The 113287-nt window shown below is 60.2% G+C and carries 109 protein-coding genes, 1 pseudogene and 1 riboswitch (1 of these 111 cut by a window edge); of the genes and pseudogenes, 67 read left to right on the top strand and 43 right to left on the bottom strand.

Translation table 11 applies throughout. The features are described 5' to 3' along the window. Positions 1 to 117 carry the 5' portion of a phosphomethylpyrimidine synthase ThiC gene (gene thiC / locus QP999_RS10615; RefSeq protein WP_284848274.1) on the bottom strand. 1686 nt of this gene lie to the left of the window's left edge, so 117 of the gene's 1803 nt are visible here — the first part of the coding sequence; the start codon lies at positions 115 to 117; the stop codon falls past the left edge of the window. After that, positions 113 to 227, bottom strand: a riboswitch (TPP riboswitch). It overlaps the preceding gene by 5 nt. Positions 228 to 400: 173 nt before the next feature. Between thiC and rplS the strand changes: the two genes are divergently transcribed. From rplS to QP999_RS10570, 9 genes are all read left to right on the top strand, one after another. Further along, on the top strand, positions 401 to 745 hold the full coding sequence (gene rplS / locus QP999_RS10610; RefSeq protein ID WP_070533187.1) for a 50S ribosomal protein L19: 345 nt from the start codon (positions 401 to 403) through the stop codon (positions 743 to 745). A 229-nt stretch (positions 746 to 974) separates the two neighbouring features. Continuing rightward, positions 975 to 1670 (top strand): signal peptidase I, encoded by a 696-nt coding sequence (gene lepB / locus QP999_RS10605; RefSeq protein ID WP_227485687.1) that lies wholly within the window; start codon positions 975 to 977, stop codon positions 1668 to 1670. After that, complete coding sequence (gene lepB / locus QP999_RS10600) at positions 1648 to 2349, top strand: signal peptidase I (RefSeq protein ID WP_284848273.1); 702 nt, start codon at positions 1648 to 1650, stop codon at positions 2347 to 2349. The genes lepB (QP999_RS10605) and lepB (QP999_RS10600) overlap by 23 nt, the downstream gene beginning before the upstream one ends. Continuing rightward, positions 2346 to 2996, top strand: coding sequence for a ribonuclease HII (locus tag QP999_RS10595; RefSeq protein ID WP_284848282.1), 651 nt, complete (start codon positions 2346 to 2348; stop codon positions 2994 to 2996). Before lepB (QP999_RS10600) ends, QP999_RS10595 begins: the two co-directional genes overlap by 4 nt. 87 nt (positions 2997 to 3083) lie before the next feature. Next, positions 3084 to 3389, top strand: a complete 306-nt coding sequence (locus QP999_RS10590) for a DUF2469 domain-containing protein (protein WP_005528899.1) — start codon at positions 3084 to 3086, stop codon at positions 3387 to 3389. Positions 3390 to 3610: 221 nt separating this feature from the next. Then, positions 3611 to 4048 (top strand): YraN family protein, encoded by a 438-nt coding sequence (locus QP999_RS10585; protein ID WP_070533178.1) that lies wholly within the window; start codon positions 3611 to 3613, stop codon positions 4046 to 4048. Then, positions 4035 to 5558, top strand: coding sequence for a YifB family Mg chelatase-like AAA ATPase (locus QP999_RS10580; protein WP_070533176.1), 1524 nt, complete (start codon positions 4035 to 4037; stop codon positions 5556 to 5558). The genes QP999_RS10585 and QP999_RS10580 overlap by 14 nt, the downstream gene beginning before the upstream one ends. Next, the gene (dprA, locus tag QP999_RS10575) at positions 5555 to 6733 is read left to right on the top strand and encodes a DNA-processing protein DprA (protein WP_070686152.1); all 1179 of its coding nucleotides are present in this window, start codon (positions 5555 to 5557) and stop codon (positions 6731 to 6733) included. Before QP999_RS10580 ends, dprA begins: the two co-directional genes overlap by 4 nt. 15 nt (positions 6734 to 6748) lie before the next feature. Next, on the top strand, positions 6749 to 7660 hold the full coding sequence (locus QP999_RS10570; protein ID WP_143335785.1) for a tyrosine recombinase XerC: 912 nt from the start codon (positions 6749 to 6751) through the stop codon (positions 7658 to 7660). On the opposite strand, the gene QP999_RS10565 is transcribed toward QP999_RS10570, so the two are convergent. Beyond that, the gene (locus QP999_RS10565; protein WP_070686156.1) at positions 7623 to 8129 is read right to left on the bottom strand and encodes a M23 family metallopeptidase; all 507 of its coding nucleotides are present in this window, start codon (positions 8127 to 8129) and stop codon (positions 7623 to 7625) included. The two genes, QP999_RS10570 and QP999_RS10565, sit on opposite strands and share 38 nt — an antisense overlap. Before the next feature lie 393 nt (positions 8130 to 8522). Here QP999_RS10565 and rpsB point away from each other — a divergent pair, with 393 nt between their 5' ends. From rpsB to QP999_RS10540, 5 genes are all read left to right on the top strand, one after another. Then, the gene (rpsB, locus tag QP999_RS10560; protein WP_070533169.1) at positions 8523 to 9350 is read left to right on the top strand and encodes a 30S ribosomal protein S2; all 828 of its coding nucleotides are present in this window, start codon (positions 8523 to 8525) and stop codon (positions 9348 to 9350) included. Positions 9351 to 9604: 254 nt separating this feature from the next. Beyond that, positions 9605 to 10417 (top strand): translation elongation factor Ts, encoded by an 813-nt coding sequence (tsf, locus tag QP999_RS10555; RefSeq protein WP_144014436.1) that lies wholly within the window; start codon positions 9605 to 9607, stop codon positions 10415 to 10417. Positions 10418 to 10661: 244 nt separating this feature from the next. Beyond that, positions 10662 to 11399: a UMP kinase gene (pyrH, locus tag QP999_RS10550; protein ID WP_070533165.1), complete on the top strand. Its 738-nt coding sequence runs from the start codon at positions 10662 to 10664 to the stop codon at positions 11397 to 11399. 70 nt (positions 11400 to 11469) lie between these two features. Further along, on the top strand, positions 11470 to 12027 hold the full coding sequence (gene frr, locus QP999_RS10545) for a ribosome recycling factor (protein WP_070533163.1): 558 nt from the start codon (positions 11470 to 11472) through the stop codon (positions 12025 to 12027). A 127-nt stretch (positions 12028 to 12154) separates the two neighbouring features. Further along, complete coding sequence (locus QP999_RS10540; protein WP_180952038.1) at positions 12155 to 13009, top strand: phosphatidate cytidylyltransferase; 855 nt, start codon at positions 12155 to 12157, stop codon at positions 13007 to 13009. Between the two features lie 3 nt (positions 13010 to 13012). Here the strand turns inward: QP999_RS10540 and QP999_RS10535 are convergent, their stop codons facing one another. After that, a complete protein-coding gene (locus QP999_RS10535; RefSeq protein WP_070562827.1) occupies positions 13013 to 13420 on the bottom strand; it encodes a LapA family protein in 408 nt (135 codons plus the stop codon). A gap of 93 nt (positions 13421 to 13513) precedes the next feature. Between QP999_RS10535 and rlmN the strand changes: the two genes are divergently transcribed. The 3 genes from rlmN (at position 13514) to QP999_RS10520 (ending at position 17099) form a co-directional block, all read left to right on the top strand. Then, a complete protein-coding gene (gene rlmN, locus QP999_RS10530; RefSeq protein WP_284848272.1) occupies positions 13514 to 14620 on the top strand; it encodes a dual-specificity RNA methyltransferase RlmN in 1107 nt (368 codons plus the stop codon). A 71-nt stretch (positions 14621 to 14691) separates the two neighbouring features. Continuing rightward, on the top strand, positions 14692 to 15513 hold the full coding sequence (locus tag QP999_RS10525; protein ID WP_070533159.1) for an ABC transporter ATP-binding protein: 822 nt from the start codon (positions 14692 to 14694) through the stop codon (positions 15511 to 15513). Beyond that, positions 15510 to 17099 carry a permease-like membrane multi-spanning protein gene (locus tag QP999_RS10520; protein ID WP_284848271.1) on the top strand — a complete coding sequence of 530 codons (1590 nt, stop codon included), beginning with the start codon at positions 15510 to 15512 and terminating at the stop codon, positions 17097 to 17099. Before QP999_RS10525 ends, QP999_RS10520 begins: the two co-directional genes overlap by 4 nt. 90 nt (positions 17100 to 17189) lie before the next feature. Here the strand turns inward: QP999_RS10520 and QP999_RS10515 are convergent, their stop codons facing one another. After that, on the bottom strand, positions 17190 to 17639 hold the full coding sequence (locus QP999_RS10515; protein ID WP_070533158.1) for a DUF2631 domain-containing protein: 450 nt from the start codon (positions 17637 to 17639) through the stop codon (positions 17190 to 17192). 191 nt (positions 17640 to 17830) lie between these two features. Between QP999_RS10515 and dxr the strand changes: the two genes are divergently transcribed. The 5 genes from dxr (at position 17831) to map (ending at position 24296) form a co-directional block, all read left to right on the top strand. Then, positions 17831 to 18997 (top strand): 1-deoxy-D-xylulose-5-phosphate reductoisomerase, encoded by a 1167-nt coding sequence (gene dxr, locus QP999_RS10510; protein WP_070686157.1) that lies wholly within the window; start codon positions 17831 to 17833, stop codon positions 18995 to 18997. 15 nt (positions 18998 to 19012) lie between these two features. Beyond that, a complete protein-coding gene (locus QP999_RS10505) occupies positions 19013 to 20221 on the top strand; it encodes a M50 family metallopeptidase (RefSeq protein ID WP_284848270.1) in 1209 nt (402 codons plus the stop codon). 64 nt (positions 20222 to 20285) lie between these two features. Beyond that, positions 20286 to 21449, top strand: coding sequence for a flavodoxin-dependent (E)-4-hydroxy-3-methylbut-2-enyl-diphosphate synthase (gene ispG, locus QP999_RS10500; RefSeq protein ID WP_070445607.1), 1164 nt, complete (start codon positions 20286 to 20288; stop codon positions 21447 to 21449). A 57-nt stretch (positions 21450 to 21506) separates the two neighbouring features. Further along, positions 21507 to 23357: a penicillin-binding transpeptidase domain-containing protein gene (locus QP999_RS10495; RefSeq protein WP_070686161.1), complete on the top strand. Its 1851-nt coding sequence runs from the start codon at positions 21507 to 21509 to the stop codon at positions 23355 to 23357. A gap of 69 nt (positions 23358 to 23426) precedes the next feature. Continuing rightward, a complete protein-coding gene (gene map, locus QP999_RS10490; protein ID WP_284848269.1) occupies positions 23427 to 24296 on the top strand; it encodes a type I methionyl aminopeptidase in 870 nt (289 codons plus the stop codon). A gap of 122 nt (positions 24297 to 24418) precedes the next feature. On the opposite strand, the gene QP999_RS10485 is transcribed toward map, so the two are convergent. From QP999_RS10485 to QP999_RS10460, 6 genes are all read right to left on the bottom strand, one after another. Next, the gene (locus QP999_RS10485) at positions 24419 to 24853 is read right to left on the bottom strand and encodes a hypothetical protein (protein ID WP_284848268.1); all 435 of its coding nucleotides are present in this window, start codon (positions 24851 to 24853) and stop codon (positions 24419 to 24421) included. Positions 24854 to 24901: 48 nt separating this feature from the next. Next, positions 24902 to 25255, bottom strand: coding sequence for a hypothetical protein (locus tag QP999_RS10480; protein ID WP_284848267.1), 354 nt, complete (start codon positions 25253 to 25255; stop codon positions 24902 to 24904). Positions 25256 to 25501: 246 nt separating this feature from the next. After that, positions 25502 to 25990, bottom strand: a complete 489-nt coding sequence (locus QP999_RS10475) for a hypothetical protein (protein ID WP_284848266.1) — start codon at positions 25988 to 25990, stop codon at positions 25502 to 25504. Between the two features lie 48 nt (positions 25991 to 26038). Beyond that, positions 26039 to 26455, bottom strand: coding sequence for a hypothetical protein (locus QP999_RS10470; protein WP_070686167.1), 417 nt, complete (start codon positions 26453 to 26455; stop codon positions 26039 to 26041). Positions 26456 to 26795: 340 nt separating this feature from the next. Beyond that, on the bottom strand, positions 26796 to 28181 hold the full coding sequence (gene mtr / locus QP999_RS10465; RefSeq protein ID WP_284848265.1) for a mycothione reductase: 1386 nt from the start codon (positions 28179 to 28181) through the stop codon (positions 26796 to 26798). Between the two features lie 58 nt (positions 28182 to 28239). Then, positions 28240 to 29241: an alpha/beta hydrolase gene (locus QP999_RS10460; RefSeq protein WP_284848264.1), complete on the bottom strand. Its 1002-nt coding sequence runs from the start codon at positions 29239 to 29241 to the stop codon at positions 28240 to 28242. A gap of 301 nt (positions 29242 to 29542) precedes the next feature. On the opposite strand from QP999_RS10460, the gene mqo reads away from it, so the two are divergent. Next, entirely contained in the window at positions 29543 to 31045 is a 1503-nt protein-coding gene (gene mqo, locus QP999_RS10455) for a malate dehydrogenase (quinone) (RefSeq protein ID WP_284848263.1), read from the top strand. A 289-nt stretch (positions 31046 to 31334) separates the two neighbouring features. Here the strand turns inward: mqo and QP999_RS10450 are convergent, their stop codons facing one another. Together QP999_RS10450 and QP999_RS10445 are read right to left on the bottom strand one after the other, a co-directional pair. After that, positions 31335 to 32723 carry a protein adenylyltransferase SelO family protein gene (locus QP999_RS10450; protein ID WP_284848262.1) on the bottom strand — a complete coding sequence of 463 codons (1389 nt, stop codon included), beginning with the start codon at positions 32721 to 32723 and terminating at the stop codon, positions 31335 to 31337. Then, entirely contained in the window at positions 32716 to 33531 is an 816-nt protein-coding gene (locus QP999_RS10445) for a PhzF family phenazine biosynthesis protein (RefSeq protein ID WP_284848261.1), read from the bottom strand. Before QP999_RS10445 ends, QP999_RS10450 begins: the two co-directional genes overlap by 8 nt. A 51-nt stretch (positions 33532 to 33582) precedes the next feature. On the opposite strand from QP999_RS10445, the gene QP999_RS10440 reads away from it, so the two are divergent. Then, on the top strand, positions 33583 to 34896 hold the full coding sequence (locus tag QP999_RS10440; RefSeq protein WP_185963201.1) for a DUF4921 family protein: 1314 nt from the start codon (positions 33583 to 33585) through the stop codon (positions 34894 to 34896). Positions 34897 to 34906: 10 nt separating this feature from the next. Here QP999_RS10440 and QP999_RS10435 read toward each other — a convergent pair whose 3' ends face one another. Both QP999_RS10435 and yaaA read right to left on the bottom strand, forming a co-directional pair. Next, positions 34907 to 36031, bottom strand: a complete 1125-nt coding sequence (locus tag QP999_RS10435; RefSeq protein WP_070520090.1) for an ATP-binding protein — start codon at positions 36029 to 36031, stop codon at positions 34907 to 34909. Between the two features lie 77 nt (positions 36032 to 36108). After that, a complete protein-coding gene (gene yaaA, locus QP999_RS10430; protein ID WP_284848260.1) occupies positions 36109 to 36831 on the bottom strand; it encodes a peroxide stress protein YaaA in 723 nt (240 codons plus the stop codon). 32 nt (positions 36832 to 36863) lie between these two features. Here yaaA and QP999_RS10425 point away from each other — a divergent pair, with 32 nt between their 5' ends. Then, positions 36864 to 38633: a proline--tRNA ligase gene (locus tag QP999_RS10425; protein WP_284848259.1), complete on the top strand. Its 1770-nt coding sequence runs from the start codon at positions 36864 to 36866 to the stop codon at positions 38631 to 38633. A 27-nt stretch (positions 38634 to 38660) separates the two neighbouring features. After that, the gene (locus QP999_RS10420) at positions 38661 to 39056 is read left to right on the top strand and encodes a DoxX family protein (RefSeq protein ID WP_070533133.1); all 396 of its coding nucleotides are present in this window, start codon (positions 38661 to 38663) and stop codon (positions 39054 to 39056) included. A 30-nt stretch (positions 39057 to 39086) separates the two neighbouring features. On the opposite strand, the gene QP999_RS10415 is transcribed toward QP999_RS10420, so the two are convergent. After that, positions 39087 to 39941: a hypothetical protein gene (locus tag QP999_RS10415; RefSeq protein ID WP_284848258.1), complete on the bottom strand. Its 855-nt coding sequence runs from the start codon at positions 39939 to 39941 to the stop codon at positions 39087 to 39089. Positions 39942 to 39978: 37 nt separating this feature from the next. On the opposite strand from QP999_RS10415, the gene rimP reads away from it, so the two are divergent. The 9 genes from rimP (at position 39979) to QP999_RS10370 (ending at position 49222) form a co-directional block, all read left to right on the top strand. Further along, positions 39979 to 40545: a ribosome maturation factor RimP gene (rimP, locus tag QP999_RS10410; protein ID WP_284848257.1), complete on the top strand. Its 567-nt coding sequence runs from the start codon at positions 39979 to 39981 to the stop codon at positions 40543 to 40545. A 3-nt stretch (positions 40546 to 40548) separates the two neighbouring features. After that, positions 40549 to 41565 carry a transcription termination factor NusA gene (nusA, locus tag QP999_RS10405; protein ID WP_284848256.1) on the top strand — a complete coding sequence of 339 codons (1017 nt, stop codon included), beginning with the start codon at positions 40549 to 40551 and terminating at the stop codon, positions 41563 to 41565. 120 nt (positions 41566 to 41685) lie between these two features. Further along, complete coding sequence (locus tag QP999_RS10400; protein ID WP_284848255.1) at positions 41686 to 42021, top strand: YlxR family protein; 336 nt, start codon at positions 41686 to 41688, stop codon at positions 42019 to 42021. A 109-nt stretch (positions 42022 to 42130) separates the two neighbouring features. Next, complete coding sequence (infB, locus tag QP999_RS10395) at positions 42131 to 44833, top strand: translation initiation factor IF-2 (protein ID WP_284848254.1); 2703 nt, start codon at positions 42131 to 42133, stop codon at positions 44831 to 44833. 150 nt (positions 44834 to 44983) lie between these two features. Beyond that, positions 44984 to 45427 carry a 30S ribosome-binding factor RbfA gene (rbfA, locus tag QP999_RS10390; protein WP_070520108.1) on the top strand — a complete coding sequence of 148 codons (444 nt, stop codon included), beginning with the start codon at positions 44984 to 44986 and terminating at the stop codon, positions 45425 to 45427. Next, the gene (locus QP999_RS10385) at positions 45428 to 46390 is read left to right on the top strand and encodes a DHH family phosphoesterase (RefSeq protein WP_070520110.1); all 963 of its coding nucleotides are present in this window, start codon (positions 45428 to 45430) and stop codon (positions 46388 to 46390) included. Next, positions 46391 to 47689 (top strand): MATE family efflux transporter, encoded by a 1299-nt coding sequence (locus QP999_RS10380; protein WP_070520112.1) that lies wholly within the window; start codon positions 46391 to 46393, stop codon positions 47687 to 47689. Positions 47690 to 47733: 44 nt separating this feature from the next. Further along, complete coding sequence (locus QP999_RS10375) at positions 47734 to 48555, top strand: metallophosphoesterase family protein (RefSeq protein ID WP_070520114.1); 822 nt, start codon at positions 47734 to 47736, stop codon at positions 48553 to 48555. Further along, positions 48548 to 49222, top strand: a complete 675-nt coding sequence (locus QP999_RS10370) for a 4'-phosphopantetheinyl transferase family protein (RefSeq protein WP_143335410.1) — start codon at positions 48548 to 48550, stop codon at positions 49220 to 49222. The genes QP999_RS10375 and QP999_RS10370 overlap by 8 nt, the downstream gene beginning before the upstream one ends. Here the strand turns inward: QP999_RS10370 and truB are convergent. Then, positions 49219 to 50112 carry a tRNA pseudouridine(55) synthase TruB gene (gene truB, locus QP999_RS10365; protein ID WP_284848253.1) on the bottom strand — a complete coding sequence of 298 codons (894 nt, stop codon included), beginning with the start codon at positions 50110 to 50112 and terminating at the stop codon, positions 49219 to 49221. The genes QP999_RS10370 and truB overlap by 4 nt on opposite strands. Before the next feature lie 37 nt (positions 50113 to 50149). Between truB and QP999_RS10360 the strand changes: the two genes are divergently transcribed. The 4 genes from QP999_RS10360 to QP999_RS10345 all read left to right on the top strand — a co-directional run bounded on the left by QP999_RS10360 (position 50150) and on the right by QP999_RS10345 (position 54810). Then, a complete protein-coding gene (locus QP999_RS10360) occupies positions 50150 to 51130 on the top strand; it encodes a bifunctional riboflavin kinase/FAD synthetase (protein WP_070562866.1) in 981 nt (326 codons plus the stop codon). Then, positions 51131 to 52048, top strand: coding sequence for a nucleoside hydrolase (locus QP999_RS10355; RefSeq protein WP_070562869.1), 918 nt, complete (start codon positions 51131 to 51133; stop codon positions 52046 to 52048). A gap of 80 nt (positions 52049 to 52128) precedes the next feature. After that, positions 52129 to 52398, top strand: a complete 270-nt coding sequence (gene rpsO, locus QP999_RS10350) for a 30S ribosomal protein S15 (RefSeq protein ID WP_010190317.1) — start codon at positions 52129 to 52131, stop codon at positions 52396 to 52398. Between the two features lie 141 nt (positions 52399 to 52539). Then, positions 52540 to 54810 (top strand): polyribonucleotide nucleotidyltransferase, encoded by a 2271-nt coding sequence (locus QP999_RS10345; protein WP_070520124.1) that lies wholly within the window; start codon positions 52540 to 52542, stop codon positions 54808 to 54810. A 90-nt stretch (positions 54811 to 54900) separates the two neighbouring features. Here QP999_RS10345 and QP999_RS10340 read toward each other — a convergent pair. The 4 genes and pseudogenes from QP999_RS10340 to QP999_RS10325 all read right to left on the bottom strand — a co-directional run. Then, positions 54901 to 55137: pseudogene (locus QP999_RS10340) on the bottom strand (AMIN-like domain-containing (lipo)protein); the annotation flags it as partial. Positions 55138 to 55156: 19 nt separating this feature from the next. Beyond that, positions 55157 to 55351, bottom strand: coding sequence for a hypothetical protein (locus QP999_RS10335; protein WP_141748929.1), 195 nt, complete (start codon positions 55349 to 55351; stop codon positions 55157 to 55159). Between the two features lie 5 nt (positions 55352 to 55356). Next, complete coding sequence (locus QP999_RS10330) at positions 55357 to 55746, bottom strand: VOC family protein (protein ID WP_070562875.1); 390 nt, start codon at positions 55744 to 55746, stop codon at positions 55357 to 55359. A 218-nt stretch (positions 55747 to 55964) separates the two neighbouring features. Next, complete coding sequence (locus QP999_RS10325) at positions 55965 to 57239, bottom strand: HNH endonuclease signature motif containing protein (RefSeq protein ID WP_284848252.1); 1275 nt, start codon at positions 57237 to 57239, stop codon at positions 55965 to 55967. Positions 57240 to 57546: 307 nt separating this feature from the next. Between QP999_RS10325 and dapB the strand changes: the two genes are divergently transcribed. The 7 genes from dapB to QP999_RS10290 all read left to right on the top strand — a co-directional run bounded on the left by dapB (position 57547) and on the right by QP999_RS10290 (position 67397). Next, entirely contained in the window at positions 57547 to 58293 is a 747-nt protein-coding gene (gene dapB / locus QP999_RS10320) for a 4-hydroxy-tetrahydrodipicolinate reductase (RefSeq protein WP_070562881.1), read from the top strand. Continuing rightward, entirely contained in the window at positions 58293 to 59042 is a 750-nt protein-coding gene (thyX, locus tag QP999_RS10315; protein ID WP_070562884.1) for an FAD-dependent thymidylate synthase, read from the top strand. The genes dapB and thyX overlap by 1 nt, the downstream gene beginning before the upstream one ends. Positions 59043 to 59113: 71 nt before the next feature. Then, the gene (dapA, locus tag QP999_RS10310; RefSeq protein ID WP_070524512.1) at positions 59114 to 60022 is read left to right on the top strand and encodes a 4-hydroxy-tetrahydrodipicolinate synthase; all 909 of its coding nucleotides are present in this window, start codon (positions 59114 to 59116) and stop codon (positions 60020 to 60022) included. A gap of 2 nt (positions 60023 to 60024) precedes the next feature. Continuing rightward, positions 60025 to 62094, top strand: a complete 2070-nt coding sequence (locus tag QP999_RS10305) for a ribonuclease J (protein ID WP_083303801.1) — start codon at positions 60025 to 60027, stop codon at positions 62092 to 62094. Positions 62095 to 62137: 43 nt separating this feature from the next. Beyond that, positions 62138 to 62779, top strand: coding sequence for a TIGR03085 family metal-binding protein (locus tag QP999_RS10300; RefSeq protein WP_070562887.1), 642 nt, complete (start codon positions 62138 to 62140; stop codon positions 62777 to 62779). A gap of 77 nt (positions 62780 to 62856) precedes the next feature. After that, positions 62857 to 66099: a DNA translocase FtsK 4TM domain-containing protein gene (locus QP999_RS10295; protein WP_284848251.1), complete on the top strand. Its 3243-nt coding sequence runs from the start codon at positions 62857 to 62859 to the stop codon at positions 66097 to 66099. A 179-nt stretch (positions 66100 to 66278) separates the two neighbouring features. Next, the gene (locus tag QP999_RS10290) at positions 66279 to 67397 is read left to right on the top strand and encodes a TerC family protein (RefSeq protein WP_193629347.1); all 1119 of its coding nucleotides are present in this window, start codon (positions 66279 to 66281) and stop codon (positions 67395 to 67397) included. 42 nt (positions 67398 to 67439) lie between these two features. Here the strand turns inward: QP999_RS10290 and QP999_RS10285 are convergent, their stop codons facing one another. Beyond that, complete coding sequence (locus tag QP999_RS10285; protein ID WP_101735655.1) at positions 67440 to 67730, bottom strand: YciI family protein; 291 nt, start codon at positions 67728 to 67730, stop codon at positions 67440 to 67442. A gap of 47 nt (positions 67731 to 67777) precedes the next feature. On the opposite strand from QP999_RS10285, the gene pgsA reads away from it, so the two are divergent. The 4 genes from pgsA to QP999_RS10265 all read left to right on the top strand — a co-directional run bounded on the left by pgsA (position 67778) and on the right by QP999_RS10265 (position 70186). Next, positions 67778 to 68368: a CDP-diacylglycerol--glycerol-3-phosphate 3-phosphatidyltransferase gene (gene pgsA, locus QP999_RS10280; protein ID WP_180952027.1), complete on the top strand. Its 591-nt coding sequence runs from the start codon at positions 67778 to 67780 to the stop codon at positions 68366 to 68368. Then, on the top strand, positions 68365 to 68850 hold the full coding sequence (locus QP999_RS10275; RefSeq protein WP_101735656.1) for a nicotinamide-nucleotide amidohydrolase family protein: 486 nt from the start codon (positions 68365 to 68367) through the stop codon (positions 68848 to 68850). The genes pgsA and QP999_RS10275 overlap by 4 nt, the downstream gene beginning before the upstream one ends. A gap of 45 nt (positions 68851 to 68895) precedes the next feature. Further along, on the top strand, positions 68896 to 69243 hold the full coding sequence (locus QP999_RS10270) for a helix-turn-helix domain-containing protein (RefSeq protein WP_070531432.1): 348 nt from the start codon (positions 68896 to 68898) through the stop codon (positions 69241 to 69243). Positions 69244 to 69349: 106 nt separating this feature from the next. Next, positions 69350 to 70186 (top strand): PspA/IM30 family protein, encoded by an 837-nt coding sequence (locus tag QP999_RS10265; RefSeq protein ID WP_144675135.1) that lies wholly within the window; start codon positions 69350 to 69352, stop codon positions 70184 to 70186. A gap of 2 nt (positions 70187 to 70188) precedes the next feature. Here the strand turns inward: QP999_RS10265 and QP999_RS10260 are convergent, their stop codons facing one another. From QP999_RS10260 to QP999_RS10250, 3 genes are read right to left on the bottom strand one after another with little or no spacing between them, the layout of a single operon-like run. After that, the gene (locus QP999_RS10260) at positions 70189 to 70803 is read right to left on the bottom strand and encodes an energy-coupling factor transporter transmembrane component T family protein (protein ID WP_269948081.1); all 615 of its coding nucleotides are present in this window, start codon (positions 70801 to 70803) and stop codon (positions 70189 to 70191) included. Positions 70804 to 70808: 5 nt separating this feature from the next. Next, complete coding sequence (locus tag QP999_RS10255) at positions 70809 to 71501, bottom strand: energy-coupling factor ABC transporter ATP-binding protein (RefSeq protein ID WP_284848250.1); 693 nt, start codon at positions 71499 to 71501, stop codon at positions 70809 to 70811. A 5-nt stretch (positions 71502 to 71506) separates the two neighbouring features. Then, positions 71507 to 72082 carry a biotin transporter BioY gene (locus QP999_RS10250; protein WP_284848249.1) on the bottom strand — a complete coding sequence of 192 codons (576 nt, stop codon included), beginning with the start codon at positions 72080 to 72082 and terminating at the stop codon, positions 71507 to 71509. 228 nt (positions 72083 to 72310) lie between these two features. On the opposite strand from QP999_RS10250, the gene QP999_RS10245 reads away from it, so the two are divergent. The 6 genes from QP999_RS10245 to QP999_RS10220 all read left to right on the top strand — a co-directional run bounded on the left by QP999_RS10245 (position 72311) and on the right by QP999_RS10220 (position 78026). After that, the gene (locus QP999_RS10245; RefSeq protein WP_284848248.1) at positions 72311 to 72715 is read left to right on the top strand and encodes a hypothetical protein; all 405 of its coding nucleotides are present in this window, start codon (positions 72311 to 72313) and stop codon (positions 72713 to 72715) included. Positions 72716 to 72953: 238 nt separating this feature from the next. Continuing rightward, the gene (gene recA / locus QP999_RS10240) at positions 72954 to 74087 is read left to right on the top strand and encodes a recombinase RecA (RefSeq protein WP_070524502.1); all 1134 of its coding nucleotides are present in this window, start codon (positions 72954 to 72956) and stop codon (positions 74085 to 74087) included. A 9-nt stretch (positions 74088 to 74096) separates the two neighbouring features. Then, the gene (gene recX, locus QP999_RS10235) at positions 74097 to 74696 is read left to right on the top strand and encodes a recombination regulator RecX (protein ID WP_284848247.1); all 600 of its coding nucleotides are present in this window, start codon (positions 74097 to 74099) and stop codon (positions 74694 to 74696) included. Continuing rightward, entirely contained in the window at positions 74693 to 76255 is a 1563-nt protein-coding gene (gene miaB, locus QP999_RS10230) for a tRNA (N6-isopentenyl adenosine(37)-C2)-methylthiotransferase MiaB (RefSeq protein WP_284848246.1), read from the top strand. Before recX ends, miaB begins: the two co-directional genes overlap by 4 nt. A gap of 21 nt (positions 76256 to 76276) precedes the next feature. Continuing rightward, entirely contained in the window at positions 76277 to 76909 is a 633-nt protein-coding gene (locus QP999_RS10225) for an Rv2732c family membrane protein (RefSeq protein ID WP_070524499.1), read from the top strand. Positions 76910 to 76937: 28 nt separating this feature from the next. After that, positions 76938 to 78026, top strand: coding sequence for an alkene reductase (locus QP999_RS10220; RefSeq protein ID WP_284848245.1), 1089 nt, complete (start codon positions 76938 to 76940; stop codon positions 78024 to 78026). Here QP999_RS10220 and QP999_RS10215 read toward each other — a convergent pair. Both QP999_RS10215 and QP999_RS10210 read right to left on the bottom strand, forming a co-directional pair. Then, positions 78008 to 79084, bottom strand: coding sequence for a GNAT family N-acetyltransferase (locus QP999_RS10215; protein ID WP_144675125.1), 1077 nt, complete (start codon positions 79082 to 79084; stop codon positions 78008 to 78010). The genes QP999_RS10220 and QP999_RS10215 overlap by 19 nt on opposite strands. Before the next feature lie 18 nt (positions 79085 to 79102). Then, entirely contained in the window at positions 79103 to 80419 is a 1317-nt protein-coding gene (locus tag QP999_RS10210) for a DUF349 domain-containing protein (protein WP_070524496.1), read from the bottom strand. Between the two features lie 131 nt (positions 80420 to 80550). Between QP999_RS10210 and QP999_RS10205 the strand changes: the two genes are divergently transcribed. Genes QP999_RS10205 through dapF form a run of 3 tightly spaced genes read left to right on the top strand, consistent with a single transcriptional unit; the run spans position 80551 to position 82957 of the window. Next, a complete protein-coding gene (locus QP999_RS10205; RefSeq protein WP_193634493.1) occupies positions 80551 to 81183 on the top strand; it encodes a hypothetical protein in 633 nt (210 codons plus the stop codon). After that, on the top strand, positions 81183 to 82109 hold the full coding sequence (miaA, locus tag QP999_RS10200) for a tRNA (adenosine(37)-N6)-dimethylallyltransferase MiaA (RefSeq protein ID WP_193634492.1): 927 nt from the start codon (positions 81183 to 81185) through the stop codon (positions 82107 to 82109). Before QP999_RS10205 ends, miaA begins: the two co-directional genes overlap by 1 nt. 11 nt (positions 82110 to 82120) lie before the next feature. Next, positions 82121 to 82957: a diaminopimelate epimerase gene (gene dapF, locus QP999_RS10195; protein WP_070524493.1), complete on the top strand. Its 837-nt coding sequence runs from the start codon at positions 82121 to 82123 to the stop codon at positions 82955 to 82957. 17 nt (positions 82958 to 82974) lie between these two features. Here the strand turns inward: dapF and QP999_RS10190 are convergent, their stop codons facing one another. Together QP999_RS10190 and QP999_RS10185 are read right to left on the bottom strand one after the other, a co-directional pair. After that, positions 82975 to 83508 carry a hypothetical protein gene (locus QP999_RS10190; RefSeq protein WP_070524492.1) on the bottom strand — a complete coding sequence of 178 codons (534 nt, stop codon included), beginning with the start codon at positions 83506 to 83508 and terminating at the stop codon, positions 82975 to 82977. Positions 83509 to 83529: 21 nt separating this feature from the next. Further along, positions 83530 to 84312: a hypothetical protein gene (locus tag QP999_RS10185; RefSeq protein WP_070531387.1), complete on the bottom strand. Its 783-nt coding sequence runs from the start codon at positions 84310 to 84312 to the stop codon at positions 83530 to 83532. A 122-nt stretch (positions 84313 to 84434) separates the two neighbouring features. On the opposite strand from QP999_RS10185, the gene hflX reads away from it, so the two are divergent. Beyond that, complete coding sequence (hflX, locus tag QP999_RS10180; RefSeq protein WP_070686213.1) at positions 84435 to 85913, top strand: GTPase HflX; 1479 nt, start codon at positions 84435 to 84437, stop codon at positions 85911 to 85913. A gap of 34 nt (positions 85914 to 85947) precedes the next feature. After that, a complete protein-coding gene (locus tag QP999_RS10175) occupies positions 85948 to 87228 on the top strand; it encodes a uracil-xanthine permease family protein (RefSeq protein ID WP_284848244.1) in 1281 nt (426 codons plus the stop codon). Between the two features lie 363 nt (positions 87229 to 87591). Here the strand turns inward: QP999_RS10175 and QP999_RS10170 are convergent, their stop codons facing one another. The 3 genes from QP999_RS10170 to QP999_RS10160 are packed head-to-tail and all read right to left on the bottom strand — an operon-like array spanning position 87592 to position 91010. After that, positions 87592 to 87861 carry an HPr family phosphocarrier protein gene (locus QP999_RS10170; RefSeq protein ID WP_010190265.1) on the bottom strand — a complete coding sequence of 90 codons (270 nt, stop codon included), beginning with the start codon at positions 87859 to 87861 and terminating at the stop codon, positions 87592 to 87594. A 58-nt stretch (positions 87862 to 87919) separates the two neighbouring features. After that, positions 87920 to 90016 (bottom strand): PTS fructose transporter subunit IIABC, encoded by a 2097-nt coding sequence (locus QP999_RS10165; protein WP_284848243.1) that lies wholly within the window; start codon positions 90014 to 90016, stop codon positions 87920 to 87922. A gap of 22 nt (positions 90017 to 90038) precedes the next feature. After that, on the bottom strand, positions 90039 to 91010 hold the full coding sequence (locus QP999_RS10160; protein WP_070531378.1) for a 1-phosphofructokinase family hexose kinase: 972 nt from the start codon (positions 91008 to 91010) through the stop codon (positions 90039 to 90041). Between the two features lie 237 nt (positions 91011 to 91247). On the opposite strand from QP999_RS10160, the gene ptsP reads away from it, so the two are divergent. Beyond that, on the top strand, positions 91248 to 92942 hold the full coding sequence (gene ptsP, locus QP999_RS10155) for a phosphoenolpyruvate--protein phosphotransferase (RefSeq protein ID WP_070524477.1): 1695 nt from the start codon (positions 91248 to 91250) through the stop codon (positions 92940 to 92942). Positions 92943 to 93040: 98 nt separating this feature from the next. Here the strand turns inward: ptsP and sugR are convergent, their stop codons facing one another. Then, entirely contained in the window at positions 93041 to 93823 is a 783-nt protein-coding gene (sugR, locus tag QP999_RS10150; protein WP_070524475.1) for a transcriptional regulator SugR, read from the bottom strand. A gap of 367 nt (positions 93824 to 94190) precedes the next feature. Continuing rightward, positions 94191 to 94913 carry a transcriptional repressor LexA gene (gene lexA / locus QP999_RS10145; RefSeq protein WP_070531375.1) on the bottom strand — a complete coding sequence of 241 codons (723 nt, stop codon included), beginning with the start codon at positions 94911 to 94913 and terminating at the stop codon, positions 94191 to 94193. Positions 94914 to 95669: 756 nt separating this feature from the next. Here lexA and nrdR point away from each other — a divergent pair. Continuing rightward, positions 95670 to 96128 carry a transcriptional regulator NrdR gene (gene nrdR, locus QP999_RS10140; protein WP_010190258.1) on the top strand — a complete coding sequence of 153 codons (459 nt, stop codon included), beginning with the start codon at positions 95670 to 95672 and terminating at the stop codon, positions 96126 to 96128. Here the strand turns inward: nrdR and hrpA are convergent. Further along, entirely contained in the window at positions 96125 to 100000 is a 3876-nt protein-coding gene (hrpA, locus tag QP999_RS10135; protein WP_284848242.1) for an ATP-dependent RNA helicase HrpA, read from the bottom strand. The genes nrdR and hrpA overlap by 4 nt on opposite strands. A 108-nt stretch (positions 100001 to 100108) precedes the next feature. Here hrpA and QP999_RS10130 point away from each other — a divergent pair, with 108 nt between their 5' ends. Beyond that, entirely contained in the window at positions 100109 to 101176 is a 1068-nt protein-coding gene (locus tag QP999_RS10130; RefSeq protein ID WP_070524469.1) for an ABC transporter ATP-binding protein, read from the top strand. 141 nt (positions 101177 to 101317) lie between these two features. Here the strand turns inward: QP999_RS10130 and QP999_RS10125 are convergent, their stop codons facing one another. Beyond that, complete coding sequence (locus tag QP999_RS10125) at positions 101318 to 102277, bottom strand: hydrogen peroxide-inducible genes activator (RefSeq protein ID WP_284848241.1); 960 nt, start codon at positions 102275 to 102277, stop codon at positions 101318 to 101320. A 173-nt stretch (positions 102278 to 102450) separates the two neighbouring features. On the opposite strand from QP999_RS10125, the gene QP999_RS10120 reads away from it, so the two are divergent. Beyond that, entirely contained in the window at positions 102451 to 103044 is a 594-nt protein-coding gene (locus QP999_RS10120) for a peroxiredoxin (RefSeq protein WP_070524465.1), read from the top strand. 43 nt (positions 103045 to 103087) lie between these two features. Beyond that, on the top strand, positions 103088 to 103621 hold the full coding sequence (gene ahpD / locus QP999_RS10115; RefSeq protein WP_070524463.1) for an alkylhydroperoxidase, AhpD family: 534 nt from the start codon (positions 103088 to 103090) through the stop codon (positions 103619 to 103621). A 110-nt stretch (positions 103622 to 103731) separates the two neighbouring features. On the opposite strand, the gene QP999_RS10110 is transcribed toward ahpD, so the two are convergent. From QP999_RS10110 to QP999_RS10090, 5 genes are all read right to left on the bottom strand, one after another. After that, a complete protein-coding gene (locus tag QP999_RS10110; protein ID WP_284848240.1) occupies positions 103732 to 104442 on the bottom strand; it encodes a VIT1/CCC1 transporter family protein in 711 nt (236 codons plus the stop codon). A 103-nt stretch (positions 104443 to 104545) separates the two neighbouring features. Beyond that, on the bottom strand, positions 104546 to 104923 hold the full coding sequence (locus QP999_RS10105) for a hypothetical protein (RefSeq protein WP_144014966.1): 378 nt from the start codon (positions 104921 to 104923) through the stop codon (positions 104546 to 104548). 28 nt (positions 104924 to 104951) lie between these two features. Continuing rightward, on the bottom strand, positions 104952 to 105977 hold the full coding sequence (locus tag QP999_RS10100; RefSeq protein ID WP_502870663.1) for a PTS sugar transporter subunit IIC: 1026 nt from the start codon (positions 105975 to 105977) through the stop codon (positions 104952 to 104954). Positions 105978 to 106144: 167 nt separating this feature from the next. Further along, positions 106145 to 108718 (bottom strand): DEAD/DEAH box helicase, encoded by a 2574-nt coding sequence (locus QP999_RS10095; RefSeq protein WP_284848239.1) that lies wholly within the window; start codon positions 108716 to 108718, stop codon positions 106145 to 106147. A gap of 101 nt (positions 108719 to 108819) precedes the next feature. Beyond that, positions 108820 to 109839: a PAC2 family protein gene (locus tag QP999_RS10090; protein ID WP_070521987.1), complete on the bottom strand. Its 1020-nt coding sequence runs from the start codon at positions 109837 to 109839 to the stop codon at positions 108820 to 108822. Between the two features lie 351 nt (positions 109840 to 110190). Here QP999_RS10090 and QP999_RS10085 point away from each other — a divergent pair, with 351 nt between their 5' ends. After that, complete coding sequence (locus tag QP999_RS10085) at positions 110191 to 111345, top strand: DUF4192 domain-containing protein (protein WP_101735669.1); 1155 nt, start codon at positions 110191 to 110193, stop codon at positions 111343 to 111345. Here the strand turns inward: QP999_RS10085 and galE are convergent. The 3 genes from galE to QP999_RS10070 form a co-directional block, all read right to left on the bottom strand. Continuing rightward, on the bottom strand, positions 111302 to 112285 hold the full coding sequence (gene galE / locus QP999_RS10080; RefSeq protein ID WP_284848238.1) for a UDP-glucose 4-epimerase GalE: 984 nt from the start codon (positions 112283 to 112285) through the stop codon (positions 111302 to 111304). The two genes, QP999_RS10085 and galE, sit on opposite strands and share 44 nt — an antisense overlap. Positions 112286 to 112289: 4 nt before the next feature. Then, a complete protein-coding gene (locus QP999_RS10075; protein WP_143334833.1) occupies positions 112290 to 112970 on the bottom strand; it encodes a metal-dependent transcriptional regulator in 681 nt (226 codons plus the stop codon). Between the two features lie 82 nt (positions 112971 to 113052). Next, positions 113053 to 113287: hypothetical protein (locus tag QP999_RS10070; RefSeq protein ID WP_284848237.1), on the bottom strand; the 235-nt coding region annotated here is incomplete at its 5' end.

Raw genomic sequence — 113287 nt, 5'->3', positions numbered from 1 at the left:
CAACTGAATCTCGGTCTCGGGTACCTCGAGGCCGTGCTCCCGGATGGGGGAGTAGGAGTGCTTGGGGTGGATCTCGCCGGAGTCAGAATTCTGAATGGGGGTATGGGTAGCCGTCATGGCTGCTCCTCTCTTCCTTCGCTGGTGTTAACCAGACAGGTTCAAACGGTGCAGGCGCGGTATCAGCGCCACTCTCAGCCCACTTCCCGTGGGCACCCGTGGGGTATCAGTGCGCCACCCACCTTAGAGCCCGCAACGAGGAGATGTCAGGCGTTTGGCACAATTTGTTCTGCGGGGGTGGGGTGTGGAAAGATAGCGATGTTCTGTGTAATAGGCACGAACCGGTCAGCCGCCGCGAGGTGGCGCCAGGGTCCTCTGTCTTAAACTGAAAAGGAAAACACCAATGGCAAACCTCATTGACAAGGTTGATGCAGCTTCGCTGCGCGACGATATCCCGTCCTTCCGCCCGGGCGATACCCTTGACGTCAACGTCAAGGTGATCGAGGGCTCCACCGAGCGTACCCAGCTCTTCAAGGGTGTCTGCATCCGCCGCCAGGGCGCTGGCATCCGCGAGACCTTCACCGTGCGTAAGGTTTCCTTCGGCATCGGCGTTGAGCGTACCTTCCCGGTTCACTCCCCGAACATTGCCTCCATCGAGGTAGTCCGCCGCGGCCGCGTTCGCCGCGCCAAGCTGTACTACCTGCGCGACCTGCGCGGCAAGAAGGCCCGCATCAAGGAGCGCCGCTAGTTCTAGCTGCTCTGTAGCCCTCAGCCCTTCGCTTCCACACCGATTCTTGTGGGTAAAGCGGAGGGCTTTGTGCTTTCAGCAGCCTCCGGCCGAGCCGCATACCGGGATGTCGGCGCGCATTGCTAGGATTTAGCCCGTGGAAAAAGAAAACGACATTACTGAAGGTTCCCAGGGCGTGGGGAAAGAGGCGTCGGAAAGCGCAGCACCCCCAGCTGAGGAGAAGAAGCAGATGCCTTGGTTGCTGGAGACCGCACTGGTGGTGGTTTCCGTGCTTGCGGTCGTTGGTGTTTTCCAAAACTTTGTGGGCCGGCAGTACGTCATTCCATCAGGGTCGATGGAGCCGACTTTGCATGGCTGTGAAGGCTGCAATAATGACCGCATTTTTACCGAGAAGGTCTCCTATTACGGCGACAAGAACCCAGAGCCTGGTGATGTCGTGGTGTTCAAGGGAACGCCGGACTGGGACAGGAATTGGGTATCGCCGCGTTCCGACAACCCGGTCATCCACCGCATTCAGGACGCGCTGAGCTACGTTTCGCTCACCCCACCTGATGAGAACACCCTGGTCAAGCGTGTTGTTGCTACCGGTGGCCAGACCGTGTCCTGCCAGGAGGGTGATCCTGCGGTCATGGTGGATGGCAAGCCCATCGAACAGGACTATGTGCAGGACCCGCCGACGTATCGCGTTGATGAGACCACCGGTTCTTACGCCTGTGGCGGCGCGTATTTTGGCCCCGTGACCGTGCCTGAGGGCAATATCTGGGTGATGGGAGATAACCGCACGGCTTCCGCGGACTCGCGCTATCACATGCAGGATCAGTACCAAGGAACGATCCCGCTGGAGAACGTCCGCGGCAAGGTCATGTTCATCTTCTTCCCCTTCAACCGCATTGGTGGAGTCGATGACCCGGACATCCAGTCCTAGGGGGCGCGATGTCCTCACGGCGCTAGCACTCACCTTCGTGGTGCTGGCGCTGATTCAGGCTTGTGTGGGAAGGCTGTATCTCATTCCGTCTTCCTCCATGGAACCCACCCTGCATGGCTGCCCGGGGTGCACGAATGACCGCATCGCCGTGCAGAAGGTGAGCTATTACTTCAGCGATCCGCGCCCCGGAGAGGTTGTTGTCTTTGCCGGTCCTGACTCGTGGAACACGTCTTTTGAGGTCAAGCGGTCCCGCAATGTGTTGGTGCGCGGACTGCAAAACATTGGCGCCGTTGTGGGGTTGGTGCCTAATGGCGACAACATCCTGGTCAAACGCGTCATCGCTACAGGTGGCCAGACCGTGTCGTGTCAGGAAGGGGATCCGGCCGTCATGGTGGATGGCAAGCCCACTAACCAGGACTTCGTTCTGGATCCGCCGGAGATTCCGATTGATGAACGAGTGGGATCGCAAGCCTGTGGCGGCGCCTACTTCGGCCCGGTTACCGTCCCGGAAGGCCATCTGTGGGTGATGGGGGATAACCGCACGAACTCCTTGGATTCGCGCGCGCATCTCGGAGACAACCTGCAGGGCACAGTTCCTGTTGAGAACGTGCGCGGCAAGGTCGCCGCCGTGGTGGTTCCGGTCAGCCGCGCGCAGACTATCGACGACATGCCGTTATAGCCACTATGCGCCGACTGAAACAGAAGAGAACCTATGAGGTCGCGCTCTCCAAGGCAGGGCTCGGTCCAGTTGCAGGGGTGGATGAAGCTGGGCGCGGGGCATGCTGCGGGCCAGTGACCATTGCCGCGTGCATCCTTCCGGACCGCATCCTGCCCGGCTTGGAACGGCTTGATGATTCGAAGAAGCTCACACCGGCGGCCCGGGAAAAGCTGGAGCCGCTGATCAAACGCCGTGCGTTAGCGTGGTCGGTGGTGCACGTGGGCGCGAAGGACATCGATACCTTTGGCATCCAACATGCGAATGTGTCGGGGATGCGCCGGGCGGTGGCACGACTGGGGGTCCGTCCGGGCTACGTGCTAAGCGACGCCCTCTTCGTCCCCGGCCTGCCCACCCCGCAGCTGCCGATCATCGGTGGTGATACCGCCGCGCGATGCATCGCCGCGGCGAGCGTTCTGGCCAAAGTCTCCCGTGACCGACTCATGGTGGACATAGCTAAGCACTACCCGGGCTATGCATTGGAGGCCCACAAGGGCTACGGCACCGCAGCACATCAGGAAGCTATCGCCCGGCTGGGGGCGACGCCGGAGCACCGCATGAGCTATCGCAATGTTGCTGACGCACATGCGCGATTCCTCGCGCGCGCCTGAAGCCTTATTCAGGACGCGGGAACTAAGCTGGTGCTGATTCTGTGACACCGTGAATCCGGGTAATTGTGAGCGAAGGAGAAGCACACCGTGAGCGCTGAGGAACTCGATAACTACGAGGCTGAAGTCGAGCTGTCGCTGTACCGCGAATACCGCGATGTGGTCAGCCAATTCTCCTATGTAGTGGAGACTGAACGTAGGTTTTATCTGGCCAACGCTGTGGAGCTTATTCCGCATACGTCGGGTCCGGACGTCTACTACGAGGTCCGCATGTCTGATGCTTGGGTCTGGGATATGTACCGCTCGGCGCGTTTTGTGCGCTACGTCCGTGTAATCACCTACAAGGACGTCAATATTGAGGAGTTGGACAAGCCGGATTTTGTCCTACCGGAATAGAGCCTTAGGTAAGTGATCTAGATAAAAGTGGGCGGGGGACGCCACGTTGGTGACCCCGGACTAGTTATCCACAGATTTGCGGTGGCGAGGCATTAAGCCCTCGCCACAACGCAGTTAATGGGGTGTTCTGGAAGTGCCGTAAGGGGGTGTGCGGCACGGGAATTGTCTTGTGTCGTGCTTGCGGCGTGTTGTGTACACGTTCAATTCCAAGGAGCACCATAGTGACAAGAAATCTAGCAACCACTTTGCAGTCACCGACAGTGGGCCAGACCATCCGCCCGGCGGAAGCACTGGGGAAAGCGGGGGAGAAATTCGCCGCTGACTTTTATCGTGCGCGCGGGGCGCAGGTCATCGCTGCGAACGTCCACTACCGTGTGGGCGAGCTCGATCTCGTCGTGCGTGAACCCGATGGGACCATTGTCTTTTGCGAAGTAAAAACTCGGGCAAACCGCAACTTCGGCGTCGCGGAAGCGGTAACCCCACGCAAGTTAGCGCGCCTGCGCAAGGCGGCCGCGCAGTGGCTGAGCGCCGCGCGGAGTGAAGGGCAGGCGTTGAGCAAGGTCCGTTTCGACGTCCTCGGGCTGGTAGCCACCGGGGCGAAGTCGGGGGAGGCGTTCGAGGTGGACTACTTCCAGGGAGTCGATCATGGCTCTCGGTAGGTGCGACACGATAGCGCTGGATGGGGTCCTGGCCCGGGTGGTCACGGTGGAGGCCAACGTTGGCCCCGGGCTGCCGGGGGTTCACGTGGTGGGGCTGGGGGATGCCGCAATCTCAGAGTCGCGGGATCGCATCCGTACTGCGGTAAGCAATTCGCACTTGCCGTGGCCCAAGACGAAGGTGGTGGTGTCCATGTCACCGGCCTCGCTGCCTAAAGCAGGGGCGCACTTTGATCTCCCGATGGCCTTGGCAATTCTAGGAGCAGGCCAGGCGGAGAAGAGTCGCCTTAGCAGGGCGCTGGTTCTTGGTGAGCTGGGGTTGGACGGGCAGGTACGCCCGGTCTCCGGCATCATCCCGGCCATTCTGGCTGCGCGTTCACAGGGCTATGACACCCTGATCATTCCGGTGGGAAACGCTGCGGAAGCAGCATTGGTGTCCGGCATCACTGTACTCGTGGCCGAAACGCTGTGGGATGCTTTTGCGTGGGCGTGTGGGAATGATTGCCTGCCGGACGCGCACCTCATTGCACATGCAGCAGCGCCTGCGTGCGAGCAAGTCGCCGATTTCAGCGAGGTGGCAGGCCAGAAGGAAGCCAAGTGGGCGGCGGAAGTTGCCGCTGCCGGCGGCCACCACGTGATGATGGTGGGTCCACCCGGCTCCGGTAAGTCGATGATTGCCTCGCGCTTGCCGGGGATTCTGCCGCGCCTGAGCACAGAGCAAGCAGTGGAAGCCACGGCCATCCACTCGGTGGCGGGAGCCGTCGGCACCGCTATCTCGCGGGCTCCGTTCATTGCGCCGCACGCTTCGGTAACGAGGGCCGCGCTGATCGGTGGCGGCTCAGGGCGCCCACGGCCAGGAGCAGTGAGCTTGGCGCACCATGGCGTGCTCTTCCTCGACGAGGTCAGTGAGGTGCCTGCGCAGGTACTCGATAGTTTGCGCGCCCCCTTGGAAGAAGGACAGGTGCGCCTGACGCGGGCGAGCCGGGAGGTTATCTTCCCCGCCCAATTCCAACTAGTGCTGGCTGCAAATCCCTGCCGGTGTGGAGCCGAAGAACCGGCGCGTTGCGAGTGCCGAGTATCAGACAGGATGAATTACTTATCCAATCTGTCGGGGCCGCTGCGGGACCGCCTCGACATCATCGTGTCCCTGTCGGGGCAATCAGCGGTGCTCCAAGCGGAAGGTGAAGAGACCTCTGAGGTCATCGCTCAGCGCGTGGCCGCAGCCCGGGAACGCATGAAGGCGCGCTGGGAGGGCGACGGGTTGGGAAGCGTGGTCAATGGAGCAGTTCCGGCTTCATATTTGCGGCGCCACCGCCCAGCAGCGGAGTCTGCGATGATCATGCTCGCCGCCTACCTGGCGGAAGGGGAGCTGAGCCAGCGCGGGGTCGACCGTGTTCTGCGCCTAGCCTGGACGCTGGCAGACCTCGACGGCTCATCTCGCCCTGAGCTCGAGCACGTCAGCCGGGCGCTGGATCTCCGCGGGGCTGGGACGATCGAAAGGCTGGCGGCATGAGTGAGCTCAATCTATCGAGTAGCCGGCATACGTGGGCCTATCTCAATCGCGTGGTGGAGGGTCCTTCACCAACTCTTCACGGGCTGTTGACCCAATACTCGGCTGAGGAGATTGCTCGGGGAATCTACAAAGGAGAGGATTGGATTGGGCCCTTGCGGCAAGCCACGGCTTCGCGGCGTGAGTGGCTGCGGCAAGACGAAGACTTGGCTGTAGCGGAAGCGGAAGGCGCTCGGCTCATTACGCCCGCGGACGCTGAGTGGCCCGGGGAAGAGTTCTCCCGTGCCTTCGGTTTCTATCACCAAGGGGTGGTTGATGCCCCGGCAACGTTTGATGACCAAGCAGTTCCACCGCACAGTCTGTGGGTACGCGGTGGAAACCTGCGCGAAGCGGTATCTCAATCTGTGGCCCTCGTGGGCACGCGCGCGGTGAGCAGGTATGGCTGGGAGGCTGCGTCACTCTTAGCGGGTGGCCTTGCGGCTCATCAATGGACAGCGGTGTCCGGCGGAGCGGTAGGCGTTGATACGGCGGTCCATGAAGCAGCCCTCGATGCGGGCGGACTGACCGTCGCTGTGGCGGCCTGCGGCATCGATATTTCTTACCCAGCGCGAAATGCGAAACTCTTTGACAGAATCGCCGAGAAAGGATGCATCGTGTCTGAATTCGCGCCGGGCACGCGGCCACAGCGATTCCGCTTCTTATCCCGCAACCGTCTCGTGGCGGCGATGACGAGTGGCACTGTGGTGGTTGAAGCGGGGTTCCGCTCTGGTGCTCTTAACACGCTGAATTGGGCGGAAGCGCTGGGCAGGGTTGCCATGGCCGTACCGGGGCCAATCACGACATCTGGTTCCTTGGGGTGTCATCAACGAATTCAGGATGGGCGGGCCCAATTGGTGGCGTCTGCGGATGAAGTTCGGGGGTTGGTCGGCAAAGCAGGGGAGGTAGATGTGGTGGGGCAGTATGAGCTCGAGTTTCAGCCGACTGCTGTGCAGCGCCTGTCCCGTAATGAGCTTCGGGTGTATGACTCCACTCCACCGGAAAGCGCGGAGGAAGGCGCGAGCGCTGAGGACATCGCGGCGGCCGCGGGAATGCGGGTGGCGTTGACCATTCACCTTCTCGTGGCGATGCAGAAGATGGGGGTGATTACTCGCTCGGGGGCGATGTGGCAGCGCACCTGAGTACACTCATGAGACATGAGTGGTGCAAGTGGTAGCGGTGAGCGGCACGTGGGCGGACAGCTGGACGAGGCGATCGAAGATTTCGCGGAATACCAGCGCATCGTCCGCGGCCGTTCCGATGCGACCGTTCGCGGCTATTGCTCCGACCTGCGCTTGCTGGCGACGGAGGTCCCGGACTTCTCAGCGTTCACATTGAATTCCCTGCGCGAATGGTTAGCCCACGCCGTTTCCGAAGGCAAGTCCCGCTCCACACTGGCGCGCCGCACCGCCGCGGTGCGTGCTTTTTCCACATGGGCTGCGCGTGAAGGCTATTTAAAAACTGATGTGGCGCAGCGTTTGGCCACGCCAAAGGTGGGCAAACACTTGCCGACGGTGATGTCGCCTTCAGCGGCGGGGGAGCTGATGGGCAATGCCGTCTCCGCCGATGAGATCCATTTCCTGCGTGATAGTGCCATGCTCGAATTCCTCTACGCCACCGGTGCGCGCGTGGCTGAGCTCGTCGGTCTCAACATCGGGGATATCGATGTGTCCCGGCGTACTGCCCGCGTCACAGGTAAGGGCAATAAACAGCGCGTCGTCCCGTTCGGGGATGCAGCTCACGATGCGCTTTGTGCCTGGTTGGAAACGGGCCGTCCCCAGCTTGCGGGTGATACGGACGCGGTGTTCGTGGGGACCCGCGGCGGGCGTATCGACCCCCGCCAAGTCCGCCGTGTTGTCGAGCGCGCCGCGCAAGTGACGGGAACGCCGGGTTTGACCCCGCACGGATTGCGTCACTCGGCGGCAACGCATCTGCTCGAGGGCGGAGCGGATTTGCGTATTGTCCAGGAGCTGCTCGGGCACTCTTCATTACAGACCACGCAGGTCTACACGCACGTCTCCGCCCAGCGGCTTAAGGACGTCTACGCCCGCGCCCACCCACGGGCTTGAGGCGAATGACAGGTTCCCCAAGCAAATCCAGCGGATTGATGTAATCCTCGCGTCCTTCAATCGCGCCCCAATGCAGTCCCGGATAGCCGTCCACGGACGGAGCGAGGGTGCCAATCACGTCTCCTTCCTGTACCCGGTCACCTTTCTTGACTCTCGCAAACACTGGTTGATAGGTCGTGCGCAGGCCGTTTCCATGAGCAATTGATAGGGCCGGTTTGCCCGCGATCGAACCGGCGAAGTATACGACGCCATCGCCGGCCGCGAGGACCACCCCGCCGACAGGCAGGTCTAGATCGACACCGCGGTGGCCCGCCATCCAGCGCTTTTCGGGAGGCTCGAAGCCGCGCAAAACACGCGAAGCAACGGGTTCCCCGGTGGTGGGGTCGACGTAAGCGGCGGCTAGGGGGACGTCGACAAGCGCGGCCCAAGCACACAGCAAGACGGATACATAAAGAAGACGGTGACGCATGCCTCCAAGCCTGCGCGCTGACGCCACTTCAGAGAAGAGGCGCAGCCGCTGTTGTGGATAACCTGTTAAAGAAGAGGCCACTGTTGCGGCAGGGGAGAAGACCGTAGAGTCATCAACAATCCTGCTGAGATAAAACAAGCCCGTCGTTTGGAATCACCGTGTGTGCAGTACTAAGCTAGCCCACAGCAGTCTGTGCTCAGGCCTAAAGGCTGGTGCATGGATTGACTACGCGCGGCGAAGCAGCCGCTTCCTGGGTTAAGGAAGAGGCAGTCTGTGGTTGACGTGGTCCCCGCAATAGTGGGGTGTTGACCAGGGCCTTCGTTGCTAGGGTGCGGAATAAAACACCGCACAATTTTTGCAAAACCGAAACAACATATAGAAAGCGAGCGAAACATGGCAGTCGTAACCATGCGCGAGCTCCTCGACGCTGGCGTCCACTTCGGTCACCAGACCCGTCGCTGGAACCCGAAGATGAAGCGCTTCATCTTCACCGACCGTAACGGCATCTACATCATCGACCTGCAGCAGACGCTGACCTACATCGATGAGGCCTTCGAGTTCGTTAAGGAAACCGTCGCACACGGCGGCACCATCCTCTTCGTTGGTACCAAGAAGCAGGCTCAGGAAGCCGTTGCTGAAGAGGCAACCCGCGTGGGAATGCCCTACGTTAACCACCGCTGGCTCGGCGGTATGCTCACCAACTTCCAGACTGTCTCCAAGCGCCTGAAGCGCATGAAGGAGCTGCAGGCTATGGATGCGGCTGAGGACGGCTACAAGGGCCGCACCAAGAAGGAAGTTCTGATGCTGACCCGTGAGCGCACCAAGCTGGAGCGCGTCCTGGGCGGTATCTCCGACATGACCAAGGCTCCGTCCGCACTGTGGATCGTTGACACCAACAAGGAGCACATCGCGGTCAAGGAAGCTCAGAAGCTTAACATCCCGGTCGTCGCCATCCTGGACACCAACTGTGATCCGGATGAGGTTGACTTCCCGATTCCGGGTAACGACGACGCCATCCGCGCTACCAAGCTGCTCTCCGGTATCATCGCCACCGCTGTGGAAGAGGGCAAGAAGGCTCGCGAGGAGCGCCAGCTGGCTCAGGCCAAGGAGGCCGCCGGCGACAGCGCTGAGAAGGACGCCCGCGACGCCGCTGAGGCCGCCGCTGCGTCTGACCCGGCTTCCGCAGAGAAGTCTGAGGACGCTGAGAAGTCCGCAGAGTAATCTGCACACCTTAAGCCCCCGTACCGCACGGCCCACAGTGTCCGCGGCGATGGGGGCTTTTTCTCACGTGTTTTCTTAGCGTGCTAAGACGCGTGGCACATTAAAGGGTTGAAAACACCACGCTGAAGGTCTTCAGATTCTTCGCTGGGGGAGCTGGCGAAAAACTAGCACCCCCTCAACGCGACGTGGTGGTAGTGATTCCGCTACGCTGTTTCAACGAATACCGTTCAATTCCAAGGAGGATCGCTCCAACTATGGCGAACTACACTGCTGCAGACGTAAAGGCATTGCGTGAGGCCACCGGCTCCGGCATGCTCGATTGCAAGAAGGCTCTCGAAGAGTCCCAGGGTGACTACGACAAGGCCGTTGAATACCTGCGCATCAAGGGCGCAAAGAACGTGTCCAAGCGCGCCGAGCGTGAGGCCACCGAGGGCCTGATCGCCGTTTCCGGCAACACGATGGTCGAGATCAACTGTGAGACCGACTTCGTGGCTAAGAACGAGGCTTTCAAGGCTTTTGCCGCCAAGATCGCTGAGGCTGCCGGTGAGGCCAAGGTCAACTCCGGTGAGGAGCTCAACAACCTGGAGATCGACGGCAAGAAGGTCTCTGAGATCGTTGACGAAGAGTCCGCAAAGACCGGCGAGAAGCTGCAGGCCCGCCGCGCAATCACCATCGAGGGCGACAACGTTGCTGTCTACCTGCACCAGCGTTCCGCTGACCTGCCGCCGGCAGTGGGTGTCCTGGTCTCCTACGAGGGCAACGCAGAAGGCGCTCACGCAGTGGCACTGCAGATTGCGGCCATGAACGCCGAGTACCTCACCCGCGAGGACGTTCCGGCTGAGGTCGTTGAGAAGGAGCGCGAGATCGCTGAGGCCACCACCCGCGAGGAGGGCAAGCCGGAGGCAGCCCTGCCGAAGATCGTGGAAGGCCGTCTCAATGGCTTCTACAAGTCTGTGGTTCTGCTTGAGCAGGCAGCTCTGTCTGACTCCAAGAAGACCGTCAAGCAGGTCGCAGACGAGGCCGGCACCACCATCACCGGTTTCATCCGCTACGAGGTTGGCGCTTAAGCTTTACTAGAGCTTTCGTAGCTAGGGAGTATTGCTCCGTAGCTGCGGTTTCTCCCTCCTCCTCTTCATCCCTGTGGCCGCCTGGCCGGTGGGGAAGAAGCGGGGGAGGGAGTTTGCTGTTTTCTGCCGCCCCTTAGGGTGGGGGTTGTGCGCAGCTGAATATATAAGAGCGGCTTCCTATGGTTAAGATGGAACGGAATTATTCGTGCGCTTAACTGAAGCGTCGCCATGCGTGAAGGAGACGATGAAGACCGTGACTAACCCTGAACCGAAGCGAACCGGATACAAGCGAGTCATGCTGAAGCTGGGCGGTGAGATGTTCGGCGGTGGCAAGGTCGGCATCGATCCTGATGTTGTAGAAAACGTCGCCCGCCAAATCGCCGAGGTGGCCGAACAAGGAACTGAGATTGCCGTCGTTATCGGTGGCGGTAACTTCTTCCGCGGAGCGGAGCTGTCCCAGCGCGGTATGGACCGCGCTCGCTCCGACTACATGGGCATGCTGGGTACAGTCATGAACTCCCTGGCGCTGCAGGACTTCCTCAAGCAGCAGGGCATCGACTGCCGTGTGCAGACGTCCATCAACATGGCACAGATTGCGGAGCCGTATCTGCCGCTGCGCGCCGACCGCCACCTAGAAAAGGGGCGCGTGGTTATCTTTGGCGCCGGCATGGGCATGCCGTACTTCTCCACCGACACCACCGCAGCGCAGCGCGCGCTGGAGATTGGTGCAGAAGTCCTCTTCCTGGCCAAGGCTGTCGACGGCGTCTATTCCGCCGACCCGCGCACGAATCCGGACGCGGAGCTCTACTCCGAGATCACCCCGCGCGAGGTCATCGAGAAGAACCTCAAGGTGGCTGATGCTACGGCGTTCAGCCTGTGCATGGATAATAATATGCCGATTCTGGTCTTCAACCTCCTTACCGAGGGCAATATCAAGCGCGCCGTGAACGGCGAGAAGATCGGCACGCTGGTCCAGTCTTAGTACAAACGGGCCGCGACCTGCTACATTCTTTCCCAGTACTTTTGACTATTTCAAGGGAGTTGTAACCCTCATGATCGACGAGATTCAGCTCGAAGCTGAAGAGCACATGACCGCCTCGGTGGAGCACGCCCGCGAGCAGCTGATCACCATCCGCACCGGCCGCGCCAACCCAGCCATGTTTAACGGCTTGGTCGCTGAGTACTACGGTGTGCCGACCCCGATTACCCAGATGGCAACCATCTCGGTTCCTGAGCCGCGCATGCTGCTCATCAAGCCTTATGAGCAGTCCGTGATGAATGAGATTGAGAACGCAATCCGCAACTCGGATCTCGGTGTGAACCCGACTAATGATGGTCAGGTGCTGCGCGTTACTATTCCGCAGCTGACTGAGGAACGCCGCCGTGAGATGGTCAAGCTGGCTAAGAGCAAGGGTGAGGACGGCAAGATTGCTATCCGTAACATTCGCCGCCGTGCCATGGAGCAGCTGAAGAAGCTGCAGAAGGACGGCGATGCTGGCGAGGACGAGGTCATCGCTGCAGAGAAGGAAATGGAAAAGATTACTTCCGGCTACATCGAGCAGGTGGACAAGCTCGTCGCCAATAAGGAAGAGGAGCTCATGGAGGTGTAGCCTCCACACACGAGCTTTGACTTGCCGCCGCGCCAGGCACCGACCAGCACGGCGGTCTTTTCTGTGTAGAGCTTAAGCACCCACGACTACCTGAGGAGCATGCGTGAGCACTGAGCACCCGAGCCGGATGCCTAAACCCAAGAATTCCGCGGGCCGAGACATGCCTGCGGCGATTGCCGTCGGCGTCGGCTTGGGCGCGCTCGTCGTTTTTGCGGTGTGGGCCGGGCCTTTGGTGTGGTATCTCGTCGTCGCCACCGCAGTGGGCTTGGGCATGTGGGAGGTTCTCACCCGGTTGCGGGAGCACTCCTACTATGTCCCGCGCACCCTGCTGATCGTTCTTGGCCAAGCCATGGTGTGGGTCTCGTGGTTCCTCAACGCCCCGGGCCTCGTTGCGGTGTATGTGGTTGCGGTTCTGGCGCTCATGTTCGGGCGCCTCTTCCACAACGGCAGGCACCGTCCGCCAATTAACTATCTCCGTGATATGTCGATGGGCATCTTCGTGCTGACCTGGATACCCCTCTTTGGCACGTTTGCCGCGATGCTTTCGCGGGTGGAGACGCCCTTTGCTTCGGGGGCGGCGTCGATTGTCGTGTTTATGCTCTGTGTCGTCGCCTCAGACACCGGTGGCTTTATCGCCGGCGTCATGTTCGGTTCGCATCCCATGGCACCGGCTGTAAGCCCCAAAAAATCATGGGAAGGATTTGCCGGCTCTGTCGTTTTCGGCACCCTTACCGGTGCGCTATCTTTCGCATTCCTTCTTCACCACAAGCCGTGGGTGGGCGCACTGATGGGATTGGGTCTTGTCTTTTGCGCCACCCTCGGTGACTTGGTGGAATCCCAGTTCAAGCGCGAGCTAGGCATCAAGGACATGTCTGCCTTGTTGCCGGGACACGGCGGCATCATGGACCGCTTGGACGGCATGCTGCCGTCCGCGATGGTGACGTGGGTGGCAATGAGCTTCCTTACCACCCTCGCACCTTAAGGCTTAGCGGCGAGCTTGCTTGCGCACCTGGCGGCGTAGCTCGAACATGCGCCAGCCGCCTACTAGGGCCATGATGAGCGCACCGGAGATGGCGCAGATGAGGTAGGTGACGCCGGCAGGGAACTGGACGGTCCAGTTAAGGAAGTTGAGCGGTACCTGGTGCTGGTTCTGCAGGATGAAAATGATGAGGACGATAAGCAGTAGGAAGCCCACGATCAGGGCGATCCACGTGCTGGCTGCGAAGGAGCCCTTCACCTTGCCATCATTTTTCTCCGCATAGTCCGAAGTTGTCGGAACCGGCTCTACTGGCCCTTCGGTCGCGGGGGCTTCCGCGGTGTAATCATTCAGCGGCTCCTCGGCCGGAGTGGTGGAGGGGCGGAATTCCTCGGGGGAGTTTTCTGGATTCGTCATGCATCCATTAAATAGGTTGAGATGTCACTTTCGCCACTCCAGCAGAGTTTAGATTGGATAATGTGGCCGAAAACGTGGAAAATGGGCTCTACCATGGCTGAACCACTGAAACTGAATTTCTCCGCTCCGCGCCGCGGGCTACCCCCGAAGCACTTCGCGGACCTGACCGAGGCCGAGCGCATTGAGGCGCTCGCGGAACTTGGCCTGCCCAAGTTCCGGGCAAAGCAGCTGGCCAAGCACTACTACGTCCACCACACCGCCGATGTTTCTGAGATGACGGATATCCCGGCCGCCGCCCGCGAGGCGGTGCAGGAGCGTTTGTTCCCCACGCTCATGCAGCCCATTCGTCAGACCTCCACCGACGACGGGGAAACCACCAAGTCCCTGTGGCGCTTGCACGACGGCACCTTGCTGGAATCCGTGCTCATGCGTTACCCAGGGCGTGCCACCTTGTGTATCTCCTCCCAGGCTGGCTGCGGCATGGCCTGCCCGTTCTGCGCCACCGGCCAGGGCGGGTTGGACCGCAACCTGTCCACCGCGGAAATCGTGGAGCAGTTTAGGCACGCCGCTCGCCTCATGGAAGAGGAAGGCGGTCGCTTGAGCAACGTTGTTTTCATGGGCATGGGAGAGCCGCTGGCTAACTACAAGCGCGTGGTTCACGCGGTGCGCCAGATTACCGGCTCTGAACTCACAGGCTTCGGCCTGTCCCAGCGCAATGTCACGGTATCGACGGTCGGCTTGGCCCCGGCCATCCGCAAGCTCGCAGATGAGGATCTGTCCTGCACCCTCGCAGTCTCCCTGCACACCCCGGACGATGAACTGCGCGATACCCTCGTGCCGGTTAACAACCGCTGGCCGGTTGAGGAGGTACTTGATGCCGCTAAGTACTACGCCGACAAGTCTGGCCGCCGCGTCTCCATCGAGTACGCGCTGATCCGCGATAAGAATGATCAGGATTTCCGCGCTGACATGTTGGGCCGGAAGCTGCATGCGGCTCTGGGCTCCAAGGTTCACGTCAATGTGATCCCGCTGAACCCCACGCCGGGCTCGGAGTGGGATGCTGCCCCGAAGGCGCGCCAGGACGAGTTCGTTCGCCGCGTCATCGCGCAGGGCGTGCCGTGCACCGTGCGCGATACCAAGGGCGATGAAATTGCTGCGGCCTGTGGCCAGCTCGCCGCCGACGAGCGTGAGAGCGCTTAAGAGCTCTGCTTACAGTTTCCTAACAATAGTTTCGCCGGAGGAGAAAGCATTAATGGTTCTTGATACCGTTAATGCTTATGACTCATCCTTATCGCGAGGACTTAGCGGCAGATCCACGCACCCAAGCTTTAGCGGTGCGCGATCTGCGCAAGTCTTTTGGTTCTCAGATTGCCGTCAACAGCCTCAACCTGGATGTACCGCGCGGATCCATCTACGGGATAGTGGGGCCGAATGGCGCGGGCAAGACCACGATGCTGACCATGGCGTGTGGCCTCCAGCGCCCTGATGCCGGCCACAGCTTCATCGCCGGCCACAACGTGTGGGAAGAGCCCATCCCCGCCAAACAGGCCATGGGGCTGCTCATGGATGGGGCGCCGGTCTTTGACCGTCTCACTGGCGCTGAATACCTTCACTACCTCGGCGCCCTTCACAAGTTGGAGCGCTCCGAGTCGCTGCGCCGTGCGCAGGAGCTTCTCGACGCCCTCTCCCTCTCCGAGGCCGCCGATAAACGCATCGCGGACTATTCCGCCGGCATGACCAAAAAGATTCTCCTGGCCGGGGCCGTCCTGCACAACCCGGAGGTGCTTATCCTTGACGAGCCTCTGGAAGCCGTGGATCCGGTCTCCGGGCGCCTCATCCAGCAGATGCTGCGCGCCTATGCCTCCCGCGGCGGCACGGTTATTTTGTCCTCACACGTCATGGAGCTCGTCGAGGGGCTGTGCGACCACGTCGCCATCATCAACGGCGGCCAAGTCATCACCGCGGGTCACGTCGACGATGTCCGCCAGGGCCAAAGCCTGAGCGATCTCTTTATCGCGGCCGTCGGCGGGCGGGACCTGGATGCCTCGAAGTTTGGGTGGCTGCGTTCGCCAGCGGCAGGTGACGCTGAATGACATCCACTCTGTTCAGCCTTCATCGCACTCTGTGGTGGCGAAGCGTTTCCTCCAACCCGGCGACGCTCATGATGGGGCTCATGATGCTGATTTACGGAGCAATCGGCCTCTTTTCCATCGCAGCCATGGTGTATGCAGATATCACCACGCCCGGACACGGCTACCAAGCACTGACCGTCGGCGTGGCGGGCGGCATGCTCATCTACGTACTCCTCGCTCTCTTTATGCCGGCGGGAGAGAATCAATTGAGCCCGACAACCCTGGGCGCACTTCCGTTGACTCCCCGCGAGGTCCTTCCGGGGCTGTTCTTCTCCGGTCTGCTGACCACCCGCGCCATCATGTCGGTCGTCTTTTCCCTGGTGTATGCGATCATCGGCAGCATTTTCCTCATCCTGACAGGAACCGGGTGGGCTGCGGTGCCCTTCGTCGTGGGCATGGTGCTGTCGTGCGCGACGACCATCATCGTTGGCGAATGTCTTGGCCAAGTGGCTTCCGCTATCGCGGATTCCCAAAAGTCGCGCACCCAAATTGCGGCGATGGTGGTTATGGGCCTGCTGGTCTTTGGCATGCTGCAGGCACAGAGCGTCCTCGAGTCCTTGCCTCCGCTCGATTCGGTGGGCACCATCATGGCCTGGACCCCGTTGGGTGCCGGGGTGGGGTGGGCGCTCGCGCTTGCCGACGGCCACCTCATCACCGCCCTATCCCAACTCTTGATCGCGGTGGCCAGCCTTGTCCTGCTGGTATGGGCGTGGTCCCGTCAGATAGGCGGCCTCATGCGCAACCCCGGAACAGGCGGTGACGCAGCCAGCGAAGTGACGGGCAAGGGTGTGTCCAAGTTGGAGTTGGGCGCCTGGTCTTATTCCAGCCCGGCGGCGATGGAATACTCTCGCGCACTGCGTTATCTCACCCGCGATAAGCGGCAAACCGGCATGCTCTACACGATGCCTTTGTTTGGCGTGCTGACCCTATATCAGTTGTGGAAGGGCGATGATTTCACCGCCTATTTCATGCTGTGCTTCAGCGCGATCGTGCTCTCTTCGCTCTTGGCTAATGATTATGGCTTCGATGGGCCATCGAATTGGGTCCACATGGTGGCGCCGGTTGCTCCGCGCACCATCCTTCATGCGCGCCACCTCGCACACGTGACTATTCCTTTGATTGGGTTTGTTTCTCTTGCCGTAGTGGTTCTTGTCTTTAGTGAGAACTTCACTTTGGGCTTGTTGTGCACAGCTGTGGCTCTAGGCGTGTTCATTTCCACGGCGGCGGTGGGCTTGGGACTGACCGTGCTTAACCCTTATCCCTTGTCAGCCCCGGGACAGAACCGGTGGAATGACAAATCCGGCTATTCCGCTGGCGCTTTCTTCACGGCGTTCGTCGGCATGATGCTGGTGTGGGTGCCCGCGCTTCCCGGCATCGTGGTTTCTGCCCTCAGCTATGAGCGCGGCGGCTGGCTGCTGTACGCCGCTGTGATAGTTTCTCTGCTGGTTCCGTCACTTGTCTACGCTGCTGTCTGGCGCTTCGCCGGAAAGAGGGCGCAGGAGCGAACCCCGGAGATTTACGCCACGGTAAACCGTTACGTGAGCTAGGGGGGAAAACAGATAGAACAAAAGCTCCCTTCCATGTGCAGTTCATTCATGAACTGCGGGAAGGGAGCTTTTGTTTACAGCGAAGAAGCTTTAGTTAGCCACCGGCTTGGCAGCGTGGCGGCCGTCGGATACGCCGCGGAGGTGAGCAACGCGGGAAGGCTCAATGTTGAGGGCGCGCAGCTCGTCATCGGTCAGGGAAGCGTAGACGTTGCCAACGGTCTTCTGCTCGTATGCCCAGTCCGGCTCCTCGTGGCCCACCGGCTTGTTACGGGCGGTCAAGGTGCGTACCTGGGAGAGCTTCGGCTGCAGAGCGTAAATGACCAAGCCGAGGGCGATGAGGACTGCCAGGGCGATAAGCCAGACCGTCTCTACGTGGCCCTTGTGGTTACCAAAGTTATAAGCAAGCAGGAACGCGACGGACGTCCAGCCGGCGATCTGTACGCCTGAGCGGCTGATGCGGGACCAACCGAAACCTGCGGACGGGACGTCATCGGTGGATACGCCGTCGAAAACCTGCGATGCCGGCTTGTGGGAAGACACTTGCTCTCCTTTGCGTGTACATGCGGCCCGCCCTGGTTAGAACTAGTTGCGTGAGGCGAGCGCACGAAAATGCCAGTTATTCTGTGTAGTAGTTTAAATGATTCAGCCGATAACCGCGATTAAACACCCCCGCCTATCGCTATCGGAGCGCACAGGACTCCGACTAGGGGTGACCGGCTAGGGTTGAGAGGGTGAGTACCCAACGCATTCTTATTCTCGGCTCTACTGGCTCGATCGGCACCCAAGCTCTGGACGTTATCGCGGATAACCCGGATAAGTTCACAGTCGTAGGCATTGCCGCCGGCGGCTCCAACCCGCAGCTCATTATCGAGCAGGCTCGTGCCCTCAACCTTTCGTTTGACCACGTGGCCGTCGCCAAGCCCGATGCGGCACGCACCGTCTCCGAGGCCCTCGGTGGCACCGTGCTCTCCGGCCCAGATTCCGCAGAGCAGCTGGTCCGGGCCATCGATGCGGATAAGGTCCTCAACGCGCTCGTCGGTTCAATGGGCCTAGCCTCCACGGTCGCGACTTTGGAAAAAGGCGAGCTTCTAGCGCTGGCGAATAAGGAATCCCTCGTCGCCGGTGGCTCCATCGTGACCCGCCTGGCGGGGGAGGGCCAGATCATTCCGGTGGATTCCGAGCATTCCGCCATGGCGCAATGCTTGCGCGCGGGCAGTGATGTGGAGCTTGATCACCTTGTGCTCACCGCTTCCGGTGGTCCCTTCCGAGGCTGGACCCGCGAGGAGATGTGGGATGTCACCCCGCAGCAGGCTGCCCAGCACCCAACGTGGTCGATGGGGCAGATGAACACCCTGAATTCCGCCACGCTGGTCAACAAGGGCCTGGAGCTCATTGAGGCCACGCTGCTTTTCGACGTCTCCCCAGAGCGCATCGAGGTCACCGTCCACCCCCAGTCAATCGTCCACTCGATGGCGACGTTTACCGATGGCTGCACCATCGCGCAGTGCTCGCCACCGTCGATGAAGCTGCCGATCTCCCTCGCATTGGATTGGCCGCGCCGCGTACCGGGTGCCCAGCCGGCGTTGGATTTTTCCACCGCGCATGACTGGCATTTCGAGCCGCTGGATGATGAGGCCTTCCCGGCCGTTCGCTTGGCGCGCGAGGTTGCCGCCGCCGGAGGTACCCACGCTGCCGTGTACAACGCCGCCAACGAGGAGGCGGCCGCGGCCTTCTTGGCAGGGCGCATTCACTTCCCGGAAATTGTTGACGTTGTCAGCCACGTCGTGGATCAGGCCGCGCAGTTCGCTGGTGTACCCTCTAGCGTCGATGATGTCCTCGCCGTGGAAGGCGAGGCCCGCCGTCGCGCCAACGCGATGGTGGATTCGCTCGCTCGTTAGAAAGCCCCCTAATCTATGGCAAATGTCCTCGGCATAGTTCTCTTCGCCTTGGGGATCGGCATCACCGTTGCCCTGCACGAGGCCGGTCACATGTTTACCGCTCGTGCCTTCGGCATGCGCGTGCGCCGCTATTTCATCGGCTTCGGTCCGCGCGTTGCGTCCTTTACACGTGGCCACACTGAGTATGGCCTCGCTGCCTTCCCAGTGGGTGGTTTCTGCGATATCGCAGGCATGACGGCGCAGGATGAGTTCCTCACGGAAGAGGAAAAGCCCTATGCCATGTACACGAAGCCGGCGTGGCAGCGCATCATCGTGCTGGCCGGCGGCATCACCGTCAACCTGCTTTTAGGATTTATTATCCTGCTGCTCATCGCCATGACGACGGGCCTGCCCAACCCAGACGCGGATGTGCGCCCGCGCGTTGGCGAGGTGTCCTGCGCGGCGAATCAGAAGGCCGATGGCGAGCTCGAACCGTGCCAGGGAGTAGGCCCTGCTGGTGAGGCGGGCGTGGAACCTGGGGACATCGTTCTCGCGCTGAACGGCGAGACCATGGACTCCTTTGCACAGCTTCGCGATACCGTCATGAGCTACCCCGGTGACACTGTCACCCTCAAAGTCGAACGCGATGGCGAGCCGCGTGACTTCGACATCACACTTGCTACGGTGACTCGACTCAACGGCGAGGGGCACCTGGTGGAGGTCGGCGCCATCGGTATGAGCAACCAGATTATCGATATCAGGGAGACCTACTCCTTCGTCGACGCCTTCCCGGCGACCGCCCGCTACTCGGGCTATGCGCTTAACGCCACGGTCCAAGGAATCGCGCAATTCCCAGCCAAGATCCCGGGCGTGGTGGCCTCCATCTTTGGGCAGGAGCGCGATGTTAACGGACCAATGTCCGTGGTGGGAGCCTCCCGTGTAGGCGGCGAGCTGGTCGAGCGAAGCCTGTGGTCATCCTTCTTCATGATGCTGGCTACCCTCAACTTCTTCCTCGCGCTGTTTAACCTCATCCCACTCCCGCCGTTCGATGGCGGCCATATCGCCGTCATCATTTATGAGAAGATCCGCGACGCCCTGCGCCGCCTCATGGGCAAGGACCCGAAGGGGCCCGCGGATTACACCAAGCTCATGCCGGTGACCTATGTGCTGGCTTTCCTCCTTATGGCGGTGGGTGCTCTCATCATGATTGCGGACGTGGTTAACCCAATTCGGCTGTTTGGCTAGTGATCCACCTGCGGTGCGCGGTGCTAGAGTAGGGGCGTTAAAACCCAATTAGCAAGGAGCACACATGTCGACCCCTATTGGTCTTGGAATCCCCGACGGCCCGCCTCCCACCCTGGCGCCGCGCCGCAAGACGCGTCAGCTCATGGTTGGCCAGGTGGGCGTGGGCTCTGATCACCCGATTTCAGTGCAGTCGATGACCACGACGAAGACGCACGACGTCAACGCCACCCTCCAGCAGATTGCACAGCTGACCGCGAGCGGCTGCGACATCGTTCGCGTTGCCTGCCCGAAGACGGTTGATGCGGAGGCTTTGCCGGCGATTGCGCAGAAGTCCCCGATCCCGGTGATTGCAGATATCCACTTCCAACCCAAGTACATCTTTGCCGCCATCGATGCCGGCTGCGCTGCGGTGCGCGTCAACCCGGGCAACATCAAGGAATTTGATGGCCGCGTTAAAGAGGTTGCGAAGGCCGCCGGTGATGCCGGCATTCCGATTCGCATCGGCGTCAACGCAGGCTCCCTGGATAAGCGCATCATGGAGAAGTACGGCAAGGCCACCCCGGAGGCTCTCGTCGAATCTGCGTTGTGGGAGGCCGGCCTCTTCGAGGAACACGGCTACGGCGATATCGCCATTTCCGTCAAGCACAACGACCCCGTCGTCATGGTGGAGGCCTACCGCCAGCTCGCCGCTCAGTGCGACTACCCGCTGCACCTCGGCGTCACCGAGGCTGGCCCGGCATTCCAGGGCACCATCAAGTCTTCCGTCGCTTTCGGCGCCCTGCTCGCCGAGGGCATCGGTGACACCATCCGCGTGTCCTTGTCAGCGGATCCGGTCGAGGAGATCAAGGTCGGTGACCAGATCCTGCAGTCCCTCAACCTGCGCCCGCGCAAGCTCGAGATTGTTTCCTGCCCTTCCTGTGGTCGCGCACAGGTGGACGTCTACAAGCTCGCCAACGAGGTCACCGAAGGCCTCGACGGCATGGAGTTCCCGCTGCGCGTGGCTGTCATGGGCTGCGTGGTCAACGGTCCGGGCGAGGCCCGTGATGCCGACCTCGGCGTGGCCTCCGGTAACGGCAAGGGCCAGATCTTTGTCAAGGGTGAGGTCATCAAGACCGTTCCCGAGTCCAAGATCGTGGAAACGCTCATCGAAGAGGCAATGCGCCTAGCTGAAGAACAAGGCCTGGAAGCCGTAGAGGGCGCCAAGGCTGAGGTCCGCGTTACCAAGTAACCCACCTGCGGTGTGGGGCGGCCGTCTAGCCGCCCCAGGCTGCTACGCTGCCCAAGCATGAAGAAGTTCGTGGCGCTGCTCGGTGCGGCAAGCATCGCGGCGTCGTCCTTGGTGGGATGCACCCCCAAGCCGGTGTCCGCACGTCCAGTCGCTGAGCAATTCCTGGAAGACATGGAAACCCGCAATAATGAGGACTTGGCGCAGCTTGTCGATGATGGCAGCACAGCTACGAACACACTCGACGCAACCTTCGCGGGCCTGCAAGCCGAGGGACTCGACGTCGAATTGACCGGGGTTGATCAACAAGAGGCCCAAGCCACCGCGCACTATTCGGTGACGTGGACCCTGCCTCGCAATCGTTCCCTGCGCTATGACACCTCGATGGCCTTAACGCGCAAGGAGAAAGACTGGACGGTGCGCTGGCAGCCCAGCATTATCCACCCCGATCTCGGCGCGCACCAACACCTCGAATTGCGCTCAATAGCCCCGAAACGCGCCGGCGTGGTCTCCTCCGATGGGGTGGAGCTCATGTCTCCGGGCTTGCAATACCGCCTCGTTATCGATACCGACGCCGTAGACGACTCACGCCCCGTCGCCGCGAAAGTATCCGGCGCGCTGAACCAGGCTCATCAAGAGGATGATTCCATCCCGGAGATTGACTCTGGTGAACTTGCCAAGAACCTCGAAGAGGTCGATGGCTCTTATTCGGTCGCCATGCTCAACGAGGGGCAGGCAGCGCGGCTGCGCCCAGTTCTGGAGAACCAGAAGGGGATTCGTTTTAACGAGGAACCGGCGCTCATCACGCGCGATACCGGCTTGGCCCCGGACATCCTCGCCCGCGTGCGCTCCATGGTCTCCGAGGAGGTCGACGGAACAAATGGATGGTCCGTTTCTGTTGTCAACGAACACGGAGCCGCGCTTTCCGACGTCGAGCATCACGAACCCGAGGCAGCTCCGTCGATCAAGGTATCGCTGGACTATGACGTCCAGCGTGCCGCGCAAGAAGCCGTCAATCAGCGTGCTGAATACGAGGCCATGCTCGTAGCCATGCGCCCTTCGACCGGCGAGATTCTAGCCGTGGCCCAAACCCCGGAGGCAGATAAGAAGGGCGATATCGCCCTCCAAGGCCAGTTCCCACCGGGTTCGGTGTTTAAGATCATTACGGCCTCGGCGGGCGTCGACAAGCAAGGCCTTTCCCCAGACTCTATCGTTCCGTGCCCCGGCACCATGGAGCTGTATGGGCGCACCGTCACCAACTACAACGGGTTCTCCCTTGGCTCGGTGCCGCTGCGCCAAGCCTTTGCACAATCCTGTAACACCACTTTTGCGCAGATCTCTACGGATCTGCCGAAGGGTGAGCTACGCGATGTGGGCAAACAATATGGTCTGGGAATTGACTATGAGGTGCCGGGCTTATCGACGATCACCGGCTCCGTCCCCGAGGGCGAGACACCCCTCGAGCGCACGGAATCCGGTTATGGACAGGGCCTCGACCTCGTTTCTCCCTTCGGCATGGCGCTTGTCTCTTCGACGGTTGCGGCGGGCAAGACCCCGACGCCGACGCTTATTGAGTCACGTGAGACCAAGGTGTCCGAAAAGGTCCCCGCGCCCAGCGAGGAGACCTTGACTCAGGTGCGGGACATGATGCGCCAGGTGGTGGCAAGCGGTACTGCATCGGGGATGCAGGCACAGGGCACCGTCTACGGCAAGACCGGTGAGGCGGAGATCAATGGTGGCTCGCATGCCTGGTTCACCGGCTACCGCGACGACGATATCGCTTTCGCAACTCTGGTTGTTCTGGGCGGTGGTTCGACAATTTCGGTTAACATCACGGACAATTTCCTGCAGCGCCTCGACGCCCTCCGAGCGGAAGGCCACGGCGAGGTTGCCCCCGCACAAGAGCAGTAGCGCGTCGAAGCCAGCGCGCCTGTGGTGTCCTTTGTCGGGCGCTGGGGAAGAGGGCTACCATGAGTAGTTATGACTAAGCGCGCGATGCTGAAGCAAGAAAAAGATACTCCAATCCGCAAGGTACCGAAGGGCATTGAGCGCCCGGAGTACGTGTGGAAGGACTCGGTTCAGGAAGCCCAGGGCGAGCCATTCGTGCAGACCCCAGAGGTTATTGAGGCCATGCGTGAGGCCTCCCGAATCGCCGCCAACGCCCTCCAGGAGGCCGGTAAGGCTGTGGCTCCCGGTGTGACCACGGACGAGATTGACCGCGTTGCGCACGAGTACATGTGTGACCACGGCGCATACCCATCGACGCTGGGATACCTGGGGTTCCCGAAGTCCTGTTGCGTCTCCCTCAACGAGATCGTCTGCCACGGCATCCCGGATACCACGGTGATTGAGGACGGTGACATTGTCAATATTGACGTCACTGCGTTCAAGAATGGTGTCCACGGCGATACCAACGCTACTTTCCTTGCTGGCAACGTCACCGAGGAGCATAAGCTGTTGGTGGAGCGCACCAAGGAAGCGATGATGCGCGGCATTAAGGCCGCCAAGCCCGGCCGTGAGATTAACGTCATCGGACGCGTCATTGAGTCTTATGCTCACCGCTTTGGCTACAACGTGGTCACTGACTTTACCGGTCACGGTGTAGGCCCCACCTTCCACAACGGGCTGGTTGTGCTGCACTATGATTCCATGACCTACCGTGACATCCTCGAGCCTGGAATGACCTTGACCATCGAGCCGATGATTAACCTGGGCTCGCTGGACTATGAGATCTGGGACAACGGCTGGACCGTCCAGAACACCGATGGCCGGTTCACCGCGCAGTTCGAGCACACCATCGTCATCACCGATGATGGTAACGAGATCCTCACCCTTCCGGATGAGGCCTAGCGTTTAAGCGCCGACGTTTAAGCGCTGAGCACTTAAACATAGCCAAAATGAAACAAAGCCCTTCGCCTGCCGTGCGGTACACGGTGGGGCGGAGGGCTTTGTGCTGCCAGTAATAAACGTGACTAGAAGGAAACGTTCTTGATGGCCTGGCCAACGTAGTCCGGGATAACGCCGGAGTACACAGCGTAGTTGTAGGCGGCAACAGCGGAGGAGACAGCAGCAGCGGCAACCATAGCGATGGTGCCACCGCGCCAGAGGTCCAGCCACTGCGGAACCTGGGACGGGTTCTTGGTGGAGCCGAAGGCGTCAGCACCCTTACCGGTGATGTTGCCGTCGGTCACGCCGCCCAGCTTGGAGGAGAGGGAGCCATTGCCCTCAGAAGAGAGTGCGGAGGACATCTCGGAGGAGGTAGCGTCCTTCTGGAGTTCCTTCTGGACCTGCTCCTCGGTCAATCCGGAGCCAGGAACAGCTTCAGCAGCGGAAGCAACAGTGGTGCCAGCGAAGGCGACGGTGACGGCGGTTGCAGCAGCAACGGCGGCGGTGCGGAATTTACGCATCTTGGGTAAAGCCTTTCAGAAAGTGGGTTAGAAGAGGGAAGGGGAGAACTACATGCCGAACTTGAGGTAGTTCAGTGCCGGGCCAACCAGACCACCGGCGATGGTGATGATGGTGGCGACGATGCCGATGCCAGCGAGGGCCTGCGCCCACTTCGGCTCGCTGGAGATCGAAGAGTTCTGGCCGAAGATGTTCTGACCGTTGGCTTCCTTTTCAGCCTCGAGTGCCTTGCCCAGTGCGGAAGAGCCGCCTGCTTTCTGGGTGCCCTGCTGCTCACCAGCGGATGCGGAAGAGTTGGAAGCAGAGTCGTTGCTGCTGCCCTCTGCGGCGGTAGCAACGGTGGTGCCGCCGAATGCAACAGCGAGAGCGGTAGCACCGGCAATGGTGGCCTTGCGAATGCGCATAGTGTGAATCCTTTTAAACCTCGTAGGAACTGAAGTAACTATAGGGTGCCCCAAGTCACTTGAGCGATTCTAGCGTAAACATTGGCAGGATTCACGGAATTCGCATCATTAGTATGCGTGCATATCCCGCTTAAAGCGTCCCAGCTACTCAGCACTGGGCCCAAGCATGCAAAAGCGCCCATCCTCACGACAAGAGGATGGGCGCTATTGAAGTTCGCTGAGTTAGTCAGCGTACCCGCAACTTAATTAGCGGCGGAAGATCGGATCCAGCAGGTGTGCCGGAACGATGTTGTTGTACACAGCGAAGTTGTAAGCGCCGATGATAGCGCCGATGACGGAGGAGACACCCAAGGTGATAACGCCCGTCTTCCAGTTGGAAGCCCACTCCGGCATCTTCGGGTCGGTCTCTTTGCCCCACATATCCTCGCCGGTGACCTTGTTGTCAGGGGTGACGACAAGCTTGCCGTTCTCGTCCTTTTGCCAAGCGCCCCACTTATAGCCCAGCTCGGACAGGAAGCTGGAGGAAGAGGAGGAGTCCTTGTTGGTGTCCTTGGCCGAGGAGGAGTCCTCGTTGGAGTTCTCGGTCGAGGTGGAGGTGCCCTCGTTGGTGTTCTCGGTCGAGGTGGAGGTGCCCTCGTTGGTGTTTGCGGTCTCTGCGGAGGCAACGACGGTGCCGCCGAAAGCTACGGTGACAGCGGTGGCAGCAGCAACGGCTGCAGTGCGGAAGTTACGCATTGTGAAAATTACCTTTCGGAAGTTTTGGTGAAGCCGTGTGGCTGTTGCTTAGAAGGACGGGCCGTGTACGAAGAAGTTGTATACGGGGCCGATGATGGTGCCGAGCAGAGCAGAGACGCCAGCAGCAACGGTTACACCGTAGAGGACCTTTGCCCACTCCGGCTGCTCGGAGAAGCCATCCTTCTTGATGCCGAAGATGGCAGTGCCGTCGGCTGCCTGGTCGCTCTCAAGACCCTCGATGTTGCCAATCTTGGAGGACAGGGAAGGCGTGTAGTCCTCAGGGGTGGTGTCGGCTACGCCGCCCGGGCCGGTCTTAGACTGGCTCTTCTTAGACTGGCTCTGCTTCTCAACGGTGACGGTGTTGTCGCCCTGCTCAGTGGTCTCAGCGGCGAAAGCAACGGTGGAGCCGCCGAAGGCAACAGCGAGAGCAGTAGCGCCGGCGAGGGCTGCATTGCGGATACGCATATCAAAAGTCCTTAGTGTCGTACGTGCAAGGCCTCCGGTTGAGAGGTCTTGATTTACAGGGATAGGGATTAGTTTGGTATCCCCAAAACACACTGAGCCGGTAGAGAGTATCGGCTCGTTCCGGTGTCCGTAATTAACCTAGCCAACGGTCAGGCAAAATGCACGTCAGTTGGAGCGTTCTTTTATGCACTGCCAGCAATCACCCCCGAAATGGGTGATTTTCTTAAAGGTTGCTGGCAGATGTTGTTGGCGTTAAGACGTGCTTGTAGTGGCGTTCAGCGGGAATGGCAAAAATGGTTTAACGCCAATGTGAAAAACGTCACACGATTCGATGTAACTTTCACTCTAGCCACTCTAGTCCCAAAACGGCGTTCTCCACTACTTCTGGCAGTGCCGGGTGGATCCAATACTGTGAACGGGCGAACTCGCGCATGTCGAGGTCGTAGCTCATCGCGGTGATTAACTGCTGGATAAGCGTGGAGGCCTGTGGACCCATGATGTGGGCGCCGAGGAGCTTGCCCGTGGCCCGCTCAGCTACTAGTTTGCAGATGCCCGTCGAGTCTTCCATCGCCCAGCCATAGGCAACGTCGCCAAAGTTTTGCACCTTTACAGTGACGTCATAGCCCTCCTCGCGGGCTTGTTCCTCAGTGAGTCCGACCGTCGCAATCTGTGGGTGCGTAAAGATGGCAGAGGGCACGTGCTCGTGGGGCATGGGCTGGAGATCGTCCGGGTGCAGCAGATTGTGCTGCACTGCTCGTTGCTCCGCATTGGCCACGTGCTTGAGCATGTACGGAGATGAAACATCCCCGAGCGCCCACACACCCTTGCAGGTTGTGCGGCCAAACTCGTCGACCTTGATTCGACCGTCCTCGTGCATTTCAATGCCGCTGGCAGAAAGATCCATCTGGTCGCCGTTGGGCTGGCGGCCGGTGGCAACGAGGATGGCATCTGCCTCCACGACGTCCCCGCTATCCAAGGTAAGGCGTACGCCGTCTTCGGTTTCATCGAGCGCAGTGGCGGTGCCGATGCGGACGTCGAAGCGCTTTCGTGCGAGGTCGTTGAAGCGGGAGCTTAGGTCCTCATCGAGGAAACGGAGGAATTTCTCCGAGCGGTTGACCACGGTGACGTCGGTCCCCAGGCCGTCGAAGACGTGAGCAAACTCCATGGCGATGTAACCGCCACCTACCACTATGAGGCTGCGCGGCTGCTTCTCAAGCCGCATGATGTCTTCATTGGTGTGAACCGGGGCAGTGGCGCTGGCATACGGCTCGGGTAGCACGGGGCGTGAACCGGTAGCGATGACTATATTGTCACCGGTGATGATGTCCTCACCCGCCTGCAGGGTCTTCGGTCCGATGAACCGAGCGTGCTGATCAAAGACTGTAATATTGGGCGTTTCCTCGCCACGGCGGTACTCTTCGCCGCCCTGGGCAATCTGATCAATTCGGTTGTGGAACACGCGCTTGACGATGCCCTCCCAATCCACAGCATCCACGTGGGCGCTGAGCCCAAGGCGCGTGGCCTCGCGCGCGGCGAGCGCAACGTCGGCGGCGTAGACGTACATCTTCGTGGGAATGCAGCCTACGTTGAGGCACGTGCCGCCGAACGTTCCCTTCTCAATGATGGCGATGGATTTATCGTCAAACTCGGGAGAGGGGATTGAATTTCCCGAACCTGTGCCGATGATGACGAGGTCAAAGTGCTGTGCGGAAGTCATGCCGATCATTCTAAAGGTTGACTAGCCGCAAACCGTGCAGGCTTTTAGGAGCGCGAGGCGCGGGAGGTTAATCCGTCTCAAGTGGTGCTACTGTGCTCAACCATTCCGCCGTGGCGGAGAGAGCGTCTTGGAGCGGCTCGGGACGCGAGAGAAAGAGATCGTGGCGCCCATTGTTGACAACGTGGAGCGTGTAGCGAGCACTGAGTTCCTTGGCCCAGCGCTGGCTTTGCTGTACATCAACGACAGTATCGGCGGTATTGGAGGACTCGCTGTATGGCCGGTTGAGCTCGGAGCGTCCAGAGGTTATAGTGAGCAGCGGGAGCCCAACGTTGATGCGGCCGGAGTGGATTGCGTCGAATCCACGGAAGACTGCGGCAACCCAACCCAGGAACTTTGGGTGTCCGCCTAGCGGCTTCAGGCGAAGATCGAAGTCCCAGTCGCCCTGTTCCCCGGAATGGACCGACTCCCCATAGGTTGTGAGGTCACCGGCGGGTATTTCGAGTCGTGGGGCGATGGCAGCGCCGGCATAGATAACGTGCTTGAGCGTCTCGTAGGTTCCATTCGGTATTCCCATCATGGCTAGCCAGGGGCTGTTGAATACGACGCCAGCGATGCGGGCGAAACGCTCGCGATCATGGCGGCGAAGGCGATCGAGCCAGAGCGCGGTGATGGTGCCAGCGGTGGAGTGGCTCATGATGATGACACGCTGGTTGGGGAGGGCGTCGAGAGCCGCGTTGAGATCAGCGTCGTAGTACTGCAAGTTGCTGATGTAGTGCCAGGTCTGTCCGTCCCGTCGAGAGCGTCCGCACTTGCGCAGGTCGACAGCGTAGAAGGCATAGCCGAGCTCATAAAAGTAGCGTGCTACGTGGTCGTGGAAGAAATAGTCCGTCATCCCGTGGACCCACAGTAAGGCTGGGCGATCATCATGGGCGTCGCCGCCGGGGCAGTAGCGCACGAGCGTCGCGCAGACATTGCCTTCGCCGTCAGGGTCGGTGCCGAGTACGAGTGGAGCGGCCTGGAAGTCGGGGCCGAGGATGTCTTCTGACCATTCGAGTTCGTTATGCGTCATGGGATTCATGATAGGTCGCGCGGCCAGATGCATCTGGCAGAGCGGAGCGCTGACGGGAAACACCCTGCACCACAAATGGGGTAACAAATTCGAAATCGGGCATTTATTTTTTCAGGAATGCCTATTTCGCAATAAGGGGCGTAAAGTGGAATTAATGCTTGACGGACCTTCCGCAGGGGTGGTCTGTATGCCAGCTTGGACCCTAGCATCGTCGAGCGCTTTCTCACCGCGCCCTGTGCACCCACATGTGCGGGGCATTTGACCACATCGAATACATCGACTTAAAGAGGTAATAAGTACAGTGTCCTCCGATAAGAAGACAGCACAAGTAGTAGACGAGGTTGAGGTCGCACTCATTGGTGCAGGTATTATGAGCGCCACCCTCGGCGCCATGCTGCGTGAGCTCGAGCCCAGCTGGACCCAGATGGTCTTCGAGCGCTTGGACGGCCCTGCGCTTGAATCCTCCTCCCCGTGGAATAACGCTGGTACTGGCCACTCCGCGTTGTGTGAGTTGAACTACACCCCGGAGAAGAATGGCCGCATTGATGTTTCCAAGGCCATGAACATTAATGAGAAGTTCCAGGTTTCGCGCCAGTTCTGGTCCCACCAGCTCAACAACGGCATTCTGACGGACCCGAAGGCCTTCATCAACCCAGTTCCGCATGTGTCCTTTGCACAGGGTTCCATCCAGGTTGACTACCTGAAGCGCCGCTTCGATGCGCTGAAGGATAACCACATGTTCCCGAACATGCAGTTCAGCGATGATGACGCTACTTTCCAGGAAAAGCTTCCTCTGATGTCGGAAGGCCGTGACTTCAACGCCCAGAAGGTCGCTATTTCCTGGACCGAAGTTGGTACCGACGTCAACTTTGGTGCCCTGGCAAAGCAGTTCTTCACCGCGGCTAAGGCAGCGGGTACCGAGATCCGCTACGGTCACGAGGTCGTCGATATCAAGCGCGATGGTTCCAAGTGGCGCGTGGTGGCAAAGAATCTGCATACCGGTGACTACGAGGCCGTCCACGCCAAATTCGTCTTCGTGGGTGCAGGCGGCTACGCGCTCGACCTGCTGCGCAAGGCTGGGGTCCGTGAGGTTTCTGGTTTCGCAGGCTTCCCGGTTTCCGGTCTGTGGCTGCGTTCTAAGAACCCGGATCTGATTAAGCAGCACCACGCCAAGGTTTATGGCAAGGCTGCTGTGGGCGCTCCGCCGATGTCCGTGCCGCACCTGGATACCCGCGTCATTGATGGCGAGCAAGGCCTGCTGTTTGGCCCGTACGGCGGCTGGTCCCCGAAGTTCCTCAAGAAGGGCTCCTACCTGGACCTGTTTAAGTCCATTCGTCCGGATAACATCACCTCTTACCTGGGCGTTGCGGCACAGGAGTTCGGCCTGACCAAGTACCTGGTTACTGAGGTCCTCAAGGACTTCGACAAGCGCGTCGAGACCCTGAAGGAGTACGTCCCGAGCGCAGACCCGGCAGATTGGGAGACCGTCATCGCCGGCCAGCGCGTTCAGGTGATTAAGCCGGCGGGTGCACCGCAGTTCGGTTCCTTGGAGTTCGGTACCACCCTCATTAATAACCCTGAGGGCAACATCGCCGGCCTGCTCGGCGCTTCCCCGGGAGCGTCCATCACCCCGGCCATCATGGTGGAGTTGCTGGAGCGCTGCTTCGGTGAGCACATGATCCAGTGGGGCGATAAGATTCAGGAAATGATTCCTTCCTACGGCACCAAGCTCTCCAAGGACAAGCAGCTCTACAACGAGATGTGGGAGTACACGCAGAAGACCCTGCAGCTTGAGTCCAAGTAATTTCTCCTTTCGGCTCGTAGGTGCTTGCCTCGCAGGTAATTCTCAGTAACTGGCAGGGAGTGTTCAGTGCACCGGAACGCTCCACCAAGGAGAGCGCCCCATAATAATGGTGTGCGTTTGAGAGAGCGCATGCGAGAGAGATAGAGAGAACCCCAGCCGCGCGGGGCGGTCGGCCTGAGAAACCGACTGGGAGCGTGGCAGTGAAAGATAGAGACGCACCGCCGCCCCGAGACTCCGTTTCCTTTCCTACGGAGGCCTCGGGGCGGCGGTGTGTTTTCCTTTTCTTCTCTTACGTTCCGCAGTAGGTGAGGTAGCCTTCCGTGCCACCCGGTTGCTCGTATTCTGGCGCGGCAGTAAAGGGATGCGTGGTGGCGTGAAGCAAGCGGGGGAATTCTTCAGCATCGCTCAGTGCGGCCTCGACCAGACGCGGGCGGGGAATCACGCGGGGCACGGTTTGCTTGAGAGACTCGACGTTGGGGCCACTAGCACAGTAGGCATCAACAAATCGAGCGTCACCAAACATCTCATAGGCTTCTGCCGGTTCACCCGCCGCTGCGCTGACGAGACTGCGGTGGGCCTGCGTGAGATCCGGAGCGGACCGTGCAAGGGCCGCACTATAGTCCAGGAAGAGCTCATCGGGAATCTGCAAACGGCTCGCGGCTTCGCGGCGGCGCGCCTTTTCATAGCGCTCGCCAAAGGAATTGATGGCCGCCTGAGCCCAGGTGAGGGCGGCGTTGGGGGAGACGTCGAAAAGCGGCAGCAGTGATTCCGCCAACCGTGCAAGGTTCCAGCCCAGCATGTCGGGCTGACGCCCAAAGCGGTAGCGACCCTGCGTATCGATGGAGCTAAACCAGGTATTGAGGTCATAGTTTTCCATGAACGCGCACGGCCCGTAGTCAATCGTCTCACCCGATAGCGTGGTGTTATCGGTGTTCATCACGCCGTGGATGAAACCCATCTGCATCCACCCGGCAACCGTCGCTGCCTGTGCGTCCATGACGCGGGTAAACAGCTCTCGGTAGTCGGCGCCAGGGTAGTGGCGTTCAATGGTGTAATCGGCGAGCTGTTGGAGTAACCCGGGCACCTGCGAGTGCGCGGCGAAGTGGAAGGAACCAACACGGATGTGGCTCGCGGCAACGCGCACGAGAACGCCTGCTTCCTCCACCATCTGGCGCTGAATGGGACGGCCGGTCCCGATGACCGCCAGCGACCGCGTGGTGGGCACACCGAGGGCGTGCATCGACTCGGAGAAGAGATATTCACGCAGCATTGAGCGCAGCGTGCCGCGCCCATCAGAGCCATAGCGCGAATAGGGGGTTAGTCCTGTCCCTTTGGCATGCAGATCCCAGAGGCCCGTGGGGTTGTGCGCAGCGGTGGGGCCGGTGACTTCGCCCAAGAGCAGGGCGCGGCCGTCACCCATTGTCGGGTTGTATTGGCCGAACTGAAAGCCGGCGTAGGCCATTGCGTGGGGAGTAACTGGCCCGCGGCCGAGGAGAAACTCCAGGCCACCTTCGCTGCGCAGCCAGTCCGGGTCGAGGCCCAGTTCGGCGGCTAGCTCTTCGTTGAGCACTACCATTCGCGCCGTTGGCTGTTCCTCGCCCCGGCTCGCCGTGACCATGTGGGGAAGGCGTTGGGCGAATTCGCTGCGTAGCTCGAAAGGGAGGGAGGCATCAGACATCGCGAGACTCCAGGGTTCCGCGCACGCGAACGTGAGCGTTGCCGCCGACCCAGATGTCATGACCGTCGTCGTTGATATAGACGCGGCCATCGCGCCCTACCTGGCGGCCTTGTGCCGCGGTATAGCGGGCAGGGACAGCGCCCTTGGCGCGCAGGAATTGGGCAGCGCCGCCGTTGAAGGAACCGGTGACGGGGTCCTCGTATTGCCCGGTGATGGCGCGAACCTCGTAGGCCGGCTCCACATCCCCGGTGAGGCCGACCACGCCGACCTTGACGCCGGGGGTGGGTGTGGGGCGAAACTTCCGCACGGCTTCAGCAGACTCGAGCTGGACCAAGCGCCAGCCAGGACCGTTGTCCACCCAGCCGGAGTCAACGATGCTCTCTTGGCCGATTCCGAGGACAGCTGCCGCTTCGGCCTGCTCCGCGTCGTTGAGCGCCCCGTCACGCACCAAGGGCGGGGTAGCGAAGGCGAAGCGGCCCTCTTCTTGGCGCACGGTGACCAACCCAACTCCGCATTCCTGAATCAGGGTGTCGTTCTTTCCGAGCAATTCTGCTGCCACGCGCGCGCTGCCCAGCGTGGGGTGGCCGGCGAAAGGAAACTCCTCGTAGGGTGTAAAAATCCTCACTCGGTAGTCCGCGCCTGGATCTGTAGGCGAGCACAGGAAGGTTGTCTCAGAGAAATTGGTCCAGTGCGCGATGCGCTGCATTTCTTCGGTGCTTAAACCATCGGCATCCGCGACCACGGCGAGGGGATTACCGGTGAACGGTCCAGTGGCAAAGACATCTACTTCAAAGAATCGGTGCTGCATGGGGCTTAAGTCTAGTCGCACCGGTAGGTGGGGAGGTCTACGCTGGGCTGCATGAGCGAAGCACTTTTTAGCCGCGTCGAACCTATCCAAACCATGGCGGATGGGACCGTCAAACAGGTCAACCCTTTCTCTGGAACGGAGGTGTGGACGGTGCCCGGACGTGGCAATCGCCCGCTCTCTCATCCGGCGAAGGAGCCGCAGCCCCTGGCGGCCGATGCCCTGACGCACAGTTGTGCCTTTTGTTCAGGCCGCATGCTGGATACCCCGCCGGAAAAGTCCCGAATCCTGGCCTCAGGGGAGATTCAGCGCGGGCTGCTTCCGCACGAGCTGGATAAGTCTCAGCCGGTGTTTCGCCGAGTCCCGAACCTTTTTGAGATCGTGTCTTATGACTACTGGCACGAGAACTATGGCTTCACCATGGACCCAGACCTGGCTCAGCACAAGGAGCGCTACGAGGACGACGAGGCCGGGCGCCAGCACGTACTCAACGTGGTGCGCACCAAGCTCAAGGCGGCGGGTAAGGATGCCGCGCTGGACGACGACTCCCTCCTCGCCCTCGCCGATGGCTTCTTCGGCGGTGGGCACGATGTCATCATTTCTTCGCGCCACTTCGTGGAAGGTGCGGTCGACGACAGTCAGCTGGCTTCCTCCGGCACGCTGAGCCCCGATGAGCACTTCCTGCTCACCACGTTTACTGCGGAATCAACGCGCGAGCTCTACCAGCGAAACCGCTATGCCTCTTATGTCGCCGTGTTCCAGAACTGGCTGGCACCGGCGGGCGCGTCCTTCGACCACCTGCACAAGCAGCTCGTCGCAATTGATGCTCTGGGCATGGCAGCCCAGCAAGAAAATGCGATTCTGCGCGCACACCCCAACATGTACAACGATTGGGCAGTTGGGTATGCGGCAAAGCGCAACCTCGTTATCGCAGAGAATGACTATGCGGTGCTCTTCGCTGGTTTTGGCCACAGGTATCCCACCCTGGAGATCTTCTCCAAGTCGCCCCGCTGCGAACCATGGGCACAAACACCTGGCGAAGTCCGCGGGATGTCGGATCTGATCCATGCAGCACACGCCGCAGTGGGGCCGGATGTGGCATGCAATGAAGAGTGGCACCACCGCCCACCCAGCGTGGATCTGCCGCAGCCGTGGCGCGTGATGATCAAGCTCAGGGTATCGACCTTGGCCGGCTTTGAAGGCGGCACGAAGGTCTACATCAACACCATCGATCCATGGGGCTTGCGTGATCGCGTCGTGGACGCCATGTTCCGCCTTCGTGAGCGCGGAAAGATTGCCTCCGGCATCTCTATCGCCACTGAGTGCGAGCTCAAACGCAATAGTTTGCGTTATAACCCGCTGGTGTAATCAGTAACGTTTAGTCCACGTAGGTTTGTTCGCCGCCTGCGTGAAGATAATCGCGGAGGTACGGCAGGGCGAGAGCAACCGTGCCGTGCCGTGGGGCATCGATAAGCCCCTGCTCTAGCAAACGCGCGCGCACTTCACTGAGAGACGTCGTCGTTGTCTTCAGCTCGTGAGCGATAGCGCCAGATGTGGCCGTCCCCGCCTCATCTGCGATATCAGCCAGCGCGTGAAGGTACTCAAGTTGTCGTTGGCTGAGCGCACGTACCGCAGGATCGTGCACTTGGGTTCCCATTGTCGTGATTGCCTCACCAAGAACTGCGTCGACGGTTGTTGAGGAAATGGTCGTCTCACTGGCTTGGGATGCAGCGTTCCAGGCCAAGTACCCGATGAGCTGGATGAGGAAGGGATAACCGTGGCTCGCTTCAGTAGCGCGGTCGGCGGCTTCGTCGTTGAAAGCAATCGAAGTCAAAGCTGCCGTATCTTTGAAAGCGCTGGTCGTAGCTTGCGGGTTAACAGGTCCTAGGTGAAATCTGCGGGCACGGCGCAGAAACGTTGTTCCCGGCAGGTGTAGAAGCTTGTCAACACCGGCAGTAAGCCCTGCCATCACGATGGAAACGTCGAGTTCATCGCGAACAAGATGCTGGAATGCGACTGCGATTATCTCAAGGTCATGAGGATCGGCGTCCTGAATCTCATCGATAGTAAGTAGAATTCCGCTGTCTCGGAGATGAGCGGAGAGTTCGCGCAAGCGCGATTCTAATGTTGGCACTGGTGGCGTACCAATCTCTTCAGTACCAATGCCACCGAGGCCCGCTATACGTATGTCTTTGATTCGACGGGTTGATGGAGAAGCCAGCTGGTTGATCTTTTCTGGGATGATGGAGTCGATGAGCTGAGTGACTGAATTGCTTCGACCACTGACTCGAATAACAGCCCATCCTTGTTGGGCTGCGATGTCCTCGAGCTCAGTCAACAGGACCGTTTTGCCCATCCCACGATGACCGCTAATAAGCATTGCGCGATTAGGGTTGCCAACTCCGCCGTCGAGCCCAACCGTGAAGTCATTGAGGACCGCACTGCGGCCAGCCCACTTAAGTGGGCTGGCACCAAAGGTTGGGCGAAAAGGGTTTCCAGTCATGCTGGAAGTATATAGCAGGCAGATAAATTGATAAATAGATAAATCGGCGGGCGTTGATAAATTGATAAATAGATAAATCAGACCACGAGCACCAGCTCGCTGCCGCGCAGTTCGGTACTCATGCCCGCCTTCTGGGCTACGCGGGCGGCATCCTCGAGGGAGGAGACATTCTCGCCTTGCAAGGCCAGCACGCGGGCGAGCTCGCCCTTGTAGTGCTTATTGAAGTGAGAGACCACCTTGCGGGAGCCATCCTCCTGCACTGACTCCACGCGCACCGTGGAGGCTTCTTTGAGCTTGCCCAGCTGTTGGTAGGTGCCCGAGCGCATGTCGATGAGGAACTCGCCTGCGTCGATAAGCGCGCGCAGCTCATCGGTGATGGCCGTACCCCAGCGAGACTTGAGAGTCTTCCCTCCCAACTTGGTGCCACCGGAAAGCCGGTAGTGCGGGATGAGATCATCGGCGCGCAGCAACCCGAAGAGCGCATCACCCACAGCGAGGTGTTGACGTGCGGCTGGGGGAAGGGTGGAGGAATCGAGGGCGTCGTACAGCACGCCCGTAAACCGCTCAAGGGCGGGCATGGTGGGGGAGGACGCCAACTCGCGGTTGGACTCGGCTTCCCCTCGCAGCTTTTCCGAGAGCTTGAGCACCTTTTGCGCCTCGTCGAGGGGCAAAGAAGACAATTCAGCAGCGATTTCTTGGCGTATTGGATTCAGCGCGGGGAAAGAGAGCTCTTCCCAGTTGAGGGGCGCGCCGCTGCCGCCGTGTGCTTTGGTCTCAGAAGGAGGGAGGATGATCAGCATGGCTACATGCTAGCGATGTAGACTGAGCAACCATGATTACACGTCTTTCTGAGCTTTTCCTCCGCACTCTTCGTGAGGATCCGGCTGATGCCGAAGTCCCCAGCCACAAGCTTCTCGTCCGCGCAGGCTATGTGCGCCGCGTCGCGCCGGGTGTGTACACCTGGTTGCCATTGGGACTGCGCGCCATGCGCAAGATCGAAGACGTTATCCGCCAGGAAATGAACGCCATCGGTGGCCAGGAGATGCTCTTCCCGGCGCTGCTGCCGCGCGATCCTTATGAGCAGTCGAACCGTTGGACGGAATACGGCGATAATTTGTTCAGGCTTAAGGATCGCAAGGGTGCGGACATGCTGCTGGGCCCGACCCATGAGGAGATGTTCGCCACCGCGGTGAAGGATATGTATTCCTCCTACAAGGACTTCCCGGTCACGCTGTACCAGATTCAGACGAAGTACCGCGATGAGGAGCGCCCGCGCGCTGGCGTTTTGCGCGGCCGCGAGTTCACCATGAAGGACTCCTACTCCTTCGACATGACGGATGAGGGGCTCGATGAGTCCTATGCCCGCCACCGCAAGGCCTACCAGAACATCTTCGACCGCCTAGAGATCGATTACGCGATCTGCAAGGCCACCTCCGGTGCGATGGGGGGCTCGGCCTCCGAGGAATTCCTCGCTGTGTCCGAGGTGGGTGAAGATACCTTCGTCCGCGCCACGGAGGGCGATTACGCTGCCAACGTGGAAGCGGTCGTGACTCAGGCGCCCGACGAGATTCCCTTCGACGGTCTGCCGGAGGCACAGGAGCACGAGACTCCGAAATCCGAGACCATCGAGTCCCTGGTGGAGTGGGCTAACAGCGCCGGCATTACTGTCGACGGCCGCGAGGTCACCGCAGCGGACACCCTCAAGTGCATGATGATCAAGGTGGCTGCGCCCGCGGCCGCTGAGGAAGAGAAGAAATGGGAGCTGGCCGCCGTCCTTATTCCGGGCGACCGCGAGCTGGATGAAAAGCGCTTGGAGGCTTCGCTGGAGCCAGTCGAGTTTGAGCTCGCCGGCGAGGGCGACTTCAAGAAGAACCCCTTCTTGGTCAAGGGCTACGTTGGCCCGCGTGCCCTCAACGCTCACGACGTGAAGGTTTATGCCGACCCGCGCGTAGTTTCCGGTTCGTCGTGGATTACCGGCGCGGATGCCCCGCAGCGTCACGTCGTCGGCTTGGTGGCCGGCCGTGATTTCACCGTGGGTGAGTTCATCGAGGCCGCGGAGGTCAAGGAAGGTGACCCGGCGCCGAACGGTCAGGGCACTCTGACCCTGGAGCGCGGCATTGAGTTGGGCCACATCTTCCAGCTGGGCCGCAAGTACACCGAAGCATTCGATGTCCAGATTCTGGATGAGAATGGCAAGCGCGCCGTGCCGACCATGGGCTCCTATGGCATTGGTGTCACGCGCATGCTCGCCGTGCTGGCGGAGCAGCGCCACGATGAGAAGGGCCTCAACTGGCCAGTGGCCGTGGCCCCGTACCAGGTGCACGTGGCCGTGGCGAACAAGGACGCCGCTGCCCTCGAGGCCGGTCAGAAGCTGGTGGAGGACCTAGATCGCGCTGGCATCGAGGTGCTTTTCGACGACCGCCCCAAGGTTTCCCCGGGCGTGAAGTTCAAGGATGCGGAGCTGCTGGGTATGCCCTTTATCGCCATCCTGGGCCGCTCCTTCAAGGACGGCATCATTGAGTTGCGCATCCGTGGCGGCGAAACCCGTGAGGTCCCCGCAGACTCCATCGTGGACACCTTAACGGAGCTCATCCGCGGCTAGGTGCGTTAAGCGCGTAGGCTCGCGGGTATGAGTTCTCACCACCCCGCACTGGCATATTCAATGGCTGCAGCACTCTCTGCCATGGGAGTGCTGCATTTTGCTAAGCCGAAGCCCTTCGAGTCCATCATCCCGCCACAACTTCCAGGGTCGGCTCGCTTCTACAACTTCACCTCTGGCGCCTGGGAAGTGGTTACCGGTGCGCTCCTGGCGAACCCATCGACGCGGCCTGCAGGCGGCCTTTCAGCCCTAGCTTTGCTCGCCGCCGTGTGGCCGGCGAACTTCTACCAGGCCTACAGGGACTTAGAAAGCGGCAAGGCATCAACCGGCAAGAAGATCTACCACGCGGTGCGTCTGCCGTTGCAGATTCCGGTCATGCGCTATGCCTGGTCGCTGTACGCCGAAAAGAACGCCAAACGTCGGTAGCTCAGGAAAATCGAGCCCGCGAGGGAGGAATTAAGCTGCACTGATGCGGTGAGATTGGGCGGCTACAGAAATAAGCCAGCTTCGCCATTCAGCATTGGGTGCCGCTTGGTTGGGCGCCTCCTGTGAGGCGGCGGAGGCCCATGTCACCGTGTCACTATGCGCGACGTCGTCAAGGAACGCGCGCGCTGAGGCGGCGTCTACGGGCAGCTCACCGGAGGACGAGGTGTAGGCCGCTGCGGGCTGTGGCACTGGTCCGATTTTGGCTACTGCTTCTTGGAGTGCGAGGACGCGGCTCTCGTGCAGAGCGAGGCGCTCATCAACCAGCTCTTCGACGTCAGGTGTGACATAGGAACGAGCAAAGTCCAAGGCATACACCTGCTGGTATTCCCAGTCCAAGAGTTCGGTGGCGAGGTCAGCGTCACCCTCCGTCAGCTCCGGCACAGCGCCCGGTTCATCGGTGGAGCGGGCCTCCATTGCGATGGCTTGGGCGACGAGCAAGGGCCGAGATTCCGGGGAGACCGCGTCAAGCTGCTCTTCAATCGATGAAGAAGCTGCGGCAAGTACGGCAGCCGCATCAGTGGCCTCGTGTGCTTCACCCTCACGATTCACTTCGCAGGAGCGCGGAACGTGTCCTTCCTCGTCGCGGCCGCAGAGGCGCTCAATTTCGGAGTAAAGCTCGTCTGCGTGCTGCGCGCGCAGGGACGCGGCATCGGGATCGAGTTCCTGCAGTGCGTGGGCGTCGGCGCTGGCATCGTGAGCCAGAGAGGTCAACGTAGGGTCTGCATGGGGGCCAAAATAATCCACGATCGCGTCGGTGGCTTGGCAGCCGCCCAGCCAGGGGGCGGCGCAAACTAAAAGGGTGGGCACAACTACTCGGCGGTTCACGCGATAGACCCTACCCGGGTGTCCTAGTCTAGAGCGCATGGCATTCCCAACACCCGCGCAACTAACCGAAATCCTGCAGCCTGTCGCCGCCGCGCGCGGCCTCGACATTGAAGACGTGAAGACCACTCGTGCAGGAAAGAAATCCCAGGTCATCATCCGTGTTGACGGTGACGAACGCCCAAGCTCCGATCTCATTGAGGAGCTCTCGCAGGAGATTTCGGCGCTCTTTGATGCCCAGGAAGAAGCGGGCGCCCTCAACTTTGGCGCGGGATACACCCTGGAGGTGTCGACGCCGGGGGTGGACTTTCCGCTGAGTGCCCCGCGCCACTGGCGCCGCAACCAAGGAAGGCTCGTGGGCTACGCGCTCACCGACGAACCTGGCACGACCCGCGTCGCCCGCATTGGCGCGCTGTCCGAGGATGAAGAATCCGTGGCGCTCATCACCACCGTGAAAAAGGAGGTGCGCTATCAGGTTGAGCGATTGGAAAATCTAAGCCGCGCAGTGGTAGAAATTGAATTTGCCCAACCTTCAGCCATGGAGCTGGAGGCGGCAAAGCAGACGTTCGACTTCGCCGAGCAGAACTCGGCAACCCGAGAGGACTAACAAGTGAATATTGACCTAGAGGCACTTCGCACGATTCAGCGCGAGCGCGGCGTCCCGGTAAAGGACCTGCTCGAAGCGATTGCGGGTGCCCTTTTGTATTCCTACCTGGATCACCGTGCCGAGTCAGCCGAGACCAAGGCGGAAGGTACGAAGTCACGCGTCGACATCGACGCCGATAGCGGTGCTGTCACCGTCGTCGTGACCGAGAGTGATCCGGAGACTGGAGAGGTCATCAGTGAATACGACGACACCCCGGACAACTTTGGGCGCATCGGCGCGCAGGCGGTCCGCGATGCCATCTTGCGTAAGCTGCGCGAGAATGAGGCGGAGCGAACCTACGATTCCTATTCGGAGCTCACCGGAACGGTTGTGTCGGGCGTCGTCCAGCGCGATATCCACGCCAACAAGCGCGGCGTCGTCGTGGTGCAGCTGGGCACGGAGCATGACTCCCAGGATGCTTTCCTTCTGCCTGCCGAGCAGCTGCCGGGGGAGAAACTCGAACACGGTGACCGCGTCAAGGCCTACGTTGTGGGCGTGAACCGCAACGGTGCCAAGGTGCAGATTACGCTGTCGCGTACCCACCCAGAGCTGGTGCGCGGCCTGTTCGAGCTGGAGGTCCCGGAGGTTGCTGATGGCTCGGTCGAACTCATTGCTATTGCCCGTGAGGCCGGCCACCGCTCGAAGGTATCCGTTCGCGGTCACGTTAAGGGGCTCAATGCCAAGGGCGCGTGCATCGGCCCGAAGGGTTCGCGCGTGAGCAACGTGATGCGTGAACTTGGTGGTGAGAAGATTGACATCATCGATTTCAACGAAGATCCTGCCGTCTACGTGGGCAACGCCCTTGCTCCGTCGAAGGTCGTTCGCGTAGAGATCCTCGACTCGGAGGCGCAAGTGGCTAAGGTGACTGTGCCGGATTATCAGCTCTCGCTCGCAATTGGTAAGGAAGGCCAGAATGCCCGCCTTGCGGCGCGCCTGACTGGATGGAAGATTGATATTCACTCTGATGCCGCTCGCGATTAGCTTTCCAACGAGCCTGCGGTGGGATTAAAGGTTTGGCCCGTTTTCGCGTAGACTAGACAACGGCCCACATGCAGGAATGCTGTGGCGCAGGAATAGTGGCGATACGACGTAAGGAGTTGGATGTCTCAAGGACAGCGGCTCCGCACGTGTATTGCTACGCGTCAAAAGCATCCCGACACGGAACTGCTCAGGGTAGTCGCCGATAGGGACGATCCTTCAGGGCGCCGTGTTGTTCCGGATCCAGGCCGCCGCCTTCCCGGTAGGGGAGCGTGGATTAGACCGGATCTGGAAGCAGTAGAGCTGGCGGAGCGAACCCGTGCCTTCAGGCGCGCGCTCCGATTGTCCACAGACGTGGACACAGGTCACGTACGTGAGTACCTTGCTGCGAAGCAGCAGGTGCAGTCGGCGGGCAATCGCCCGTGCGACCCAGAGTTAAAAAGGAAGACCGAACACTGATGAGCGCACAACGATGAAGCAGCATCAGCGATGAAAGTCCATAGCCATTAACTAGGGGTCAAGCCGTGTTCCGCGGCCTTGGCTCCTAGAAAGATTAAAGAGGAGACAAGTGCCCGGAAAGCTACGTGTACACGAGTTGGCAAAGCAGCTCGGTGTAACCAGCAAGGAACTGCTCGCCACGCTGAAGGAACAAGGCGAGTTCGTCAAGACCGCATCCTCGACCATCGAACCGCCGGTGATCAAGAAGATGCGCGCACACTATGAAGCAAAGGGCGGCAACGACAAGCCCGCAGACAAGAAGGCGTCTGCAGCCACCCCCGCTTCCGCTGCCAAGAAATCTGCTGCCAAGAAGACTGCAGAGGCGAAGCCGGCTGATAAGAAGCCAGCAGCCACGCCAAAGCCTGGTCCGAAGCCGGGCGGCGCCCCGAAGCCAGGGGCTGCCCCCAAGCCGGGCGGTGCCCCGAAGCCGGGCGGCGCTCCCAAGCCCGGAGCACAGCGCAAGGGTGGCGAACGCGCTGTTACCCCGCGTTCTATGCCGAAGCCTGGCGGTACCCGCCGCGTGGCCAATAACCCGTTCTCCACGGGTAGCTCCAGCGATCGACCCAGCCCAGGGCCGCGCCCGGGCGGCAGCAAGGGTCAGCGCTCTGGCGGCAAGCCTGGAGATAACCGCGGTGGTAAGGGCGGCGCACGCCCGCAGGGCGATGGCAACCGCGGCGGTGGACGTCGTCCTTCGCCAGCGATGATGCCTTCGCATCCGAATCCGGCCAGCATGCCGTCGAAGGCCGCAGGTAGCGGCGGTGGCGGTCGCGGTCGTGGCGGCCGCGGTGGTGGCCCAGGCCATGGCGGTCCAGGCCACGGAGGTTTCCGCGGTGGACGCGGCGGACGCCGCGGTGGCACCGCTGGTGCATTCGGACGTCCCGGTGGCGCACCGCGTCGCGGTAAGAAGTCGAAGCGTCAGAAGCGCCATGAGTTTGAAGAGCAGCAGAAGCATGAGGTAGGCGGCGTACGCTTGCCTGACGGCGGCGGTAAGGTTGTTCGCCTTCGCCGCGGTGCTTCCCTGGCTGACTTCGCCGAGAAGATTGGTGCGGATCCCGCAGCATTGGTGCAGGCGCTCTTCAACCTCGGTGAGATGGTGACCGCCACGGCCTCCGTATCTGAGGACACCCTGCAGCTCTTGGGCTCGGAGATCAATTACGAGGTCCAGGTTGTCTCCCCTGAGGATGAGGACCGCGAGCTGCTCGAATCCTTCGACCTGCAATTTGGTGAGGACGAGGGCGGCGAAGAAGCCCTTGAGAAGCGCCCGCCAGTCGTGACCGTGATGGGTCACGTTGACCACGGTAAGACCCGCCTTCTGGATACCATCCGTAAGACCAACGAAGGTGCGGGCGAGGCCGGCGGCATTACACAGGGCATCGGTGCTTACCAAACCACGGTGGACGTTGAAGACGGTCCGCGCACCATCACCTTCCTGGATACCCCGGGTCACGAGGCGTTTACCGCCATGCGTGCCCGCGGTGCCAAGTCCACCGACTTGGCCATCCTGGTGGTTGCGGCTGATGACGGCGTGATGCCGCAGACCATCGAGGCAATCAACCACGCGAAGGCAGCGGATATCCCTGTGGTCGTCGCGGTTAACAAGATTGATAAGCCGGAAGCTTCCCCGGACAAGATCCGTGGTCAGCTCACTGAGTACGGACTTGTTCCGGAGGAGTACGGCGGCGACACGATGTTCGTGGATATTTCTGCGAAGAACAACATCAACATCGACGACCTGCTCGAGGCTGTCATCCTGACCGCGGACGCTTCCCTAGAGCTCACCGCTAACCCGGACATGGACGCGCAGGGCTCTGCCATCGAGGCTCACCTCGACCGCGGTCGAGGCCCGGTGGCTACGGTCATCATCCAGCGCGGTACGCTGCGCATCGGTGATTCCATTGTGGTCGGCGATGCCCATGGCCGCGTGCGTCGCATGCTCGATGAATTCGGTAACGATGTGGAAGAAGCCGGTCCGTCCCGCCCGGTCCAGGTGCAGGGTCTCAATGGCGTACCAGGTGCCGGCGATAACCTCTTGGTTGTTGAGGACGACCGCGTGGCTCGCCAGATTGCCGCACAGCGCGATGCTCGCAAGCGTTCCGCTCTGCAGGCGAAGGCGCGCAAGCGCGTCTCCCTCGAGGATCTGGATGCAGTGCTCAAGGAAACCTCGACGCTCAACCTCATCCTCAAGGGCGACAACGCCGGTTCCGTCGAGGCACTGGAAGATGCCCTTCTGGATATCGAGGTCGACGACGAGGTACAGCTCAACATCATCGACCGTGGTGTCGGTGCGGTGACGCAGACCAACGTCACCTTGGCTGCTGCCTCCGACGCCGTCATCATCGCCTTCAACGTCCGCGCTGAGGGTAAGGCAACCGAGGAAGCCAACGCTGAGGGCGTTGATATCCGCTACTACACGGTGATTTACCGTGCTATCGAAGAGGTCGAGGCAGCGCTGAAGGGCATGCTCAAGCCTATCTACGAGGAGCGCGACACCGGTGCAGCGGAGATCCGCGCGCTGTTCAAGTCCTCCGCGGTCGGCACCATTGCCGGTTGTATGGTCACCGAGGGCAAGGTCAAGCGCAACGGCAAGGTGCGCCTCGTACGCGACGGGAACGTCATTACCTCCGATGCCAAGATCGAGTCCCTGCGCCACGAGAAGGATGACGCCAACGAGATTAACGCCGGATACGAGTGCGGTATGGTTCTGTCCTACCCGGACATCCAGGTAGGCGATATTATTCAGGCCTTCGAAGAAGTCGAGGTCCCGCGCGACTAGCCGCACCTGAGTTCTTCACTTTGTGACAGAGCTCAGATACTAAAGCCCAGCCAGTAAATATTCTGGCTGGGCTTTAGTCGTTTCGGCCGAACGGCGTCGAATCGGTATCCTAGACTAGTTGCCAGTAACCGTACGCAAAGGAGCTTCACCATGGTTGATCACGCACGCGCCGCACGCATGGCTAAGCGCATTCAGACAATCGTTGCGAGTGCGATTGAACGCCAGATTAAGGATCGCCGCCTTGAACTGGTAACCATCACAGATGCCCGCGTAACGGGTGACCTGCACGATGCCACCGTGTATTACACGGTGCGCGGAACGGATATTGATTCTGAGCCGAATTTTGACCAGGCGGCCGAAGCACTCACAAGGGCCAAGGGCCAATTGCGCAAGATCGTGGGTGATGAGCTGTCCGTTCGCTTTACCCCGACGTTGTCTTTTGAGCTCGATACCGTCCCTGAAGCCTCCGCTCACATGGAGGATGTGCTCGCACGCGCACGCGCACGCGATGCGGAGTTGGCCAAGCTGAAGGAAGGCGCGAAGCCGGCTGGGGACGCGAACCCATATAAGACCTCGGATGAGGAAGAAGACTAAGTGTCACGAACCAACTACGAAGCCGCAGTTGATGCGCTGGTACAGGCCAGCAGCATTTGCATCATCACCCACTTGCGCCCCGACGCCGACGCTGTTGGCTCAGCGGCGGCCCTCACGTTGGCGCTTCGTCAGCGCGGTAAGCAGACCCGCACCGTGATTGGCCAGCGCCGAGACATTTCCGCCAACCTGTTTTCGATTCCCACCGTGGATGAAATCGAGTTGGTAGATGAGCTCCCGCAGGGCTATGACCTTTATGTCACTGTGGACTGCGGATCGATCGACCGGACCGGATCGGTAGCACGGGGCATTGAGGAGATGGCGGCCGTTGGGCGCGTCCTGTGCATCGATCACCACGCCTCGAACGACGGCTTTGGTGCGATCAATGTTGTGGATCCGGTGTGCGAGTCCACCACGGTGGTGTTGCTCGATATCTTAGATAGGCTGTCCATTCAGATTGATCGCGTCATCGCGCACTGTCTGTACGCCGGGCTAGTGACCGACACAGGTAACTTCCGGTGGGGCCGCCCAGCGATGCACGATATTGCCGCGCGCCTGATGCTCTATGGGCTTGATACCAAGCAGATCGCGTTGGAGCTTATGGACGCCAGCACCGCCGATGACCTGCAGATGATCGGTCGCGTCCTCTCGGGCCTCAGGATCGAAGCAGCGGGAGAGCACAGACTCGCTGTCCTCTTCGTGCCGCATGAGGAAGTCAGTACGCACGCAGATTCCGCGATCGAGTCCTTCGTCGACTATGTCCGCGCCTTGAAAGGCACAGACATCGGGGTTGTGTTCAAGGAACAGGCCCCTGAAGTGTGGGCGGTGTCTCTGCGCTCCTCAGCAGTGAACTGTGCCGAGGTGGCCCTCACCTTTGGCGGAGGAGGCCATATTCCAGCCGCCGGCTATACCGCGCACGGCACGCCTGAGGAGGTTATTGCGCAGCTGGTAGGTGTGTTGTCTTAAATGGCTTCCGAGCAACCCGTCAAGGTTTCTGCGGCGGAAGTCTTCCGTCTTGCCGTGCCCGCTTTGGGTGTCTTAGCGGCCATGCCGCTGTATTTGCTTTTGGACACCGCGGTCGTGGGACGGTTGGGCGCGCAGGATCTGGCCTCGCTGGGGGCTGCGGCCACGATCCATTCGGTGGTCACTACCCAGCTGACCTTCCTGTCCTATGGCACTACCGCGCGTGCTTCGCGTTTGTTCGGCGCAGGCAAACGTGAGGAAGCTGTAGCCGAAGGTGTTCAGGCCACGTGGGTTGCGGTCGGCGTCGGCCTGGTCCTAGCGGTCCTTATGTGGCTCTTCGCCGGGGTTTTTGCCTCCTGGTTGACCGGCAACCCCGAAACGGCGAAGGGAACCGCACAGTGGCTGCGCATCGCCGCCATCGCGATTCCTTTTACCCTCATCACGATGGCTGGTAACGGTTGGATGCGAGGTGTACAAGACACCCGCAAGCCCTTGTACTTCACACTCGCCGGTATGATTCCTGGCGCTAGTGCAGTGCCTATTTTCGTGCACTTGTGGGGGCTGCAGGGGTCCGCCTTAGCCACGGTGTTGGGGATGGGAATCATCGCGGCATTCTTCCTCAGGGAACTGCGCCGCGAACATACCGGCTCGTGGGAAGTTCGCTGGCGCGTCGTACGCCGGCAGCTCGTGCTGGGGCGCGATCTCATTGTGCGCTCGTTGAGTTTTCAAGTGGCCTTTCTATCCGCAGCAGCTGTGGCTTCGCGCATCGGAACCGCACAACTGGCCGCGCATCAAATCTTGATGCAGTTGTGGAACTTCTTGTCCCTTGTGCTGGATTCCCTGGCAATTGCCGCCCAGGCCTTGACCGGCGCGGCACTGGGTGCAGGCTCAGCGCGTTATGCCCGCACGGTGGGTACTAAGGTGACGCTCTACTCGACGTCCTTCTCCCTTGGACTTGCTGTGATTCTTGCGCTTGGTTCCGGGATCATCCCGCGGATCTTCACCACGAGCCCGGAAGTCCTCGAGGTGCTCTCCGGACCTTGGTGGGTTATGACTTTCCTCGTCATCATCGGCGGGGTGGTCTTCGCCTTGGACGGCGTTCTCCTCGGCGCTGGGGATGCAGCGTTTCTTCGCACGCTTACCTTGGCGTCGGTACTTCTAGGCTTCCTTCCCGGCGTCTGGTTGGCTTTTGCTCTAGGCACCGGGCTTAGTGGAGTATGGGGCGGGATCGCCGCGTTCATTTTCATCCGCATGGTGGGCGTCGTCTGGCGCTTTCGCTCGATGCGGTGGGCGCGGGTCTAAGCCTGTGGTAGAAGTAGAGGGAATGTTCGTGTGAAGGAGGCATTATGACCACTCTGTGGGCCGTCTCCGATCTCCACGCGGCGGTGCGTGTCAACGGTGAGCGCATCGATGAACTCGTGCCGCCGAATCCCCATGACTGGTTGATTGTCGCAGGGGACGTCGCCGAGCGCATTGACCTGGTGATCAACACCTTGGCGCGGCTGAAGAACCGCTATGCCACCGTCATTTGGGTGCCCGGCAACCATGAGCTTTTTTCTCGGGGACAGGATGCATTTAAGGGGCGCGCAAAATACGACCGGCTTGTTGAAGGCTGCCGTGAGATCGGCGTGATCACCCCAGAGGATCCTTATCCGGTCTTCGGAGGGGTGACCGTCGTCCCACTGTTTACGCTGTACGATTACAGCTTTCGCCCGCCGGGGACCACGGTCGAACAAGAGCTTGCGAGCGCAAAGCAAAAGCAAATCGTCATGACCGATGAATTTGCCATCGCCCCCTTCGTCGATGTGCGTGCTTGGTGCTGGGACCGGCTGGCCTATTCAATTAAGCGCCTGTCCCGGGTGGAAGGGGAGACCGTCCTCATCAATCACTGGCCATTGGTCCAGGAGCCGACCCTCTACTTGCGCTGGCCCGAAGTGGCCTTGTGGTGCGGTACCCGCCACACGCGTTCGTGGCCGCGGCGCTACAACGCCAAAGCCGTGGTCTATGGACATCTTCACATGCCAAACCGAGCCAATATCGACGGCGTGGACCACATCGAGGTTTCGCTAGGGTATCCGCGTGAATGGCAGGCACACGGTGGCCTCCAGCAGTGGCCGTATCCGGTGCTCACCATCGATGAGACGACGGGGAGGGCCGAGCATGCTTGAGCCTTCCCTCTTCCCAGAGTCTGCGCGCTACTGCTACGTGCGCACGGATGAGTCGATGACTAATCTCCTCAATTTCCATCACCTATCCCCAGAGGAGCGCGCTGTGGTCTCGCAGGCCGTGGACGTCCGCAAGTCGGAATTTGGGGATGCCCGCTGGTGCGCTCACCGCGCGCTGAAGGAGCTTAATTACACCGGCGACGAACCTATTCTGCGCGGTGAGCGGGGCATGCCGCTGTGGCCGGAAGGCTACACGGGATCGATGACGCACACCGAGGGGTTGCGCGCGGCGGTGGCAGCGCCCACCACACACGTCCGCTCGATGGGACTCGACGCCGAGCCAGCGGAGCCCTTGCCGGAACACGTGTTGACGATGATCGCCCGGCCAGGGGAGATGCCGCAGTTGTCCCGCCTCCGCGCGGCGGGCATCTCCTGCCCGGACCGCCTGTTGTTTTGTGCGAAGGAAGCCACCTACAAGACGTGGTTCCCCATGACGCGGCGGTGGCTCGATTTCGATCAGGCCGAAATTGACTTGCGCCTCGACGGAACTTTAGTCTCCTACCTCCTAGCGCGACCGACCCCGGTGCCGTTCATTACCGGCCACTGGATCATTCGGGACGGCTATGTCATCGTCTCTGCCGCCGTCCCGGCGCTCAACTTTGAGAACTAAAGAGTGGAGGGGCGAGCGACAAAAACCGTGGCCAGGCGCTTGCCCTTCTCTTTGATTAGGGCGACGGATCGGCCCTGCGGATCGACGGCCGCGTAGGTGCCTTTCAACCCACGCGGCTCCAGCCACTTACCCATGGCCAAGGCCTGAGCCTCGTCATCGGTGACCTCCAAGACCGGATAGCTACGAGCGAGCGCCTCGTCGAGGCTCAAGGACAGCCTCGGGGAGGTCTCGAGGGCGTCGAGGGGGAGGGCGTCGTCAAGCGTAAAAGGCCCTACCTCCGTGCGGCGCAGCGCGGTGAGATGCCCGCCGACGCCAAGCGCTTCCCCCAAATCCCGAGCCAGCGAGCGGATGTAGGTGCCCGAAGAACAGGCCACCGACACGTCCAGATCAATGAACTCTCCGGTGCGCCGCGTATCGAGGATATCGAAGCGGCTGACCGTTACCGGGCGAGCTGGAATCTCAACCTCTTCGCCCGCCCGCACCCGTTCGTGGGCACGCTTGCCATCGATTTTGATCGCGGACACCGCTGCCGGACGCTGCATAATATCGCCGGTCAAGGCATCAACTTCCTGCGCAATGGCTGAATCTTCCACAGCGGTTGCCGGTTCGCCCCACGTGCTTTCCCCCTCCGCGTCGTCGGTGTGGGTCGCCATGCCGAGGCGAATCGTCGCGTCGTAAGCCTTGGTAGAGGCCACCATGTGGGCGAGGAACTTGGTGCCGCGCTCAATGCCCACGATGAGCACCCCCGTGGCCATGGGATCTAGCGTGCCTGCGTGCCCCACCTTGCGGGTGTGGAAGAAGCGCCGCAGTTTTCCCACGACATTGTGCGAGGTCATGCCGGCGGGCTTGTCGACGACCACGAGGCCAGAACGTTCGAGCGGATCAGTCATGCCCTGCAGTCTAGGGCACCGTCTGCTGTGGGATAGCATGGTGCCCGTGGATATTTGGTACGGAATCGATAGCATCCCCGCTGACCTCGGTCCGACGTCGGTGACAATTGGCGTCTTCGACGGCCTACACCGCGGCCACCAGCAGCTCGTGACGAAGGCCGTCGAGCACGCGCGCGAACACGGTCATAGTGCGGTCATGGTGACCTTCGATCCGCACCCAGTTTCGGTGTTCCTTCCGGAGCGCGCGCCGTTGTCCGTCATTACATTTGAGCGCCGCATGCAACTGGCGGAAGAAATGGGCATCGAGGCCGTGCTCGTCATCGATTTCACGGAGGAGCTCCGGGGCGTCGAGCCGCGCGAATACGTGACAGACCTCCTTGTGGGGCGCTTGCATGCGGAACACGTCGTGGTGGGGGAGAACTTCACCTTTGGCGCGGGCGCGGCTGGTACGGCGGCGGCGCTGGCGGAGTTCGGAGCCGAGTTCGGCTTCGGCGTTGACATCGTGCCCTTGCTTGACGACGACGGCGAGCGCGTCTGCTCCACCAACATCCGCGCCGCTCTTGCCAAGGGCGATATTGCACGCGCGAATTGGGCGCTGGGACGTCATTTCACGGTGACTGGGCCCGTCGTGCGCGGTGCAGGACGCGGCGGAAAGGAACTCGGTTTCCCGACCGCCAACCAGTACTTCCCGGAATCCGTCGCTATCCCAGCCGATGGCGTCTATGCGGGCTGGTTCGTGGTCGAGCCCACCGGCGCCCCTTTGGAAGGAGACATGGAGCCCGGTGTTCCTTATCCAGCGGCCATTTCGGTGGGCACAAACCCCACCTTCGGCGACGAGGAGCGCTCTGTGGAGTCCTTCGTGCTGGACCGCGACGCCGACCTCTACGGCCACGAGGCCACCGTGCATTTTGTCGATCACGTGCGCGACATGGAGAAATTCAACTCCGTTGAGGAGCTCCTAGCGGCCATGGAGCGCGACGTCGCCCGAGTTCGTGAGATTCTTGCCCGTGAGGCCTAAATGAAGATCATCCTCGACCTCGACACAGGAATCGACGACGCCCTTGCGCTCGCCTATGCCGTTGCGCACCCTGACCTCGAGCTGATCGGGGTCACCGGCACCTATGGCAACGTGCCGGTGGCCTTGGGAGTGCGCAACTCGCTGGCGTTGCTCGAGCTTCTCGACGCCTCGGACGTCCCCGTCTTTTCCGGCCCGACGCGGCCGGGCTTTAGCGTGGCTCCCATTTCGGCGTTCATTCATGGACGCAATGGCCTCGGCGAGGTTCTCTTGCCTCCGCCGCGGCGCAAAGCCTACGAGGATGCGGTGGGCTTTCTTGTCCGTTCGGTCCGCGAGCATGGCGAGGACCTGGTTATAGTGCCGACGGGGCCGTCGACAAGCATTGCAGCCGCCATGCGCGAGGACCCGGACTTTGCCCGCAACGCCCGCATCGTCATGATGGGCGGCGCGCTAACCGTGCCCGGAAACGTCACTCCTTATGCCGAGGCCAACGTCTTCCAAGATCCCCAAGCCACGGACTATGTCTTCCGTCATGCACAGAACCTCACGATGGTGGGGCTCGACGTCACGTTGCGCACGTTGCTCACCAGGGAGCATACGAAGCAGTGGCGAGGCACGCGGACGGGCCGGATCTACGCGGACATCGTGGACTACTACATCCGCGCCTACAAAACGACGTCTCCGCACCTCGGCGGTTGTGGGCTCCACGATCCCTTGGCGGTGGCAGTGGCAGCGGATCTTTCGCTGGTCACATGCCTCGACCTCAATCTGCGGTGTGAGGAGAACGGACGCACCATCGGTGACCCTGAGCGCCTAAACAATCCCACCACCCGCGTGGCCGTTGCTGTCGACGACGCGCGCTTCGTCGAGGATTTGATGTCGAAGCTGGGCAGCCTCTATACTTCTACTTCGGCTTGCTGACTGCGGTCCACAGTAGTCACGGGCAGCGCTTTTTAGGCGCAACATTTCATGTGGACTGAAATACAATAGGAGATTTTTCCATGGCTTTGAGCACCGAGAAGAAGGCTGAAATCCTCAAGGAGTACGGCCTGCACGAGACCGACACCGGTTCCCCGGAGGCACAGGTTGCGCTGCTGACTTCCCGCATCAACAACCTGACCGAGCACCTCAAGGATCACAAGCACGATCACCACTCCCGTCGTGGTCTGCTGCTCATGGTTGGTCGCCGTCGTGGCCTGCTGAAGTACCTGGCCGCTAACGACGTTGACCGTTACCGCGACCTGATTTCTCGCCTGGGTCTGCGCCGCTAAGCGCTCGACTTTTTAGCCCCCGCACCAAGTGTGCGGGGGTTTTCTTGTCCCATCTGCTAAAATCCTTGGGCGTTGTCAGAAAACATCGAAGAAGAGGCGGCACCGAAGATCGCCATGACAGCTCCAAGGAGAGTTTCATACATGAGCGCTAAGAACGCTAAGAATCAAACGAACAACTCCGTCGAGTTCGCAATCGACGAGGACTACGGCATTACCGAGGCCATCGCCACCCTGGATAACGGCGATTTCGGCACCCGTACTATCCGTTTTGAGACGGGCCAGCTTGCCCGACAGGCTGGTGGCTCCGTGACCACCTACCTGGACGAGGACACCATGCTGCTGTCCACGACCACCGCTTCCAACCAGCCGCGTGAGGGCTTCGACTTCTTCCCGCTGACCGTGGATGTGGAAGAGCGCATGTACGCCGCGGGTAAGATCCCGGGCTCCTTCTTCCGCCGCGAGGGCCGTCCTTCCACCGAAGCTATCCTGGCCTGCCGCCTCATCGACCGCCCGCTGCGCCCGACCTTCGTCAAGGGCTTGCGCAACGAGGTTCAGGTCGTTGTCACGGTTCTCTCCATGGACCCGGAGGAGTACTACGACGTCGTTGCCATCAACGGTGCTTCTGCCTCCACTCAGCTCTCCGGTCTGCCGGTTTCTGGCCCGGTGGGTGGCGTGCGCATGGCATTGATTGCCGATGACAAGCACCCGAAGGGACAGTGGGTGGCCTTCCCGAACAACGAGCAGCACGAGCGTGCCCTGTTCGAGATGGTCGTTGCCGGCCGCATCGTGAAGAAGGGCCGCAAGGACGACGTCGCCATCATGATGGTGGAGGCGGGTGCCGGCGTGAACGTGGCCGAGCGCATCAAGGAAGGTGCCCCGGCTCCGCAGGAATCCACCGTGGCTGAGGGCCTTGAGGCTGCCAAGCCTTTCATTAAGACCCTGTGCGAAGCGCAGGCAGGCCTGGCCGAGCGCGCCGCCAAGGAGACCCAGGAATTCCCGCTCTTCCCGGCCTATGGGGATGATGTCTACGCTGCTGTCGAAAAGGCTGCCTCCAAGAAGCTGGAGAAGCTGCTTACCATCCCGGGCAAGCAGGACCGCGACGATGCTACCAATGACTACATGGAGCAGGTTGAGGCACAGCTCATCGAGGACTTTGATGACCTTGACGAGGCCGATGCCTCCAAGCAGATTCGCAACGCATTCAATGCCGTGATGAAGGCCATCGTCCGCAACAAGATCCTCACTGAAGGATTCCGCATCGATGGCCGCGGCGTCACCGATATCCGCGACCTCGGCGTTGAGGTCGATCTCGTTCCGCGCGCCCATGGTTCCTCCCTCTTTGAGCGTGGCGAGACCCAGATTCTGGGTGTGACCACCCTGGACATGCTGAAGATGGAGCAGCAGATCGACTCCCTGACCCCAGTGGAGTCCAAGCGCTACATGCACCACTACAACTTCCCGCCGTATTCCACCGGTGAGACCGGCCGTGTGGGCTCCCCGAAGCGCCGCGAAATCGGCCACGGTGCTCTGGCTGAGCGTGCCTTGCTGCCGGTTATCCCGTCCCGCGAGGATTTCCCTTACGCCATCCGCCAGGTTTCTGAGGCCCTCGGCTCCAACGGTTCCACCTCCATGGGGTCCGTCTGTGCATCCACCCTGTCCCTCTACAACGCGGGCGTTCCGCTGAAGGCACCGGTGGCAGGTATCGCCATGGGCCTTGTTTCCGGTGAGGTCAATGGCAAGGAAAAGTTCGTGGCGCTCACCGATATTCTCGGCGCTGAGGACGCTTTCGGCGATATGGACTTCAAGGTCGCCGGCACCTCCGAGTTCATCACTGCACTGCAGCTGGATACCAAATTGGACGGCATTCCTTCGCACGTGCTTGCCGACGCCCTCGAGCAAGCCCGCGACGCCCGTGCCGCCATCCTTGACACCATGGCTGAGGTCATCGAAGGCCCTGATGAGATGTCTGGCCTGGCTCCGCGCATTACCTCTGTGACCATTCCGGTGAACAAGATTGGTGAGCTCATTGGCCCGAAGGGCAAGACCATCAACGCCATCACCGAGGAGACCGGTGCCGATGTCTCCATTGAGGAAGACGGCACGGTGTATATCTCTGCCGCTACCGGCGAAGCCGCTGAGGCAGCTATTGAGCGAGTAAATGGCATCGCTAACCCGCAGCTACCCAAGGTGGGCGAGCGTTTCCTTGGCACCGTGGTTAAGACCGTGGCCTTTGGTGCCTTCGTCTCCCTGACCCCGGGCCGTGACGGCCTGGTGCACATCTCGAAGCTGGGCGGCGACGAGCGCATCGAAAAGGTCGAGGACGTCGTCAACGTTGGTGACAAGATCCAGGTTGAAATCGCGGACATTGATAACCGCGGCAAGATTTCCCTGGTTCCGGTTGAGGAGGACTAATCCTCAGATCACCTAGGAACGACTAGGACGAGGGCCCTGCCATCCAGCGCTTAAGTAGCTGAGGCAGGGCCCTTAGCGTTGCCGCGGCCGCTATTCTTGGAAGTCGAGTACCAAGCGCTTGGGGTGCTCAAGGAAAGTCACCGAGTACGGCGTCTTCTTTTTCAGGCCAATGACCAGTTGGGATTGTGCCTCGAATGAGGTGGTGTATACGACTTCGCTCACCACGCCGGCACCAGGTGTAGTTCCCGGCTTCATATATTTTTCTTCAAGCTCAGGCGTGGAAGGCCGCGGGGTGCCTTCGATTCCCAGGTTGAGAAAAGCGCTTCCTTAAAAGCAGCGGCATTGGCTACCTGCCGGGAAGAGGAGCCAGCGTGTCATTGGACTGCTGCGGTGCATCGGCGGTGCTTGTGCTCGACGGAATCGTGCTGACCAGCGGCGCCGGTAACGTATCCGCGCCGCGATCCGCGCATCCGCCCAGCGGCATGATACATACAGCGGTGATGATTGCGACGATGGAAGCGGAAGAAACTGGACGCGACAATTTCGCTATCTCTTAAGCTGTACAAGTTGGATGAGGTTTCCTACGGTGTCATCGAAGACAGCGATGATAGAGGGGCCGACGTCGGTGGGCTCCATAGTGAAATCCACGCCCTTTTCAGTGAGCTCCCTATATTCCTTCTCCACGTCTGCGGACAAGAACTGGGTGGCAGGAATGCTATCGGCCTTGAGCGCTGCTGCGTAGTCCTTGGACACCGGGTGGGCCTTCGGCTCGAGGAGGAGCTGCGTATTTCCTTGACCTTCAGCATTGGTCACCGTGAGCCATCGAAAGTCTCCGTGGGTTACATCGTCCTTGGCTCGAAAGCCGAGCGTATTGACATAGAAGTCGTGCGCGCGAGCAACGTCATCGACAGGTACTGAAGCAATGTAGATCTGCATTCGCCCCATATAAACGAGCATGACGAAACCACGCCGGCGGCCCTGCCTGCAGCAGGGGAGACCTGACTAGGGCTGAGTGATACAGTCGTCGTTCTTTTCGACGGTGGGTGTGTTCTTGGTTTCTTGTCCTTGCGGTTGTTTGGAGTGGTGTCGTCGTTTGATTCGACGAGGGCTAGGCCCCTGTTCTTCGTTATCGTCGTCGTTTGAATCGACGGGGTTTAGAAGGGGATGTCCTCGCCGTTGTCGGTGTTGGTCTGGGTTTCGGCTTCGGTGTTGGCTTTGGTTTTGGCTTGTTGTTGTGCGTAGTCGTCGAGTTCTTGTTTGAGGTGTTGGGCTTCTTCACGCACGCGTTTTCTGGTGGCGGTGATGTGTTGGGCGACTGTTTGTGCCCACCGTTTCTGTTTTGGTGCCAGGGGGCCTTCTGCTTCGTTGATGGTCCAGGTACCGTCAGCGAAAAGCCAGATAACATCCCCGCTGTAGGGGTCCAGCAGGTATTTTAAGGTGCCATCGGTTTTCATGTTGTGATGGCCTTGGCATAAGCATGCCAGGTTCTTCGGGTGGGTTGGCCCGCCTTCAGCCCAGTTATGCCGGTGATCAAGCTGGGTAAGAAAGGCAGGTTTCTCACACCCGCCGACCCGGCAGGTCCCGTCGCGGCCTTCGACGTGTTTGCGCATAATCAGGCCCGGTTGGTAGCCGTCTGCTTCGTCGATGTCACCGGTTAAATCCCGGGCTTTATCATGCGGCATAGCCTCTTGCCGCCAGCCGAAGCCTTCAATAAAGGTCGGGGCATTCTCAATATCGCAGGCCTGATAGGTATGTAGCACCACAGCGGCTGGAGGCTCAATCTCACCGGACAGCAGTTTCTTGACAGCATCAGGAATCGTCAGGTCGTGCTTGGCAGCGGTTTGGTGGATGAAGGCATCGAGTTTAATGCCGGTATCTTCAGTAACTTGGAGTTCTAGCCACGCAGAGGTGCCATTAGAAGAAAACCGGTAGGCATCCTTGGGGCGGGTATCACGAAAAGCGATGGAGTCATCCAGGGTTTTACAGATATCGCGGACTTTACGCCTGATCTGGCTACGGGTAGGAAAAGCCTGATTCGCCTTAGTGGGGGTGAAAAAGTCAGCCAGGATGGTGTCGATAAAATCCAGGGTTTCATCCGTCAGGGCTGTCAGGGCCGACATGGGCTGATCAATAGCAATCAAGGACTCGATGTCGAGCAGGCACGAGGTGTCTTGTATGGCTTTGACTTTCGGCAGGCTATCAAGCCGGTGGATAGCACGCAGACCTGCTTTGATGTGACCTTCCGGCAGTGACCAGGCAGCCACCAGGGATAGTGCGGTGGTGTTGATATCAGCCTGCAGGCTAGGCATAGCACCAACCCAGGTGTTGTAGATAGCGCGGCGGGCTGCCGCACGGGCCATCGCGTGTGGGTTATGAGGGTTGGTGGTGGAAAAGAAATAGGTTGGTGGGTGTGTGGCGGTGGTGGTCATGAATGTCTCCCCCGAGAAACATGAGTTAGAAGAAATGTTCTAACAATGATTCTACCGACCCTCACCGAACATGTCGATAATTAGTAGTGAATTCACGTCAAGTCGTTACTATAAACGGGGGTATCCGCGTCAAAATAGATTGGATGTGCGATACAAATGTGACAGGTTGCAAAACCGCCTAAACGCCAGTGAACTACGCAATTGATCGAGGTTTATGGCGGCCCTCTCTGCCCTGTCCAAAACCCTGCCGGCGGCGGGGATAGACTGGGCACAGCTGACCGTATGAACACGTATGAAGGGATTGTGAATGACTATCAAGGTGGGTGTCCTTGGCGCTAAGGGCCGCGTGGGGCAGGCAATCGTGGAGGGCGTCAACGCTGCAGAAGATCTGGAGCTTGTCGCTGAAATTGATCGCGAAACCCCGCTGGAGAAGCTAGTTGAAGCAGGCGCCGAGGTCGCCGTCGACTTCACTCAGCCCGCATCGGTTATGGATAATCTTGAGTTTTGTATCGCCAACGGAATCCATGCTGTTGTCGGCACCACGGGCTTCGACGAGGAGCGGCTAGCCAAGGTAGAGGAGTGGACTAAGAAGGAGGACGCTGGCAACGTTCTCATCGCTCCGAACTTTGCTGTCTCAGCTGTATTGACCATGGTGTTTGCTGCCCAAGCGGCGAAGTTCTTCGATAGCGCCGAGGTTGTTGAATACCACCACCCGAATAAGCTTGACGCGCCGTCCGGCACGGCGGTTCATACTGCGCAGGGAATTGCGAAGGCTCGTAAGGAAGCCGGCCTGGATGCAATGCCGGACAAGACCGAGCAGTCCCTTGACGGTGCACGAGGTGCAGACGTTGATGGCGTCCACGTCCATGCAGTTCGCATGCAGGGAATGGTGGCGCATGAAGAGGTAATCTTCGGTACCCAAGGGCAATCCCTGACCATCCGCCAGGATTCCTATGACCGCTCTTCCTTTACTCCCGGTGTTTTGCTTGGTGTGCGCGAGATTTCCTCCCACGCAGGTTTGACCGTGGGGCTTGAGAAGTATCTGGGGCTGTAATGGCAAAGGTCTCTGAGCTTGATGTCCAACTCATCGCGGCAACGGCGTTTCATGCACCACGCGGGGTGGATTGGAAGGCGGACGAGGGGGCGTCGGAAAGCGAGGCGTTAGTCGAGTTTGCTGGGCGTGCGTGTTACGAGTCCTTCGATAAGCCAAATCCTCGTACCGCGTCGAACCAGGCTTATTTACACCACATCTTGGAAGTGGGTCACGACGCGCTTCTGGAGCATGCCACCGCGACGCTGTATATAAGAGGGCTGTCGTGCTCGGCAACGCATGAGTTGGTGCGCCACCGGCACTTCTCCTTCTCCCAGCTTTCACAACGCTTCGTACACTCCGACGAAGCAGAGGTAGTGCTGCCCAAGTTCATTGCAGAAGATGAGCAGCTAACGCGGTTAACGCTACAAGCGGCCGATGAAGCGAGGTTTGTCTACGAAGAGCTGCTCGACGCCCTCGAGTCCAAACTGGAAGAGGAACCAAACGCATTGCTTCGTAAGAAGCAGGCGCGGCAGGCAGCGCGTGCGGTTTTGCCCAATCTCACAGAGTCCCGCATAGTAGTGACTGGGAACTACCGTGCGTGGCGCCACTTTATCGGCGCTCGGGCAACGGAGCAGGCTGATACTGAGATGCGCCAATTGGCGGTGACATGCTTGAAGCTGTTGAGAGAGCAATCGCCGGTGCTTTTCGACGACTTCCACATCACCACGTTGTCCGACGGGACCGAAATGGCTTCGAGCCCGTACGCTTAAAGGCTTTGCAGGAGACTCGCGCACGACCCCGATGCAGCCAATAGGGGCGAAAGCGGGTAATCTTGACGCCTATGAGCACAGGTATGACAGCACAGACAGGCGTCGACACCTTCGGACGCGTAGGCGTAGCTATGGTCACTCCATTTGACCAGGATGGCGCCTTGGATGTGTCCGCTGGTCGTCGCCTGGCAGCTCATCTGGTTGATAACGGTATTGATTCGCTCATTTTGGCTGGGACCACGGGTGAGTCACCGACGACGTCATTGGATGAGAAACTGGAGCTGTTTGCAGCTGTAAAGGAAGAGGTAGGCAGTCGCGCTAAGCTGTGTGCGGGAGCGGGAACCAATAACACCGCCACCAGCATTTCAGCAGCGCGCGCTTTCGCTGATGCGGGAGCAGACAGCCTCTTGGTTGTAACTCCGTATTACTCCAAGCCTTCCCAAGCCGGTGTGTATGCGCACTTTAGCGCTGTCGCTGACGCCGTGGACCTCCCCATTTGTCTGTATGACATCCCTGGCCGCTCGGGCATTCCGATTGAGACGGAGACCCTTCTTCGCCTCGCGGAAGTGCCGAATATCAAGGCCGTCAAGGACGCCAAGGGCGATCTTGTAGCGGCTGCACCGCTTATCCAGGAAACCGGATTGGCATGGTACTCCGGAGATGACGGGCTGAACTTGCCGTGGCTGGCCCTCGGTGCTTCAGGCGTTATTTCCGTGATTGGTCATATTGCCCCGCGTGCCCTGGCTGATCTCTACGTGGCCTTCGACGAAGGTGATATCGCACGTGCACGAGAGATCAACGCGAAAACTTTGTCCCCGCTCGTTGAGGCGCAAGGCCGCCTCGGAGGAGCAACTCTTGTTAAAGCTGCCTTGCGCCTGCAGGGCATTGAAGTTGGAGAACCTCGTCTCCCGGTTTCCGCGGCTGACGCGGATGAGATTGAGGTTCTCCGTCACGATTTGGAAAAGGCTGGAGTCCTTTAAGAATGACTGAATCCCGTAACCGTTCCCGCAAGGTGACCCGTAAGGCGGGTCCGCCTTCGGAGACTGAGACCGCCTCGAATGAGGCGGCTTCGCCGGTTTTCCAAGCACCGAAGGAATCGGCTGCTTCCGGCGCATCCTCTAAGGAGTCTGGAAACTCTGACGACGGCAACCGTCGTTCCCGTTCTCGTGGTTCCCGTGGCGGCCGTGGTCGCGGCCGCGGCGGCAACAACAACCACAACAACGGCAATAACAACAACGGTGGTCGTAACAACCGCAATCGCAACAACAACCGCGGCCGTCGCAACGTGCCTAAGTCCATGCAGGGCGCGGATCTGACCAAGCGTCTGCCGGAGCCGCCGAAGCAGCAGAAGGACTCTCTGCGTATCTATGCCTTGGGCGGTATTTCCGAGATCGGTCGAAATATGACCGTCTTTGAGTACCAGGATGAGATGCTCATCATCGACTGTGGTGTGCTCTTCCCGTCCTCCGGTGAGCCTGGTGTGGACCTGATTCTCCCGGACTTTGGCCCGATTGAGAAGAAGATTCACAAGGTCAAGGCGCTCGTCGTAACCCACGCGCACGAGGACCACATTGGTGCTATCCCGTGGCTGCTGAAGCTGCGCCCGGATATCCCGATTGTGGCATCCCGCTTCACTATTGCGTTGATTGCTGCCAAGTGTAAGGAACACCGCCAGAAGCCGAAGTTCGTTGAGGTCAATGAGATGTCCGATGTGAATTACGGTCCGTTCCGTTGCCGCTTCTGGGCAGTGAACCACTCCGTCCCGGATGCCCTCGGCGTCATGCTGGGAACCCCGGCTGGCAACATCATCCACACCGGTGATATCAAGCTGGACCAGACCCCGCTGGATAACCGCCCGACGGACCTGCCGGCCCTGTCGCGCTACGGCGACGAAGGCGTGGACCTCATGCTGTGCGATTCCACCAATGCCAACATCCCGGGTGTGTCCGCCTCTGAGGGTGACATTCCGGCAACGTTTAAGCGCCTAGTTTCTGGGGCCAAGCAGCGCGTGATCATCGCTTCCTTCGCCTCGAACGTCTACCGCGTGCAGGCGGCTATCGACGCCGCCGTGGCCGCCGGCCGCAAGGTTGCGTTCAACGGCCGCTCCATGATGCGCAACATGGAAATCGCGGAGAAGATGGGCTTCCTGAAGGTTCCGCGCGGCACCATCATCCCGATCGATGAGGCAGCCAAGATGGCTCCGCACAAGGTACTGCTCATCACCACCGGTACCCAGGGTGAGCCGATGGCGGCGCTGTCCCGCATGGCCCGTCGTGAGCATCGCCAGATCACCGTCCGCGATGGTGACCTCATCATCTTCTCCTCCTCCCTGATTCCGGGTAATGAGGAGGCCGTGTTCGGCGTTATCAACATGCTGTCCCAGATTGGCGCTGAGGTCATCACGAACAAGGAAGCTAAGGTCCACGCCTCCGGCCACGGCTATGGTGGCGAGCTGCTCTTCCTTTACAACGCTGCACGCCCGAAGAATGCCATGCCGGTGCACGGCGAGTGGCGCCACCTGCGTGCAAACAAGGAGCTGGCAGTCTCCACTGGTGTGGCCCGTGATCGCGTGGTCCTTGCGCAGAACGGCGTTGTCGTCGATCTGCGCAACGGCCGTGCTGAGGTCGTCGGCCAGATCCCGGTGGGCAACCTCTACGTCGATGGTGTGTCGATGGGTGATGTCGATGCCGATACCCTCGCGGACCGCACCAACCTGGGTGCCGGCGGTGTCGTTTCCATCACCTGTGTCATCGATAACCGCACGTCGCGCCTGCTTGAGCATCCGACGGTGTCCACGACGGGCTTCTCCGAAGATGACCGCGGTATCGTGCCTGAGGTCGCCGAGATGGTGGAGAACACCATGAACGACCTCGCCGCTGAGGGAGAGAACGATACCTACCGCATGGTGCAGAAGCTGCGCCGCAAGGTATCGAAGCTCATGGACTCCAAGTACAAGCGCGAGCCGGTGATTCTGCCGACCATCGTTCCGACGAACTCGGATATCCTGTTGCCTGACGACGACGAAGTTCACGCTTCGCGCGAATCGCTCTAAAGCTAAGGCCGCAAGCGCCCCAGTGTTCCCGCCTCCGGTGGGTATGCTGGGGCGCATGTCGTTTTCTTCAGCAGAGCGCGCCAAGATGGTGGCGTTGTTCCATGAGCTTGGCCCTGATGCTCCGACGTTGTGCGAAGGGTGGACAACCCGGGACCTAGCAACGCATTTGTGGGTGCGTGAGAACCGCCCTGATGCTGTGCTCGGTTCCTTTATTCCAGCGCTGTCCTCTCATACACGGAGCGTCGCGGATGGGGTCCGCGAGGGCATGACGTATGAGGAGCTGGTGGATGCGTGGGGGAGGGGAGCATCTAGGTTTAGCCCTCTGCGCTATGCAGACTCTGTGTTCAACGCGGCCGAGCACTTTGTCCACCACGAGGATATCCGCCGAGCTAATGGCCGCATTGAACCAAGAGATCTTTCACGAGCAGTCAACAAAGAGCTACTGGCGCCGTTGAAACTGCTAGGCACACGGCTGTTGTCGCACTCGCGCCTGCCCGTTGTCCTGGAGCCACAAGGTTTCCCGCCGATCGTGGCTGCGGATAGACACCGTGTGTCTGGACAAGGCGACGCTGTGGTTCGCGTACGAGGTACCGTGTCCGAGGTGCTCTTGTGGGCCTTCGGCCGCGACGTCGCTGATGTCGAGATTGAAGGCGATGAATCTGCAATCGTAAGGTCAAGCCTGTAGGCTGAACTGCTAATTTTCTTCGCCATACGTGTGTGGCGCATGTTGTTAATGGGGCTTTTGCTACTAGAGTGGCAATCATGTCTGTCAAGAACGCTCCGTCTCGCGCCTCCGGCCGAGGTCGCACGGCTAATCGCTCGCGACCGTCGGGCCGCACAAGCTACTCGCTGTCGTCTGCAACCCGCGCTGCCGAGACCTCCGAAGAGAGGACCGGCAGCGCCTTTCGTGCCGTTGGTCACGGGCTGGGCACCGTATTTGGCGCTACGGCCCGGGGCATGGGGAGCATGGCGCGGGGAGTCGGGCATGGCCTCGCCGGACTCAAGCCAGCTGAAGCGAGAGATCGGGACGAGGATCTTTATGATCCCGCTTATGATGCGTCCTATGACGAAGAGGCTTTTGATGATTACGACGATGTGAGGGAGCCAGGGGAAATTTCTGGACGCGCGAAGAATAAGAGAACTAGCAACAGGGCTGAGGGTGGCGCCTCGTCGAAAAGCAAGGTGACCCGTGCCCAGGACGTTGAGTCCGAGATGCCGACGACCATCATGGAGCGCCCCGCCCGGGTAGAGAAGAGCATTCGCGTCTCCAACCCGGATGCGGTCGCGCTCGTGCTGATTGGTGTGGCCATCGTCTTGGCATGCGCTACGTGGTTCCAAGTGGCTGGCATTATCGGTGAGTACCTCACCAATGCTGTGCGCTATGTGATTGGCGCGGGCGCCTATGTTCTTCCTGTTGCGCTCATCGCCGTAGCCATCGCGCTCATGATGGATCTTTCCGGCCCGGCCGGCCACTTCAAGCCGCGCGTGGTTGGCGGCACGGCCCTCATCGTGGTCTGCATGCTGAGCCTTATCCATATCTTTGCTGGGCTCCCGGACCTTACGTGGAATAAGAACGCCGCCGGAGAGGCCGGAGGCGCTATCGGTTTTGCTATCGGTGAGCTGCTCGTAGCAGCCTTCTCTAGCTACGTGGCCGTGCCGTTGCTCTTCCTATTGATTGTCTATGGGGCGCTCAACATCACCGGCATCACCCTGCGCGAAGCCTATGACTTCGTGGCTGCCCAATTCTCTGCGCTCGTCGGTGGACTCCGCGATCGGAAGGGCCGCTCGGAGTATGAGCTGCTTGACGACGCCTCCGCAGACGACTACGGCTATGTCAGCGATGACATCGACGCCATCGCCGAGGGGCGCGAGCGCCCCACGCGCCCGGTCCATACTCCGCGACCGCGCCAGCGCCAGCGCACGCAGCACACGCAGAGCTACCCGGCCGTTGCGCCGGATGAGAACGCCACGGTCTCCTTTGACTCGGCGGCACAGCCCATGAAGCAGGAACCGGTCCAACACGGCCGCCCCTCCTTTGATGCCGTGCCCGAGCGCCGCGTCGATGACACCGACGAGATCCCCGTTGTTCCGGAGCCGGAGCAGAAGCAGAAGGCAGCACCGAAACCTGTCGAGAAGCCGGTTGAGAAACCTGCGCACAAGCCTGCACAGCAGAAGCGTCCCCGCGTAGACGTTGGCGGTGCCGCCGGTGCGGCGCTGGGGGCGGCAGCCGCGGGGGCGTCGGCAAGCGCAGCGTCGGCTGGGGAGGACGTTGTCTCCGCCGCACACTCCGAGGCCGTCCGTATGTTCCAGGAGCGTTCCGGGCGCGATGCGCGCACGGGCGCCAAGGTCGACGAGGATGTTCAAGACGCGGCGCAACAAGCGCCGGCGGCGCCGAGCGGTGCGGAAGATACCGCACTGGGGGGCGGTTATGACGTGCCGACGACTGACCTGCTTACGGCCGGCAAGCCTGCGAAGGCTCGCACGGAGGCCAACGACCGCATTATCGAAGCCATCACTGAAGTCTTTGAGGAGTTTAAGGTCGATGCCCAAGTCACCGGGTTTAGCCGTGGCCCTACAGTGACGCGCTATGAAATTGAGCTGGGACCAGGCGTCAAGGTTTCGAAGATTACGAACCTGCAGTCCAATCTGGCTTATGCAGTGGCGACGGATAACCTGCGCCTGTTGACCCCGATTCCGGGCAAGTCTGCAGTCGGTATCGAGGTGCCTAATGCGGACCGTGAAATGGTGCGCCTGCGTGATGTTTTGGATTCCCCGGCATTGCGTGCTGATAACGATCCAATGCTCATTGGCTTGGGCAAGGACATCGAGGGCCAATTCACCTCCTTCTCCGTGAAGAAGATGCCGCACCTTCTCGTGGCCGGTGCAACCGGTTCAGGTAAGTCGGCGTTCGTGAACTCGATGCTGGTCTCGCTGCTGACTCGCGCGACCCCGGAAGACGTTCGCCTCATCCTGGTGGATCCGAAGATGGTCGAGCTCACACCCTACGAGGGCATCCCGCACCTCATCACCCCGATCATTACGCAGCCGAAGAAGGCCGCAGCGGCCCTGCAATGGCTGGTGGAGGAGATGGAGCAGCGCTACATGGACATGCAGGCTGCCCGCGTGCGCAAGATCGAGGATTTCAACCGCAAGGTTCGCAGCGGCGAATACCAGGCCCCGGCTGGCTCCCAGCGAGAGATGCGCCCGTACCCCTACATCGTGTGCGTCGTGGACGAGCTCGCGGACCTCATGATGACGGCGCCGAAGGAGATCGAGGACTCCATCGTCCGCATCACCCAGAAGGCCCGTGCGGCGGGTATCCACCTCGTGCTCGCAACACAGCGCCCGTCCGTGGACGTGGTCACCGGCCTTATCAAGACCAACGTGCCGTCCCGCCTGGCGTTCGCGACCTCCTCGCTCACGGACTCCCGCGTCATCTTGGACCAGGGTGGTGCCGAGAAGCTCATCGGTATGGGCGATGGCCTGTTTATCCCGCAGGGCGGGCGCCCAGTGCGCATGCAGGGCGCGTTCGTCTCGGATGAGGAAGTGCAAGCGGTTGTCGACGCCGCGAAGGCACAAGGCACACCGAACTACACCGAAGGTGTCACGGAGGATAAAGCCAAGGACGCCAAGAAGGAGATCGACGAGGAGATCGGCAAGGACATGGACGACCTCTTGGAGGCCGTCGACCTCGTGGTCACATCCCAGTTGGGCTCCACGTCGATGCTTCAGCGCAAGCTGCGCATCGGCTTTGCCAAGGCCGGCCGCCTCATGGACCTCATGGAATCACGGGGTGTGGTTGGGCCTTCGGAAGGCTCCAAGGCCCGTGAGGTGCTGGTCAAACCGGAAGAGCTCGACACCATCATTTGGATGATCAAGGGAGCTGACCCGGCAGAGGCACCGAAGGAAGTCCAAGAGGCTGAAGGTGCAGACGGAACTGAGGACGAGTCAGCAGATACCCGCACCGTCGAAATCTCTGCCAACCCCTCCACAGGTGCGTTCTAAGTTCCGTGTAGGATAGGGCGGGTCTTGGAGGGGAGTACCCCAATCCTCGGCGTCGATCGTCAACACGGCAACTGCGGTACAGTTCCCGGTCGCGCCGGCTAGCGTTGCTCTGCGTAAGCATCACTAGCGGGGGAGACCTCCGGTCTTTGTTGTCGCGTCGACCGGAGGGATAGCGCATTATGCACGTACCATTGTGGGTTTGGGCCATCACCATGGCGGTGATTCTGGGCTTTTTTATTTTCGATTTCTACAGCCACGTTCGCTCGCCCCATGAGCCTACGCTCAAGGAATCCGGTGGGTGGACGCTGTTTTATATGGCAATCGCCGTTGTCTTCGGCGGAGTTGTATGGGTGCTGTGGGACAGCGAACATGCCGCACAGTTCTACACCGGTTGGGTGACGGAACAGGCGCTGAGCGTGGACAATCTATTCGTCTTCTCGCTCATCATGGGATCCTTCAAAATCCCCCGCAGATACCAGCAGAAGGTGCTCCTCATCGGAATCGTTTTGGCCCTGGTATTCCGCCTCATTTTCATTTTGTTGGGCGCGGCAATTATCGCTGCATGGTCTGATGTCTTCTACATCTTCGCAATCTTCCTCATTTACACCGCAGTGAAGCTGCTCATCGATGAGATCAACGACGCCCCGGAGACTGACCCCAATGACATGCTGGTGGTTAAGTGGCTGCGCAAGGTCGTACACGTAACCCCGCGCTACCACGGAGATAAGCTCACCCACCGTGAAGAGTCCGGGGAGAAGAAGGGGAAGTTCGCGCTCACCCCGCTGTTCGTGGCGCTGGCAGCAATTGGGCTTATCGACGTCATGTTTGCCTTCGACTCCATCCCCGCCATCTACGGCATTACCTCGGAGCCCTTCCTAGTATTCACCACCAACGCATTCGCGCTCATGGGCCTGCGTCAGATGTTCTTCCTCATCGATGGCCTGTTGGACCGTCTGGTTTACCTGCCCTATGGCCTGGGTATCATTCTGCTGTTCATCGGCGTCAAGCTGTTGTTCCATGCATTGCATGAGAACAACTTGCCGTTCATTAATGGCGGTGAGGATGTTTCCGCCGTGCCGGAGATTTCCACGCTGATGTCGCTGTTGGTCATCGTCGGCGTGCTCGCAATCACTGTGTTGCTGTCTGTGTGGAAAGACAAGCGCGACCAAACTCAGGGTGGCGTGGTGATTTCCCACAACCACTACGACTGGGACGATGTTGGCAACAAGATCGTTCGTAACAAGCAGGGGGAGCTTGTGGGCAAGGCAGAGGACCTGCCGAAATCCGAGCTGCCCTAACTCCGAGTGCTGCCCGAGTCCCGGGCAGCATGGGGGAAGAGTTTAAAAGGAATTGATAACGGGATTCCACTCGCGGAAGGCACGGCCAGTGACGGCGCCTTCAACGTAGAAGGGGTCCTGGTCCATGAGGGCGATTACCTCGGCCACCTCAATTGACTCGTCCTCAAATTGCAGGACGATGAGAGCCCCACCCTTGGAATCGGTGAAGGGGCCCGATCCGCAGATCTGGCCTTTCTCATGGAGCGCGCCGATGAACTCGCGGTGTTTCGGGCGAACATTTGCGATGACTGGGTTGGATGGATTGTATTCATAGGAGACAGCGAAGTACTTCATATTTTCCATGGTAGTGCTCGCGCGAGGGGTAGGGAGGCCACGGTAGGATGAAGGGCGTGAATGATTCTCAGGCTGCGCACAACCACTCTCAAACCGCGGATGTAAATCCCGAGGTCTCCAATTGGAATCTTCCCAATATCTTGACCAGTTTGCGCATCCTCTTTATCCCCTTGTTCGCCTGGTTGGTTTTGGCCGGACATGAGTGGTGGTCCTTTGTATGCTTTGCGCTCCTCATGCTCACAGACAAGCTGGATGGCGATATCGCACGCTCGCGTGGGCTCATTACAAATTTCGGCAAGATTGCGGATCCCATCGCGGATAAGGCTCTGATGACCGCGGCCTTCGTGTGCCTCAACATCACTGGTGCTCTGCCCGTGTGGATCACCGTCGTCATTCTCTTCCGTGAGTTCGGAATCACTATTTGGCGCTTCTTCTTGCTGCGCCAAGGAAAAGTGGTGCCGGCTTCCCAAGGCGGAAAGCTCAAGACAGCGCTGCAGACCTTGGCGGTGGCGTTGTATCTCTGTCCGCTGCCGGGGTGGATGGACCTTCCGAGCTTCCTCGTCATGTTGGCTGCCGCCTTCGTTACTGTCCTGACCGGCATCCAGTATCTCATTGATGGCCGTAGGGAGAACCAGTGAGCATCGAGGAGCAATTAGTGTCCAGGCTCCGTGAGCGCGGCGAAACCGTGGCGTTCTGTGAGTCCCTTACTGCCGGTTTAGCCGCTGCCACGGTGGCGAGCGTGCCGGGAGCCTCGGCGGTGTTGCGGGGCGGTCTGGTGACGTATGCGACAGAGGTCAAGGCACATTTCCTCAACACCACCGTGGAAGAGCTTGACGATCAAGGCGTGGTGTCCGCAGCAACTGCCGCGCAGATGGCTGAGGCCGCAGTTGTCGAAACGCGTGCGGATTGGGGGATAGGGCTGACTGGTGTGGCCGGGCCGGACCTCCAAGAAGGTAAACCTGCGGGAACCGTGTATGTGGGGCTGTGCGGGAGGGGCGACGGGGGCGTCGCCAAGCGCGGCGTCCTCTATGAGCTTTCTGCTGAGGGGCGCAACGCGATTCGTGCCGGTGCAGTTGAGGTAGCATTGAGTCTTCTCCTATCAACTCTTGAAGAAAAATAGTTGATTGTGGGAACAAGGAGGAGTGCTGGGCCGTTGTACGGAGTGATGAACACTTCAGTTGCATTACTTGATAAGCCCACCCAGACCAGCACGCGGTCGACGCGGACCCCTGAGCCGCTGCTGCGTGAGGCGCTCGGACTGACGCTTCGCGCCTTCCGTGCGGATAAGGGCGTGACCCTTCGTGAGCTCGCCGGTGTAGCGCGCGTGTCCCCGGGATACCTTTCGGAGTTGGAGCGCGGCCGCAAGGAGGTTTCCTCTGAGCTTCTGGCATCCGTGTGCCATGCGCTTGATGTCAGTGTTTCCGATGTTCTCATCGAGGCCGCTGGCTACATGGCGCTGCCATCGATGGATGAGGAGCTAGCGTCCACCGCACCCGCAGCATCGGAACTGTAGAACCGCGGCGTAGCACTGCTTGCTTCGCTAATATTAGGCAGGCAGAGAATTCTCTTCGAACACTTTTTATAGACACAACGAACTGCTGAGAAAGGCACCTTCTGTTATGGCGAATCCATTCGTAAAGGCCTGGAAGTACTTGATGGCTCTCTTCGATTCGAAGATCGAGGAGAACGCTGATCCGAAGGTACAGATTGAGCAGGCAATCGAGGAAGCTCAGCGCCAGCACCAGGAGCTCTCGCAGCAGGCTGCGGCGGTCATCGGCAACCAGCGTCAGCTGGAGATGCAGCTCAACCGCCGTCTCAGCGAGATCGAAAAGCTGCAGCAGAACACCCGCAACGCTCTGAACTTGGCGGACAAGGCTCGTGCTGAGGGCGATGCGCAGAAGGCTACCGAGTATGAGAACGCAGCAGAAGCCTTCGCCGCCCAGTTGGTAACTGCCGAGGAGTCTGTTGAGGACACCAAGAAGCTGCATGATCAGGCGCTGCAGCAGGCGGAGCAGGCTAAGAAGGCCGTCGAGCGCAATGGCATGGCCCTGCGTGAGAAGGTCAACGAGCGCTCGAAGCTGCTGTCCCAGCTTGAACAGGCCAAGATGCAGGAGAAGGTTTCCGAGTCCCTCAACTCGATGAATGAGCTTTCTGCCAACGGCAACACCCCGTCTCTGGACGCGGTGCGCGACAAGATTGAGCGCCGTTACTCCAAGGCCCTGGGTCAGGCAGAGCTCGCGGAGAACTCCGTGTCTAACCGTATGCAGGAGATTGAGCAGGCCGGCGTGCAACTGGCTGGCCACTCCCGTCTCGAGCAGATTCGCGCGGAGATGAATAACCCGAAGGCCGTGGAGGGCAACTCCCAGCAGGCAATCGGCTCGGCAGGAACCCAGGCTCAGCCGAACATGCAGAACGATGCCGTTCAGGCCCGCCTGCGCGAGCTGCGCGGAGAATAGGCTTAGTCGCCGACGCCGCGCGCTTGAAGCGCCTCACCCATGGCGCGTGCGCGGCGGATAGAGCGAATGATAACCGGGGTGCCAAAAGCGGTTAATGATGCCGTGGCGCCCCGGGCTTTTCGTGCGTCTAGCACCTCGACCACGGTTCCCAGCATGAGGGGAAGCAGTCGAATAGTCAGGGACATCGCCAGCGTGATGTTCTCAACGGGGACCCCGAGGCGCCCCAGCGGGGCAAGGGCGCGATCCAGGGAGTCCATCATTTCCGAGACTTTCGTCGTGAGCGTCAGCAGGACCGCCGCGCTAATCGCCGCGTAAATCGTGAGGAACATGACGGCAGCCGCCGTGAAGTCCTTCTGCCACCACTGAAATGCAGCGAGCGCGACGAGGAGATAGAGCGGCGGCGCGAGCTGGCCGAGCGCGACGCGGAAGGGAACCTGGGCAATGGGGAAGAGGACCAGCGGGAAGGCGAGACTCAACGCTGCCCAGCCGATCGTGTGCACCGCCAGCGAGGTCACGAGGATGAAGCCGATGAGTACGAGGAATTTCACCGCGGCGGGGATGCGGTGGATGATGGTATTGGCATCGACGTAGAAGCCGAGTGGGATGTTCTTGGGCATGAGCACTAGAGGGGGCGGGATTCCATGAGCTTCGTATAGAAGGGAATGACCTCGTCGGGTGTTCCATCGGCGGCTACGCGGTGGTCGTCAATGCACAGAACGCGGTCAAAGTCGGAGAGGAAGTCCAGGTCGTGGGTAACCACGATCAGCTGCTGCTCCAGGCGGTCAAACTCGCGGCGAATGCGGTCACGGTTGCGAAGATCGAGCAGGGTTGTCGGCTCGTCGGCGATGATAACGGTCGGTTCCATGACCAGCACCGCAGCCAGCGCGAGGAGCTGTTTCTGCCCGCCGGAGAGCGAGTGTGGGGATTGCTCGGCCAGGGCGTCGAGGCCGAAGCGTCTGAGGGCGGCGTCGACGCGCGCGGTGCGCTCCTCCCGGGATAGCTTGAGGCGGCGCAGAGAGAACTCCACGTCATCGCGTACCTGCGGCATGACGATCTGGTTCTCGGCATCAGAAAAGACGAAACCTACGCGGCGTCGGATTTCTTTGCCGTGCTTGGCGACGTTCATGCTGTCCACCAAGACCTCACCACGCGAGGGCTCACCGAGACCGTTGATGAGTCGGACCAGAGTGGACTTGCCGCCGCCGTTGGCGCCGATGATGCCGATGCGTTGTTCGCTCAAGTTGAGGGAAACGTCGTTAAGCACCGGCGTCTCGTCGAAGGTGACGGACACATTGCGGAATTCAATCTGCGGCACGGGAGCTACTTCGCCTTAGCGGTGCGCCGGCCCATCAGGTCCGGGAACGCTGCATGGACACCGACTGCGATGACAACCATCACGGCGACCTTGATGAGATCGGGGATGAGGAATGGCCCCTGGGCGATGGTGGCTGCACTGAGGGACATGTCAGAGCGGTACATCAAGCCGAGAATTCCGCAGAAGTACTGGACGGCGAGGCCAACGACGCCGGCGATAGCGAGGATGAGTGTCATTCCGCCCTTGTTGCGCGGGGCGCGGTAGGCGATGAGTCCAGCGATGGCCGGGGCGACGACGTAGCCAACGAGGTAGCCAACCGTGGGGCCGGCGAGAGCACTCAACGCGCTACGTCCGCCGGCGAGGATGGGCAGGCCGACGAGGCCGAGAGCTATAAAAAGCAGACCGACGAAGAGGCCGCGCCGGCCACCAAGAACCAGGCCGGCCAGGATGATAACGGCATTTTGGAGAACGATGGGCACACCCGCGGTGGGGGTGGGGATAGAGACGAAAGCAAAGACTATGATGAGCGCGGTGAAGACCGCGACGTACGCGATGTCAGTCGCGACGGAATTCTTTTTCATGGGCCAAAGTTTATCCAGTGGGATAACTGTGCAGCAAATAGCACTTTTTGAACAGTGTTCAAGCACGTATTTTAGGCGGCACATCCACCCCGAATGGGGTATCTTTGGTGCATGGAAATAGGGCAGAAACAAGCGTGGCTTAAGGGTTTAGGGTGCCTTAGGGCGCGCTATGGGGCAGTAGTACTTCTTTCCGGTGTGGCCATAGGCGGCCTAGCTGGATGTTCGTTGGTGAATTCCGCGAATGTCATCGAAAATATCGATGAGGCCGCTGGGGTCGAGGAAGGGGAGCCGGGAAGCGTAGACATGCCGATCGGTGACATCTTCGATTCGGAGTATGAACGGGTGATCATTATTTGCCCCGGCGCTACCGAAAGGGATGTCCTCGCCGCCAGTGATGGAACCTGGCAGGGAGGTACAGATGAGGACGATGAGTGGGTGCCACCGGCGGCGGGTAGCGTTGAGCTCTACCGTGATGTGCAAGGGCCGGGGTATTCCAAGTATATGAGTAGCAGGGCTGACCTCGATGACCTGGATGTTTGCAGCTCGTTAGGGGAGGAGGTGGCCGTTCTTCAGGCTACTGAGAAGGTGACTTTCTCGCGGCAAGAGCAGGGCGGCCCCCTGGTACTTCAGTAGTGGAGACTGCCGCTTAGACACGCGTTAGGGCGAAATGGAAAATCGAACACTTGTGTGTGTATTGTGGGACGTGGTCCGGCGGGCACGTTAGGGTGACTTCGTGGCTTGAGGAGAGGGTGCTAAGGCTGTTTGAGTCGCGCCAGGGAACCTCAGCTGCCACGTGGCAGTCTAATTAGGTGCCACCTTTAATTAACGCGTAAGAACGCACTACAACTGACGCACGATAGTGAGGAAATGAATGGCTACGAAGAAGAAGTCCTCGGCAGCAAGCAAGGGCGATGATCGTCAAAAAGCCCTTGACGCTGCCATGGCGATGATTGAGAAGGATTTTGGTAAGGGCGCCGTTATGCGCCTGGGTGATGATGATCGCCCGCCAATCCAGGCTATTTCCTCCGGTAATACGGCCATCGATATCGCATTGGGTGTCGGCGGTTTCCCGCGTGGCCGTATCGTGGAGATTTATGGTCCGGAATCCTCGGGTAAAACTACCGTTGCTCTGCACGCGATTGCATCGGCGCAGAAGACTGGCGGTATTGCGGCCTTCATCGATGCTGAGCACGCTCTCGATCCGGAGTACGCACGTCTGCTTGGCGTTGATACCGATAACCTGCTGGTCTCCCAGCCGGATACTGGTGAGCAGGCTTTGGAAATCGCCGATATGCTCGTGCGCTCTGGCGCCATTGACATCATCGTGATTGACTCGGTTGCTGCCCTGACCCCCAAGGCGGAGATCGAAGGTGAGATGGGTGATAGCCACGTTGGCCTCCAAGCTCGTCTCATGTCCCAGGCGCTGCGTAAGATGACGGGTGCTCTGTATAACTCGGGGACCACCGCCATCTTCATCAACCAGCTGCGTGAGAAGATCGGCGTGATGTTTGGTTCGCCGGAGACCACGACTGGTGGTAAGGCGCTGAAGTTCTATGCTTCGGTGCGCTGCGATATCCGCCGAATCCAAACCTTGAAGGACGGCCAGGATGCCATCGGTAACCGCACCAAGCTCAAGGTTGTAAAGAACAAGGTCTCCCCGCCGTTCAAGATCGCTGAGTTCGACATCATGTATGGCGAAGGTATTTCGCGCGAGTCTTCCATTATTGACTTGGGCGTCGAACACGGCTTCATCAAGAAGTCTGGTTCCTGGTTTACCTATGAGGGTGACCAGCTGGGCCAAGGCAAGGAGAAGGCTCGTAACTTCCTCAAGGATAATCCGGATCTGGCGGATGAGATTGAGAAGAAGATCTTTGTCAAGCTCGGTGTGGGTGCTGCCGCTGCCGAGAGTGGCGACAACGTGGCCATGGATGTGCCAGGAGCAGATGATCCGCTGACGGATGAGTCTGTGGATCTGGTTCCGAACGTCGATTTCGACGACGACTAAACGGGATCTATGGCACAACCCTCACCGGAGAAGATTGAGAAGCTGCGCCAGGCCCTCGAATCCTATGAATCAGGTGACGCGGGCGGACAGCTAGTTGACGCAGAAGCCGAAGCTGCGAAGGCTCCCGTGCGTTCTCGTGCGCTCGGTCTGCTGGACCAGAGAGCGCGTTCCCGCAAGGAACTGCGTGACCGCCTTGTTGCTGCGGACTTCGAGCCCGACGTGGTCGAGGAAGTTGTTGATGACCTCGCAGATGTCGGCCTTGTTGATGACGCGAGCTTTGCCAAGGAATGGGTTCGCCAACGCCATGCGCGGCGCGGCAAGTCGTCCCGCGCCCTCAACGTGGAGCTCAAGGAGAAGGGCGTTGATGCCGCTGATCGGGCCGCAGCCTTAGAGCAGATTACAGAAGCATCTGAAGAGGCTGTCGCCCGCCAGGTCGCGGAGAAGAAGGCACGGACGCTTAAAAAGGTTCCGGCCGACCGGCATGAAAGGGACAAATTCCTGCGCCGCATCGTAGGAACGCTCGCGCGGCGCGGCTACAACCAGGAACTTGTCATGCGCATATCCATCGAGGCTCTTGATGCGCGCATCACCGAATTAAAGGCATTATGAGTAGTCGGACTGGCCAGTTAGAATGTCCCCCCGTGACCTCCCCCGTAAGTAATACTCAGCCCCGCACCTATGAGGTGCGGACTTTTGGCTGCCAAATGAACGTTCATGACTCAGAGCGCATCTCCGGCCTGCTAGAGGAAGCCGGATATTCGGCAGTACCGGATGGCGTCGAGCCTGACCTCATCGTCTTCAACACCTGCGCAGTACGCGAGAACGCCGATAAGCGTTTGTATGGCACCCTGGGTGCGCTCAAGAAGACGAAAGAGAACCACCCCGGCATGCAAATTGCGGTGGGCGGCTGCTTGGCGCAAAAGGATAAGGACACAGTCCTTGACCACGCGCCGTGGGTCGATGCGGTATTCGGCACCCACAACATGGCGGCTTTGCCGACACTTCTCGAACGCGCCCGCCACAATGATGAGGCCCAGGTTGAAATCGTCGACGCGCTTGAGGCTTTTCCCTCCGTGCTGCCGGCCAAGCGCGAGTCCGCCTATGCCGGGTGGGTATCGGTCTCCGTGGGCTGCAATAACACCTGTACTTTCTGCATCGTTCCTTCCCTGCGCGGCAAGGAAGAGGACCGCCGCCCTGGCGACATCCTCGCAGAGGTTCAGGCCTTGGTGGAGCAGGGAGTGTCCGAGGTGACGTTGCTGGGCCAAAACGTCAATGCCTATGGCGTCAATTTCGCTGACCCGGACCTGCCGCGAGACCGCTTCGCCTTTTCCAAGCTGCTGCGGGAAGTGGGCAAGATCGAGTGGCTTGAGCGCCTGCGCTTTACTTCCCCGCACCCGGCAGAGTTCACCTCCGACGTCATCGATGCCATGGCGGAGACTCCGGCTGTGTGCCCACAGTTGCACATGCCGCTGCAGTCTGGCTCCGACAAGGTGCTCAAAGACATGCGCCGTTCCTACCGCACGAAGAAGTTCCTAGGCATCCTCGACGAAGTGCGCGAGAAAATGCCGCACGCCGCCATCACCACCGATATCATCGTGGGCTTCCCCGGTGAGACGGAGGAGGACTTTGAGGCCACCCTGGATGTCGTGCGTCGCGCCCGCTTTGCCTCCGCGTTTACCTTCCAGTATTCGCCGCGTCCGGGAACCCCGGCTGCGGTCATGGAGAACCAGATCCCGAAGGAGGTAGTGCAGGAGCGCTTCGAGCGCCTCGTAGCGCTCCAAGACTCCATCCAGGCCGAGGAGAACGCGAAGCTCATTGGCACCGATGTGGAGCTCCTGGTCCAGGCGGAAGGCGGCCGTAAGTCCGCCGAGACCCACCGTCTTACCGGCCGTGCTCGCGATGGCCGCCTCGTTCACTTTGCGCCGGTCGATGGTGAGGGCAAGGACATCTCCGCGGAGATTCGCCCTGGCGATGTCGTGCACACCACCGTGACGGATGCGGGCTCTTTCTTCCTCATGGCCGATTCCGGTGTCAGTGAGCACCGCCGCACCAAGGCCGGCGACATGTCGGCTGCGGGGCAGACCCCCACCACGGCACCGATTGGGGTGGGGCTGGGCCTGCCGGGCGTCGGCAAGCCCAGCGCTCCCGCTGATTCCTGTGGCTGCTAGAAGGGAGTAGGCTCCGATTCTATGAGTGATGACTTGAAGCAGGTGCGCGATGCTGTCGCCGCAGAAAAGCGCGCGGCGAAGACCATCGAACTGGGAAAGCACAAATATGCGCTCATCGTGTCTGTCGTGGCGTGGGTAGCGTATCTGGTGTTGCCTTATGCCGGTGATGCCCGTGGATGGGAAGCACTCTTCGTAGGCGGAACCGCCGAGGGAGTGCGAATCTCACTTATGGAGACCGTTAGCGCCTGGTTAGCGTTGGGTGGCGTGGGAATTCTGACTACCGCTACGATCCTTACGCGGCGGACGTCTGTGGCTCTCGCCGCATGGATGATGGTGACCATCTCCTTTTTCGTTAACTTGTGGGGATTCTGGTACCGCGGCGGTGCCGCTGAGGGGGCATCTATTGGCATGTACGTGGGCGCTGTGTCTACGTTGGTGGCCTTCCTGGTGTACTGCCAAGTGGCGTTGCGCCGCAGCCCTGAGCAGCTAGCCGCCGCGGAGCGCGTGCGGGAAGTCTCGGGGCAGCTTGACCACGTGGGAGTCCTGCAGAACGAAGCCGCGACCGCGCTTCCAGCGGAACAGAACCCGCTGCTTATCGACGACCGCCGCTCACGCGCCGCCTCACGCCACCGGAGCCAGCAGGGCGAGGAATAAGCGTTCCTAGATTCGTGTTGTGGAGTGCATGGCTACACTCTTTGACTCTTTAGAACTGGGACGACTAACGCTTCCAAACCGCGTGACGATGGCGGCTTTGACCCGGTCGCGCGCAGGTCGCGACGGTGTCCCCACGCAGTTGCACGAGAGGTACTACGCGCAACGCGCCTCCATGGGGCTAATCGTGACAGAAGGCGTGTTCCCAGCGGTGACCAGCCGTGCCTTCCCAGGCCAGCCTGGTATCGAGACACCAGAGCAGATAGCTGGGTGGCGTCGCGTGGCGAAGTCCGTTCACGATTCCGGCGGGCGCATCTTCATGCAGGTAATGAATGGCGGGCGTTTGTCTCATACCAGCCTTCTTGAAGGAGCGGAGCCGGCAGCTCCCTCCGCGCTGGCCTCCGGCACTGCGGTGAGAGATTTCGAATCCCGTAAGGAGTGCCCAGTGCCCCGAGCACTCGATAGTGAAGAGATGCCGCGCATCATCGATGAGTTCCGGCAAGCCGCACGCAACGCCATTGACGCAGGCATGGATGGCGTAGAGATCCACGGTGCCAACGGCTATCTCCTGCATCAATTCCTTTCCCCGAGCTCGAATCACCGCGACGATGCTTATGGCGGAAGCCCGCAGAAGCGCTATCGCCTTGTGGAGGAGATCCTGCGTGCGGTGGCTGAAGAGATTGACGCGGACCGCCTTGCGCTGCGCCTATCGCCGCAAAACAATATTCAAGGCATTGAGGAAAGCGACACTGAGGATGTGCGCGCCACCTACGGTGGGCTGCTTCGCGCCATCGAAGACCTCGGCTTGGCCTATGTTTCTTTCCTTCACGCAGAGCCCACTAGTGAGCTCATCACCGAGCTGAGCACTCATGTTCGCGCCAACGGGAAGACACGCGTCATCCTCAACTCAGGCTTTGGTCGCATCACCCAGCGGGAGGAGGCCGAGCAGCTGGTGCAGCACGGCGATGCCGTGGCGGTGGGGCGGCTGGCCATCTCGAATCCGGACCTAGTCCGCCGCTGGCAGGAGGAATTGCCTGTCACCGCGCCGGATGAGAGCACGTTCTACACGGGAGGGGAGCGCGGCTATACCGACTACCCCGTTTATACAGTGAGCTCGTAGGCGCTGCTGGCGGAAATGACGTGCGCCCCGAGGCGGGCATACAGCGCGTTCATCGCTGGATCGGCCTGGGCCACTGAGCAATACGCACGGCGCACGGTGGGCCAGTGGTGCGCCACTGCGTACTGAGCGTGCTGTTTGGCGCGCGTGGCGAACCCGCGGCGTCGGTATTCACGGTCAGTCACTGTAAGCGTCCACTCGCACACCTCGGGGTCTGCATCGCCGTGACGGGAGAGCTCCGTGAGGGCGACGACATTACCTTGGTCGAGAATACCCACGAGCAGAGTGTGCGCTCCGCGGGAGCGCAGTCGGGCGTGAGCCTCCTTGAGGCGCTGCCGCGTCCACACGATGGGCTCGACGCTCAAGTCACCGTAGACCGCGTCGGTGGAGGCGAGGGTGAGCAAGCGGAGGACGTCGTCAAGCAGTGCATCCGGAATATCGTAGTCCGGCCAGACGTGCGCGCCGAGGACCGGGGAGGTGGCAGCGATGTCGATGTACATCTGACGCTCGGCGTGCTTCTGGCGAAAGCCCAGTTCGAGGTAGGCCTGCGACATCGGATCGTATGAGTAGTCCGCGTCCGGCGGGTACAGCATGCCAACCTGGGCATTCTTGCGGCCTAGCTGGCGGGTAAGGCGGAGGGCTTCGCGGGCCAAGATCCGCGTGACCTCGAGGGCTTCCGGCTCCAGCTCTTCCCCAGGCAGCGGGAGGAGATCGGCGGCGAGGACGCACTCGATGTCGGCGTTATCTGTCTCTTCCAAAAGCGGAAGCGAGATGTGGATGAAACCGTCGAAGTCAATTTCCGGGCTGGGCTCGGCGGCCGAAATAACCGGCAAGCCTAACTCTCCAGCTGGGCCCAAGACGGAGTCTGTCAGACCAAAGAGGTAGGTGCGTGACTCCGTAGAACCTTGGAGACGCTGGAGCACGCGACGTGGAGAGCCACTGGCTGCGGGATCACCGCTGGCCTCTTGCGCGGCAAGGTTAGCGTCGAAGACGAAGCTGCGGAGACAGTCAGCCGGCTCAGCGTGTGCCGAGCCCGGCGGGGCGACGATGTGAACGAACACTCAGGCTACGCAGCGCGCTTACTTGCCGTTGACAGCAGCCGCGGCGGCATCCGCGAACTCCTGCCACTGCTTGGCCTGGGCACGCAGATCCTCTGCCTTCTTGGTATTGCCCTTGGCCTCAGCTGCTTCTGCTTGAGCGGTGAAGTCATCCACCTTGGCCTGGAACTGAGCCACGCGGGCCTGGGCCTCCGGATCGGTCCGGCGCCACTCTGAATCCTCGGCATCGCTTACGCGCTTTTCCAGAGCGGAAATCTTAGCCTCGAACTCGCGCACCTGATTGCGTGGGACGAAACCAATCTCCTCCCACTTTTCTTGCAGCTCTCGCAGCTTGGCCTTCGCCGCGTCGAGCGACTTGGTGGGATCAATCTGGGAGTCATATTCCGCAATGAGTGCGTCCTTGGCGGCGGCGTTCTCTGCGAACTGCTTGTCGCGCTCATCGTTGACGGCGTTGCGGGCATTAAAGAAGTGGTCCTGCGCGGCGCGGAAGCGGGCCCAGAGCTTGTCATCAATCTCGCGCGGCGCGCGGCCAGCGGCCTTCCACTCCGTCATGAGGTCGCGGTAAGCGCGCGCCGTCTCACCCCAGTTGGTGGATTCCTTGATAGCTTCTGCGCGCTCAACCAATTCTTCCTTCTTGGCGCGGGCAGCAGCGCGGTTGCGGTCGAGCTCAGCGAAGTGCGAGCCGCGGCGGCGGTTGAAGGAATCCCGGGCGCGGGAATAGCGCTTCCACAGGGCATCATCCGTGTGGCGGTCGATGCCGCGGATCTGCTTCCATTCCTCGAGGATGGCGCGGATTCGGTCGCCGGCGGCCTTCCACTCCGTCGAGTTAGCGGCGATGTCCTCGGCCTCTGCGGCGAGCTTCTCCTTCTTTGCGATTGCCTCCTCGCGGCGGCGGGCCTTATCGGCCTGTGCTTGTTCGCCGGCCTCCACAGAATGCTCGATGACGGTGCCTAGGCGCTGATCCAAGGCTGCAATATCACCAATCACCGCCTGCGTGGGCAGGGATTCCCGCAGCTCTGCCGCGGTAGCCTTAATCGATGCTGCATCGCCCGGATGTGCATTCAGGCGGGATTCCAGCAGCTCGATCTCGGTAGACAGATCATCGTAGCGCGCGCCAAAATGCGCTAGGCCTTCTTCGGGAGTACCCGCCTGCCATTCACCGATCTTGCGTTCGCCCTCGGGTGCTTTGACATACACCGAACCATCAGCATCAACGCGGCCCCACTGAGTGGGATCGTTCTTCACGGGCTGCACCGGGCGAGCTGCCGGGGCGGACGGAGTTGGGCCGGGACGAGAACCCTTGCGGGGCATGGCTCCAGGGGAAGGAATAGCGGACATGGTAGGAAACCACCTTCGGTACTATCGCGCCGCGCGACACGGCTGCCAGAACTTATGTCACACAACACTACCGTTTCAGCCGCGCAGCCGCGTGTTAACCCCGAAAAACTAACCTTATAGGATGGGAGTCGATGCAGAATCTCATGATTATGCCAGCCTCACCGGCCCTGGCGGAAGAACTCTCACCCAGCGACGATGCCTCGCGTGCGCTGCTCAGTGCTGCGTGCGAGTTGGCCCGTGATGCCGCACGCGTGAGCGGCAGCAGCCCCCTCCAGGTGGACATTGTGGGATCGCGCGACGTGCGCTGGCGTACCGAGCACACAGGGAGCTTGAAAGCATGGGGAGCACCACAGGTCAACGTCGGCGGCGGGAATTTCCTTCCGGAAATCATGGCCCGCTACGTGCTTAACCGTGCGCTTAATCTCACTTCCGATAAACCGGGCTTCGTGGTGGAGGATTCTCGCGCTGAACTCGGTGAGGTCCGCCCCGGGCGCCTGACCGTAGTCTGTGTTGACGGTTCGGCCGGCCTGACCGAGCGCGCGCCGCTTGCGCTTGTCGATGGCGCACGGGATGCACACCTGTGGTGCGAAAGCATCCTAGCGGGAGGGGAAGGCCACTGCGACGAAGAGCGCCTCCGCGCTGCCGGTGTGCTCGAGACGAGCCTCTGGGCGCAGTTGGCAAGCGTGCACCCGCGTCACGCGGAGCTTCGGGCAGCGGATTCAACCCTGGGGGTAGGACGCTATGTGGCGGGGTGGCAGTGCTAATGCCTGATATTCAAGCACCCGGCCCAACCCCTATAGCGGTGGTGGGTCCGACGGCCTCCGGGAAATCAGCGCTCGGGGTAGCCCTGGCCCACGAGCTCGACGGGGAAGTTGTCAACGTCGACTCGATGCAGCTCTATCGGGGCATGGATATTGGCACAGCCAAGCTGACAATGGAGGAACGCGAAGGCATTCCGCACCATCAGCTCGATGTGTGGGACGTGACGGAAACGGCGTCGGTAGCGCGCTATCAGGCCTCCGCCATCGCGGATATTGACGGCATCCGTGCACGCGGTAAAACCCCGATTCTGGTGGGCGGCTCCATGCTGTATGTCCAATCGCTCGTGGATAACTGGCAGTTCCCACCCACTGACCCGCAGGTGCGGGCCCGCTGGGAGGCCCGGCGTCAAGAGATTGGTACCGATGCTCTGCACGCGGAGCTGGCCGCTGTGGACCCAGCGGCCGCAGCCATCATCGAGGACAAAGATCCGCGCCGCACCGTGCGCGCGCTGGAGGTTATCGAGCTTACTGGGAAGCCCTTCAAAGCCAGCCAGCCACCGAAGAATGCTCCGCCCCGGTGGGGGACGATAATCCTCGGTCTGCGCACGGATTCCAGCTGGCTGAACCCACGCATTGAGCTGCGCAGCCGCCTCATGTTCGATAAAGGGCTCGTGGAGGAAGTTGAAAACCTCCAAGCCCACGGTCTGAAGGCTGATTCCACAGCAGGCCGGGCGATCGGTTACGCACAGGTGCTGCAAGCCCAGCGCGGCGAGCTGACATGGGAAGAAGCAGTGGAGCGCACCATCACCGGAACCCGCCGCTATGTGCGCCGCCAGCGCTCCTGGTTCAACCGCGACAAGCGGATCCAGTGGTTCGATGCTGCGGCCGAGACGACGCCGCAGGCATTGCGCATCGTGGAAGGACAGTAGACTTTAAACCTATGAAGTTTGCAAAAGGCCACGGAACTGAGAACGACTTCGTCATTGTGGAAGGAACAGAAGCGCTGCCGCCGGAAAAGGTAGTGGCTCTGTGTGACCGTCGTGCGGGAATCGGTGCGGACGGCGTGCTGCGCGTTATCCGCGCCGGTCAGCTGCTTGCCAATGGGGAGATTGAGGAACTCGCGCCGGGTATCGCTGCGGAGGACTGGTTCATGGACTACCGCAATGCGGATGGCTCGATTGCGGAGATGTGTGGCAACGGCACCCGGGTCTTCGCGCACTGGGTCCGCTCCCGGGGGTTGGTGGATACGGACACCTTCACCGTGGGCACACGCGCCGGAGCCAAGCAGGTGACCGTGCACTCCTTCAACGACTCGGCGGCCGAAGTCAGCGTGGAGATGGGCCCAGCACAGGTGCTCGGCGTCTCCACAGCGTCGATGGCGGGGGAGAGCTTTGCCGGCCTTGGCGTAGACGTGGGAAATCCCCATTTGGCGGCGGTTATCCCAGACCTTAGCGCAAAGGAATTGGCTGGAAAGCGCCTCGAGCAACCGGTATTTGATACGGACTTCTTCCCGGCTGGCGTCAACGTTGAGCTGGTCACGCCCTTGGAGGACGGAACGGTTCACATGCGCGTCTTCGAGCGCGGCTCGGGCGAGACCCGTTCGTGCGGCACCGGGACGGTGGCGGCAGCGTGCGCCGCGCTTGCCGACGCCTCCCGCATCACCGGCAGCGTCCGCGTCATCGTCCCCGGCGGCCAGGTCCAGGTAGAAATCACCGAGGACGGTTCCACGCTGACGGGCCCTTCGCGCATCGTGGCAACTGGTGAAACGTCACTATAGGGCTTTCAGGACGGCGTTTAGCGTCCGTCCTCCTTTTCGTAATTGGTTCCCAAGGCCAAGGCGGCGCGGCGGGCGGCGAGCCAGGCTTCTTTGAGCTCGGCGGCGCGCTCATCGGCTACCTTGAGCAGGGATTCAAGCTCACTTGTCTCGGCATTCGGCGAGTTTACTCGAGCGTCGAGGCGGCGTAAGAAGCGTTGCGCGCCATGCATCTCGTAGTGGAACGCTTCGATGGCGGGGTTGGCGCAGTCGGCGTCGACAAGCGCCGGGCGGTGCAACGTGCGGTCGGCGAGGGACTCTGCGTCGTCGCTCGTGGCAAACGTCGCGTAATCCTCAAGCACTCCCGTGATGTCCTCCACCGTGAGCGCAATAGAAGCCCGCAGTGCTGCATGTTCCGAGGCGTTGGGGCGGGCGTCGGCAAAGAGCCACAGCGCTGCGCACACAAACGCGGCGAGGATAACCCCCGGCAGCTTCAGCGTCAGAATCAACACCGCAGCGGTAACCACGGCGAGAAGCAGCGCGAGGCCGCGACGCTGAGATGCGGAAAAACTCATGTGAACTACTCTACGGAAGTTCTAGTGACCGCCGCAGCCGCCGGAGCCGCAGGCGCACCCGCCTTCGCCGCCACAGCCACCAGTGGGCAGCGCGATCGAGGCGGTCAGCATTGCCGAACCCGCAAGAACGGAATCCTTTACCGGGAGGTCTCCAAAGCTCTCGGGTAAGCAGAGATCGAAGGGGAATGCACCATCCATGACCAGATGCATGAAGCGTTCACCGGTGAGCTGGTTGTGGCGCCACTCGGATTCCATGACCCGTGCTGCAAAGGTGCAGCCCGGGGTGGGGGTTTCGGCGCCAGAGCCAGCCGCGACAATGTCCGCGCCCGCGGACTCAAACGTGGCCGGGTAGCTTCCCTTCGCTGCTTCGTAGGCATCTGTGCTGTCGAATGCGGAGACGTTGAGACCCATCGCAGTGAGCTCTACTTGCTGCCACTGCTGGGTGTCTTCGTCAGCGAGGAGCGGGCCCTGCGCCAGATTTGCCGTCGCCTGCGCGAGCACGTTGCCGAAAGGATCAATGATCTCCAGGAAAGCCAAGACATCATTAATCATCGACACGTGGGCGAAGCCCTGGGTAACGCCCTCGAAACCAATGAAGGTGGCGAAAGGCTCGACGGCGAGGATATTGAGTTGCGCGCCGGAAGGATCCGCGAACTGGATAAGTTGTCCCCCGCGAACCTCCCCGGTCACTGCCAGTTGATTGGTGGAAATGGCTGCCTCAACGGCGTCCTGCCAGCGCTCGTAGTTAAGGCCGATGGCCTGCATCTCTGGGTGGGAGGTTTCTTTCACGGTCATGCGCACCATTGTATCTGTCGCAGAGGGGACTCAAAAACCATCGCTGATACGTCACCGCGCTGCGGCAGTTCGTGGGAACAGGAAGCGGAGATTCCCAGTTGAGAGCGGCAACGTGCAAGAATAGGGAGCATATGACAAAAGAAACCCATGATGATCTCCTCGCGCAGGCTTTTGGTGAGCCCGCGCCCAAATCACAGGAGCCAACTACCGGTGATCTCGACCTTGCGGAGCGCAACGCCTTCCGGCGAGTAAACCGTGAGACCACCATCCGCGCGGAAGACACCACCGATGGCTACGAGGTGGAGTATCGAAAGCTGCGCCTTGAGCAAGTGGTGCTCGTGGGAGTGTGGACCGAAGGTACCGTGGCCGAGGTCGAGGCTACGATGGCGGAGCTAGCCGCCCTGACGGAAACCGCGGGAGCCGAAGTCGTCGAAGCCTTGTACCAGAAGCGCGATAAACCGGATCCGGGCACCTATATCGGTTCGGGCAAAGTGAACGAGCTCAAGGACATCGTGGCTGCTACTGGCGCGGATACCGTGGTGTGCGATGGCGAGCTAACCCCCGGCCAGCTCTCTGCCTTGGAGCGTGCGCTCAACACCAAGGTCATTGACCGCACCATGCTCATCCTGGATATCTTTGCGCAGCACGCCAAGTCCAAGGAAGGCAAGGCCCAGGTCTCGCTCGCGCAGCTGGAATACCTCTATACCCATACCCGTGGTTGGGGTGGAAACCTCTCGCGCCAGGCGGGCGGCCGCGCCGGCTCCAACGGTGGCGTGGGCCTGCGTGGTCCGGGTGAGACCAAGATTGAGACGGACCGCCGCCGCATCCGCACGCAGATGGCCCTGCTTCGCAAGGAGCTTAAGGCGATGAAAACGGCACGTGAGATTAAGCGTTCGCGCCGTGCGTCATCGACGATCCCTCAGATCGCCATCGCCGGCTACACCAACGCTGGCAAGTCCTCCCTCATTAATGCAATGACGGGTGCCGGCGTGCTGGTGGAGGACGCGCTCTTCGCGACCTTGGATCCCACCACTCGCCGCGCCGAGCTTGCCGATGGCCGCCAGGTCGTCTTCACCGATACCGTTGGGTTCGTGCGCCATCTGCCCACGCAGTTGGTGGAAGCCTTCAAGTCCACCTTGGAGGAGGTCCTCGCAGCAGACCTGATGCTGCACGTGGTGGACGGGTCGGATCCCTTCCCGCTGAAGCAGATTGAGGCCGTCAACCAGGTCATTTATGACATCGTGAAGGAGACCGGTGAGGAGGCACCGCCGGAGATCGTCGTGATCAATAAGATTGACCAGGCCGATCCGCTGGTGCTGGCGGAACTGCGTCACGTCCTCGACCGCGACAACGTTGTGTATGTTTCCGCCAAGACGGGGGAGGGCATTGATGAGCTCACCACGCGCGTGGAGCTGTTCCTCAACTCTCAGGATGAACACGTGCGGCTTCTCGTGCCGTTTACCCGCGGGGACGTGATCGATCGCATCCACACCCAAGGCACCGTGCGCGGCGAGGACTACACGGGGGAGGGCACGCTTGTCGACGTCCGCCTGCCAGCTTCCGTCGCCGCCGAGCTCAAAGAATTTCGAGTTTCTGACCAAGATGCTTAGGTTTCGGTGCTCGCGTGAGCCATAATTAAGGCTCGTGAGTAGTTTTGGCTGGGCCGTCCACGGGGACGGAAAGACGATTAAGCCGGGCGCGGTTGTCGCACCCGAAGAACGATTGAGCTGGGGCCGCACCATCGGCATCGGCATGCAGCACGTGGTGGCCATGTTTGGTGCGACGTTGCTCGTGCCCACCCTGACCGGATTCCCGGTCAACACGACGCTGCTGTTTTCGGGTTTGGGAACGATTCTGTTCCTCCTGATTACCCGCAACCGCTTGCCTTCCTACCTGGGCTCTTCCTTCGCGTTCATTGCGCCGTTGAGCGCCTCCCAGCAGTACGGCATTGGCGCGCAGGCAGGTTCCGTCCTCGTGACTGGCTTGGTCTTGGTGGCCATTGGTCTCGCGGTGAAGGCGGCGGGCCGAAAGGTCCTCGACGCTGTCATGCCGCCGGCCGTCACCGGTGCCATTGTTGCGCTGATCGGCCTCAACTTGGCTCCCAATGCGGCCACCAATTATTCGAGTCAGCCGCTGGTTGCCACGGTGACGCTGGCGGTCATCATCCTCGCCACTGTCGCTGGGCGGGGCATGGTTTCGCGTCTGTCGATTCTGATTGGTGTCGTCGTCGGCTGGGATTTCGCGGCCGCCACAGGCAACCTCGGTGAGGGCGCGGTGGAGTCTATTCGCGAGGCGGCTTGGATTGGCTTCCCGCAGTTCCATGCGCCGGAGTTCCACGTTTCAGCCATCGCGGCAGCACTTCCGGTGTTGGTCGTTCTGATTGCTGAAAATGTCGGCCACGTTAAGGCGGTCTCTGAGATGACCAAGCGCGACCTCGATGATCTCGCTGGCGATGCTCTCATCGCGGACGGCCTGGCTACCTCCCTGGCCGGTGGTTTCGGTGGTTCCGGCACCACAACCTACGCGGAGAACATCGGCGTCATGGCCGCCACCCGCGTCTACTCGACGGCCGCCTATTGGGTAGCCGCTGTTACCGCTATCGCGCTGGCCTTCATCCCGAAGTTTGGCGCGCTTATCTTCACCATCCCCACCGGCGTGCTGGGTGGTGCTTGCATCGTCCTCTACGGCCTTATCGGCATGCTTGGCGTGCGCATCTGGATGGACAACAAGGTCAACTTCAACAACCCGGTGAACCTTACTGCGGCGGCAGTGGCGCTCATCGCGGGCATTGGCAATCTCACGCTCGACGTCTTCGGCGTGACGCTCGAAGGTATTGCCTGGGGCTCGGTTGGCATCATCGTGCTCTACCCGGTGATGAAGAAGCTTTACGGCAGCATCGGCGAGGGCCGCGGCGCGAAGTACTAGAGGCGCTTCCGCCGACTAGCGAGGATAAGGGACCGGAGCAAAAGCACCATCTGGACGCGTATTTACGCAAAACCCCAGATGAATGTGTGCAGAAGTCTGCATAAGGTGCTTTTACTTCGGTCCCTCTGCGGTATGAGGCAGCGCATCCACATGGTTCTACTCACATGGTTCGGGTCAGAAGGTTTTCTTGGGGTCAAGTGAACCTTATAGGCACCTCTATATGGTTTCCTTGCCCCCAGCAAAACCGTTTGAGTAGAGCCCGATGACTAGAACCTTTTGCTAGACAACCAAGCAACGAAAAGCTCCCGCCACCCGCAGCGTAAGAGGGAAGCGGGAGCTGCCGTTCTATAAACGGAAAGTGCTTTAGGAAGCGTCGAGGTCCTGCTCGATGAGGCCGGCAATCTTCTCGACAGCCGCCTCGTTCTCGGAGGTCACGGTGACTTCGTCGCCCTGCTCGGCGCCGAGAGCCATGATCATGAGGGAGGAAGCAGCATCGGTCTCATCCTCATCCTCATCGCCAACGAGGGTGAGGAAGATGTCCTCATCGAACTCAGCGGCAGCGTCTGCGATGATGGAAGCCGGACGTGCGTGCAGTCCGACGGAGGAACCAACCTTGACGGTCTTAGAAGCCATGATGATAATCCTTTCGAATTACGGTATTTCGTGCTTACAAGTGTACGCGGGTTAAGGGTTAGGCGGCAGCCTTGGCCATGTCGGCCTTCGCTGCAGCCTCTTCAGCAGCCTTGTTGGGCCAGAATCGCTTCATCGCGATGACCGCGATGGCGGACACGATGACGCCGGCAAGGATGGCCACGAAGTACGCCCACGCAGGTTCGATGGCGAAGATAACGAAGATTCCGCCGTGCGGGGCGCGAGACATAACGTCAAGGGACATCGACAGCGCACCAGTGACCGCGCCACCGAGCATCATCGAAGGGATGACACGCAGCGGGTCGGCAGCGGCGAACGGGATAGCACCCTCGGAGACGAAGGACAGGCCCAGCAGCCACGCGGACTTGCCGTTCTCCTGCTCCGCCGGCGTGAACAGGTTCTTGCGCACAAAGGTCGCGATGGACAGTGCAATCGGCGGAACCATGCCGGAGGCCATGACGGCGGCCATGATCTTCATGGAGGCCTCGTCGCCCGTGGACAGGCCAGCGGTGGCGAAGAGGTAGGCAGCCTTGTTGACCGGGCCACCCAGGTCGGAGCACATCATCAGGCCGAGGATGATGCCCAGAAGGACAGCGGAGGAACCAGACATCGAGGACAGCCAGTTCTGCAGGCCTTCCATGATGGCGGCCAGCGGGGCGCCGAGAAGCAGGTACATGAGCAGGCCAGTAATCATCGTGGCAAGCAGCGGGATGATAACGACAGGCATGAGGGAGCCGATCCAACGCGGTACCTTCCACTTGCCAATCCACATCGCAACAAAGCCAGCAATGAGACCGGTGACGAGACCGCCGATGAAGCCAGCGCCGAGAGTCACGGCAATGGCACCACCCGCGAAGCCCGGCGCGATGCCTGGGCGGCCTGCCAGCGCGAAGGCGATATAACCGGAGAGCGCCGCGACGATGAATCCCATCGATGCTTGACCGATGGCGAAGAGTACGGCGCCGATGTACAGGGCGAACCCTGCCTTCTTGAAGGTCATCATTTCGCCGTCGACCATGACGTCATGGCCCGGCAAGTTGGTCAGCGAGTAGTCGGTGGTGATGGCCTGCCACCCATTAGCCATGTCATATCCGCCGAAGAGGAATCCCAGTGCCAGGAGGAGGCCGCCCGCGGCAACAAACGGAACCATGTAGGAAACGCCGGTCATGATGGCTTGTTGAATACGCTTGCCCCAGCCCAGACCCTGGCCATCTTCCTCAGCGCTCGAGGAGGACGCGCCGGCAGTTCCTGCCACCTTGTGCGCGTTGGGGTTCTTCGAGGCGGCGATGGCCTCATCGATCATCACGCCCGGTTCGTTGATGGCGCGCTTGACGCCAGATTCGATGACCGGCTTGCCGGCGAAGCGCTCACGGTCACGAACGCCCACGTCGGTAGCGAAAATCACGGCGTCGGCAGCCGCAATCGTGTCTGCCGAAACAGAGGTGTTGTTGGAGGACCCCTGGGTCTCCACGGTGAGCTCGACGTCGTCGCGTTCCTCGGCGGTTTGAGTGAGGGCATCGGCAGCCATGTACGTGTGAGCAATGCCGGTCGGGCATGCGGTGACGGCCACGATGCGCGTCTTCTTCGACTCTGCAGTCTTGCTCGAAGCAGGAGCCGCTGCCGCTGCACTCGCACCTGCAGTGGATGCTGATTCGGTAGCTGCAGCCTTCTTCTTCGGCTTTTCTGCGTTGACAACGTCGAGGACGAGGGAGACGATCTCTTCTTTGGTCTTCGCAGTTCGAAGGGCTTCCAGGAAGTCCTTCTTCACCAGCGCGCGAGCGAGCTTCGAGAGAATCTTCAGATGGGCCTTGCCGCCTCCTTCCGGAGCGGCGATGAGGAATACCAAGTGGGCGTCCCCGTCGGGGCCCGAGAAGTCGACCCCGCGCGAGAGACGGGCGAAGGCCAGGGTGGGTTCAGACACGGCAGCAGAGCGGCAGTGTGGGATGGCAACGCCGCCGGGGACACCGGTGCCGGCTTTGGCTTCACGCGCGATGGCCGGGCCTGCCAGCTCGTCCACGGAGGTGGCGCGGCCGGTGTCGTGAACAAGCGTGGCCAGATTGGTAATGACTGATTCGATGCTGTCACCGAAGTCGGCGTCGAGCGCCACGAGGTCGGTGGTGATGAGTCGTGATGACATCGGTAGGTACTCCTCAGTACTACTAAAGGTCGGTGACGGCAGAAACCGTCGTGTGTTCGATATCTAGTTCTTCGGGGGTTGGAATCTGGGTTCCCGGGAGTGCTGCGGCTGCTGAACCGTAGGCCACAGCCTGGCGCAGGGCATCGGGGTACGAGGCGCCGGAGCGGCGGGCGAGGATATAGCCGGAGAGCGAAGAATCGCCGGCACCCACGGTGGAGCGCAGGGCAATCGGCGGGGGAGTAGCAGCCCATGCTTCATTGGCCGTGACCAGCACCGCGCCAGCGCCGCCCAGGGTGACAAGAACCTCGGGGATGCCGCGCTTGACGACGACCCTCGCGGCCTCAACCACTCCGCTGAAGTCGCCGTCTTCGGCGGCGGCCTCAAGGGCCTGACCATCGACACCTGCAAGCTGGCCCAGCTCGAGGCCGTTTGGCTTGATGAGGTCGGGGCTGGCTACTTCGAGGTTGTCACCGAGAGCCACCATGGGCGCATCAGAGGTATCGACGGCTATGCGGAGGTCAGGGTTGGCTTCGCGGGCTACCCGGATGAGCTGCGTGTACCAGTCGGTGGGAACGCCTTGGGGGAGAGAGCCTGCCATGACTAACCACTCGGCGTCGGCGCAGTGTTCTGCGAGTGCCTGTGCAACGGCTTGCTGCACGTCCGTATCGAGCGTGGCGCCGGGGCCATTGAGCTTGGTCGTGCGGCCATTCGGCTCGGTCAGAGTGGTGTTGGTACGCACCGCGCTGTGAGTGGGCACGGCCTGCACGGGAATCGATGCCTCGGCCGCGAGGGCCAGGAAAGGATCGGAGGCAACGGCGGGGAGCAGCGCCAGGCTGTCGACGTTGGCGAGCGTTACCGCGTGCGTAACGTTGACGCCTTTACCACCGGCAACGCTGGAGACGGACCCGGCGCGGTGAACAGCACCAGGTTCGAGTTCCTCGTTCAAGCGCACGGTGGCGTCGATGCTCGGATTGGGGGTCAAAGTAAGGATCATCGTGGAGAATGTCCCCTTTCGCGGAGTGCGTATATTGGGGGCAAACGCGCCTCAGCGGCGTGAACAAGAGCTTCGGTGCGGATTGCCCGTTGTCAGCGTGAAATTAATGTTGCTTAATGTTGATTATTGCCCGTATGTGTCCGAATGTCAATGGAATCACTGTGGGTTTCGTTGCATTTTTGGCCGACTTGTGATGATCTGGAAAGAGAAAACATCGTCTCCGTAAGGAAATGTGTCATGGAAAACGCATCCCCATCCATCATTAAAGGCACCGGCGTCGTCGCTGGCGTTGCATACGCTGAGGCGGTGTGGGTCCGCCCACGCCCAGAACTGCCCACGGCTGGAGAAACCGTGGCGGAAGAGCAACGTGATGCCGAATACGATCGCTTCCTCGAAGCGGTAGATATGGTTGCTAGCCGGTTGGAACAGCGTGCAGCTGGGGCCGAAGGCCAAGCGGCTGAAGTTCTTGGCGCAACCGCCGGAATGGTCAAGGACCGAGGCTGGCACAAGGCAGTGCGCAAGGGTATTCGCGGCGGTAAGAACGCCGAGTATGCAGTTGTGGGGGCCACGGACAGGTTTGTCACCATGTTTGAGGCCGCCGGCGGCGTCATGGCTGAGCGCACGACGGATCTCAAGGACGTGCGCGATCGAGTGATTGCTCAGCTGCGCGGTGAGCAAGAGCCGGGTCTCCCCATGGTCGAAGGAGAGGCTGTACTGCTGGCTGACGATCTAGCCCCGGCGGATACCGCAACCTTGGACACCACCCACATCAAGGCGCTCGTGACCGAGCTTGGCGGGCCAACCAGCCACACCGCGATTATTGCTCGCCAGCTTGATCTTCCCTGCATCGTGGCAGTGGGCGCTAAGCTGCGAACGATTGAGGCAGGCACCCAGCTCTTCGTTGATGGCTCCGTAGGATCGGTGTCCCTCGGTGCAGATCGTGCCTCCGCGCTGAAGGCCGTGGAGGAATACCGTGAGAAGGCGGCACGAGTTGCCCAGTGGCGGGGACCAGCCCAGACCAAGGATGGCCATCGCGTGCAGTTGCTGGCCAACGTTGCTGACGGAAACGCAGCCCGCATCGCCTCTGACTCGCAGGCAGAAGGCATCGGCCTATACCGCACGGAGTTGTCCTTCCTCTCTGCCAGCGAGGAACCGACCGTCGAGGAGCAAGCGCGCATCTACGGCAAGGTTTTCAACGCTTTCCCGGAGTCCAAAGTCGTCGTTCGTACGCTCGACGCCGGTTCGGATAAGCCGATTTCCTATGCCACCTTGGACTCGGAAGAAAACCCTGCATTGGGCGTTCGTGGTTTGCGCATCGCCCGCGACAATGAGGCGCTTTTGACTCGTCAGCTCGACGCTATCGCCCAGGCCGCGGAAAAGCGCGGAGATGGGGCTACGACGTGGGTTATGGCGCCGATGGTGGCTACCGCAGTGGAAGCGAAATGGTTCGCTGGTCTGTGCCGCGAGCGCGGTTTGACCGCCGGCGCGATGATTGAGGTTCCCGCCGCAGCCTTGATGGCGGATACCATCATGCCTCACCTCGATTTCGTGTCCATTGGTACCAATGATTTGACGCAGTACACCATGGCCGCGGACCGTCTGTCGCCGCAGCTGGCCTACTTGACCGATCCGTGGCAGCCTGCTGTCCTTCGCCTGATTCAGCACACCTGCGTGGTGGGGCGCGATAACAACGTTCCGGTTGGCGTCTGCGGCGAAGCCGCAGCTGATCCCATGCTTGCCTGCGTGTTGACTGGCCTCGGCGTGACTTCGCTGTCGGCGGCGTCGACTGCGGTTGCTGGCGTCGGTGCGCAGCTGGCTGAGCTCAGCCTTGAGCAGTGCCAGAAGATGGCAGAGGCGGCTGTCAACGCCGAAAGCCCAGCGGACGCTCGTGCCGCAGTGATTGCGCTGCTGGAGGAATACCAGTCCGCTTAGAGCGCTGAATTGCACAGGAGGTGTGCGCCCTCATCATGCGGGGTGCACACCTCCTGAATTGATCTATGGGTGCTGAATTGATCTATTGGTGAAACCGCCTACTTGTCCGCGGCGACAATCACTTCGATGCCGTGCTCGCGCAGAGCCTCAACGTAGGAATCGGGGGCGGCGGCGTCGGTAATGACGACATCAATTTCATCGAGTGATGCAAAGCTGACCAAGTAGTCGTTGCCCAACTTCGATGAATCACACAGCACGACAACGCGGTGCGCATTGGTGACGAATGCTGACTTGATAGCCGCCTCTTGCGAATCGGCCGTGGAGAGCCCGTGGTCAATGGTTAGCGCATTGGTTCCGATAAAGGCGACGTCGGCACGCATCAGGGCCATGGTGCGAAGCGCAGTGTCACCGACGACGGCCTGGGTAATCGCGCGCACGGTGCCACCCAGCAGCTGGACGTCAGATACCCCGTTGCTGGCTAGTGAAAGAGCGATTGGGAGACTATTGGACACAATGCTGAATTGCCCGGCCGAGTAGCGCTGGCCTATGAGATCGGCAAGCGCATTCGTGGTGGTTCCGGCATCGAGAAAGATGCTGCCGCCGTCGGGAAGCTGCTCTAGTGCGGCGCGTGCGATTGCCATTTTGGCGCCCGTGGCCGAACGTTGGCGAGTATCAAGGGTGAATTCGGCGGTCTGGAAGGATTGGGAGGCGACTGCACCGCCATGAACTCGGTGCACAACTCCCTCTCGGTCCAAGACCGCGAGATCGCGGCGAATCGTCTCAGCGGTGACATCGAAGCGCTCGGAGAGCTCGGTGACATTGACTCGTCCTTCTACAGCGGTCAATGACGCAATTTGTCGGCGACGCTCTTCTGCGTACATGGTTCCTCCAAATGAAGTCTGCCTTGTGGTGGTCACTGCGCCCGCCGGTGAAGGAAAAAGGGGCTGGGGCGTGTGAACGAAAAGAACAACGGATGTTGTGGCGATACTTCTATTGTCCCACTGAATGCGAACAAAACGGAACTAAACAAAGAAAAGCTCACATCGGATGCGTGCCTTAGGCATTAAAACCCACGTTTGTACTGGGAGTATCTGAATGTGTGATCTCGGACGCTAAAACGGTCGAAATCGGGCATGTACACACACAAGGGGGTAAAAAGAAACAATCCCCCGGTCCGGTTCGCCCGCACCGAGTGGGTGATTGGTGTGGAGCGGGGAAGGTCTGGGGGAGCGCTGAGGTGGATGGTTTCTAGAGTTTGCGGAATACGGATACTACTTTGCCCATGATTTCGGCTTCATCGCCCTTGATGGGCGAGTAGGCGTCGTTGTGGGGGAGGAGCCATACACCGGAAGAATCTCGGTGAAATTCCTTCACGGTCGCTTCTTCACCATCCAAAAGTGCGGCTACGAACTCGCCTTCTTCTGCAACAGACTGCGAGCGAATGATGACCCAATCCCCGTTGAGGATTCCCGCATCCTGCATTGAATCGCCCACGACTTGCAGCATATATAGTTCGCCGCTGCCCAGGATTTCACCCGGCATGGGGAAGTAGGCGTCGATGTTCTCCTCGGCGGTGATGGGGGAACCAGCAGCAATGCGGCCCACAACAGGAATGTAGTTTGGGGTGGCGGCGTCTTCGGGTGCGTCAGGGGTGGAGGTTCCCGATGGTGCGATTGCCTGCCCGGTCTTTCGTCCGGGCTTTTTGGGGTCGTCGGCGCCGGGGAAATGGCGCACATCAACAGCTCGTGGCTTGTTGGGATCGCGGCGAAGGAAGCCCTTCTCTTCCAGCTGCTTTAACTGATAGGCCACGGACGAGGTGGATTGGAGGCCTGTTGCGTCACCGATTTCGCGGATGCTTGGCGGATAGCCGCGCAACATGACGGCGTCATGGATTACTTCCAAAATGCGGCGTTGGCGAGGGGATAGTGAATCGAGGGAAGGGTGATCGCTTCGCTTCGGATTGCGGGCCATTCTTGCTCCTAGGAACTGTCGGGGTGTGCAGAGATGATGTGCGCGGCTTTGGTGTGCCGGACATAAGTGGGAGTGGGCTGCTGGTGATACTTCCGGTTCCCTTTTTATCACGGAAAGAAAAAATGTTCGACTAACGCCGCCTGAGTGTGGACAAATTTTCGAAGGCCTGCTATAAATCGAACATACACACCAAATCGAACGGTTGATCGAAGGTGATGTTCGAAGATGTCGGGCTTGGTTCGTACACTTCGGGCATTGTCTTAATGAATAAGGAAGACCTAGAAAGGAACCGTCATGGCTATCGCATTAAACAATGCCTCTGTACTGCGCGGGGTGTCCCTCGAGAAGTCTAGCAATCGGGCTGTTCTAGTGCCGCCAGCGGCGGTCTGGGATCCCGCTCAGTCTCGGTCGCTCACGTCTGATGCCCCGCGCAACCTTCCATATGGGCCGTCTCGTGTTCGAACTCTTGCCGTAAACGATAGAACACAGTGCCGTCCAGAAATTCCGGTGAATTCCCAGGTTTCGGCCGCCGGGGCAACATCGGGCAGCCGTCGTAGTCGGTCGAACGTAGGTAACTATGTGCTCGGAGCAGTCTTTGGCGCCGCGGTATTCATCGGCACAGTATGGGGTGGCCTCAGTATCGATAGTGAGGTTGACAGTGCGAGCACCTCTTCGACCACGACGGTCGTGTCTTCGCGCTAGAATTCCTTGGGCCAGCAGCATGTGCGCATTGGTCGAAAGGAAGGATACGGCACTGTGTATTGCCCGTTCTGTCACAACGAACAATCACGCGTTATTGACTCGCGCGTAATCGACAGCGGAACCTCGATCCGGCGGCGTCGCGAATGCGCCGCGTGCAAAGGTCGATTCACCACCATCGAGAAAGCAGTTTTGTCAGTAGTCAAGCGAAATGGCTTGGCTGAGCCTTTCAGTCGCGACAAGCTGATCCGAGGCGTCAAACGCGCATGTCAGGGGCGCGACGTTAGCGATGATGCTTTGAAGAAGCTCGCTCAAGAAGTTGAAGAGACCGTGCGCAGTCACGGCTCCTCGCAAGTCAACGCCAATGACATCGGCCTTGCCATCCTGGAACCTCTGCGAGATCTCGATGAAGTGGCCTACCTGCGCTTTGCGTCCGTGTATAAGTCTTTTGAAAGCGCCGACGACTTTGAATCAGAAATCCGCCTCATGCGTCGGCGCGACCGCGATAGCTTTTAACGCAATTTATCCACTGCCTTTTGGATTCTCCTCAAAGACACCGCGTGGGCAGTGCCCAGGCGTTGTGCGAAGAGCGATACGCGCAGTTCCTCAATCATCCAGTAGATGTCTTTAACCTCACGCGTCTTTTCACGGCCAGGAGGCAGGGACCGCAACCGATTGGCCACATAGGCTTTGGCCTCGTCGACGTCTGCCTGCCGGTCAGCATCGCGGTCCGGGTCCACGTTCATTTCCTCAAGTCTGATGCGCGCGGCCTGGATATAGCGCGGTAAATGGCGCAGGTGCTGGATCCCGTGGACGGTGATGGCGTGCGCGGGCAACAGGAAATTGAGCTGGGCCCGAATATCATCGATGGCCGGCCCCTCCCAGTGCTTCAGCTCAGCATTCAGATTGGAATACTCTGCTAGGCCCGGCGCAATTGCAACGACTGCCTGGCGCACTCTGCCCGGGACCTCCGGTTTGACCGCGTTGAGCAATGCATTGAAGTCACCGGGGGTGCGCACCGGGCCGCCCTTTTCCATCATGATGTCGCGTACTGCGGCAACCCGGGCATCGCTGACAAGTCCTTCCGCCCCGCCGTGGGGGTAGGAGTCGACGGCTACCCGCTGCTGTAGAGGAAGCCCTTTGACCATCTGCTGCGTATTCACCGTAATTTCTCGGAGCAGCAAGGTTAGGGTGGTGGTGATCATGGAGGCGTCGGCAGCCGCCTTGGTGGGATGGACCTTGAGCGCCACGCCGTCCTTGGTCGCTACGAGCGCGGGGTAGGCGGTGACCTCATGCCCATCAACGACGGTTACCACTTCCTCTTCGATGGCGCCGAGTGTATCCTCCGTCCATTCCTTGACCGCAGTGGATTCGGCGGCGCGGCCAACGCGTGAGACCGAGGAGGAAATGTGGCCGGCTTGGCGTTGGACTAGAGCCTGCAGGTTGCGGTCTGAGTCGATGACCTTGCCCCGCTTGTCCACTGCGGCATAGTTCATGCGCAGATGCGGAGGGAGCTGGTCGGGGCGGAAATCGCCGGCGTTGATTCCTTGGCCGCCCATCTCTTGCAAAACCGCAGCGAGTTGCTCGGTGAGTGTGCCCTCATAGGGCAAGAGCTTGGGCAGCGCGCGTTCAGCGAACTCGGGTGCCGGAACCACGGTGCGTCGAAGAGCCTTCGGCAGCGAGCGAATAAGCTCAGTTACGAGCTCTAGACGTAGGCCCGGTACCAGCCAATCGAAGCCTTCTGTGTCCAACCCCGCGAGGAGCGGGACGGGAACCATGAGTGTGACACCGTCGATCGGGTCTCCCGGCTCGAACTTGTAGGACAAGTCGTAGTCGATGCTTCCCTTCAACCAGCGGTCGGGGAAGGCATCCTCGGTGACATCGTGGTCCTCCTCGAGAAGAGCTTCTGGGTCGAAGTCCAAGGAATGTTTGTTCTTCTGCTTTTTCCACCAGGAATCGAAATGCCGGGCGGTGGTGACAGACGCAGGGATGCGCTGATCGTAGAAATCGAAGAGAGTGTCTTCGTCCACGACGAGTCCGCGCCGGCGGGCCTTCTCCTCATATTCGGAGGCCTCGGCGAGTTTGCGCTTGTTGTCGTGGAAGAAGTGGTGGTGGGTGGTCCAGTCGCCGTCGACTAGCGCGTTACGGATGAACATATCGCGCGCTGCCTCAGGATCCACGCGGTGATAGGGCACGGTCCGGTCGGCGACAACAGTGACGCCATAAAGCGTCGAGCGTTGGGTGACGACCGCAGAGCCGCGCTTTCGCGACCACGTCGGGTCAGAATAGTTGTGCTTCAGCAAATCCTTCGCCAGCTTTTCAACCCATGCTGGGTCGATGGCAGCAACGTCGCGCGCCCACAGGCGCGACGTTTCCACCAACTCAGCCGCCATGACGAACTCGGGCGGTTTCTTTGCCAGTGCCGATCCGGGGAAGACGAGGAAGCGGGTATTGCGTGCACCAATGAACTCCTTAGAGTTGCCATCACGCGCGCCGATATTAGACAACAGTCCAGAAAGCAAGGCCATATGGATGTCATCGGGGCGACGCTCTGTGCTTTCCTGGGCTTTCCACCCGAGCTGCTTGGCGACGTCCCGCAGCTGCCGCACCAGATCGAACCACTCGCGGATGCGCATATAGTGCAGGAAGTCGGCCTTCATCCGTTTGCGGAAAGCATTGCCGCTCATCTCATCGCGAGCTTCCTGGACAAAGTCCCACAGGTTGAGCATGGCCACAAAGTCGGAGGTTTTATCCTTGAAGCGGGCATGTGCCTGGTCGGCTTGAGCTTGCTTGTCGCTCGGCCGCTCGCGCACATCTTGGATCGTCATGGCAGCAACGATGACCATGACGTCGTGGAGACACCCGGAAGTCTTGGCCTCGACCAGCATGCGGGCCATGCGTGGATCTACGGGGATGCGGGCAAGATCGCGTCCTATTCGGGTCAGGACAGGTAGTCCGTCTTTTTCTTTGCCCTCGAGGGCGCCCAGTTCGTGCAGAAGAAGTAGGCCGTCTCGTACGGCCTTCCGCTCAGGGGGTTGGACGAAGGGGAAGTCAGCAATGTCACCAAGGCGCAGCGAAATCATCTGTAGGATGACGCTGGCCAGGTTGGTGCGCAGAATCTCGGGATCCGTAAACTCCGGGCGGGATAGGAAATCCTGCTCGCTGTACAGGCGGATGGCGATGCCATCCGCAACGCGGCCACAGCGGCCCGAGCGCTGGTTGGCGCTTGCCTGGGAGACCGGCTCGATGGGGAGACGCTGCACCTTGGTGCGCGTGGAATAGCGCGATATACGCGCCGTTCCCGTATCCACGACGTAGCGAATGCCCGGCACCGTCAATGAGGTCTCAGCAATGTTGGTGGAGAGCACGATGCGCCGTCCGCGGTGCGAGCGGAAAACGCGATGCTGTTCCTGGTTGGACAGGCGTCCGAAGAGCGGAGTGACCTCCACGTTGCGCCAGTGGCGCCCCTCGATGGCCTCCATGGCGTCGCGGATATCGCGCTCTCCGGGGAAGAAGCACAGAATATCTCCTTCGCCTTCGGCCATGAGCTCCTCGATGGCTTCGCAGAGGGCGTCGAGAGGATCGAGGTCGATGGTCTTTCCACCCGATTCGACCTCGAGCGGGCGGTAGCGGATCTCCACGGGGTAGGTGCGCCCGGAGACCTCGATGATGGGGGCAGGTTTGCCCCCAGCGTCCGCGAAGTGTTCGGCGAAGCGCTCGGGATCAATCGTTGCTGAGGTGATGATGACCTTCAGATCCGGACGCTTGGGAAGCAGCCGCTTGAGGTAGCCCAAGAGGAAGTCGATGTTGAGTGAGCGCTCGTGTGCCTCATCGATAATGATCGTGTCGTAGGCATTGAGGAAACGGTCGCGCTGCATCTCTGCCAGCAGGATGCCGTCGGTCATGAGCTTCACGGCGGTGGTGGAGGAGACTTTGTCATCGAAGCGAATGGCATAGCCGACTGTGTCCCCGATGGACTGATCAAGTTCTTCTGCAATGCGCTCGGCGACGGTACGCGCTGCTAGTCGCCGCGGCTGGGTATGGCCAATGAGCCCCCGCCGGCCGCGGCCGAGTTCCAGGCAGATTTTTGGAATCTGTGTGGTCTTTCCCGAACCGGTTTCACCAGCGATGATGACTACCTGATTCTTTTCGATCGCCTCGGCGATATCGTCGCGGCGTCCGGTGACGGGAAGCTCCTCGGGGTAGGTAATCGGCGGCACGTTGGCATCGATGGTGCTCACCTTGTCTTGGGCGGCTGTGATATCGGCCTGGATCGCAGCCAGGGCCTTGGGAGAACGAGCCTTGCGCAGGCGGCGACGGAATGCGCGCTCATCACTCAAAGAAACTGTTGTGAGAGCGCCGTAAAGATCTTCGCGAGTAGCAGTCATAGTTGACCTAAAAGTCTACTCGGAAGGCTAGTCGCTCACAGGTCCAGGTAGAGAAATTGGTACCCTCGTGGTGACTGTGTGAACAATGATTAAAGAAGGGCACAATCAATGACTAATCCTTTTGGTTCGAATCCGGAGGACAACGGCTCCAACGGAGGGTTCGGAAGCAACCCGCAGAACGGCCCCAGTAATTCCTCCGGGAACACTGGTGGACTTCCAAAGTATGAACCCACCAGCCACCCAGAAGACCAGGCTGGTTTCGGTCAATCCGGCAACTATGGCAACTATGGCGGCGGAGCTTACGGCTCTCAGTCCTATGGTGGGTACGATGCTGGCCAGCCGGGTTATGCCGGTGCGAGCTATGGGAATAGCTCCGGTCAAGAGGGCCTCGGCCCAGGTGCCGGTCCGGCCTATACGGGTCCAGTCAGCGCTATCGAAGCGATCAAATGGGGATTCAAGGCCGCGCTCGGCAACGCACTTTTGTGGGTGTTGGGAGCCGTCGTCGTGCTTGCTATTCAGTTTGTCCCACAAGTTGGAATCAGCGTTGGTGCGCAGAGTGCCGATGGGGCGGAGACCTCCGTCATGTTGGACCTCTTCTCCTTCGCGGTGTCTATCCTGTCCTTTGTCATTTCTCTGGTTGTTTATCGTTTGGCCTACCGTGAAATCGATAAGCCGAGCCCCACATGGGGAACCCTGTTCCAGGGAGTTCGCTGGGTGCCGCCGCTGGTAGTGAATCTTGTCTTGGGCATTCTCGCAGCGATTGCCCTGGTGATCGTCATCGTCGTCCTGTTTATGGTGGTCCTCGGCGGTGTGGAAGGTACGGACCTCCAGAACCCAGAGCAGCTCAGCCAGAGCGATGTTTTCGCGCTCGTTGGCTCCATCTTTGGTGGGCTCCTTGTAGTGATGTTGATTGCGCTGTTTATTCAGCCCTTCTTTACCCTCATGCCCTGGTTGGCAGCCGATACTTCCTCGATCGGCGAGGCTTTCTCCCAGGGACTCAAGCTGGGCAAGGAAAACTACAGCCACCTTTTGCTGTTTATTGTCCTGTCTGGCCTCTTGGGTTTCGCGTCCCTTATTACCTTGGGCTTGGCTCTGATTATTATCGCGCCGGCCCTTCAGCTGGCGACAGCGCACCTGTGCCGCCAGTGCCAGGGTCGTTATGCTCCCGCAGCTTAAGGTCTAAACCAGACCTATAACGCAACGCCGCCTAAGCTTTCCGCTTGTTTAGCCACCGCCTACCGAGGCGGGCCGGGCTACAAGAGGTAAGCCAAGGGCGGCGTTGTAGTTTTTAATGCCATCAGAGTTGGGGGGCTCGAATTACGAGGTCGGGAAGAGGGCTCGGGAGCGTTCCGCAGCGTCCTGGAAGGCGGCGGTGACCAAAGAGCCAAAGGCGCGAAATTCATCAGCGCGGGCAGCAGACGATCGGAAAACGAGTCCAACCGGGCGCTCCGCTGTTACCGTGGGGGCGAAACGGGCGACCGCAAGCTGCGGGTTTTGGCATTCCGTTGCGAGCGCTGATTCAGGGACAAGGGTAGTGCCTAGATTTCCCATGACGAGCTGCAGGATAGTGGTCAGCGACGATGCTCGGGTGACGGCATTGGTGGCTTCGGAGGGGTTTACCTTGGCGCGACGGCATAGGTCGAGGACTTGGTCGCGGAGGCAGTGGCCGTCGTCAAGCAGCAAAAGGTCAAGGTCTGCAAGCTCTTCGAGTGTGAGATCCTCGCGCCCCGCGAGCGGGTGTCCTGCCGGTGTTACGACGGTAAAGGATTCGCTATAGAGAGGAGTCTCGACCATCCCGGTGGCCTCGGTGGGCAGTGCGGCCACAGCGAGGTCTAAGCTGCCCTCGCGCAGCTTGTCTAACAGGTGTTGAGTCTGTTCCTCGACGAAGCGTGGTTCTAGATCGGGGTAGGTTTCGCTGATGGATTTCAGCAGCCCCGGCAAAATATAGGGTGCGATGGTGGGGATGATTCCGATGGTGAGGGGGCCAGTTAACGTACCGCTTGCACCGTGGGCTTGGCTGAGGAAGGCATCGGACGCTTCGAGCGTTGCCTTGGCGTAGGGGAGGAGCGCCTCGCCGGTGGACGTCACGATGACTTTGCGGGTAGAGCGCTCGATGAGCTGGACGCCCAAGCCTTGTTCGAGGGCGACGAGTGCTTGGGAGAGCGAAGGCTGGGAGATATCGAGTTTGGCGGCCGCGGAGCCAAAGTGTTTGTTCTCCGCAATCATGACGAAGGTGCGCAACTGGGCGAGGGTTGGGCGATACTCCTTATTGTTCATGCCTATAACTCTAACATCTCTAATTCGTCGGGCCTATTGACGTGCGAGGGGGTTCGTGGCATACTTAACAAGCGAGCGGCTGCGTACCAGCTAAAAGGCAAAATGGTGTGCGGTCGTAGAGATTTACATCACTTTTGTGCATTGTTGTGACTATTGAAGGAGTTGAATCTTCTATGCCTATCTTGACCGTTGGTGAGAAGTTCCCAGAGTTCGAACTGACTGCGCTGAAGGGCGGCGACCTCCACGACGTCAACGCTAACCAGCCGGAGGATTACTTCGAGCAGGTGTCTTTGGACAAGTACCAGGGGATGTGGAAGGTTGTATTCTTCTACCCGAAGGACTTCACCTTTGTGTGCCCGACTGAGATCGCAGCCTTCGGCAAGCTGGATGAGGAATTCCAGGACCGCGATACCCAGATCCTCGGCGGCTCCACCGACAATGAGTTTGCGCACTTCAACTGGCGTGCAACCCACCCGGAGCTGAAGGAAGTCCCGTTCCCGATGTTCTCTGATATTCGCCACGACCTCATCCGCGCCCTCGGTGTGGAGAACGCCGACGGCGTTGCTGACCGCGCAACTTTCATCATTGACCCGGACGGTGTTATCCAGTTCGTGTCCGTGACCCCGGACGCTGTCGGCCGCAACGTTGATGAGGTTCTGCGTGTGCTCGATGCGCTGCAGTCCGAAGAGGTTTGTGCCTGCAACTGGGAGGCTAATGACCCGACGAAGAACATCGACAAGCTCGAGGTCGTTCAGTCCGCACTGTAAGACATCGCTAAGCACAACCGTCCAACCATAAAGGAGTTACTCAGTGTCCATCGACAACCTGAAGTCCGCACTTCCGGCGTATGCCAAGGATCAGAAGCTCAACATCGGTACGCTGACGCGTACGACCGAGCTGAATGAGGAGCAGCTGTGGGGCAGCTTGGTCGCTGCTGCGGCCGCCACCCGTAATGATCTGGTCCTGAAGGAGATTCTTGAGGAAGCCCGCGAGCACCTCAGCGAAGAGGCAGTTGACGCAGCTCTCGGCTCCGCCACGGTGATGGCTATGAATAACGTGGCCTACCGCGCAAAGAGCTGGTTGGGCGATGATTTCGCGCAGGTCAAGTTCGGTCTGCGCATGAACATCATTGCTAAGCCTGGCGTAGACAAGGCAACGTTTGAGCTGTGGAGCACCGTTGTCTCTGCTATCAATGGCTGCGAGCACTGCCTGACTGCACACGCCAATACTCTGTTGGAGGAGGGCGTGACCAAGGAGCAGATTTGGGAAGGCGTCAAGGTCGCAGGCGTTGTTCAGGCTGTGGCGCAGGCGCTGCAGGCTGAGGCTGTGCGCTCCGCTGAGTAGATAAACAGCATGCCTTCTTAGGCGCACGATAGAGAAGTCCCACTCCCGTGATTATGTACAGGGGAGTGGGACTTTTTGTGCCTCAAAGGGCTGGGGAGGTTTGCGGCCTTCTAGCGGATGACCCCGCCGAAGGCAACGCCGATGCCATAGGTAATGGCTAGCCCGAGCGCTCCACCAATGTCGAGGCGGAAGACGGAACGTGCGGCATTTGTACCGGCGAGGCGAGCAGACACGTAGCCCGTAATTGCCAGGGCAATGAGAGTGATCACGGCGACGACTGCTGCGGCCATGCTCATCGGGGCTGTAAAGATTGACAGGAGGGGCAGCGCTGCACCGGCAAGGAAAGATACTGCCGACCAGAAAGCGGCGTGCCAAGGGTTCGTCAGGTCCTCACCATCGATTCCCATTTCCAGCCTCAGGTGTGCCTCCAAGAGCCTATCTTTGGCGGCGATCTCATGTGCTGCGGTGTCTGCGGTAGTGGTGTTCATGCCGTAGTCAGCCAACATGGAAACGAGTTCCGCGTGTTCTTGCTCAGGAAGCTCTGCCAGCTCGCGGGTCTCCTTGGCTATCATCATCCGTTCGGAGTCACGCTGCGCTGACACCGAGACGTATTCTCCCAGCGCCATCGACGCGGCTCCCGATACGGTTGCGGCCAAGCCGGCGGTGAGGATGGCGCTTGCCGACGCCCCCGACCCCACGACGCCGAGCAGAAGTGCGGCGACGGAGACGATGCCGTCATTAGCGCCGAGAACTCCCGCCCGAAGGGAATTTAACCGCGCGTTGTGTGAATCGCCATGGGGCTCATTGACATGGTGTGCCATTTCCAGCTCCTGACTCCTAGAGAACTGTTCTTACTCCAGTATCGTCGCTGGTCAGAGTCCTGTAAAGCGTGTATAGGCTTCGCTGTGTGTAGGGAGTGAAGGCTTAGGTAATTGTTCCGGTCCACTCACCGCAGGGGATGCCGTCCACTGACAGGCCCATCGTGAAGACTTCCTCTTTTAGATTAAAGTGGGCGGTGGGCAGCGTGATAGCGAGCGCCTCGGGGGAGTAGTTGTATTGATAATCAACTGGACGGTGGGCGTCCCTCGTGTCTTCTCCGTATGAAGCGATCTCCATCGAGCTGAGGTTGGCTTGCTCGAAGTGGGCGATGAGCTGAAGGTCGAGGGTGTGCAGCTTAAAGACGACGTCACGGTGGTGGGGCATGCCTCCGAGGAGCCAATGCACAGTGACTGAGTCCTCATGCGTCTCAAAACTAACGCCGGCAAGGTGGATGCTGGTGGCTGGGGATTTTGGGTTAGTCATAGTGGCGCCCACTGTACTCCCCATGTCGCTACTTGAAATCGAGGGAAAAGTATTCAGATTTGGTTAAGTGCAGAACCTTTTCAAAGAGCCAGCAAAAGAGCAGCGCAAGGGCGAGGGGAAGAACGACATATACGAAGGTAATGATCATCACGTTGCCGGCGCTCCATCCCCACCCTTCGTAGTTGAGGGCCGCCAGCGGGCCCATGAGCCCGGAAATTCCGAAACCGGCGGAGATTGGTGTTCCTGAGATCCCTAGAGCCCCACCCACTGCGCCCAGGATTGCGGCGGAGCAAATAACGGGAAGGAAGGTGACCGGCTTGGACAACATGTTGGCCATCTGCACTTTGGGAGAGCCCAGAACATGCAGGATGGAGGTGGCGAAGCCGTTGACGCGCCAGCCGGCAACGAGGAGCGTGAACCCCGCAGCAACGGCTCCGAGGTTAGCGGTGCCAGAGGCGATGCCGTCGATAAAGATGGCGGTAGCAATGCCGACGGTGGAGACTGGGGAGACGATCATGACTGCAAAAAGAACAGCGAGGACTACACCCATGAGGACCGGCTGTAAAGTTGTCGCACCGTTTACGAGGTCACCAAGCCACAGCGTAAAGACCTTGACGATGGGGAAGGTGATAACCCACCCGATGCTGCCCGCAACGAGCGTCACAATGGTGGAAAGCAACAAGATGGAGTAATTCTTGAGCCTATCGCCGATGAAAAGGAGCAAACCAACTGCCATGGCTGCGGTTAATCCAGAGTTGATGACGAGCCCGGTGCCTTTGAGGAAGAAGCCGCCTTCGGGATTGACGGTGGCCACCCCGGAGCCGCAGAAGGAAGCAATCCCCACGGCTGCGGTCTGAATCGGTGTCATCTTGAATTCGATGCCTACGAGGACACCAATCATCACCGGCAAAAGGCTGGCGGCTAGACCCGTCAGCGCTATTACAGTGGACGCGCCGGACCAGAAGGGGAGCAGCGCCTTGGCCAACTCGCCGAGCAAGGCCTGCGGGACGAGCGACACGACGACGGCGATCGAGATACCGTTGAGAACCTTCATGGTGAAGGACCCGAGAGTGAGATGCTCGGCCGCGGGCGCGGCGCTAGCGTGAGGGATGGGGGAAAGCTGGCGTTCGTCTATCTGCTGTGGCGTACTCATTCCCCAATCATACGCATAATATGCGGTTGACGGAGAATAATAACAAAGAAAGGGCGTATTTAAATTCCCTAGTATTCCACGCGTAGTTCGGACAGCCGGACTTCACCAGCCTCATCGGAGGCATCCAAATCGACAGTGCCAACGATGTGGTAGGAGTTGTCTCCCTCTGGGTCCTTGAGGATCTGCCGGACGGTCCACGATCGTGAACCCCCGACGCCACGAGCCCCTGAGCCCTTGTCGCCCTTGTCCATGACAAAGTACTCCGGCCCCCGTGCTGCTGGCCCAGTATCGATGTCATCGTAGTCATCGAAGTAGTCATCGAGAGCTTGGCCAAAGTCGGGGATCTCCTCCAAATAATCCAACAAATCTGCCAAGCGATCTTCCTTCTCCAAGGCAAAGAGCTGCGCGAGCCGGAAGAAGTAGTTGCGCACCATGATGCCAAAGGCGCGCTGATTGGCTGTCAAGGCGGTGGGATCCTCAACGCCGAAGGCCAATTCGCGGTCCAAATCCGCCTGGGAAATGGGGGAGTCCTCGCCGGCCATTTCAGCCCACTCGTCGACGAGCGAAGAATCAACCTGGCGGATAAGTTCTCCGAGCCAGACGATGATGTCTTCGAGCTCCTCGGTAAGGAACTCGGCAGGGATCGACTGCTTGAGCGTGCGCCAAGCATCAGTGAGGTAGCGCAGGATGACGCCTTCAGAGCGGGCGAGTCCGTAGGTGGCGACAAGGTCGGAGAAGGTCATGGCGCTCTCTAGCATGTCGCGAACCACAGACTTAGGACGCAGCTCAAATTCCTTGGCCCAAGGATTGGTTTCGCAAAAAGTGTCGTAGGCCTGCTCCAAGAGCTCTTCGAGTGGCTTCGGCCAGGTGATGTCTTCCACGATGGCCATGCGTTCGGTGTAGTCCACCCCGTCTGCTTTGAGCGCCGCGATCTCCTCGCCACGGCGTTGCTTTTGCTGAGCAATTAGGACTTGGCGAGGATCATCGAGCACCGCCTCGAAGACCGAGATGACGTCGAGGGCATAGGTGTCCGATTCCGGATCCAGCAAGGTGAGTGCCGCCAACGCGAAGGGCCCCAAAGGTTGGTTCAAGGCGAAATCGCGCGGCATTTCCCGCACCACGTGGTACGGGCGTCCATAGATGTCGAGACCCTTGGTGGATTTTTGGACCACGCCTGAATTGAGAAGCCCTCGAAACAGGCTCAGCGCCGTTAAGATGTCTTCGTTCTGGCGCGCACGCGTGTTGTGGCTCGTACGCAGCAGGTGTTTTAGGTGTTCGTAGCCGTTGCCGTGGCGGGCGAGCACATTGAGCAGCATGGAATTGGAGACCCGGAATTGGGAAGTGAGCTGCTCCGGTTCGGCGTCGATAAGCCGGGCATAGGTCTGCTCCGACCAAGAGACCTCACCGTCGCGCGCGGACTTCTTCTTCAGCTTCTTTAGGCGCGCCGGGTCATCGCCCACGCGCCGCCGCGCTTTGGCGTTTTCGATCTCGTGCTCCGGTGCCTCGACGACGACAGTGCCTTCCGTGTCATAGCCTGCGCGGCCGGCGCGACCGGCAATCTGGTGAAACTCGCGGGACTTGAGGATCCGCTGACGGGTTCCGTCATACTTGGCCAGGCCCGTCATCAACACCGTGCGGATCGGAACATTGATGCCAACACCTAAGGTATCCGTTCCGCAAATGATCTTGAGTAGACCCTTTTGGGCCAGCCGCTCCACCAAGCGCCGATACTTCGGCAGCATGCCGGCATGGTGCACACCAATTCCCTTGCGAAGCAGCTTAGACAGGTCCCTGCCGAACGTCGTGGTGAATCGGAATCCCGCGAGCTCAGCGGCAATGGACTCCTTCTCCTCTGGGGTGATGATCTTTGACAGCGACGTCAATGCTTGCGCGCGCTCTGAGGCCTCGCGCTGGGAGAAGTGGACAACGTAGACAGGAGCCTTGCCACCAGCGAGCAAATCCTCGATGGTTTCATGGACAGCGGAAAAGACGTAAGAGAAGTCCAACGGGACTGGGCGGGTTGTCCCAGCCACGAGCGTCGTCGTGCGTCCGGTGCGCTCAGTTAAGTCCTTCTCCAGCCACGTCGTATCGCCCAAGGTCGCGGACATGAGCAAGAACTGTGCCTTCGGCAATTCCAACAGCGGAACCTGCCAGGCCCAACCGCGATCCGGCTCAGAATAGTAGTGGAACTCATCCATGACCACCTGATCGATGGCAGCTTCCGCGCCATCACGCAGTGCAATATTGGCGACGATCTCCGCGGTCGCAGCAATGATGGGCGCGGAACCGTTCACCGTGGCATCACCGGTCATCATGCCAACGTTTTCTGGGCCAAAAATCTCACAGAGAGCGAAGAATTTCTCGCTCACCAAGGCCTTGATCGGGGCGGTATAAAAACTGCGCTGCCCTCGTGCCAAAGCAATGAAGTGGGCGGCGTTGGCCACCATGGACTTACCGGACCCGGTAGGCGTGGCCAAGATGACATTATCCTGCGCGAGGATAGCTAAAGAGGCCTCTTCCTGCGCCGGATAAAGCGAGATTCCACGGCTGGAGGTCCACGATAAAAACGTGTCCCAGATGGCCTCATCAACCATCGACTCGGGGACTTCGGCGAGATCGGGCAACATCTGAGAAAGGTTCACCCATCCCACCTTAGGCGAAAGCCTTAGATCATAAGTCTCCGCCCTGCGGCTGTGAAAGACCGAGACCCTCGACAGCCGCGGCGTGTTGAGCTTATCTGAGGTTAGACGTCATCGTCCATGTCTGAGCCGGGGCCCTCGTCGCGCCCGTAGTTATCCTCGCGGTCGTCGATGTCTTCAGAGAGGATATCCGGGTTGTCATCGAGCCCGGCAAGGAAAGCCTCGAAGTCTGCTCCGATCTCCTCGCCCGTAGGCATGTGCTCTTCACCCGGCATAATGGCCTGCGGATGGCGGGAACGGTAGCGCTCCATATAAGCGTCGTACTGCTCTTCCAACTGGCGGACCACGCCCGCGATCTCTTCAGAATCCGTCACCTGCTCCTCGAGCTGCTGGTTGACGCGAGCGACGTCTGCCTCCAAGCTGCCCAAGGGAATGTTGAGGTCGACTGCTGAGGCAACCGAGTCCAGAAGGCGGAGCGTGGCCGCTGGATAAGGCGAGGCCGCCAGATAGTGCGGCACATGCGCGGTATAGCCGGCCACGCGGCGGCCCTTCTTATCCAAGGCACGCTCAATATACAGGGCGGCTGCGCCGGGGACCATCATGGTGGATTCCATGCGCACCATAGAGTTAAGGAGTTCCGGGGCATTGCCGTGCGCAGTGACCACCGTGGGGCGGGTGTGTGGCACCGGCATGGGCGCGGAGTAGAGCATGATGGTGTTCTTGATATCGAACTTTTCAACCAAGTTCACTACTGCATCCGTAAAAGCCTCCCACCGCAAGTCCGGTTCCGGTCCGGACAGCAGCAAGAAAGGCGTGCCGGAATTATCCCGCAATACCTTGATGCCCAAATCCGTGTTCTCAATCTCCACGGTGCGGTCATGGTCGATAGTGACGGCAGGGCGGCGTGAACGGTAGTCAATGAGTTCGTCGTTATTAAACGAGGCCAGCTGGCGGTTTTCCAACGCGGCTTTGAGGTGATCAGCGCTGGCTTCAACGGCCTGGCCTGCATCGGCGTAGCCATTCATGGCAACGATCATTGTGGGGCCTGCGCCTGGAGTGGAATCATCCTTGACCACTGGAGCGGGGTACTCCAGCTCGTACATGCGGCGCTGTTCTTCCTGCATGGTTGTGACTCCTCCTTCTAGCCGTGTGCTTGTTTTCGAGCGTACGACCTCAATCAGTGTTCTGTGACATGCAACGCTTAAAACTTGCCGCCTATTCCCCGAGGCGACTGTGCGTCCGGGGCGAACGCGTAGCTGGTCCGTGCGCGCGGGGGGTTCCCGCAGGAAACCTGTGATGATCGTTCAAGCATGCCATATGGAGGCTGGTTGTGCCAGGATTCCACTTGCTGGGTGTGGAAAACCGGGCTACTTCCAGTGGACTGCATACTAGCCCGGACTCGTTATCCACAGATGTGCCGTGGACGGTCTTAGTGCTCTAGCGAACCGAGGTAGGTGTGGTTCAGGCTACAGGGTATGAACACACTCTCAACGCATACAGACCGCACTCCACCGATAACGACCCCAGGTCACCTCCTCGCAAACATTCCTGGCCTCCTAGGCTTCTATCCCACTGAATCGGTGGTTTTCATGGCTATCGATACCACCCCGCGGGGCCCAGCAATGGGCCCGCTTGCTCGCGTCGACATCGCAGATGCCCAAGGGGCAGTAGCGGACATCTCGCCGTTACTGGCCGAGCACGCCCGCGAAGGTGTGTTTGCATTCCTTATTTCGAAGCGTCCCCTCACCGAGCTCAGGGAGGTGGTTCACTGGCTGTATAGCCTAGACCGCGCCGAGGACGGGCTGGAGGTCGACGCTGCGTGGCATACCCGGGAAATCACCAAACATGAGGGCTACGTGTTGTTGCACGGAACCGTCAACGCGGATGGAAGCGGGCCAATGAAGAAGTGGGTTGAGGGGACAATACCGGCGCTGACCGACGCCCCCTCGATGCGCTCTTGCGTCGACCACAATGTTGTACCGGAGCTCAATAGGGAGGAGTTCTTTGCTGTCTTTGCCGCAGGGAACCAGTATTTGGATGCTGCCGAAGCCGATGCCTTGGCGCGGCAAGCGCGAGATGCGGCGACGCAGTATCGTGCGCAGGTAGCAGCTGCGCGGGGAAAGAAACGAAAGGACCTCTTGGATCACTTGCTCGACGATGCTCGGTGGGCGCTTCACCAGGTGGCCTCGGTGGAGGAGGCTGAGCAGGACAGTGAGCTGCTGGCAACCTGTGCTGTGTGGCTGTCGACGACGTGGACGCGCGACCTCGTCGTGGACGTGTGCGCGACGTCGGGCGAAACGGGAGCGCATCTCCTTCTGGCGGCGGCGCGGACATTCGGCGGCGAGTTGCGGGCAAACGCGCTGACTCTCTTTGCACTGGCGCAGCTGGAACAGGAGTGGGATATCCTCGCCGGCCCTGCATTGCAGCTCGTCGTGGAAGAATTTCCCAGCCACCGCCTAGGCTCACTCCTGTGCCAGGCATACCGTCATGGCCTCCACGAAAAGATTCGGGACTCAATTCATACAGGCGCCCTCAAAGCCTATGAAAACGCTATAGGGGAAGGGGAGGAGCATTCAGAGGATGCGGCTAGCGATGCGCAGAATGTGCACGCTCGCCGAGCTGCTGGGTGAAGGTCCACGCGTCTGTCACGATGGTGGTTAGATCGGTGCGGCTGGGGTTCCACCCGAGCTCGGATTTGATCTTTTCCGAGGAAGCCACGAGTGTTGCGGGATCCCCAGCGCGGCGAGGTGCAAGCTCAGCCGGGATGGGGTGACCGGTGACCTCACGGCAGGCCTCAATGACCTGTTTGACAGAGTAGCCATCCCCGGAGCCAAGGTTGTAGATGCGGTGCGTTCCTGCGGCGTTGCTCTCCAGCGCTAGGACGTGGGCCTCTGCCAAGTCTCGGATGTGGATGTAATCCCGAACCGCGGTGCCGTCGGCGGTGTCGTAGTCATCGCCGAAGATGAAAATCTTGTCGCGATGCCCCAGCGCTACCTGCAGGACGAGGGGAATGAGGTGGGTTTCTACTTCGCGATTTTCTCCAATGGTGCCGTAGGCTCCGGCGACATTGAAGTAGCGCAAGGAGGTCGCCCCAAGGCCGTAGGCAGTGGCATACGACGTGATTATGTAGTCAATTGCGAGTTTGGAGGCGCCGTAGGGATTCGTTGGCTGCGTAGGCATCGACTCCGTAATTGGCACTTGCGCCGGCTCGCCGTAGGTTGCCGCGGTCGAGGAAAAGACGAGGTTTGTGACCTCGAATTCCCGCATGGCGTTCAGGAGCGTCAGCGTGGTTACGACATTATGCTGCCAATAGTCAGCGGGGGCTTCAACGGATTCACCGACGAGGGAACGCGCCGCAAAGTGCAGCACGCCGTCGAATCCACCTTCAGACAACACCTCACGGGCGACATCAGCGACGTCGCCTTCAACGAGACGTGCCTGCTCTGGGATGGCCTCGCGGTTGCCGGTAGAGAAGTTGTCGATGATGGTGACGTCGTGGCCTTTTTCGACCAAGACTGCCGCGCACACACTGCCGACATATCCGGCACCACCGGTAACTAACAGCTTCATCGTATTACTTCTCCTTAACTCGGATGGCGTGGGCGAGTTCGTCGACAAGCTCGACGGTATGCCCAGATTTCGTCGTCAGCGTAATGGTTCCGCTCTCATTGACCACCGTCACCTGCGAACCGATTTGGATTCCGCAGGAATAAAGATCATCGAAGGTCGAGCTATCGGCCTGCAAAACCTCATTGATTTGCACGATGGTGGCTTCAGTTTCTTGTCCCGTAGGGAGGTCGATGGCGCGGGTTCCCAAGTCGAGCTCCACCGGGGTCGTACCCAACTGTGCCAAGCCTGGGATGGGGTTGCCGAATGGTGAGCGCGAGGAATCCTCCAATACCGCGACGACGCGCTTTTCTACCTCTTCACTCATGACGTGTTCCCACCGGCAGGCCTCGTCGTGGACCTTGTCGATATCCAGTCCAAGGACGTCTGTGAGCAAGCGTTCAGCTAGGCGGTGCTTGCGCATGACGTTGGTTGCCAATTCGCGGCCCTGTTGGGTGAGGTCGAGGCTGCGATCAGTGCGCACGTGGAGCAGGCCATCGCGCTCCATACGAGCCACGGTCTGAGATACGGTTGGCCCAGACTGCTCTAAACGCTCTGCGATCCGTGCGCGGAGGGGAGTGATGCCTTCCTCTTCGAGCTCGTAGATGGTGCGCAGATACATTTCCGTGGTGTCAACTAGGTCCCTCACGTGGGCTTACCTTTCTGCGTTGTGGGCGGTGCGTAGCCACATAGGTTTAGACGCGGTAATAAGGATGTATTAAGAGAATATCTTAAACAATAGCGCATTCGTCGAAAGTATTGAGCGCGCAGCGCTGTGCCTCCGGCGGGGTTCGACGGGGCACGGCAACCTCGCGGGACCTTGTGGAACGACGAAAGCCACCGAGCACTGACCGCCAAAGCCCACAATGCTGTTTCAGCTGGGCTAGCAGTGTTATGTCCATAGGGTTTTTGGACATGGAGTCCGGTGTCTTTTTGGACACGGAATCCATGGAGGTCTTGGACACT

It is taken from the genome of Corynebacterium sp. MSK004, from assembly GCF_030232515.1.
Classification (GTDB): Bacteria; Actinomycetota; Actinomycetes; order Mycobacteriales; family Mycobacteriaceae; genus Corynebacterium; species Corynebacterium hesseae.
This window is presented reverse-complemented; position numbering and strand designations above follow the sequence as displayed.

Excerpts from the sequence above, each read along its gene's own strand:
- QP999_RS10535 (WP_070562827.1), bottom strand. The coding sequence starts at position 13,420 with ATGACGAATCCAGAAAACTCCCCCGAGGAATTCCGCCCCTCCACCACT.
- QP999_RS10170 (WP_010190265.1), bottom strand. The coding sequence starts at position 87,861 with ATGGCTTCTAAGACCGTCAAGGTTGGTTCCTCCGTCGGACTGCACGCA.
- QP999_RS10270 (WP_070531432.1), top strand. The coding sequence starts at position 68,896 with ATGAACACTTCAGTTGCATTACTTGATAAGCCCACCCAGACCAGCACG.
- QP999_RS10325 (WP_284848252.1), bottom strand. The coding sequence starts at position 57,239 with ATGACCACCACCGCCACACACCCACCAACCTATTTCTTTTCCACCACC.
- QP999_RS10380 (WP_070520112.1), top strand. The coding sequence starts at position 46,391 with ATGGCTTCCGAGCAACCCGTCAAGGTTTCTGCGGCGGAAGTCTTCCGT.
- QP999_RS10205 (WP_193634493.1), top strand. The coding sequence starts at position 80,551 with ATGCAGAATCTCATGATTATGCCAGCCTCACCGGCCCTGGCGGAAGAA.
- QP999_RS10190 (WP_070524492.1), bottom strand. The coding sequence starts at position 83,508 with ATGAGTTTTTCCGCATCTCAGCGTCGCGGCCTCGCGCTGCTTCTCGCC.
- QP999_RS10090 (WP_070521987.1), bottom strand. The coding sequence starts at position 109,839 with ATGCAGGAAGAACAGCGCCGCATGTACGAGCTGGAGTACCCCGCTCCA.
- QP999_RS10305 (WP_083303801.1), top strand. The coding sequence starts at position 60,025 with ATGACTGAATCCCGTAACCGTTCCCGCAAGGTGACCCGTAAGGCGGGT.
- lexA (WP_070531375.1), bottom strand. The coding sequence starts at position 94,913 with ATGGCCCGCAATCCGAAGCGAAGCGATCACCCTTCCCTCGATTCACTA.
- hrpA (WP_284848242.1), bottom strand. The coding sequence starts at position 100,000 with ATGACTGCTACTCGCGAAGATCTTTACGGCGCTCTCACAACAGTTTCT.
- QP999_RS10460 (WP_284848264.1), bottom strand. The coding sequence starts at position 29,241 with ATGACGCATAACGAACTCGAATGGTCAGAAGACATCCTCGGCCCCGAC.
- rplS (WP_070533187.1), top strand. The coding sequence starts at position 401 with ATGGCAAACCTCATTGACAAGGTTGATGCAGCTTCGCTGCGCGACGAT.
- QP999_RS10110 (WP_284848240.1), bottom strand. The coding sequence starts at position 104,442 with ATGGCACACCATGTCAATGAGCCCCATGGCGATTCACACAACGCGCGG.
- lepB (WP_284848273.1), top strand. The coding sequence starts at position 1,648 with ATGACCCGGACATCCAGTCCTAGGGGGCGCGATGTCCTCACGGCGCTA.
- QP999_RS10285 (WP_101735655.1), bottom strand. The coding sequence starts at position 67,730 with ATGAAGTACTTCGCTGTCTCCTATGAATACAATCCATCCAACCCAGTC.
- recX (WP_284848247.1), top strand. The coding sequence starts at position 74,097 with ATGGCACAACCCTCACCGGAGAAGATTGAGAAGCTGCGCCAGGCCCTC.
- truB (WP_284848253.1), bottom strand. The coding sequence starts at position 50,112 with ATGACTGATCCGCTCGAACGTTCTGGCCTCGTGGTCGTCGACAAGCCC.
- QP999_RS10185 (WP_070531387.1), bottom strand. The coding sequence starts at position 84,312 with ATGGTGCGCATGACCGTGAAAGAAACCTCCCACCCAGAGATGCAGGCC.
- QP999_RS10345 (WP_070520124.1), top strand. The coding sequence starts at position 52,540 with ATGAGCGCTAAGAACGCTAAGAATCAAACGAACAACTCCGTCGAGTTC.
- QP999_RS10525 (WP_070533159.1), top strand. The coding sequence starts at position 14,692 with ATGCTTATGACTCATCCTTATCGCGAGGACTTAGCGGCAGATCCACGC.
- map (WP_284848269.1), top strand. The coding sequence starts at position 23,427 with ATGACTAAGCGCGCGATGCTGAAGCAAGAAAAAGATACTCCAATCCGC.
- dapA (WP_070524512.1), top strand. The coding sequence starts at position 59,114 with ATGAGCACAGGTATGACAGCACAGACAGGCGTCGACACCTTCGGACGC.
- QP999_RS10470 (WP_070686167.1), bottom strand. The coding sequence starts at position 26,455 with ATGCGTATCCGCAATGCAGCCCTCGCCGGCGCTACTGCTCTCGCTGTT.
- QP999_RS10105 (WP_144014966.1), bottom strand. The coding sequence starts at position 104,923 with ATGACTAACCCAAAATCCCCAGCCACCAGCATCCACCTTGCCGGCGTT.
- dapF (WP_070524493.1), top strand. The coding sequence starts at position 82,121 with ATGAAGTTTGCAAAAGGCCACGGAACTGAGAACGACTTCGTCATTGTG.
- sugR (WP_070524475.1), bottom strand. The coding sequence starts at position 93,823 with ATGTACGCAGAAGAGCGTCGCCGACAAATTGCGTCATTGACCGCTGTA.
- ispG (WP_070445607.1), top strand. The coding sequence starts at position 20,286 with ATGTCGACCCCTATTGGTCTTGGAATCCCCGACGGCCCGCCTCCCACC.
- galE (WP_284848238.1), bottom strand. The coding sequence starts at position 112,285 with ATGAAGCTGTTAGTTACCGGTGGTGCCGGATATGTCGGCAGTGTGTGC.
- QP999_RS10360 (WP_070562866.1), top strand. The coding sequence starts at position 50,150 with ATGGTGCCCGTGGATATTTGGTACGGAATCGATAGCATCCCCGCTGAC.
- QP999_RS10420 (WP_070533133.1), top strand. The coding sequence starts at position 38,661 with ATGAGTTCTCACCACCCCGCACTGGCATATTCAATGGCTGCAGCACTC.
- rbfA (WP_070520108.1), top strand. The coding sequence starts at position 44,984 with ATGGTTGATCACGCACGCGCCGCACGCATGGCTAAGCGCATTCAGACA.
- QP999_RS10290 (WP_193629347.1), top strand. The coding sequence starts at position 66,279 with ATGCACGTACCATTGTGGGTTTGGGCCATCACCATGGCGGTGATTCTG.
- mtr (WP_284848265.1), bottom strand. The coding sequence starts at position 28,181 with ATGATCGGCATGACTTCCGCACAGCACTTTGACCTCGTCATCATCGGC.
- frr (WP_070533163.1), top strand. The coding sequence starts at position 11,470 with ATGATCGACGAGATTCAGCTCGAAGCTGAAGAGCACATGACCGCCTCG.
- QP999_RS10540 (WP_180952038.1), top strand. The coding sequence starts at position 12,155 with ATGCCTAAACCCAAGAATTCCGCGGGCCGAGACATGCCTGCGGCGATT.
- recA (WP_070524502.1), top strand. The coding sequence starts at position 72,954 with ATGGCTACGAAGAAGAAGTCCTCGGCAGCAAGCAAGGGCGATGATCGT.
- QP999_RS10375 (WP_070520114.1), top strand. The coding sequence starts at position 47,734 with ATGACCACTCTGTGGGCCGTCTCCGATCTCCACGCGGCGGTGCGTGTC.
- QP999_RS10160 (WP_070531378.1), bottom strand. The coding sequence starts at position 91,010 with ATGATCCTTACTTTGACCCCCAATCCGAGCATCGACGCCACCGTGCGC.
- QP999_RS10165 (WP_284848243.1), bottom strand. The coding sequence starts at position 90,016 with ATGTCATCACGACTCATCACCACCGACCTCGTGGCGCTCGACGCCGAC.
- QP999_RS10100 (WP_502870663.1), bottom strand. The coding sequence starts at position 105,977 with ATGAAGGTTCTCAACGGTATCTCGATCGCCGTCGTCGTGTCGCTCGTC.
- QP999_RS10400 (WP_284848255.1), top strand. The coding sequence starts at position 41,686 with ATGTCTCAAGGACAGCGGCTCCGCACGTGTATTGCTACGCGTCAAAAG.
- miaA (WP_193634492.1), top strand. The coding sequence starts at position 81,183 with ATGCCTGATATTCAAGCACCCGGCCCAACCCCTATAGCGGTGGTGGGT.
- QP999_RS10300 (WP_070562887.1), top strand. The coding sequence starts at position 62,138 with ATGCTGGGGCGCATGTCGTTTTCTTCAGCAGAGCGCGCCAAGATGGTG.
- rlmN (WP_284848272.1), top strand. The coding sequence starts at position 13,514 with ATGGCTGAACCACTGAAACTGAATTTCTCCGCTCCGCGCCGCGGGCTA.
- rpsB (WP_070533169.1), top strand. The coding sequence starts at position 8,523 with ATGGCAGTCGTAACCATGCGCGAGCTCCTCGACGCTGGCGTCCACTTC.
- QP999_RS10425 (WP_284848259.1), top strand. The coding sequence starts at position 36,864 with ATGATTACACGTCTTTCTGAGCTTTTCCTCCGCACTCTTCGTGAGGAT.
- QP999_RS10505 (WP_284848270.1), top strand. The coding sequence starts at position 19,013 with ATGGCAAATGTCCTCGGCATAGTTCTCTTCGCCTTGGGGATCGGCATC.
- tsf (WP_144014436.1), top strand. The coding sequence starts at position 9,605 with ATGGCGAACTACACTGCTGCAGACGTAAAGGCATTGCGTGAGGCCACC.
- QP999_RS10130 (WP_070524469.1), top strand. The coding sequence starts at position 100,109 with ATGACTAATCCTTTTGGTTCGAATCCGGAGGACAACGGCTCCAACGGA.
- pyrH (WP_070533165.1), top strand. The coding sequence starts at position 10,662 with ATGAAGACCGTGACTAACCCTGAACCGAAGCGAACCGGATACAAGCGA.
- QP999_RS10225 (WP_070524499.1), top strand. The coding sequence starts at position 76,277 with ATGAGTGATGACTTGAAGCAGGTGCGCGATGCTGTCGCCGCAGAAAAG.
- lepB (WP_227485687.1), top strand. The coding sequence starts at position 975 with ATGCCTTGGTTGCTGGAGACCGCACTGGTGGTGGTTTCCGTGCTTGCG.
- QP999_RS10445 (WP_284848261.1), bottom strand. The coding sequence starts at position 33,531 with ATGCAGCACCGATTCTTTGAAGTAGATGTCTTTGCCACTGGACCGTTC.
- QP999_RS10295 (WP_284848251.1), top strand. The coding sequence starts at position 62,857 with ATGTCTGTCAAGAACGCTCCGTCTCGCGCCTCCGGCCGAGGTCGCACG.
- QP999_RS10495 (WP_070686161.1), top strand. The coding sequence starts at position 21,507 with ATGAAGAAGTTCGTGGCGCTGCTCGGTGCGGCAAGCATCGCGGCGTCG.
- thyX (WP_070562884.1), top strand. The coding sequence starts at position 58,293 with ATGGCAAAGGTCTCTGAGCTTGATGTCCAACTCATCGCGGCAACGGCG.
- QP999_RS10260 (WP_269948081.1), bottom strand. The coding sequence starts at position 70,803 with ATGCCCAAGAACATCCCACTCGGCTTCTACGTCGATGCCAATACCATC.
- QP999_RS10520 (WP_284848271.1), top strand. The coding sequence starts at position 15,510 with ATGACATCCACTCTGTTCAGCCTTCATCGCACTCTGTGGTGGCGAAGC.
- pgsA (WP_180952027.1), top strand. The coding sequence starts at position 67,778 with ATGAAGGGCGTGAATGATTCTCAGGCTGCGCACAACCACTCTCAAACC.
- QP999_RS10210 (WP_070524496.1), bottom strand. The coding sequence starts at position 80,419 with ATGTCCGCTATTCCTTCCCCTGGAGCCATGCCCCGCAAGGGTTCTCGT.
- QP999_RS10480 (WP_284848267.1), bottom strand. The coding sequence starts at position 25,255 with ATGCGCATTCGCAAGGCCACCATTGCCGGTGCTACCGCTCTCGCTGTT.
- QP999_RS10435 (WP_070520090.1), bottom strand. The coding sequence starts at position 36,031 with ATGACTGGAAACCCTTTTCGCCCAACCTTTGGTGCCAGCCCACTTAAG.
- dprA (WP_070686152.1), top strand. The coding sequence starts at position 5,555 with ATGAGTGAGCTCAATCTATCGAGTAGCCGGCATACGTGGGCCTATCTC.
- QP999_RS10120 (WP_070524465.1), top strand. The coding sequence starts at position 102,451 with ATGCCTATCTTGACCGTTGGTGAGAAGTTCCCAGAGTTCGAACTGACT.
- QP999_RS10250 (WP_284848249.1), bottom strand. The coding sequence starts at position 72,082 with ATGAAAAAGAATTCCGTCGCGACTGACATCGCGTACGTCGCGGTCTTC.
- QP999_RS10440 (WP_185963201.1), top strand. The coding sequence starts at position 33,583 with ATGAGCGAAGCACTTTTTAGCCGCGTCGAACCTATCCAAACCATGGCG.
- QP999_RS10220 (WP_284848245.1), top strand. The coding sequence starts at position 76,938 with ATGGCTACACTCTTTGACTCTTTAGAACTGGGACGACTAACGCTTCCA.
- QP999_RS10355 (WP_070562869.1), top strand. The coding sequence starts at position 51,131 with ATGAAGATCATCCTCGACCTCGACACAGGAATCGACGACGCCCTTGCG.
- QP999_RS10580 (WP_070533176.1), top strand. The coding sequence starts at position 4,035 with ATGGCTCTCGGTAGGTGCGACACGATAGCGCTGGATGGGGTCCTGGCC.
- QP999_RS10125 (WP_284848241.1), bottom strand. The coding sequence starts at position 102,277 with ATGAACAATAAGGAGTATCGCCCAACCCTCGCCCAGTTGCGCACCTTC.
- rpsO (WP_010190317.1), top strand. The coding sequence starts at position 52,129 with ATGGCTTTGAGCACCGAGAAGAAGGCTGAAATCCTCAAGGAGTACGGC.
- hflX (WP_070686213.1), top strand. The coding sequence starts at position 84,435 with ATGACAAAAGAAACCCATGATGATCTCCTCGCGCAGGCTTTTGGTGAG.
- dapB (WP_070562881.1), top strand. The coding sequence starts at position 57,547 with ATGACTATCAAGGTGGGTGTCCTTGGCGCTAAGGGCCGCGTGGGGCAG.
- miaB (WP_284848246.1), top strand. The coding sequence starts at position 74,693 with ATGAGTAGTCGGACTGGCCAGTTAGAATGTCCCCCCGTGACCTCCCCC.
- yaaA (WP_284848260.1), bottom strand. The coding sequence starts at position 36,831 with ATGCTGATCATCCTCCCTCCTTCTGAGACCAAAGCACACGGCGGCAGC.
- QP999_RS10570 (WP_143335785.1), top strand. The coding sequence starts at position 6,749 with ATGAGTGGTGCAAGTGGTAGCGGTGAGCGGCACGTGGGCGGACAGCTG.
- QP999_RS10485 (WP_284848268.1), bottom strand. The coding sequence starts at position 24,853 with ATGCGTAAATTCCGCACCGCCGCCGTTGCTGCTGCAACCGCCGTCACC.
- QP999_RS10265 (WP_144675135.1), top strand. The coding sequence starts at position 69,350 with ATGGCGAATCCATTCGTAAAGGCCTGGAAGTACTTGATGGCTCTCTTC.
- QP999_RS10085 (WP_101735669.1), top strand. The coding sequence starts at position 110,191 with ATGAACACACTCTCAACGCATACAGACCGCACTCCACCGATAACGACC.
- QP999_RS10475 (WP_284848266.1), bottom strand. The coding sequence starts at position 25,990 with ATGCGTAACTTCCGCACTGCAGCCGTTGCTGCTGCCACCGCTGTCACC.
- QP999_RS10565 (WP_070686156.1), bottom strand. The coding sequence starts at position 8,129 with ATGCGTCACCGTCTTCTTTATGTATCCGTCTTGCTGTGTGCTTGGGCC.
- ptsP (WP_070524477.1), top strand. The coding sequence starts at position 91,248 with ATGGAAAACGCATCCCCATCCATCATTAAAGGCACCGGCGTCGTCGCT.
- QP999_RS10330 (WP_070562875.1), bottom strand. The coding sequence starts at position 55,746 with ATGCAGATCTACATTGCTTCAGTACCTGTCGATGACGTTGCTCGCGCG.
- rimP (WP_284848257.1), top strand. The coding sequence starts at position 39,979 with ATGGCATTCCCAACACCCGCGCAACTAACCGAAATCCTGCAGCCTGTC.
- QP999_RS10450 (WP_284848262.1), bottom strand. The coding sequence starts at position 32,723 with ATGTCTGATGCCTCCCTCCCTTTCGAGCTACGCAGCGAATTCGCCCAA.
- QP999_RS10370 (WP_143335410.1), top strand. The coding sequence starts at position 48,548 with ATGCTTGAGCCTTCCCTCTTCCCAGAGTCTGCGCGCTACTGCTACGTG.